The 113,194-nt window shown below is 65.4% G+C and carries 104 protein-coding genes and 8 pseudogenes (2 of these 112 running past the window's edge); 53 read left to right on the top strand and 59 right to left on the bottom strand.

Features of this window, described 5'->3' with window-relative positions; translation table 11 throughout:
• From ACV7JP_RS14200 to ACV7JP_RS14185, 4 genes are all read right to left on the bottom strand, one after another.
• Window positions 1-521, bottom strand: partial view of a glutathionylspermidine synthase family protein gene (locus tag ACV7JP_RS14200; protein WP_457796312.1) — the beginning only. Its footprint begins 637 nt before the window's first position; the window shows 521 of its 1,158 coding nt (coding positions 1-521); the start codon lies at window positions 519-521; the stop codon falls past the left edge of the window.
• Window positions 521-892, bottom strand: coding sequence for a hypothetical protein (locus ACV7JP_RS14195; RefSeq protein ID WP_457796311.1), 372 nt, complete (start codon window positions 890-892; stop codon window positions 521-523). Before ACV7JP_RS14195 ends, ACV7JP_RS14200 begins: the two co-directional genes overlap by 1 nt.
• A 4-nt stretch (window positions 893-896) precedes the next feature.
• Window positions 897-1,301, bottom strand: coding sequence for a DUF350 domain-containing protein (locus ACV7JP_RS14190; protein ID WP_457796310.1), 405 nt, complete (start codon window positions 1,299-1,301; stop codon window positions 897-899).
• Between the two features lie 148 nt (window positions 1,302-1,449).
• On the bottom strand, window positions 1,450-2,772 hold the full coding sequence (locus ACV7JP_RS14185) for a PQQ-dependent sugar dehydrogenase (RefSeq protein ID WP_457796309.1): 1,323 nt from the start codon (window positions 2,770-2,772) through the stop codon (window positions 1,450-1,452).
• 142 nt (window positions 2,773-2,914) lie between these two features.
• On the opposite strand from ACV7JP_RS14185, the gene ACV7JP_RS14180 reads away from it, so the two are divergent.
• Window positions 2,915-3,721 (top strand): DUF72 domain-containing protein, encoded by an 807-nt coding sequence (locus ACV7JP_RS14180; RefSeq protein ID WP_457796308.1) that lies wholly within the window; start codon window positions 2,915-2,917, stop codon window positions 3,719-3,721.
• A gap of 25 nt (window positions 3,722-3,746) precedes the next feature.
• Here the strand turns inward: ACV7JP_RS14180 and ACV7JP_RS14175 are convergent, their stop codons facing one another.
• On the bottom strand, window positions 3,747-4,346 hold the full coding sequence (locus tag ACV7JP_RS14175) for a J domain-containing protein (protein WP_457796307.1): 600 nt from the start codon (window positions 4,344-4,346) through the stop codon (window positions 3,747-3,749).
• A gap of 978 nt (window positions 4,347-5,324) precedes the next feature.
• Between ACV7JP_RS14175 and ACV7JP_RS14170 the strand changes: the two genes are divergently transcribed.
• From ACV7JP_RS14170 to ACV7JP_RS14115, 12 genes are all read left to right on the top strand, one after another.
• Window positions 5,325-5,825: an RNA polymerase sigma factor gene (locus tag ACV7JP_RS14170; RefSeq protein ID WP_457796306.1), complete on the top strand. Its 501-nt coding sequence runs from the start codon at window positions 5,325-5,327 to the stop codon at window positions 5,823-5,825.
• A 106-nt stretch (window positions 5,826-5,931) separates the two neighbouring features.
• Window positions 5,932-6,351 (top strand): hypothetical protein, encoded by a 420-nt coding sequence (locus tag ACV7JP_RS14165; RefSeq protein WP_457796305.1) that lies wholly within the window; start codon window positions 5,932-5,934, stop codon window positions 6,349-6,351.
• 92 nt (window positions 6,352-6,443) lie between these two features.
• Entirely contained in the window at window positions 6,444-7,505 is a 1,062-nt protein-coding gene (locus tag ACV7JP_RS14160) for an MbnP family copper-binding protein (protein ID WP_457796304.1), read from the top strand.
• Window positions 7,506-7,603: 98 nt separating this feature from the next.
• A complete protein-coding gene (locus ACV7JP_RS14155) occupies window positions 7,604-8,686 on the top strand; it encodes an MbnH family di-heme enzyme (protein WP_457796303.1) in 1,083 nt (360 codons plus the stop codon).
• 28 nt (window positions 8,687-8,714) lie between these two features.
• Entirely contained in the window at window positions 8,715-11,111 is a 2,397-nt protein-coding gene (locus ACV7JP_RS14150) for a TonB-dependent receptor (RefSeq protein ID WP_457796302.1), read from the top strand.
• Window positions 11,112-11,377: 266 nt separating this feature from the next.
• Window positions 11,378-11,473, top strand: coding sequence for a methanobactin (gene mbnA / locus ACV7JP_RS14145; RefSeq protein WP_457796301.1), 96 nt, complete (start codon window positions 11,378-11,380; stop codon window positions 11,471-11,473).
• Window positions 11,474-11,545: 72 nt separating this feature from the next.
• Entirely contained in the window at window positions 11,546-12,379 is an 834-nt protein-coding gene (mbnB, locus tag ACV7JP_RS14140) for a methanobactin biosynthesis protein MbnB (RefSeq protein WP_457796300.1), read from the top strand.
• Window positions 12,351-12,929: a methanobactin biosynthesis protein MbnC gene (mbnC, locus tag ACV7JP_RS14135; protein ID WP_457796299.1), complete on the top strand. Its 579-nt coding sequence runs from the start codon at window positions 12,351-12,353 to the stop codon at window positions 12,927-12,929. Before mbnB ends, mbnC begins: the two co-directional genes overlap by 29 nt.
• The gene (gene mbnM, locus ACV7JP_RS14130) at window positions 12,926-14,323 is read left to right on the top strand and encodes a methanobactin export MATE transporter MbnM (RefSeq protein WP_457796298.1); all 1,398 of its coding nucleotides are present in this window, start codon (window positions 12,926-12,928) and stop codon (window positions 14,321-14,323) included. Before mbnC ends, mbnM begins: the two co-directional genes overlap by 4 nt.
• Complete coding sequence (gene mbnF / locus ACV7JP_RS14125; RefSeq protein ID WP_457796297.1) at window positions 14,320-15,936, top strand: methanobactin biosynthesis FAD monooxygenase MbnF; 1,617 nt, start codon at window positions 14,320-14,322, stop codon at window positions 15,934-15,936. Before mbnM ends, mbnF begins: the two co-directional genes overlap by 4 nt.
• A 286-nt stretch (window positions 15,937-16,222) precedes the next feature.
• Window positions 16,223-16,933, top strand: coding sequence for a L,D-transpeptidase (locus ACV7JP_RS14120; protein ID WP_457796296.1), 711 nt, complete (start codon window positions 16,223-16,225; stop codon window positions 16,931-16,933).
• A 442-nt stretch (window positions 16,934-17,375) separates the two neighbouring features.
• Entirely contained in the window at window positions 17,376-17,849 is a 474-nt protein-coding gene (locus tag ACV7JP_RS14115; RefSeq protein ID WP_457799095.1) for a VOC family protein, read from the top strand.
• Between the two features lie 490 nt (window positions 17,850-18,339).
• On the opposite strand, the gene ACV7JP_RS14110 is transcribed toward ACV7JP_RS14115, so the two are convergent.
• From ACV7JP_RS14110 to ACV7JP_RS14080, 7 genes are all read right to left on the bottom strand, one after another.
• Window positions 18,340-18,897: a peroxiredoxin gene (locus ACV7JP_RS14110; RefSeq protein WP_457796295.1), complete on the bottom strand. Its 558-nt coding sequence runs from the start codon at window positions 18,895-18,897 to the stop codon at window positions 18,340-18,342.
• Window positions 18,898-18,925: 28 nt separating this feature from the next.
• Window positions 18,926-19,603: a DUF2325 domain-containing protein gene (locus ACV7JP_RS14105; protein ID WP_457796294.1), complete on the bottom strand. Its 678-nt coding sequence runs from the start codon at window positions 19,601-19,603 to the stop codon at window positions 18,926-18,928.
• A gap of 78 nt (window positions 19,604-19,681) precedes the next feature.
• Window positions 19,682-20,023 (bottom strand): antibiotic biosynthesis monooxygenase family protein, encoded by a 342-nt coding sequence (locus ACV7JP_RS14100; protein ID WP_457796293.1) that lies wholly within the window; start codon window positions 20,021-20,023, stop codon window positions 19,682-19,684.
• Window positions 20,024-20,066: 43 nt separating this feature from the next.
• Window positions 20,067-20,468, bottom strand: a complete 402-nt coding sequence (locus ACV7JP_RS14095; protein ID WP_457796292.1) for a bleomycin resistance protein — start codon at window positions 20,466-20,468, stop codon at window positions 20,067-20,069.
• A 22-nt stretch (window positions 20,469-20,490) separates the two neighbouring features.
• The gene (locus ACV7JP_RS14090) at window positions 20,491-20,796 is read right to left on the bottom strand and encodes an antibiotic biosynthesis monooxygenase family protein (RefSeq protein ID WP_457796291.1); all 306 of its coding nucleotides are present in this window, start codon (window positions 20,794-20,796) and stop codon (window positions 20,491-20,493) included.
• Between the two features lie 53 nt (window positions 20,797-20,849).
• Window positions 20,850-21,137, bottom strand: coding sequence for a hypothetical protein (locus ACV7JP_RS14085; protein WP_457796290.1), 288 nt, complete (start codon window positions 21,135-21,137; stop codon window positions 20,850-20,852).
• Window positions 21,076-21,516 carry a TonB-dependent receptor plug domain-containing protein gene (locus tag ACV7JP_RS14080; protein WP_457799094.1) on the bottom strand — a complete coding sequence of 147 codons (441 nt, stop codon included), beginning with the start codon at window positions 21,514-21,516 and terminating at the stop codon, window positions 21,076-21,078. The genes ACV7JP_RS14085 and ACV7JP_RS14080 overlap by 62 nt, the downstream gene beginning before the upstream one ends.
• Before the next feature lie 334 nt (window positions 21,517-21,850).
• Here ACV7JP_RS14080 and ACV7JP_RS14075 point away from each other — a divergent pair, with 334 nt between their 5' ends.
• From ACV7JP_RS14075 to ACV7JP_RS14055, 5 genes and pseudogenes are all read left to right on the top strand, one after another.
• On the top strand, window positions 21,851-22,135 hold the full coding sequence (locus ACV7JP_RS14075) for a hypothetical protein (RefSeq protein WP_457796288.1): 285 nt from the start codon (window positions 21,851-21,853) through the stop codon (window positions 22,133-22,135).
• Entirely contained in the window at window positions 22,096-22,767 is a 672-nt protein-coding gene (locus ACV7JP_RS14070; protein WP_457796287.1) for a heme/hemin ABC transporter substrate-binding protein, read from the top strand. Before ACV7JP_RS14075 ends, ACV7JP_RS14070 begins: the two co-directional genes overlap by 40 nt.
• Window positions 22,764-23,833, top strand: a pseudogene (locus ACV7JP_RS14065) (FecCD family ABC transporter permease). The gene ACV7JP_RS14070 and the pseudogene ACV7JP_RS14065 overlap by 4 nt, the downstream one beginning before the upstream one ends.
• Complete coding sequence (locus tag ACV7JP_RS14060; protein WP_457796286.1) at window positions 23,833-24,042, top strand: ATP-binding cassette domain-containing protein; 210 nt, start codon at window positions 23,833-23,835, stop codon at window positions 24,040-24,042. Before ACV7JP_RS14065 ends, ACV7JP_RS14060 begins: the two are co-directional and overlap by 1 nt.
• Window positions 24,043-24,097: 55 nt before the next feature.
• Window positions 24,098-25,170, top strand: a pseudogene (locus ACV7JP_RS14055) (IS3 family transposase); the annotation flags it as partial.
• Here ACV7JP_RS14055 and ACV7JP_RS14050 read toward each other — a convergent pair.
• Both ACV7JP_RS14050 and ACV7JP_RS14045 read right to left on the bottom strand, forming a co-directional pair.
• Window positions 25,170-27,239 carry a recombinase family protein gene (locus tag ACV7JP_RS14050; RefSeq protein ID WP_457796283.1) on the bottom strand — a complete coding sequence of 690 codons (2,070 nt, stop codon included), beginning with the start codon at window positions 27,237-27,239 and terminating at the stop codon, window positions 25,170-25,172. The pseudogene ACV7JP_RS14055 and the gene ACV7JP_RS14050 overlap by 1 nt on opposite strands.
• Window positions 27,229-27,447: a hypothetical protein gene (locus ACV7JP_RS14045; protein WP_457796284.1), complete on the bottom strand. Its 219-nt coding sequence runs from the start codon at window positions 27,445-27,447 to the stop codon at window positions 27,229-27,231. The genes ACV7JP_RS14050 and ACV7JP_RS14045 overlap by 11 nt, the downstream gene beginning before the upstream one ends.
• A 440-nt stretch (window positions 27,448-27,887) precedes the next feature.
• On the opposite strand from ACV7JP_RS14045, the gene ACV7JP_RS14040 reads away from it, so the two are divergent.
• On the top strand, window positions 27,888-28,103 hold the full coding sequence (locus ACV7JP_RS14040; protein ID WP_457796285.1) for a hypothetical protein: 216 nt from the start codon (window positions 27,888-27,890) through the stop codon (window positions 28,101-28,103).
• A gap of 138 nt (window positions 28,104-28,241) precedes the next feature.
• Window positions 28,242-29,108: pseudogene (gene mobQ / locus ACV7JP_RS14035) on the top strand (MobQ family relaxase); the annotation flags it as partial.
• Between the two features lie 14 nt (window positions 29,109-29,122).
• Here mobQ and ACV7JP_RS14030 read toward each other — a convergent pair.
• Window positions 29,123-29,215 (bottom strand): annotated as a pseudogene (locus ACV7JP_RS14030) (IS5/IS1182 family transposase); the annotation flags it as partial.
• 589 nt (window positions 29,216-29,804) lie between these two features.
• Here ACV7JP_RS14030 and ACV7JP_RS14025 point away from each other — a divergent pair.
• Both ACV7JP_RS14025 and ACV7JP_RS14020 read left to right on the top strand, forming a co-directional pair.
• Complete coding sequence (locus ACV7JP_RS14025; protein ID WP_457796284.1) at window positions 29,805-30,023, top strand: hypothetical protein; 219 nt, start codon at window positions 29,805-29,807, stop codon at window positions 30,021-30,023.
• Entirely contained in the window at window positions 30,013-32,082 is a 2,070-nt protein-coding gene (locus ACV7JP_RS14020; protein ID WP_457796283.1) for a recombinase family protein, read from the top strand. Before ACV7JP_RS14025 ends, ACV7JP_RS14020 begins: the two co-directional genes overlap by 11 nt.
• Here the strand turns inward: ACV7JP_RS14020 and ACV7JP_RS14015 are convergent.
• Window positions 32,082-33,154: pseudogene (locus ACV7JP_RS14015) on the bottom strand (IS3 family transposase); the annotation flags it as partial. The gene ACV7JP_RS14020 and the pseudogene ACV7JP_RS14015 sit on opposite strands and share 1 nt — an antisense overlap.
• Window positions 33,155-33,243: 89 nt before the next feature.
• Window positions 33,244-33,912, bottom strand: a pseudogene (locus ACV7JP_RS14010) (IS5 family transposase); the annotation flags it as partial.
• A 901-nt stretch (window positions 33,913-34,813) separates the two neighbouring features.
• On the opposite strand from ACV7JP_RS14010, the gene ACV7JP_RS14005 reads away from it, so the two are divergent.
• The 3 genes and pseudogenes from ACV7JP_RS14005 to ACV7JP_RS13995 all read left to right on the top strand — a co-directional run bounded on the left by ACV7JP_RS14005 (window position 34,814) and on the right by ACV7JP_RS13995 (window position 35,793).
• Window positions 34,814-34,942, top strand: a complete 129-nt coding sequence (locus ACV7JP_RS14005; RefSeq protein WP_457796282.1) for a hypothetical protein — start codon at window positions 34,814-34,816, stop codon at window positions 34,940-34,942.
• Window positions 34,943-35,003: 61 nt separating this feature from the next.
• Complete coding sequence (locus ACV7JP_RS14000; protein ID WP_457796281.1) at window positions 35,004-35,480, top strand: hypothetical protein; 477 nt, start codon at window positions 35,004-35,006, stop codon at window positions 35,478-35,480.
• A gap of 71 nt (window positions 35,481-35,551) precedes the next feature.
• Window positions 35,552-35,793 (top strand): annotated as a pseudogene (locus ACV7JP_RS13995) (con-10 family general stress protein).
• A 39-nt stretch (window positions 35,794-35,832) separates the two neighbouring features.
• Here ACV7JP_RS13995 and ACV7JP_RS13990 read toward each other — a convergent pair.
• From ACV7JP_RS13990 to ACV7JP_RS13945, 10 genes are all read right to left on the bottom strand, one after another.
• A complete protein-coding gene (locus tag ACV7JP_RS13990) occupies window positions 35,833-36,036 on the bottom strand; it encodes a hypothetical protein (protein WP_457796280.1) in 204 nt (67 codons plus the stop codon).
• A gap of 140 nt (window positions 36,037-36,176) precedes the next feature.
• A complete protein-coding gene (gene arsB / locus ACV7JP_RS13985) occupies window positions 36,177-37,208 on the bottom strand; it encodes an ACR3 family arsenite efflux transporter (RefSeq protein ID WP_457799093.1) in 1,032 nt (343 codons plus the stop codon).
• A gap of 132 nt (window positions 37,209-37,340) precedes the next feature.
• Complete coding sequence (locus ACV7JP_RS13980) at window positions 37,341-37,868, bottom strand: arsenate reductase ArsC (RefSeq protein ID WP_457796279.1); 528 nt, start codon at window positions 37,866-37,868, stop codon at window positions 37,341-37,343.
• Window positions 37,861-38,214, bottom strand: a complete 354-nt coding sequence (locus tag ACV7JP_RS13975; protein WP_457796278.1) for an ArsR/SmtB family transcription factor — start codon at window positions 38,212-38,214, stop codon at window positions 37,861-37,863. The genes ACV7JP_RS13980 and ACV7JP_RS13975 overlap by 8 nt, the downstream gene beginning before the upstream one ends.
• Before the next feature lie 92 nt (window positions 38,215-38,306).
• Window positions 38,307-39,170: a patatin-like phospholipase family protein gene (locus ACV7JP_RS13970; protein ID WP_457796277.1), complete on the bottom strand. Its 864-nt coding sequence runs from the start codon at window positions 39,168-39,170 to the stop codon at window positions 38,307-38,309.
• 93 nt (window positions 39,171-39,263) lie between these two features.
• A complete protein-coding gene (locus ACV7JP_RS13965; protein WP_457796276.1) occupies window positions 39,264-40,529 on the bottom strand; it encodes a response regulator in 1,266 nt (421 codons plus the stop codon).
• Entirely contained in the window at window positions 40,526-41,128 is a 603-nt protein-coding gene (locus ACV7JP_RS13960) for a PAS domain-containing protein (protein ID WP_457796275.1), read from the bottom strand. Before ACV7JP_RS13960 ends, ACV7JP_RS13965 begins: the two co-directional genes overlap by 4 nt.
• 160 nt (window positions 41,129-41,288) lie before the next feature.
• On the bottom strand, window positions 41,289-41,453 hold the full coding sequence (locus ACV7JP_RS13955; protein WP_457796274.1) for a hypothetical protein: 165 nt from the start codon (window positions 41,451-41,453) through the stop codon (window positions 41,289-41,291).
• 29 nt (window positions 41,454-41,482) lie between these two features.
• Window positions 41,483-41,716, bottom strand: a complete 234-nt coding sequence (locus ACV7JP_RS13950) for a hypothetical protein (RefSeq protein WP_457796273.1) — start codon at window positions 41,714-41,716, stop codon at window positions 41,483-41,485.
• Window positions 41,717-41,740: 24 nt separating this feature from the next.
• Window positions 41,741-42,094 (bottom strand): hypothetical protein, encoded by a 354-nt coding sequence (locus ACV7JP_RS13945; RefSeq protein ID WP_457796272.1) that lies wholly within the window; start codon window positions 42,092-42,094, stop codon window positions 41,741-41,743.
• A gap of 210 nt (window positions 42,095-42,304) precedes the next feature.
• Between ACV7JP_RS13945 and ACV7JP_RS13940 the strand changes: the two genes are divergently transcribed.
• Complete coding sequence (locus tag ACV7JP_RS13940; RefSeq protein WP_457796271.1) at window positions 42,305-43,336, top strand: sodium:proton exchanger; 1,032 nt, start codon at window positions 42,305-42,307, stop codon at window positions 43,334-43,336.
• A 294-nt stretch (window positions 43,337-43,630) separates the two neighbouring features.
• Here the strand turns inward: ACV7JP_RS13940 and ACV7JP_RS13935 are convergent, their stop codons facing one another.
• Window positions 43,631-44,284 carry a glutathione S-transferase family protein gene (locus ACV7JP_RS13935; protein ID WP_457796270.1) on the bottom strand — a complete coding sequence of 218 codons (654 nt, stop codon included), beginning with the start codon at window positions 44,282-44,284 and terminating at the stop codon, window positions 43,631-43,633.
• A gap of 135 nt (window positions 44,285-44,419) precedes the next feature.
• On the opposite strand from ACV7JP_RS13935, the gene ACV7JP_RS13930 reads away from it, so the two are divergent.
• A complete protein-coding gene (locus ACV7JP_RS13930) occupies window positions 44,420-45,634 on the top strand; it encodes a polyhydroxyalkanoate depolymerase (RefSeq protein WP_457796269.1) in 1,215 nt (404 codons plus the stop codon).
• A 215-nt stretch (window positions 45,635-45,849) separates the two neighbouring features.
• Here the strand turns inward: ACV7JP_RS13930 and ACV7JP_RS13925 are convergent, their stop codons facing one another.
• Both ACV7JP_RS13925 and ACV7JP_RS13920 read right to left on the bottom strand, forming a co-directional pair.
• Window positions 45,850-46,110 (bottom strand): hypothetical protein, encoded by a 261-nt coding sequence (locus ACV7JP_RS13925; protein ID WP_457796268.1) that lies wholly within the window; start codon window positions 46,108-46,110, stop codon window positions 45,850-45,852.
• Between the two features lie 74 nt (window positions 46,111-46,184).
• Entirely contained in the window at window positions 46,185-46,517 is a 333-nt protein-coding gene (locus ACV7JP_RS13920) for a hypothetical protein (protein WP_457796267.1), read from the bottom strand.
• Between the two features lie 138 nt (window positions 46,518-46,655).
• On the opposite strand from ACV7JP_RS13920, the gene ACV7JP_RS13915 reads away from it, so the two are divergent.
• From ACV7JP_RS13915 to ACV7JP_RS13900, 4 genes are all read left to right on the top strand, one after another.
• Entirely contained in the window at window positions 46,656-47,126 is a 471-nt protein-coding gene (locus ACV7JP_RS13915; protein ID WP_457796266.1) for a peroxiredoxin family protein, read from the top strand.
• Window positions 47,123-47,824: an MOSC domain-containing protein gene (locus ACV7JP_RS13910; protein ID WP_457796265.1), complete on the top strand. Its 702-nt coding sequence runs from the start codon at window positions 47,123-47,125 to the stop codon at window positions 47,822-47,824. Before ACV7JP_RS13915 ends, ACV7JP_RS13910 begins: the two co-directional genes overlap by 4 nt.
• A gap of 56 nt (window positions 47,825-47,880) precedes the next feature.
• Window positions 47,881-48,612, top strand: coding sequence for a class I SAM-dependent methyltransferase (locus tag ACV7JP_RS13905; RefSeq protein WP_457796264.1), 732 nt, complete (start codon window positions 47,881-47,883; stop codon window positions 48,610-48,612).
• A gap of 256 nt (window positions 48,613-48,868) precedes the next feature.
• Entirely contained in the window at window positions 48,869-49,696 is an 828-nt protein-coding gene (locus ACV7JP_RS13900) for an EamA family transporter (RefSeq protein WP_457796263.1), read from the top strand.
• Window positions 49,697-49,745: 49 nt separating this feature from the next.
• On the opposite strand, the pseudogene ACV7JP_RS13895 reads toward ACV7JP_RS13900, so the two are convergent.
• From ACV7JP_RS13895 to ACV7JP_RS13880, 4 genes and pseudogenes are all read right to left on the bottom strand, one after another.
• Window positions 49,746-50,107: pseudogene (locus ACV7JP_RS13895) on the bottom strand (endonuclease domain-containing protein).
• 82 nt (window positions 50,108-50,189) lie between these two features.
• On the bottom strand, window positions 50,190-51,998 hold the full coding sequence (gene lepA, locus ACV7JP_RS13890; protein ID WP_457796262.1) for a translation elongation factor 4: 1,809 nt from the start codon (window positions 51,996-51,998) through the stop codon (window positions 50,190-50,192).
• Window positions 51,999-52,091: 93 nt separating this feature from the next.
• On the bottom strand, window positions 52,092-52,751 hold the full coding sequence (locus ACV7JP_RS13885) for a hypothetical protein (RefSeq protein WP_457796261.1): 660 nt from the start codon (window positions 52,749-52,751) through the stop codon (window positions 52,092-52,094).
• A 316-nt stretch (window positions 52,752-53,067) separates the two neighbouring features.
• A complete protein-coding gene (locus tag ACV7JP_RS13880; RefSeq protein ID WP_457796260.1) occupies window positions 53,068-53,346 on the bottom strand; it encodes a hypothetical protein in 279 nt (92 codons plus the stop codon).
• A gap of 200 nt (window positions 53,347-53,546) precedes the next feature.
• On the opposite strand from ACV7JP_RS13880, the gene ACV7JP_RS13875 reads away from it, so the two are divergent.
• From ACV7JP_RS13875 to ACV7JP_RS13865, 3 genes are read left to right on the top strand one after another with little or no spacing between them, the layout of a single operon-like run.
• Window positions 53,547-55,409: an ATP-binding protein gene (locus ACV7JP_RS13875; protein ID WP_457796259.1), complete on the top strand. Its 1,863-nt coding sequence runs from the start codon at window positions 53,547-53,549 to the stop codon at window positions 55,407-55,409.
• The gene (locus tag ACV7JP_RS13870; protein ID WP_457796258.1) at window positions 55,402-56,253 is read left to right on the top strand and encodes a peptidoglycan-binding protein; all 852 of its coding nucleotides are present in this window, start codon (window positions 55,402-55,404) and stop codon (window positions 56,251-56,253) included. Before ACV7JP_RS13875 ends, ACV7JP_RS13870 begins: the two co-directional genes overlap by 8 nt.
• Window positions 56,254-56,297: 44 nt before the next feature.
• Window positions 56,298-56,639, top strand: coding sequence for a DUF1491 family protein (locus ACV7JP_RS13865; protein WP_457796257.1), 342 nt, complete (start codon window positions 56,298-56,300; stop codon window positions 56,637-56,639).
• A 107-nt stretch (window positions 56,640-56,746) separates the two neighbouring features.
• Here ACV7JP_RS13865 and ACV7JP_RS13860 read toward each other — a convergent pair whose 3' ends face one another.
• Window positions 56,747-57,823 carry a DUF2336 domain-containing protein gene (locus ACV7JP_RS13860; RefSeq protein ID WP_457796256.1) on the bottom strand — a complete coding sequence of 359 codons (1,077 nt, stop codon included), beginning with the start codon at window positions 57,821-57,823 and terminating at the stop codon, window positions 56,747-56,749.
• Between the two features lie 143 nt (window positions 57,824-57,966).
• Between ACV7JP_RS13860 and ACV7JP_RS13855 the strand changes: the two genes are divergently transcribed.
• Window positions 57,967-58,179, top strand: coding sequence for a hypothetical protein (locus tag ACV7JP_RS13855; RefSeq protein WP_457796255.1), 213 nt, complete (start codon window positions 57,967-57,969; stop codon window positions 58,177-58,179).
• Between the two features lie 102 nt (window positions 58,180-58,281).
• Window positions 58,282-60,543 carry a ComEC/Rec2 family competence protein gene (locus ACV7JP_RS13850; protein WP_457796254.1) on the top strand — a complete coding sequence of 754 codons (2,262 nt, stop codon included), beginning with the start codon at window positions 58,282-58,284 and terminating at the stop codon, window positions 60,541-60,543.
• 95 nt (window positions 60,544-60,638) lie between these two features.
• Here the strand turns inward: ACV7JP_RS13850 and lexA are convergent, their stop codons facing one another.
• The 3 genes from lexA to ACV7JP_RS13835 all read right to left on the bottom strand — a co-directional run bounded on the left by lexA (window position 60,639) and on the right by ACV7JP_RS13835 (window position 64,098).
• Window positions 60,639-61,352, bottom strand: coding sequence for a transcriptional repressor LexA (lexA, locus tag ACV7JP_RS13845; RefSeq protein WP_457796253.1), 714 nt, complete (start codon window positions 61,350-61,352; stop codon window positions 60,639-60,641).
• Between the two features lie 406 nt (window positions 61,353-61,758).
• Complete coding sequence (locus tag ACV7JP_RS13840; RefSeq protein ID WP_457796252.1) at window positions 61,759-62,931, bottom strand: L,D-transpeptidase family protein; 1,173 nt, start codon at window positions 62,929-62,931, stop codon at window positions 61,759-61,761.
• Window positions 62,932-63,132: 201 nt separating this feature from the next.
• Window positions 63,133-64,098: an acetyl-CoA carboxylase carboxyltransferase subunit alpha gene (locus tag ACV7JP_RS13835; protein ID WP_457796251.1), complete on the bottom strand. Its 966-nt coding sequence runs from the start codon at window positions 64,096-64,098 to the stop codon at window positions 63,133-63,135.
• A gap of 165 nt (window positions 64,099-64,263) precedes the next feature.
• Between ACV7JP_RS13835 and ACV7JP_RS13830 the strand changes: the two genes are divergently transcribed.
• Window positions 64,264-65,136: an alpha/beta fold hydrolase gene (locus tag ACV7JP_RS13830; RefSeq protein WP_457796250.1), complete on the top strand. Its 873-nt coding sequence runs from the start codon at window positions 64,264-64,266 to the stop codon at window positions 65,134-65,136.
• 241 nt (window positions 65,137-65,377) lie between these two features.
• Here the strand turns inward: ACV7JP_RS13830 and ACV7JP_RS13825 are convergent, their stop codons facing one another.
• From ACV7JP_RS13825 to ACV7JP_RS13815, 3 genes are read right to left on the bottom strand one after another with little or no spacing between them, the layout of a single operon-like run.
• Window positions 65,378-66,685, bottom strand: a complete 1,308-nt coding sequence (locus tag ACV7JP_RS13825) for a TolC family protein (RefSeq protein WP_457796249.1) — start codon at window positions 66,683-66,685, stop codon at window positions 65,378-65,380.
• Entirely contained in the window at window positions 66,682-69,792 is a 3,111-nt protein-coding gene (locus ACV7JP_RS13820; RefSeq protein ID WP_457796248.1) for an efflux RND transporter permease subunit, read from the bottom strand. Before ACV7JP_RS13820 ends, ACV7JP_RS13825 begins: the two co-directional genes overlap by 4 nt.
• 10 nt (window positions 69,793-69,802) lie before the next feature.
• Entirely contained in the window at window positions 69,803-70,927 is a 1,125-nt protein-coding gene (locus ACV7JP_RS13815; protein WP_457796247.1) for an efflux RND transporter periplasmic adaptor subunit, read from the bottom strand.
• Window positions 70,928-71,173: 246 nt separating this feature from the next.
• On the opposite strand from ACV7JP_RS13815, the gene pepN reads away from it, so the two are divergent.
• Both pepN and ACV7JP_RS13805 read left to right on the top strand, forming a co-directional pair.
• Complete coding sequence (pepN, locus tag ACV7JP_RS13810; protein WP_457796246.1) at window positions 71,174-73,825, top strand: aminopeptidase N; 2,652 nt, start codon at window positions 71,174-71,176, stop codon at window positions 73,823-73,825.
• Between the two features lie 158 nt (window positions 73,826-73,983).
• Window positions 73,984-76,398 carry a PAS domain-containing sensor histidine kinase gene (locus tag ACV7JP_RS13805; RefSeq protein WP_457796245.1) on the top strand — a complete coding sequence of 805 codons (2,415 nt, stop codon included), beginning with the start codon at window positions 73,984-73,986 and terminating at the stop codon, window positions 76,396-76,398.
• On the opposite strand, the gene ACV7JP_RS13800 is transcribed toward ACV7JP_RS13805, so the two are convergent.
• Window positions 76,302-77,708: a sensor histidine kinase gene (locus tag ACV7JP_RS13800; RefSeq protein WP_457796244.1), complete on the bottom strand. Its 1,407-nt coding sequence runs from the start codon at window positions 77,706-77,708 to the stop codon at window positions 76,302-76,304. The two genes, ACV7JP_RS13805 and ACV7JP_RS13800, sit on opposite strands and share 97 nt — an antisense overlap.
• A gap of 178 nt (window positions 77,709-77,886) precedes the next feature.
• Here ACV7JP_RS13800 and ACV7JP_RS13795 point away from each other — a divergent pair, with 178 nt between their 5' ends.
• Window positions 77,887-78,339, top strand: a complete 453-nt coding sequence (locus ACV7JP_RS13795) for a hypothetical protein (RefSeq protein WP_457796243.1) — start codon at window positions 77,887-77,889, stop codon at window positions 78,337-78,339.
• 10 nt (window positions 78,340-78,349) lie between these two features.
• On the opposite strand, the gene ACV7JP_RS13790 is transcribed toward ACV7JP_RS13795, so the two are convergent.
• The 9 genes from ACV7JP_RS13790 to ACV7JP_RS13750 form a co-directional block, all read right to left on the bottom strand.
• Window positions 78,350-79,033, bottom strand: coding sequence for a response regulator transcription factor (locus ACV7JP_RS13790; RefSeq protein ID WP_457796242.1), 684 nt, complete (start codon window positions 79,031-79,033; stop codon window positions 78,350-78,352).
• A gap of 224 nt (window positions 79,034-79,257) precedes the next feature.
• Window positions 79,258-80,769, bottom strand: a complete 1,512-nt coding sequence (locus ACV7JP_RS13785; protein WP_457796240.1) for a Do family serine endopeptidase — start codon at window positions 80,767-80,769, stop codon at window positions 79,258-79,260.
• Window positions 80,770-81,037: 268 nt separating this feature from the next.
• A complete protein-coding gene (gene corA, locus ACV7JP_RS13780) occupies window positions 81,038-82,054 on the bottom strand; it encodes a magnesium/cobalt transporter CorA (RefSeq protein WP_457796239.1) in 1,017 nt (338 codons plus the stop codon).
• A 6-nt stretch (window positions 82,055-82,060) separates the two neighbouring features.
• Window positions 82,061-82,672, bottom strand: coding sequence for a nucleotide exchange factor GrpE (grpE, locus tag ACV7JP_RS13775; RefSeq protein ID WP_457799092.1), 612 nt, complete (start codon window positions 82,670-82,672; stop codon window positions 82,061-82,063).
• Between the two features lie 69 nt (window positions 82,673-82,741).
• Window positions 82,742-85,567 (bottom strand): [protein-PII] uridylyltransferase, encoded by a 2,826-nt coding sequence (locus tag ACV7JP_RS13770; protein WP_457796238.1) that lies wholly within the window; start codon window positions 85,565-85,567, stop codon window positions 82,742-82,744.
• A 5-nt stretch (window positions 85,568-85,572) separates the two neighbouring features.
• Window positions 85,573-86,529 (bottom strand): glutathione synthase, encoded by a 957-nt coding sequence (gene gshB / locus ACV7JP_RS13765; RefSeq protein WP_457796237.1) that lies wholly within the window; start codon window positions 86,527-86,529, stop codon window positions 85,573-85,575.
• A 637-nt stretch (window positions 86,530-87,166) separates the two neighbouring features.
• Complete coding sequence (locus ACV7JP_RS13760) at window positions 87,167-88,237, bottom strand: FecR family protein (RefSeq protein ID WP_457796236.1); 1,071 nt, start codon at window positions 88,235-88,237, stop codon at window positions 87,167-87,169.
• A 108-nt stretch (window positions 88,238-88,345) separates the two neighbouring features.
• Window positions 88,346-88,828: a L,D-transpeptidase gene (locus ACV7JP_RS13755; RefSeq protein WP_457796235.1), complete on the bottom strand. Its 483-nt coding sequence runs from the start codon at window positions 88,826-88,828 to the stop codon at window positions 88,346-88,348.
• Window positions 88,829-88,966: 138 nt separating this feature from the next.
• Window positions 88,967-90,691: a hypothetical protein gene (locus tag ACV7JP_RS13750; protein WP_457796234.1), complete on the bottom strand. Its 1,725-nt coding sequence runs from the start codon at window positions 90,689-90,691 to the stop codon at window positions 88,967-88,969.
• 154 nt (window positions 90,692-90,845) lie between these two features.
• Here ACV7JP_RS13750 and ACV7JP_RS13745 point away from each other — a divergent pair, with 154 nt between their 5' ends.
• The 6 genes from ACV7JP_RS13745 to ACV7JP_RS13720 all read left to right on the top strand — a co-directional run bounded on the left by ACV7JP_RS13745 (window position 90,846) and on the right by ACV7JP_RS13720 (window position 96,726).
• The gene (locus ACV7JP_RS13745) at window positions 90,846-91,382 is read left to right on the top strand and encodes a SixA phosphatase family protein (protein WP_457796233.1); all 537 of its coding nucleotides are present in this window, start codon (window positions 90,846-90,848) and stop codon (window positions 91,380-91,382) included.
• A gap of 53 nt (window positions 91,383-91,435) precedes the next feature.
• Entirely contained in the window at window positions 91,436-92,524 is a 1,089-nt protein-coding gene (locus ACV7JP_RS13740) for a hypothetical protein (protein ID WP_457796232.1), read from the top strand.
• A 245-nt stretch (window positions 92,525-92,769) separates the two neighbouring features.
• Complete coding sequence (gene aroC / locus ACV7JP_RS13735) at window positions 92,770-93,846, top strand: chorismate synthase (RefSeq protein ID WP_457796230.1); 1,077 nt, start codon at window positions 92,770-92,772, stop codon at window positions 93,844-93,846.
• A gap of 320 nt (window positions 93,847-94,166) precedes the next feature.
• Window positions 94,167-94,820, top strand: coding sequence for a pyridoxine/pyridoxamine 5'-phosphate oxidase (locus tag ACV7JP_RS13730; RefSeq protein WP_457796229.1), 654 nt, complete (start codon window positions 94,167-94,169; stop codon window positions 94,818-94,820).
• Window positions 94,821-94,878: 58 nt separating this feature from the next.
• Window positions 94,879-95,922 carry a histone deacetylase family protein gene (locus tag ACV7JP_RS13725; protein WP_457796228.1) on the top strand — a complete coding sequence of 348 codons (1,044 nt, stop codon included), beginning with the start codon at window positions 94,879-94,881 and terminating at the stop codon, window positions 95,920-95,922.
• A gap of 33 nt (window positions 95,923-95,955) precedes the next feature.
• Window positions 95,956-96,726 (top strand): hypothetical protein, encoded by a 771-nt coding sequence (locus tag ACV7JP_RS13720; RefSeq protein ID WP_457796227.1) that lies wholly within the window; start codon window positions 95,956-95,958, stop codon window positions 96,724-96,726.
• Here the strand turns inward: ACV7JP_RS13720 and ACV7JP_RS13715 are convergent.
• Window positions 96,717-97,487: a phosphodiester glycosidase family protein gene (locus tag ACV7JP_RS13715; protein ID WP_457796226.1), complete on the bottom strand. Its 771-nt coding sequence runs from the start codon at window positions 97,485-97,487 to the stop codon at window positions 96,717-96,719. The two genes, ACV7JP_RS13720 and ACV7JP_RS13715, sit on opposite strands and share 10 nt — an antisense overlap.
• 167 nt (window positions 97,488-97,654) lie before the next feature.
• On the opposite strand from ACV7JP_RS13715, the gene ACV7JP_RS13710 reads away from it, so the two are divergent.
• Both ACV7JP_RS13710 and ribB read left to right on the top strand, forming a co-directional pair.
• Complete coding sequence (locus tag ACV7JP_RS13710; RefSeq protein WP_457796225.1) at window positions 97,655-98,062, top strand: hypothetical protein; 408 nt, start codon at window positions 97,655-97,657, stop codon at window positions 98,060-98,062.
• A gap of 65 nt (window positions 98,063-98,127) precedes the next feature.
• Complete coding sequence (ribB, locus tag ACV7JP_RS13705; protein WP_457796224.1) at window positions 98,128-99,210, top strand: 3,4-dihydroxy-2-butanone-4-phosphate synthase; 1,083 nt, start codon at window positions 98,128-98,130, stop codon at window positions 99,208-99,210.
• Window positions 99,211-99,232: 22 nt separating this feature from the next.
• On the opposite strand, the gene ACV7JP_RS13700 is transcribed toward ribB, so the two are convergent.
• The 6 genes from ACV7JP_RS13700 to ACV7JP_RS13675 all read right to left on the bottom strand — a co-directional run bounded on the left by ACV7JP_RS13700 (window position 99,233) and on the right by ACV7JP_RS13675 (window position 105,101).
• A complete protein-coding gene (locus ACV7JP_RS13700; RefSeq protein ID WP_457796223.1) occupies window positions 99,233-100,225 on the bottom strand; it encodes a tyrosine recombinase XerC in 993 nt (330 codons plus the stop codon).
• Window positions 100,226-100,374: 149 nt separating this feature from the next.
• Window positions 100,375-100,590, bottom strand: coding sequence for a hypothetical protein (locus ACV7JP_RS13695; RefSeq protein ID WP_457796222.1), 216 nt, complete (start codon window positions 100,588-100,590; stop codon window positions 100,375-100,377).
• 68 nt (window positions 100,591-100,658) lie between these two features.
• Window positions 100,659-101,468 carry a formylmethanofuran dehydrogenase subunit C gene (locus ACV7JP_RS13690; RefSeq protein WP_457796221.1) on the bottom strand — a complete coding sequence of 270 codons (810 nt, stop codon included), beginning with the start codon at window positions 101,466-101,468 and terminating at the stop codon, window positions 100,659-100,661.
• Window positions 101,465-102,373 carry a formylmethanofuran--tetrahydromethanopterin N-formyltransferase gene (gene fhcD, locus ACV7JP_RS13685; RefSeq protein ID WP_457796220.1) on the bottom strand — a complete coding sequence of 303 codons (909 nt, stop codon included), beginning with the start codon at window positions 102,371-102,373 and terminating at the stop codon, window positions 101,465-101,467. Before fhcD ends, ACV7JP_RS13690 begins: the two co-directional genes overlap by 4 nt.
• Window positions 102,361-103,995, bottom strand: coding sequence for a formylmethanofuran dehydrogenase subunit A (locus ACV7JP_RS13680; protein WP_457796219.1), 1,635 nt, complete (start codon window positions 103,993-103,995; stop codon window positions 102,361-102,363). The genes fhcD and ACV7JP_RS13680 overlap by 13 nt, the downstream gene beginning before the upstream one ends.
• Window positions 103,989-105,101 (bottom strand): formylmethanofuran dehydrogenase, encoded by a 1,113-nt coding sequence (locus tag ACV7JP_RS13675; RefSeq protein WP_457796218.1) that lies wholly within the window; start codon window positions 105,099-105,101, stop codon window positions 103,989-103,991. The genes ACV7JP_RS13680 and ACV7JP_RS13675 overlap by 7 nt, the downstream gene beginning before the upstream one ends.
• A gap of 424 nt (window positions 105,102-105,525) precedes the next feature.
• Here ACV7JP_RS13675 and pqqA point away from each other — a divergent pair, with 424 nt between their 5' ends.
• Complete coding sequence (gene pqqA / locus ACV7JP_RS13670) at window positions 105,526-105,609, top strand: pyrroloquinoline quinone precursor peptide PqqA (protein WP_081495627.1); 84 nt, start codon at window positions 105,526-105,528, stop codon at window positions 105,607-105,609.
• Between the two features lie 139 nt (window positions 105,610-105,748).
• Window positions 105,749-106,786 (top strand): cytochrome-c peroxidase, encoded by a 1,038-nt coding sequence (locus ACV7JP_RS13665; protein ID WP_457796217.1) that lies wholly within the window; start codon window positions 105,749-105,751, stop codon window positions 106,784-106,786.
• Window positions 106,787-106,952: 166 nt separating this feature from the next.
• Here ACV7JP_RS13665 and ACV7JP_RS13660 read toward each other — a convergent pair whose 3' ends face one another.
• Window positions 106,953-107,573 carry a response regulator transcription factor gene (locus tag ACV7JP_RS13660; protein WP_457796216.1) on the bottom strand — a complete coding sequence of 207 codons (621 nt, stop codon included), beginning with the start codon at window positions 107,571-107,573 and terminating at the stop codon, window positions 106,953-106,955.
• Window positions 107,574-107,738: 165 nt separating this feature from the next.
• Here ACV7JP_RS13660 and ACV7JP_RS13655 point away from each other — a divergent pair, with 165 nt between their 5' ends.
• From ACV7JP_RS13655 to ACV7JP_RS13645, 3 genes are all read left to right on the top strand, one after another.
• Window positions 107,739-109,052 (top strand): ATP-binding protein, encoded by a 1,314-nt coding sequence (locus tag ACV7JP_RS13655; protein WP_457796215.1) that lies wholly within the window; start codon window positions 107,739-107,741, stop codon window positions 109,050-109,052.
• A gap of 192 nt (window positions 109,053-109,244) precedes the next feature.
• Window positions 109,245-112,739, top strand: coding sequence for a TonB-dependent receptor domain-containing protein (locus tag ACV7JP_RS13650; protein WP_457796214.1), 3,495 nt, complete (start codon window positions 109,245-109,247; stop codon window positions 112,737-112,739).
• Window positions 112,740-112,992: 253 nt separating this feature from the next.
• On the top strand, window positions 112,993-113,194 hold the 5' portion of the coding sequence (locus tag ACV7JP_RS13645; RefSeq protein ID WP_457796213.1) for an EF-hand domain-containing protein. Its footprint extends 200 nt past the window's final position; only the first 202 of its 402 coding nucleotides appear in the window; its start codon is at window positions 112,993-112,995; its stop codon lies beyond the right edge, outside the window.

Here is a 113,194-nt window from a genome sequence, read left to right as displayed (position 1 = left end):
AAATGCACGAAGCTCTTCGGCGCAATCGCCTCCCAGCGCGCAATGATCTTATCGTGCAGCGAGTTGAACTGGTCGGCGTCCTCGGGCAGCTCGCCGCCCTCGATGAGCTGCTCCAGCCAATGCCATTGCACCACGGCGGATTCGAACAGGCTCGTCGGCGTGTCGGCGTTATATTCTAGGAGCTTGGGCGGCCCCTTGCCGTCATAGGCGAAATCGAAGCGGCCATAGAGCGAGGGATCGCATTTCCGGAAGCTCTCCGCCACGAGATCGCGCGCATGTTTCGGAATATGCAGGCGGTCCATCATCTCCTCGCTGGCGACGATGCGCCAGGCGAGCTCGTGACAGAGCGCGTCGACCTCGCTCGTCGCCTTCTCGAGGTCGTCCTCGATCTCCCGCAGCGTGAAGACATAGCGGGCGCTCTCGTCCCAATAGGGCTCGCCGTCCATATGCGCATAGGCGAAGCCGATCTCGCGGAAATGGCTTTCGACTCCGGAGCGCGGCTTTGAGATTTCCCGTTTCATCAGCTCCCGCCGAAGTGAAAGCCGCCGGAATGGCCGAAGCCGCCGAAGGACACGCCATGCGTCGAGCCGGACCCGCCGCCCCAATGCCAGGAGCCGCTGGAGCGGCGATAGGTGGAGCCATGGCCGCCGCTGCTGCTATGCTTGCAGATCAGCTCTTCGGGCTTGGCGGGATCGGGCTCGCAATTGAGCTTCCGGTCGATCCAGTCGAAGGTCTCGTAAGCGCCGAGCGCGACGGCTCCCATAAGGGCGAGGGACACGGCGAGCGAGCGCTTCTGGCCGGAGAACGCCGTCTCTCCCGGCGCCCGGGGCTTATGGACGACGACTGGGGGCGGGCCGCGCTTGCCGAGATTTTTTGGCTTCTCTTCCGTCATGGGCTTACGGGCTCATGCAGGCGGCGCTGAGCAGGCCGGCGGACACCGACACCGCCGCGACCCAGATCGCGGCGCCGAGCGCGTTCTCCTCGATCGCGCGCGAAAGATTGGGATAGGCGAGCCGCGCTAAGCCATAGGCGACGATCTGCGTCGCCAGCGCGACGAGGCCCCACATCACGAATTCCGGAATCGAGCCGGTGTGGTGAATGGCGCCGGCGAGCGCGATAGCGAACCCCAGAAGGCTGCCGCCGAAGGCGATGGCCGCCGAGGCGCTTTGCTCCTCGACGATGAGCGTGAATTCGTCATGGCGCGTCACGCGCGTATAGATGAGACAGAAAACAGCGCAAAAACCGACCGCGCCGGCGAAATAGACCGCGAAGGCCACTAGGCCGGAAAAAAAGTCTGGCACGAGGGCGTCTCTCCCTGCTGAGTCGCAAGGGATGATAGCACAGGCGCGCCCATAAGCCGTGCGCCCCCGCACAAGGCCGGCTTGCGCGGCTACGGCCGGCCGCCCCGGCGCCAGGAGCCGAAGCGCCCCGCCGCGGCGGCGGCCATGGCTAATCGCTTCTCGCGCTCACCCGCCAAACCGCGCCCCCGACATCGTCGGCGACAAGCAGGCCGCCGCGCCGGTCGATGATGACGCCGACCGGGCGACCGCGCGCCTCGCTCTTGTCGTTGAGAAAGCCGGTCAGCACTTCCTGCGGCGCGCCCACGGGCGCGCCGTTCTCGAATTTCACGAAAATCACGCGATAGCCGGCAAGCGGCGTGCGGTTCCAGGACCCGTGTTGGGAAACGATCGCGCCGTTGCGGAACGGCCCGAGCTTCGCGTCGCCGACAAAGGCGAAGCCGAGGCAGGCCGTATGCGATCCGAGACCGTAATCCGGCTTTATCGCCTTATTTACGAGATCGGGATCTTGCGGCGTCACGCGCGCGTCGACATGCTGGCCCCAATAGCTGTAGGGCCAGCCATAGAAGCCGCCCTCCCGCACCGAAGTCATGTAATCGGGCGCGAGATTGTCGCCGATCTCGTCGCGCTCATTGACGGACGTCCACAGCCCGCCGGTGACGGGATTCCAGTCCATGGCGACGGGATTGCGCAGGCCGCCGGCGAAGACGCGCGTCGTCCCGCTCGCCGGGTCGATCTCGAGGATCGCCGCGCGATCCTTCTCCTCGTCAAGTCCGTTTTCGCCCACATTGGAATTGGAGCCGACGCCGACATAAAGCCGCTCCCCGTCCTTAGATGCGACGAGGCTTTTCGTCCAATGATGATTGCGCCCCGCGGGAAGGTCGGCGACCTTCTCCGGCGTCGCGTCGATGCGCATATCGCCGTCCTTGTAAGGGACGCGCCGGAGCGCATCTGCGTCGGCGATGTAGAGCCGGTCGCCGACGAGGGCCATTCCGAAGGGCGAATTCAGCTTCTCGATCAGCACGGTCCGCGTCTCCGCCACGCCGTCGCCGTCAGCGTCGCGCAAGAGCGATATGCGATTGGCGCTGCCCTTATGGGAACCCGCCCCGCGCATCACCATGCCTTCGACGACGCCGCGCCAGCTTACGCCTGCAGTCTCGGGCTTCTCGGGCGCGTCGGTTTCGGCGGCGAGAATGTCCCCATTCGGCAATTCATAGAGCCAGCGCGGATGATCGAGATTTGTCGCGAAGGCGGTGACGCTCAGGCCCTGCGCCGCGATCGGCTTCTCGTCCGGGCCCCAGCCCACCGCCGGCGCGACATTGACATGAGGGGCGAAGCTCGGCGTCGGCCGCGGATCGGGAAGCGTCGGGTCTGGCCCATAGCCCGCGCTTTCCGGAAGCGCGGGACCGCGGTCGCAGGCCGCGAGGGTGAGCGCGAGCGAGGCCACGGCCCAGGAATAATTCTTCGCCGCCATAATGCTTCCTTTCTTGCGCATGACATTGCCCGACAGCCACTCACAATTTCCGCACATGGCGCGAGGACGGGCGAGCGCAAGCTGGCGCTCGCCCGCATCGACTCGCGCGCTAGCTCCGGGATTCGACGAAAGGAGTGCGCGGATGGCGACGGGCCGCATATATGTCGGCGTCGGCGGGTGGAGCTTCGCGCCCTGGCGCGGCGTCTTCTATCCGGCGGATCTATCTCAGGCGCATGAGCTCGACTATGCAAGCCGTCATCTCGCCTCCATCGAAATCAACTCCACTTTCTATCGCACGCAGACGCGCGAGACCTTTCTGAAATGGCGCGACGCGACGCCGGAGGGCTTCGTCTTCAGCGTGAAGGCGCCGCGCTACGCCGTGACGCGCCGCAACGCGCCCGAGGCGCGGGAGTCGATCGCGCATTTCTTCGACAGCGGCGTCGCCGCGCTGGGCGAGAAGCTCGGGCCGGTGCTGTGGCAGTTCCCGCCCACGCGCAAATTCGACGCCGATTTCTTCGACGCTTTTCTCTCGGCGCTGCCGAAGGAAAGCGAAGGGCTGGCGCTGCGGCACGCCCTGGAAGTGCGCAATGACAGCTTTCAAACCACGGAATTCGTCACGCTGGCGCGCGCGCATCATGTCGCCATCGTGGTCGCGGGCGATTCGGACTTTCCGCTGATCGCCGATCTCACCGCGCCCTTCGTCTATGCGCGCATCATGGGGACGACGGCGGCGCGCCGGCAGGGTTACGACAAGGCGCGCCTCGACCTCTGGGCGGAACGCGCGAAGCTTTGGGCGGAAGGCGGCGCGCCGGCGGACCTGCCGAGACTCTGCGCCAATGCGCCGAAACGCGGCGCGCGCGATGTCTTTCTCTATGTCGTCCGGGGCGCGAAGGTGAGAAATCCGGCCGCCGCGATGGCGCTCATGGAGCGGCTCGACGGAAGCCGATGACGGCGCGTTGCGGCCGCTCCACGCGTCAGAAATGATGCGGAAGCAGGTGCAGATAGTTTTTCTTGAGCCAGTTCAGCAAGGCGAGGAGCGCCACGACCGAGAAGCCGACGACGAGGATCAGATAGACGCGCATCGCCACGTCGAAGAGAAAGAGCAGGATCGAGAAGACCGCGCGAACGACCGCGTCCCCAAGGCCCTCATAGAGCCGCTGACGATTGGCGTAAAAGCCGACGCTCAGCAGGATGGAGGCGCAGCCCGCCGCGAGCAGCGCCGGATTGAAGGCCTCGTGGATGCCGTCGCCCCAATCGAGCAGGAAGATCCCGAAGAAGAAGGCGAAGACGGCCAGAAACGAAAAAGCGTGGCGGCGGAGGAAATCCGCGAGCCGCTGGCGCAGCGTCCGCCGATTCGCCTTGTCGAGATAATTCTCGAACTTGTGCTCGAAGTCGTAAGCGTCGCGCGCCGCCTTGCTCTTGAGGACATTATAGGCCTCGGTGACGCGCTGGAAGGCCGCGGGGTCGCCGCCCTTGTCCGGATGATGTTTCTTCGCAAGCCGGCGATAGGCCGCGTTGATCTCGCGCGCGCCCGCATCCTCCTTGACCCCCAAGACCTCGTAATGCGACCGCATCGCCCTGCCCGCGATAGATGAATGAGACCATCTATGGCCGAGAGCGTGGCGGGATCAAGGAGACGATGAGCGCTTCGCCTGCGAAGGTGAGCTTGAGGCGGCCCATCGCCGCCATCTCGGCCCGGCCCCGGAGGCGCCCGCCGCCGCGATATTTGCTCCAAGGCCTGCGGCTTTTCAGCGCGTCCCTCGGCCGCGCCATGCGGTCGCGCCCGCCCGGCCGCTAAGAACCCGAGCCGTCGCGGCTCCCGCCCTGCCAAGCGAGGCGCGGCTTCGCGCGACAGCCCCCTTCCGCGCGAGGACAAGCGACTTGCAATCATGTCGCAATTAGATATCGTTACGCTAATTTCGTCGTCTTCGCGGCTCGGCGGCGCAATGAAAAATCCGATAAAGGCTTTCACGCTCGGTCTTCTGCTTTTTTGCGTCGTCGCATCGGCGCTCGCGCCGGCGTTTGCGTTTCGCGCATCGAGCGAAGTCATTTGTTCGACTGAACGAACGCAGTCGCCCGATTCCTCCCACGAGCGCCATCACTGGGGATTTTGCTGCGCCGCTTCCTGCGGCGGCTGCATCGCGAGCCTCGCGCCCATATTCGAGATAACGGCGACCCTGCGGCGACGGACGCAGGTCGCCGGCTGGGACAATTCGAACCCCGCCTCTTTAGGCTCCCAACTATTCCGCATCTCCAAAGCGCGCGGGCCGCCACAAGGCTAGATCGCGCGCATATTGCTCGTCAACGGTCGGCGGAACGTCGAGCGGGCGTCGACGCGCGTTCATTCATATGATTTCGACAGCCTGTCGCGGGCGCCGCCTGCGAGATGACGAAGTCTTATTGCGCTCGCCCCGCTGGCCGCCGACCGGGGCGCTTCCATTCGCTTTTTGCGAGGCGGCTCATGATCCCTCTTCCTTCCGGCGCCCTTGGCGCCGATCTGTCAGAATTAGAAAGCGCTTACGACGCGTGCGGTCGAAAGACGGAGGCGGATCATGCCGGCGCGTGACCGCTTGCTTTCCAACCTTTATCGCGCGCATGCGCGGGAGCTGCGTCTCTTCGCGCGTCGCCGCGTCGGCGACCAGGCCGCGGAGGATCTCGTCCAGGACGCCTATCTGCATTTGATGCAAATCGGCGAAGTTGAGCATCTCAAGAGCCCTCGGCCTTATCTTTTCCGGATCGTTTCGAATCTGGCGGTCGACTCGCTCCGAAAGGATCGAAGGCGCGGCCGCGTTCCGGGAATGGAGACGCCGGAGGCCGATTTGGAGGCCCGCGATCCAGGCAAGGCCAATGAAAACGCATTGCTGGCCCGCCAGCTTTGGAAAAGCCTCGCGGAATTGCCGCCGGCCTGCCAGGACGCTTTCCTGCTTCAGCAGATTTTCGCGATGAACCATCGCGAGATCGCGCGGAGGTTGAGGATCAACGTCCGGACGGTTCAGCGTCACGTTCGAAAAGCCATGGAGCATTTGCAAAGCCGGATGGGAGAATTTCCCTGATATCGCGATGTCTCTTCTTCCGATGTGGCGACGATGCAACAATCGAAGCCTTCGGCGAAGGCAGTTCATTGTGTCGTTGACAAGACAAGGGGCGTTTCGATAAGCAATGCTTATGCGGCAAAATTCACTAAAATGGCGGAATTTCATGCACGCGCGCGTCGCGCGCGCCGCCATCGCCATATTGTTTTTCGCCGCGCTTCTCATTGCTCAAACCGGCAGCGCTCATAAGGGCTTATCCAGCGATCTCGTGGGGGCTTCGGCGCCTGCCGCCGGCGTCGTCTGCAAGGCGGATATCGACGTCCACCGGAAGTCGCCGCAACCGCATCAGCATCATTGCGGCGCCTGCATCCTTGGCGAGAAGGACGACGGAATCGAAGCGGCGGCGCTGCTGACCGTTTTGATCGCCGTGCTTGTCCCGCAGTCCGAGACAAGCGCGCCATGGCTCGGCGGCCGAAACGCGCTTCCGCCGAAGGTCACGAGGTTCAGCGCCTGGTCTTCCCGAGCGCCGCCGCTCTTCTTCTCCTGACAGACTGAGCGCAGCCCCCCGGTCGTCTATCCGTCGGGTCTGCTCCCCTTTCGTCTTGCGTTCGCGATCTTCGCGAGCGGGGAGAAGAAGACATGCGTGCATTTTCTATTTTCATCGGCGTCGCCACGACGATTGCGACGCTGGGCGGCGCGCGCGCCGAACCGAATAGCCATCAGACTGAAAAGCAGAGCGTCGCGATACGTTTCGCGCTCGCGGCCGGAAAGCAGCCGGCGGAATGCGGCCGCGACATTCATGGTTTGGGAACCGGCGGAAAGGCCGCGCAACTCCATGACGCGCGCCTTTACGTGTCGGACGTCGAGCTGATCGACGGCGCCGGCCGCCAGACCCCCATCGAGCTCGAACAGAACGAATGGCAATACGCCAATGTCGCTCTGCTCGATTTCGAGAACAAGACCGGCAAATGCGTGGGGACGGAAAGCGTCAACGACACGATCAAGGGCGTCGCGCCTCCCGGCCGTTACAAGGGCGTGAGCTTCGTCGTCGGGGCGCCGAGTCTCGCAAAGGGGCCGGACGGAAAAGAAGTCGTTCTCAATCATTCGAATTTCGCGACAGCGCCGGCGCCGCTCGATCTACAGTCGATGAGCTGGAACTGGCAGGGCGGGCGCAAATTCATCAAGATCGAACTTGATCCGGAAGGCGGCGTCACCCGGCCGCCGCCGCCCCCGCGGCCGACGCCGCCCAGTGCGGGCGCTTCCGCCCCTTCGACCGACAAGCCGGACGCGCCGGCGATGGCGGACGCGCCCAAGGCCGCGCCCTTGCGCGTCAATGATGACGGCACGATCACCGTCGCCACCTGGATGCTCCATCTCGGTTCGACGGGCTGCCGGGGCGACGCCATAAAGGGCGAGATCACCTCCTGCACGAGTCCAAATCGCATCCCCGTGCGGTTCTCCTCCTTCTCGCCCGCGCGCCAGAAAATCGTTCTCGATCTCGAGGCGCTCTTCGCCGGAATCGATCTCGGCCGGGACAAAGGATTTTCGACGGGCTGCATGAGCGGTCCGGGAGACCCCGAATGCGTTCCGATGTTCGAGAATCTCGGCCTGCGTCTGAAGGAGACCGCGCCCGACGCGAATGATTCCGGCAAGCCCTCCGGCGTCGCAACGAAGATGTTTCGCGTGGAGGGCTTGAAATGAAACCGCGCGCTTCTCTTCTTGCTCTTCTATCCTTGACGTTGCTTGCGACGGCCGCACAAAGCGAGCCGCCTCAAGATGCGGCCGCCTGGCGCTGGACATTGCCGGATTTTCTGCCGCCGCCCCGCGAGCCGGCCGACAACCCAATGTCCGAGGCGCGCTTCCAGCTCGGACGAAAATTATTCTACGACGCGCGCCTCTCGGGCAATGGCAAGGAAAGCTGCGCGAGCTGCCATCTGCAGAAGCTCGCCTTCACGGACGGGCGCCCGGTCGCTATCGGCGCCACTGGCCAGGCGACGCCGCGCAACTCGCCAAGCGTCGCCAACGCCGCCTGGCGCGCGACATTGACCTGGGCGAATCCGGCCCTGGTGACGCTCGAACGGCAGATGGAAAATCCGCTGTTCGGCGAGGACCCCATCGAGATGGGCGTCAATGACGACAATCGCGCGGAGATCCTCGCGCGTTTCGAAGCCGATCCGGGCTATCGCCTGGCGTTCGCGCAAGCCTTTCCAAAGGAGGCGAAGCCGGTCAGCTTCGGAAACGTGATCAAGGCGATCGCCGCCTTCGAGCGCGGCGTGGTCTCGGCGTCCTCGAAATATGATCTCTATCTTCAGGGAAAAGCCAGTCTTTCACCCGAGGAAACGCGCGGCAAGGATTTGTTCTTCGGCGAGAAGGCGGAGTGCCATCATTGCCATGGCAGCGTCAATTTCGACGATCAGTTCTATCACGCGAAGACGCGGGAAATAGAGACGCCGTTTCACAATACAGGCCTCTACGACCTCGACGGAAAGGGCGGCTATCCCGCACCCAATCGCGGGGTTTTCGAGAACAGCCACAAGCCGGAGGATATGGGGGCGTTCCGCGCGCCCAGCCTGCGCAATATCGCCGTGACCGCGCCTTATATGCATGACGGCAGCGTGGCGACGCTCGAGGAAGTGATCGACATCTACGCCGCAGGCGGGCGCAACGTCTCGAACGGCCCCCTCAAGGGCGACGGACGCCGCAATCCCAATAAGAGCGCGCTGATCGTTCCGATCGAGCTCACCGCGCAGGAGAAGAGCGATCTGATCGCCTTTCTCAAAACCCTTACGGACGAGACGCTGCTGACATCGCCTCGTTTCGCCGATCCCTGGGCCCCCGCTGCGACCTCAGCGAACGGCCCGAGCGGGATTCAAACCAAATAACTGCAAACCCTTTCAAGAAAGAACTGCCATGTCTCTGCAAGCGACCCTGACGCGCGGCGTTTCCGCCTGCGCCATCACCCTCGTTTTTGCCGCCTCCAGCGCGAATGCGCAGCAGACCCTGCCCCGCATCGAGATCGGCGGCGGGCGTCGCGACGCCGGCGCGCGCGTTCCCAGTCGGCCCGCCGCGCCCGTCGTCGCGACGTCCTCCGCCCAGCCCGTCGCTCAATCCGTCGCGCCCGGATTTAGCGCCGCCCGCGCCAAACTGCCGATCTATCGCGATCCTCCCGGGCAAAGCTTTACGACGGTGTCCGGCGGTTTTCTCCGCACCACCCCGATGGCGACGGTGCAGGAAATGCTGCGATACAGCCCCGGCGTCTCCTTCAGTCAGGGCCTGACGCCGCGCGATCTGATCGTCTCCATTCGCGGCTCCGGCAACCGGCTGTCCAATGGCGTCCGCAACATTCAGATGTTCGACGACGGCTTTCCGATCGTGACCTCCGACGGGAACAGCCGCACGGACATGCTCGATCCGCACGCCTATGGCGCCGTCGATATTTATCGCGGTCCTTCATCCGCCATGTTCGGCAATCACGCCCTGGGCGGCGCGATTAACTATCGCACCCGCAGCGGCGCGGAAATCGACGGCGTGGAAACCGGCTCGGAATTCGGCAGCTTTGGCTACATCAACAATTTCGCCAACGCCGGGAAAAAGATCGGCGCCTTCGATCTCGCTCTCTTCGCTTCCGACATGCGCGGAGACGGCCATATATTGCATAGCGCCTATAATTATCAGACCGCCAATTTTCGGGGAAGCTGGACGCCGACCGAGTCGGACAGATTCACGCTGAAATATATTTTCAACAACACCTTTTCGCAGCTCGCACAAGCGTCGCCGATCCTGAGATACTATCTCAATCCCTTCCAGTTCGGCTGCGAGATCGCGATTGCGAACAACCCCTATTGCGCGAACATCCAGCAGCCGGGAAACGGCGTCTCCGGCGCCTTGGTTCCGCAAAGCTTCTCGCAACTCGGCGCGCATCAGCATCTGAACCGCCACATCGCGGGACTGAGATGGGAGCATGATTTCGACAATGCGACGACGCTGCGGACTCAAGTCACCTATAATTACCTCGATTACATTAACGGCACCGTCATTCCTCCGCGCTTTTCCTTCGGCGGACCGGTGCAGGTGCGCGGGCCCGCGGTCGGCCTCAACGTGACGACGGACATCACGAAGCACGGCGCGCTGTTCGGCTTCCCGGCCACGCATTTCCTCGGCTTTTTCTACGACAACACCAAAGCTACGAATCCCTCCTTCGTGCAGGTTCCGAATGTGTGGAACTGGGGCATGCCGGGCGGCGCGGCCGGCAAGGTCGATTCCTATCATTCGAATATCGGACTCCGCGCGCGAGAAGAAATCGCGCTCGCCGACGGCTTGACGGGCGTCATTGGCTTCAGCTCGAACTGGAACAGGGTCTGGGGCGTCAACACGGTGTATACCTACAATGCGGCGAGCCGATTGACGCTTCCCTATCAGGTCGCTCTCGACCGGGAGTTCTGGAATACGGCGCCGGAGGCTTCGCTTACCTACCGTTACAATCCGGAATGGCAGTTCCGCGCTCGCTATGCGGCGGGCTATGGAACGCCGAATTTCACGACGCTCACGACAAGTTCCACGGGAAATGTCGCGACGGCCAACACGACTCTCAAGCCGCAAACCAATATGGGCGTCGATATCGGCGTCGACTGGACGCCGAGCCCCGACGTCACCGTCAGCCTGACGGGCTTCAACGAATGGTACCGCAATGAAATTCTCACGCTCTCGACCGGCGCGCCGCTTCTGGTCAATTATTCGCTGAACATTCCCGCGGCGATCCATCGCGGCCTCGAGCTCAACGCCAATTGGCGGCCCTTCGAAGGCGCGGCCTTGACGGCGGTCTACTCGCTCAACAGCCAGTACATCACCGAAATGATGGAGGGATTGCCGTCAGGCTCCGCGCCGTCCGTCTATCTCAACCGCAGCGGCAAGAAGATTCCCAACGTGCCGCCGCACACGATCACGACGCGCGCCAGCTATGACATCCCACATGGCGCCTATAAAGGTCTCGGCGCCTTCGTCGAATATGTCTTCAAAAGCGCCTACACGCTCGACGCCGCGAACCTATCCAGCGTTCCCAGCTACGGGCTCGTGAACCTGAATCTGCATTACAATCGGGACCTCGAAAATTTCTATTTCAGAAACATCGAGGTCTATCTCAGCCTCAACAATGTGTTCGATCGCCGATATATGGCCGCGACATTCATCATGCCGAACACGCTGACGGGAGGAATAGAGACGCCCGCCGCCATTTTGGCCAATACGGGCGGCGGCGTCTATGCCGGGCAACCGCGCGCGGTGATCGGCGGCATGAAATTGAAGTTTTAGATCGAACGCCTTCCCAGGCCACAGAGCCCAAATCCGTCGCATGACAATGCCGGGAATCCTCGATTCCCGGCATTTCACTTTGTCGCGCGTTTTGATGTGAGCGCGCGGCTCGATGGCGTGACTGCGCGCAACGTCACGCGCTGAAAAATTGTTTTACGCCTGTCCGCTTTTCCTGCGCCGAAACGTCTTATCCAATGACAAACAGCCGAGATGCGGGGCGTTTGTCCGGACTGGTTCCGAAACCACGCATTGCTAGGAGAAGAGAGATGGCTATCAAGATCGCCAATCGTCGGACGCTCGATGTTCTCGGCCGCGAAGGCGCCTTCTGCGACGGCGGCCAGTGCGCGGCCCTCGCGGCGTAGTTTCCAGGGCCATCCCCGGCTCGCCCGGGGATGGCCATCCGAAATCTTCCTCGCGGCTACGGGGCGCTTGATATGCAAGTCGGTCTCAATTTCACATTGGGCGGAACCCATGAAATGGTTCAGCGCATGATCGACGACGGCCATCTCGATTATTGCGAGCTTCTCATCGACAATTTCCTGCAGGCGCCGCCAGACGACCTGGCGCGGCACTTCCAATGTCCGGTCGGCTTTCACGTCATGTTCTCGAAATATCTGGAAAGCGATCTCGACTTCCTGGAGGATCTGGCGAAGCGGCTCCGCGTTCTGATCGACGCGATGCATCCTCTCTACGTCTCGGACCATATGGCCCATTTCACCCATCGCGGACGACGCCTGTTCCATCTCGGCGAGATCGACTACGCCAACGAATACGATCAGGTTCGCCGTAAGGTCGACATATGGCAAAGGCTCGTCGGCCAGAAGATCTATATCGAAAACTACCCTTCCATCATGGATGGCGGATGGGAAGCTCCGGCCTTCTTCGAACGGCTGACGCGGGACACGGGCGCGGGCGTATTGTTCGACGCCTCCAACGCGGTCTGTGCGTTTCGCAATTGCGGCGCGCCTCTTGAACTGTGGGACAGCGTCATCGCTTCGACGGAGCATTTCCACGTCGCCGGCTTTAATTTGTCGATCATCGAGCCGCACATCACGGTGGATTCCCATGATGGCGACCTCGCCCGGGAGACGCTCGCTTTTCTCGAACGGCGCCGGTCCCTCTTCGACAAGCCCGGCGCCACGATCACCTATGAGCGCGATCACAACATCGACTACGACGCGATCGTTGCGGACGTAAGCCGTCTGCGCGCTTTGTTTTCCAGATCCGGGGAGGAACGCCATGAACCTTGCGTCGCCATTGGAGCCTAGAATCGACGCGGAGCTGTTCGATTGGCTTACGGATATGAGGCCGCAGAAACAAATCCCCCGGGAGTCGCGCGCATTCGTCCGGATCGACGCGAGCCATCGGGCCTATTGGCACGCATTGTTCGACATCTGTCCTCAATTGTTGAAGATCGCCTCCCCCGATGGGCTGGCGATTCTTCGACCGTTTATGAGTTGGGCGCAAACGCAGGATTCGACCTTCGACTGGAGCTTCTATCTCTGGGTCTATCAATGGCTCGAGCAATCCGAGTTTCAAGATCGCGTCGACGAGGATTTGCTGATCACGATGATGGGCGCCTCCGTCGCCCGCTGGGCGAATTTTGATCGCAGTCCCGACTGTGGAATCGTGCTCACGAGCATAAGGACGGACAAGATTGTCATCGCCTGGAAATGCCGAACCGCGTCGGGGCGTCGCGAGGTCGAGATCGTCGAGCTCGAAGAGCCCTTGCCCGAGCCGAGCGCGCCATTCGGCTTTTTCATTACGCCGGAATTCGAATTGCCGGCATTTGCCGGATGGCGGGACATTCCGCGATGAGCGAAACGGGCCTTTGGCGCGGCTTCGCGCCTTTGCTCGTCTTCTACGGCGCAGGCGCGCTGATGGTTCAAATCGACCTCTGCATGATCGCGCCGCTCGGCCCCGGCGCGCCAACCGCCTATCTGACATTGACGCGCGTCGCGGCGCTCGACCTCGTCTCGATGGCGGCCACCGGCGCCGTCGCATCCGTTTTCGTCAGGAAGGCGCGCGCCATCGGTGAGGCGAAGGACGCGGTCGCGCAAATTTCCTGGCTCGCCGCGGCGATCGGCGCCGGAACGGGCGCTTTGGGCTATATTTTTTACCCGGGCCTCATCGTCGCGCTTACGGGACGCGCCGAATTGGCGGCGAGCGCGGCCTCTGCGGCGTTTTGGTTTTCGCTTTCGAGCCCCTGCCGATTCTACGCGAACGCCGGCGCCTTTGCTTTGCTGGCGTTCGGGGACGGCGGCGCGGCGGCGAGATGGAAATTATTTGCCGTGGCCGCCAAGATCGGCTGCAACTATCTCTTCATCAATCTCCTCGGCTGCGGCTTCGCGGGGTGTTTCATCAGCGGTTTTCTCATCGCCGTCCTTTCTTCGATCTGGATCTTTCAAAGACTCGCCGCGCATGGCCTACGCCCGACCATCGGGGCGCCCCGATGGTCGGGCGCGCGATCTTTTCTTCTCGCCTCAACGCTAGAGTCGCAGCGCCTGTTCTGGCCTCAACTCGCCATGAGCGTTTCCGTCGCGCTCTTTTCGACGCCCTTGCTCGGCCACGTGGATTATCGCCGTCTTGACGCTTTCTCGGCCGGACAGATGCTGATCGCCTTCCTGCTGACGCCGATGTCGGCGCTCACCCGATTTTTCACCTTGCGCCTCGCAAATTTGCCGGAGGCCCGAATGTCCGCGTTTACATGGAGGCTTTGGATGAAAGGCGCGCCGCCGATCGTCGCCGCCGCCGCCCTGTTGTTCGTCGCGAGCGAAAGCCTCGGCGCCATATACCGCCAAACGGGTCCATGGTGGTCCGCCCTCGTGGAAGCGCTCGCGCTCTCTCTGCCGATCCGATACGCCACGAATGTCATGCGCGCGGTCCTGCAAGCGCGCGGCGCATTCGCGACGACCGCGGCGGCCGACAGCTTCGCTTCCTGGTCCGTCGCCATCCCCCTGCTTGCGCTCGGCCTATCCCGCAACGATCCCCGGATCGCCTATCTTTCGCTTCTGGCGCCGGAGGCGTGCTGCGCCCTCTGGCTGGCGCAGAAAATGCCCTTCTCCATTTCCCGTCAGGCCGCCCGCATGCTCCGCCGCGTCCGGCGCCCACACGCCGCCAGCCGCGAACGACCTCATTTGGCGGCCAAGCGATCGCCGAAATTCCATGGAGAGTCGCAATTCACCGCCCTTTCCGGAAGGCGCCGCCCATGAAAGCGAGGCGCACCCCCGTCTTGATCGTCGGCGCCGGCTATGCGGGTTTAACGGCGGCGTTGCTGCTCGCCTGGCGCGGCGTTCCCTGCACGCTCGTCGAGCGGCATAAATCCGTTTCGCCGCGGCCGAAGGCGCATGGCCTCAATCGCCGAAGCATGGAGGCGCTGCGCGTCGTGGAGGGGCTCGAGGCCGACTTGTACAAGTTGAGCCGCGCCGCTCCGGAAAATGCGGCGATCATCATCGCCGAAAGCGTGATGGGGCGCGAAATAAGCCGCCTGCTCGAGCCGGGCGCGAAACGGCCGCCGCTTCTTTCGCCCGTCGATATCTGCCACATCGGACAGAACCGTGTGGAGACGACCTTGCTTCGATATGTCCGCGCCCTTGGCGTGGACGTCAGATTTTCGACGGCCGTCGAGCGCCTGTCGCAGGAGGCGGACCAGGTGACGGCGTCGCTGCGCGACCTTGCAAAAGACGAGGCCTATACGCTCGCGGCGGATTATGTCGTCGCGGCCGACGGCGCCAATAGCGCCATCCGCTCCGCGCTTGGAATCGAGATGATCGGCGACGGCGCCGTGTCCCACGCCGTGTCGATATTGTTCGAGGCGGATCTTGCGGCGCCGATGCGCGGACGCGGCACTGTTTTGTATTATTTGAGAAATCCGGCCTTTATCGGCGCCTTCGTCAGTTGCGACGAACCTGGCGTCGGCCAGATCAACATCGAATATGATTCGCGGCGGCAAGCCGCCGCCGATTTTGACGAGAATCGGTGCCGGCAAATGGCGCGCGACGCGCTCGGCATACCCAATCTCCATGTGAAAATCCTGGATCGGATGACCTGGACGATGGCCGCTCAATTCGCCGGACGCATGTCGACAGGGCGCATCTTCCTTGCCGGCGACGCCGCGCATGTCATGCCGCCGGTCGGCGGACTGGCGGGACAGACCGCCATTCAGGACGCCGCCGACATCGCCTGGAAGCTCGCCTTCGTTTACCACGGCGACGCCGGGCCCGCCCTTCTGGAGACATATGAAGCGGAGCGTCTTCCCGTCGCGCAGATGACCGTCTCCTGCCAGATCAGGAATTACGTGGAGCGCCTGCGGCCCGATCGCGACGATCTCCGCTCTCTCTTCGCGGAAGAAGATTATCTTAGCGTCGCCATGGGCTATCGTTACCGCTCGCCGGCGATCGTCCTGGAGACGCCGGACGATCGCCAAAGGGCGGAAAGCCCGCTGCGCCCTTCCGGCCTCCCCGGAACGCGGCTCGCGCATATCCCGCTTCAACGCGACGGGGTGCAGATTTCGACGCATGACCTCGTCGGGCGTGAATTCGCGCTTCTGGCCGCGCCCGGCGGCGATAGATGGATCGACGCCGCCCAATCGGCGTCCCGACAATCCGGTTCGCGCCTCGCGACATACCAAATCGGGGTCGATCTGAAAGACGAAGCCGAGCTATTTTCCGCGCGGACCGGCCTGAGGAACGACGGCGCCATTCTGGTTCGGCCGGATGGCTTTATCGGATGGAGATCGAGGAGCGGTTGCGTCGACCCAGCACAAACCCTGAACGCCGCGCTGCGTCGCATGCTTTGCTTGGAGCGCGCCGCCGAACCGATGTAACCGACCTTCGCCGCGCGCCTTGACCGCCGAAGGTCCGCTTTGGCGCCTTCGGTCGGGAAGGACGGGCCGCTTCCAATCCATCTCCGCGTTGCCGAACGTCCGCTGGCGGGACGGCGGCCTTCGATCACAGGTCGGGTTGTTCAGAAAAAGCCAGCGCGTCGACCTCAACGCCAAGAAAAGCCGACATTCTTCACATTCCCGAAAGCAAGTGATGGCATCTCACGTTCAGCCGGTTTATGCTGGAGCATACTCTGGCCGGCGGCGGGACATGAGGAACTCCAAAATCATGATCATGGACGATGGGATTGCCGATGCCGGCGGAAGAAACGAGGAAGCTCTGCTTGGGCTTCGGTCGGGGCGTCTCAACCGCCGGTCGTTTCTGTTCGGCTCCGCCGCCGGTTTCGGCGCGCTGGGGCTTTCCGGCTGCGTGACGTCCGACGACATGGGCCGCGCCGAGGCGGCGAAGTTTTACGCGGCTGTGCCAAATGAGAAATTCCCGATCCCGGCGGTCGACATTGGCAAGATCGATCCGAAATATTTTCGCCGAACGGTGCGCTACGACACCAAAGAGGCGCCTGGCACGATTATCGTCGATCCCAAGAATTACCATGTTTATCGCATCGAAGGCGACGGATACGCCACCCGCTATGGCGCCAATGTCGGCCGCCCCGGGTTCCTGTGGAGCGGCGAAGTTTATGTCGGGCGCAAGGCGGAATGGCCCATCTGGACGCCGCCCAAGGAGATGATGGCGCGCCAGCCAGAGGCGCGCCAATATGCCCGCGGCATGCCGGGCGGTCTGGACAATCCGCTCGGCGCCCGCGTGCTCTATCTCTATAAGAACGGCGTCTATACGGTCTACACAATCTACAGCACCAGCGACCCCGAGACGATCGGGACCGGCATTACGAGCGGCTGTACCGGCCTCCTCAGTCAGGACATGATCGACCTCTATTCACGGACGCCGATCAAGACGAAGGTGGTCATGCTGCCGGCATAGCCAGCGGCGTCAACACGCCGGTCCAGGCGCCGCCGGCCCAAGGAACAGGGCCGTTCGTTAGGGTCATAGCGATTGTGGGCGGTGGCGGTCGCTTGTCATGTGTCGGCGCCACGCCGCTTCGAACGTCCGTCGCCCAATTGTTCCCCTGATAGCGGTCATTGCAGGACCGCCCGCGAATGTCCGGCACATGCTCGCAGCTCAATGTCAGCTCGTGGCGCATTGCGGTCGCGAGCAAACGGCAGACCGCCGCCCCTGATGAGTCCTTTGCCGGCGACACGATCTTAAAGACGGCAACCCTGCTACCGCTGCAACCTTCAGACGTTTCCGGCGGAACGCCGCATGGCGCGAGAGCGTTCTATGTCTTGGCGCACCGCCGAGGCCGAGTGTGTGGAGAACCCGGGGCCCGGGATCGGCTTCGAAACCGGAAGGACAAGCAATGGCGATTGCCAAGAACACGATCTGCCTATGGTACGACAAGGACGCCGAGGCTGCGGCCCGTTTCTATGCGGCTACTTTTCCGAATAGCTCGGTGGGCACCATTTTCCGCGCTCGCAGCGACTACCCGTCCGGCAAGGCGGGGGACGTGCTGACCGTCGAATTCACGGTCGCCGGCATCCCCTGTCTCGGCCTCAATGGCGGGCCCGCCTTCAAGCACAACGAAGCCTTTTCGTTCCAGATCGCGACCGACGATCAGCAGGAGACCGACCGCTACTGGAACGCGATCGTCGGCAGTGGCGGCCAGGAAAGCGCGTGCGGCTGGTGCAAGGATAAATGGGGCGTCTCCTGGCAAATCACGCCGCGCGTGCTGACCGAGGCGCTAGCCGCCGGCGGCGACGAGGCGAAACGCGCCTTTGAAGCCATGATGGAGATGACGAAAATCGACGTCGCCGCAATCGAGGCGGCGCGGCGCGGCTGATGGTCCCAGATTGCCGTTATTCATTCGCCAAGGGCGCCCTCCTCGCTGGCGCTCGACTTTTGCACGCGGGACCCGTTGAATTCCCGGCATGGCGCCATTCGCGCAAAAGTCATGACCTCTCCACGGTCGTCAACATTCGCACTACCGCGTCCTCGTCGGCAGGAGGCTAGATCGTCAAGTCATACGGCTTCCTCTCGATCGCTTCGTTCGCGCGCCCCGTCATTGCGAGCCTTTTCTCGAAGTCGGGTATACCCGGCTTCGCAATACCGGCGAAGCAATCCAGAGCGTCGCCGCGGCCCCTGGATTGCTTCGCTTCGCTCGCAATGACGGCCGCACGGCGAATGAAACAAACGGAACCGGTATCAGGCCATCTGCTGGCTCCGTCCAGATCGCTTCCCGCTTATCGACGATGCTCCCGGGCCGCGCGTCGTGCGCGGCGGTCAAGGCCATTGGCGCAAAGCAGGCCTGACGGCCAACACCGGCGCGAGAGCTATGCCGCCGGGCTCAAAACCTCGCCGCCGACCGGCCGGTTGCAGGCGCAGAGCGCCTTCGTCTGCAAGGCGTCGAGCACGCGCAGCGTATCCTGCGGGGCCCGGCCCACATCGAGATTGGTGGCGTAGATATGCTGAATGACATTGTCGGGATCGAGGACGAAGGTCACACGATACGCTACCCCTTCCGGCGAACGAACGCCGAGCGCATCGACCAGGCTGCCCTTGGGGTCGGCGAATTGCCAGATGGGCAGCCTGGAAAGATCCTTATGATCGCGCCGCCAGGCGAGCTTGACGAACTCATTGTCGGTCGAGCCCCCGAGAACGACGGCGCCGCGCGCGTCGAAGTCCGAGGCAAGGCGCGCAAACTCGGAGATTTCCGTCGGGCAGACAAAGGTGAAATCCTTTGGGTAGAAGAAAACGATCTTCCATTTCCCCGGGAAGCTCTCCTGCGTGACCGCTTCGAACGCGCTGTCGTCATTTTCGACAATCTCGTTGAAGCCTGGCTTTACGCCGGTAACTTCGAAGGCCGGCAGTCTGTCTCCGATACCCAACATGTCCTTCGCTCCGTTTGGTTGGATTGATTCACTGGCGCGCCGCCGATCTGCATTGCGGCTTCGCTTCGCGCACGATCGAGCGGACAGCGCGCGTAAACGCCGCGGCGCCTGCGCTCGACAGCGGCGCGTATGGGACGCCATGGCTGTCGCACAGGCTTTTCACAGTATCGACAGCGCTGTGGCTGACACAGTCTATCGGGAAAAAGACCGCGTCTGCGCGCCTGACGAGCTGACCCAGGATTGCAGGACTGTCCTCGAGGCCGCCATCGTGATGGATCAGCAGCCCGTTTAGATCGGAAATCCATTCCTTCAATCGGTAAATCGTACGCGGGCGTCCTCCGACATAAAGCAGACATCGGCCGCATAGATCCCGTGGCGTGTCGGCGTCGTCGGCGGAGAGCGCGCAAATGGCCGCCTGCTCTTCCACCGGCGGAGATGCATGGCGTTCGCCGAGCGCGGCTCTTTCGCCATAATGGAGGCGCTGAAGCTGCTCCGCCCGCTCGTTAAGCCGATCGCACTCCGTGGAGAGCCGGGTCGCTCGCTCGGCCAGCCTTTGATTCTCGGCATGAAGGGCTGCGTTCTCGCGTTCCAGGGCGCCGCAACGAAGCTGCCGCTCGTCGGCTTCAAATGCGCCGCGCAGTCTTTCCAGCTCCTGCCTCAGTCCTTTTGCCGTTGGCAACCTCAATTCCGCCTCCTCGGTCAGCAAACGCGCCGCCTTTGTCGAGCGTCGAAGCTCCATGCGTTTCCACTGGAACCCAAAACGGGCCGATTGATCGGCGAAGCCCTATTCGGGCGTCTTGCGCGTGTAGTTGGGATTTTCCTCGACAAGCACGACCTCGAATCCTTCGAACTCGGGACCGCCTATATAGAGGTCCCGGTTCTGACCGGCGTTCTTATGCGCTTCCCGAAAATGCTCGGAACGCGTCCAGTCAATGAAATGCTGTTTCGTCTCCCAGAGGGCGTGCGACGAATAGAGCGTGTAATCGTCTCGCTCCGGGCCCCTGAGCAAATGAAAGACGATAAAGCCGGGCCGTTCGTGAAGTCTCGACTGGCGCGACTTCCAAACATCCTCGAAGGCCTGCTCCCGTCCCTTGACGATCTTGAATCGGTTCATTGCGATAAACATGCATTCGCTCCCTTCGATCCTTCATTGCTCATTCGGCCATCGCTTATGGCTTATGGCTTATGGGCGCGCCGAACTGGATCAGGTTTCGGTCGATGTCGAAAAATCCGCCCTGCCGCATGCCCCAGGGCCTGTCCGCAACGGGTATGATTTGCGCTCCCGGTTCATTTGTCGGAAAGGCGGCGGACAGCGCGGCGCTGGTCGCGTCCGCGTCGACGACGCGCAGGAAGGCGCCGGCGTCGTTTTCCTTCGGATCGAGGTCGGGGCTCGGAAAGAAATGGAGCTCCACCCAATCGGAACGCGCGATCACATAGCCTCCGCCCTCCGTGATTTCGACGATCTCGAAGCCCAACATCCGATAGAATGTCGCCGTCGCCGCAAGATTGCGAGCGGGCAATATGGGCGCGACGCAAGTGCGTCGATCGAGCGGAACATAGGGTCCGAACATGAGCGCTCCCCGCCTCCGATTTTCACTGCGGATTGGTTCGCGGTATCATCGCGTCGAACTCCTCCAGCCGGGAGCGCTCCGGTCCCTCGGCGGCGGACCACTCCCGCTGTCCGGCCCAGGCGCATCTCCACGCCAGGAAGCTCTCTTCATTCACCCATACCGTCAGCGACATATAGACGACGCCGGACTCGGTCGCGCGTCCCTTCGTGAAGCGGTAGGAGATGAAGCCCGGCGCCGATTGGAAGCTCGATTGCTTCAACGCCCAGAGCTTCTCGAAAGCCGCCTCATGCCCGCTGAACACCTTGAGTTGCTCGGACGCCATGAACATTGCTGGTCTCCTTTTCGTGTTGTCGCCGCCGCATCCCCTGGCTCATGTCACTTTCAATTCACCGCGAACTTGCCTCCCAGCGAGAACCTCACCGTCAATCCGGGGCTCGGCGCGCTGTTGCGAAATTGCATGTAGTTCCGGTCCGTCGCGTTGGAGACCAGCACGTTCGCGAAGATTCTGTCATTCCGGTCGTAATTCGCGAACAGATCCACATAATCATACGACCTTCCGGCGATCGCAATATTGACGGGAAGCCCGGAGACCAGCGGCTGGCAGCGATTATTCGCGTCCGCGTAAGCATAGAAGTCGCAATTCCTGCCGCCGACGATCGTGTAGCGCACGCCGGCGGTCAGGGCGTTGTTTTGCAGTCCGAATGTTCACCGCGGCGCCAGGGTCGTTCGCCTGCTCCTGGACCGTGACGCTCGGCGCCTCGCGGAGCACTTCCGAGATTGTTGTCGTCTGGAAACGCTCAATATAGCTGCGATTGACGACGGTCGTGCCGCCGAGCGCCTGCACCGCCTTTTCAGGCGTCCTTTTCGTGGTGACGGCGGGCGTTTCGAACCGCTCGATTCCGCTGTTCTGGAGCTTTCGCGCGGCGCGGCCGATTTCGATCGTTGGCAGAGTCTGCTGCGCGGCTGCGGACGAAGCCAGCGCGGCGAATGCCGCGGCGGATATGGCGCGCAGCGGCGCCGAGCGCCCGGGTCGACACAAATGACACATTGAAGAAGCCCTCCAGCCAGGAACGCCTTGTGATTTGGCTGGCTGGCTCGGCGCGCGGCCTTGCTGGCTGGCTTTCGCCTCAGACGGCGACATTGGCGAAGCGTAGCGACGGCGCCGGAGCCTTTCAATTGGAAAATCGCTCGACAATCTTAGAATTTTTCCAGATTGTTACTACGGAATACTAAGTTTGGAACGTTTTCAACGAGCATCCTGAAAGTATTCCAATGAACCGTCAGACATATTGACGTTCAGACCGAGGCGCGGAAGTTTTGCGCGACGACTGAAGGCGCGCGGAGCCGCCGCCGACGACCTGTTCCCACGAAACGAGGCGATCATGCGCGAAAAAGGCAAACACGGAAGATGGCGCGCGCGCCTGACGGCATTCCTCGGCGCGGCGCTCGGACTTGCAATCCTGTCGATCGCGGATGCGCGCGCGGACGAACGTATCGTCTCCGTCGGCGGGGCCGTGACGGAGATCATCTATGCGCTGGGTCGCGACGCCCTTATCGCCGCCGTCGACACGACCAGTCTTTATCCGCCCGAAGCGCTGAAGACCAAGCCGAATGTCGGCTATATGCTTTGTCGGCCGAAGGCGTTCTGTCGGTCAGACCGTCGCTGATCGTTGCGGCGGAGGGAGCCGGACCGCCGGCGGCGCTGATGAGCCTGCGGGAATCCGGCATTCGGCTGGCGACGATTCCAAACGAGGCGTCGCCGGCCGGCGTCCAGCGTAAAATTCTCGCCATCGGCGAGTTGATCGGTTCGAGCGAGGGCGCGCGCATGCTCGCCAAGGAAGTCGACGCCCGCTTCACGACGCTTGCGGCGCTGCGCGATCGTATCGAGAAGCCCAAGCGCGTGCTCTTCGTGCTTTCCGCGTCGGGCGGTCGGACGATGATTGGCGGCAAGAGCACTTCCGCCGATGCGATCATCGCTCTCGCCGGCGCGATAAACGCCGCCGCGTCGATCGAAGGGTTCAAGCCCATGAATGACGAAGCGATTGTCGCCGCCGCGCCGGACGTCGTGCTGATGATGCGCCGGGAAAATGCATCGGCCCGCGACCTGATGGCGACGCCGGCCTTCGCCGCCACGCCCGCGGGCAAGGCCCAAGCCGTAGTGGAAATGGACGGCAACTATCTCCTCGGCTTCGGGCCGCGTGCGCCCGACGCGGCGCGCGATCTCATGGCGGCGCTCAATCCCGAGATGAAGCTGCCGCCGCCGCCGCCCGGAAACGCAAATCACGGCCACGAGCCATGAGCGTGACGACCGTCGATCTGCAGGCTCTTCAGCAAATGTCGGCGAGACGCCGCCAAGCGGTCGCCGGAATTCTTTTGCTTGGGTGCCTCGGCGTCCTGTCATGTTTCGTCGCGATCGTCATGGGCGCCGTCCCTATCGCGCCGCGACGGGTGCTGGAGATTCTCCTGGAGGCGGATTCGTCCCAGGGCGCCGGAAGCCGCGCCTATGACGCGAATTTAATCCTGAACATCCGCCTGCCGCGCGTCATGCTGGGCTTCGAGGTCGGCGCCGCCCTTGCCGTCAGCGGCGCGCTCACGCAGGGGCTGTTTCGCAATCCGCTCGCCGACCCCGGACTGATCGGCGTATCGAGCGGCGCCGGATTCACCGCCGCCGCGACGATCGTGCTGGGCGGTCAAGGGATTTCGAGTCTCATGGGCTATTCCGTCGCATTGCCTTTCGGCGCCTTTGTCGGCGGCCTCTCTTCGACGCTCGTGATTTATGCGATCCCGACGCGCCGCGGGCGAACCTCCGTGGCGACGATGCTTCTCGCGGGCGTCGGCTTCGGCGCCTTTTGCGGCGCGCTGACAGGTCTCCTCGCGACCAGCAACTTCGGGATCTGACCTTCTGGTCGCTGGGCAGCCTTAATGGCGCGACCTGGCCCAAGACGATGACGGTCGCGCCGATCATCCTCCCGCTCGCATGCCTGACGCCGCTCCTTGGGCGAAGCCTGAACGCGCTCGCGCTCGGCGAGGCTGAGGCGTTTCATCTCGGCGTCCGCGTGCAGCTTATCAAGACTCTGACCATCGGACTTGTGGCGCTCGCCGTCGGGTCAAGCGTCGCAAGCGCGGGCGTCATCGGCTTTGTCGGCATCGTCGCGCCTCATACGATCCGCCTGCTCGTCGGTCCCGACAATCGGCTCTTGCTGCCCTTGGCCGCCTTGCTCGGCGGCGCGCTGCTCGTCAGCGCCGACATGGCCGCTCGCACGCTGGTCGCGCCGGCGGAGCTTCCGCTCGGCGTCGTGACCTCGGCGGTCGGCGCCCCTTTCTTTCTGTGGCTGCTGTTGACGCGCGCCCGGGGGCTGCTCTGATGGAGGCGTTTCTCGAAGCTCGGGCGCTGTATTACGCCATCCGACAGATCCCTATTGTCGACGATGCGACGATCTCGCTCATGCCGGGGCGTCTCGTTATCGTCGTCGGCCCGAACGGCGCCGGGAAATCGACGCTCCTGAAACTTCTGTCCGGAAAACTGCGCCCCACCTCGGGAGAGCTGGCCCCGGAAATTCGGACAGTGAGATAAGTGGATTTTCTGCCTGACGGCGGCGAGGATTCTCGCCGCGAATCAGGAGCATTCGATGACGAAGCGGAGCCGCCGGACGCATTCTTCGGCGTTCAAGGCGAAGGTGGCGTTGGCCGCCATCAAGGGAGAGAAGACGTTGGCCGAGCTGGCGCAGCAATTCGACGTCCACCCGAACCAGATCACGACGTGGAAAAGCCAGCTGCTCGAGGGTGCGGCCGGCGTTTTCGGGCAGGATAAGGCGGAACCAAGAGAAGCCGCCGTCGATTTGAAGGGGCTTCACGCGAAGATCGGCGAACTGACGCTGGAGAACGATTTTTTGTCCGGCGCGCTCACAAAAGCGGGATTGCTGAGCGCAAAAAGATGATCGACCGCGATCACGATCTTTCGATCGCCCGGCAGGCGAAGGCGCTGGGGGTCGCCCGCAGCTCCGTCTACTACAAGCCGCGGCCGGTTACGGCCGAGGACCTCGAGCTGATGCGCCGCCTCGACGAATTGCATCTCGAACATCCTTTCGCCGGCGCGCGGATGCTGCGCGATCTGCTGCGGCGCGAGGGCGTCGCCGTGGGTCGCCGGCATGTCGCGACGCTGATGAAGCGGATGGGGATCGAGGCAATCTATCGTCGTCCGAACACGAGCAAGCCCGCGCCGGGACACAAGGTTTACCTATATCTGCTGCGCGGCGTGAAGATCGAACGGCCGAACCAGGTCTGGGCGACGGACATAAGTTACATCCCGATGCGGCGCGGCTTCGTCTATCTCACGGCGGTCGTCGACGTGTTCAGCCGACGCGTGCTGGCGTATCGCGTGTCGATCACGATGGAGGCGGCGTTCTGCGTCGAGGCGCTCGAGGAGGCGCTGGCGAAATACGGCAAGCCGGAGATTTTCAACACGGATCAGGGCAGCCAGTTCACCAGCCTCGACTTCACCGGCGTGCTGCTCGATGCGAAGATCGCCATCAGCATGGATGGGAAAGGCGCCTGGCGCGACAATGTCTTCGTCGAGCGGCTGTGGCGCAGTGTGAAATACGAGGAGGTCTATCTCAAGGCCTACGACAATGTGTCCGAGGCGCGCGCCTCAATCGGCGGGTATCTGGCTTTCTACAACCGCGCATCAGAACACCCATCTCTCTATGTTATTGAAGGGAATAGGCTTTGCTGGCCGCGGTCTGGTCCCGCGGGGTATCTGGCGTTACGACGTGCTCTTTCGACGATCGATCTGGCCGCTTCAGTCGCAAGCGCCGCGCGCGCGAATATCCAGGGTCCATCTGGCAAAGGCCGTCGGGCTTCAATCTCGCCGACTTCGGCCGCCAGTCGGAGGGTCTTGGGCGTGACCTTCAATAGGCGGGCGGCATCGGAGAGGTTAAGCCAGGGCTCGATGCCATCCTCAGCGGCCTCGAACACTGGGATGCGATGGTGCGAGCGCAGCGAGGTGACGCGCTCGCGGGTCCAACGGTTGCCGTGGCCAGTCTTGAGGCCATTGCGGTTGAGAAGGCCGGCTATCAGATTGTCGCTGGCGATCAGCACCAGCTCGCGTACGGCGGCGATGATGTCAGCGGGTGTGCTGTTGCGCTGTCCGCGTCGGCGCTTCGGTAAGCGAAGTTCGCTGTGAACGCCACCTGCCCAGTGGACGGCGATAACGATCTCGGAAGCATCGTCGTCGATATCGGCCACGACCTCGTGGATCAGCGTTCGCACGATGCGCTTCTTCAACCGCGCGTCCGTCGTCGGGGCTGACCAGACTGTTTTGAGGTTCGCTCCCAGCAGGGCAAGCGCGGGCGGGTCGATCGTCGGTGTCGGAGAAACCGCCTCATGCGCGACGATCTTGCTTTCAACGTCGGCGACGCGGACAAGGGCCTGATTCCAGCGCGCCTCGAGTTCGCCGGCGACCAGCCGATTGGCGGGGTCGGCGGCGTCATACTGCCGGAAGGCGCGGTCGGCGGCATAGCGCGCCGCTTCGAGATCGCGACCAAGAGCGTCGCGCACCTGATCCCGACGCTCGGCAGCCTCCTCGGCCGCAGCGACCGATGCGGCAATGGCGCCGGGGCCAACAACGCCAAGAAGCGCTTCCTCGATTGCATCGTCGACGCGCAAGCCCCCGAACGCGATGCAGCGCGGCTCGCCATTATCCATCCAGCCGCGCGAGCAGTTGTAACGCGGGATATGATGCCGCATGCCGCTATAGCGTAGCGTCAGTTTGCGCCCACAGCGGCGACAACGGATCAGGCCGGCGAGCAAGGCGTCGCCATGTTTGGGCGCGCCGTGATGCCGGCTCGTTGGAATGTTGCTGGAAACCATGGTGCGGATCGTTTCGAACCTCTCCCAGCTCACATAGCCGTCGTGGGCGCCGGGCTTCAGCGCAAGCCAGTCGGCGCGTGCTTTGCGGCGGATTTGCGCACTGGCGCCCTTCGCGCCGTATCCCATCGTTGCGGCCGTTCTACCATAAGCATAGGCGCCTCCGTAGACCGGGTTTTCGACCATCCTGTGGAGGGTGGCGTAATTAGGCCGTCGCCAGGCTGTCTCGCCATCCCTCTGCTTCACGGGAAGCTCAAGGTCCTGCTGATGGAACCAAAGCAACGCCTGTCGCGCGCTGCCGAGCTCCTCGATTTTGTCGAAGACCAGCGCGATTGCCGCTTGCACACGCCGATCCGGATCCTTCTCGTATCGGTCGCCGGCCTTCACGAAGCCCACCGGAGCCGCAACGACGAGTTCGCCGCGCCGGGCCTTAGCATAACGGGCGGAAAGCGAGCGCTGGCGTAGAAGATCGAGCTCGTATTCGTTGAGGCTTCCTTTGAGCCCAAGCAGCAGACGATCATTGCCGTGCCGAGGCGCGTAGATGGTCTCCTGATCGACGAGCACGGTATCGACGACGCGGCACATCTCGATTAGTTGTTGCCAATCCCGGCTATTACGGGCGAAGCGCGAGACTTCGCGGGCGCAGACGGCGCCGACCTTGCCGAGGCAGACCTCGGCGACCATTCGCTCGAAGCCGGCGCGCTGCACGCTGCCGGCCGCCGAGCGGCCAAGGTCCTCATCGATCACTTCGATCTCGGTGAAGCCCAGCGCCGTCAGCCGATCTCGCATGGCGTATTGTAAGGCGCCACTTTCGCGGTTGTGCAGCACTTGGTGGGCCGAGGATTGGCGCACATAGAGGATCGCCTTGCGCTCCAGATGATGAGGGCCGATCTTATCAGTGCTCATGGCCGGCTCCCTTCGTCGTTGTTTGCGTATGCGATAGGATCAGCCGCTTCATCAGGCTGATCAACGCTTCTCGCGCATCCTCCGGCAGGTCGAGCCAATTGGGTGCGCCGGCGGCCGCTACCCCGCGTGAGAATAAATCCATCTGCTGTGGAGGGAGGCGCCGTTTGCGCCGATCCCCGCTTGCCGACGCCGTAGTCTTGCGCACCATGGGTCTCTCCCTGATTCTGGTCGTGAGAGACTCCGCTGGGAACCCGGGCATTCGATGATGGTGCCGTGTTCTTCAACACCTGATCTAGCAGCGCGGATAACGCGCTGAGCGCTTGCAGACTAACGACCGGGACGGAGGAAAAGCGTACGTCGGGCGCGCATGCAGCGCGATCAAACATCCATGCGGGGATCTCGAGCCACCGCTTGACGTCCGAGCCGTCGACTGAACACCGGAATACGCCGCCATCCGTCTTATCAATCGCTGCGTGGATGAAGACCTCACGCCCGAACCACGGATGGAGTCGATATAAAACCTCCCTGCAAGCGATCTTGTGGGTGTTCTCAAGCCTTCTTCTATAATGGACGGCGCCCGCATTCGAGCCTTGACGGGCGCACGCCCGACGAGGCCTACTTCGGCAAAGAGGAAACGGCGATGGCCGCATGATTGCCGCCGCCGATTTTGTCGCAGCTTTGGTCGGGCTACGCCCTCCCGACGCCGCGACAAAATCGAAGAACCCCGCGTTCAGCAAACCCGGCAGGAATCCACTTAACTTCCGCGGGGCGCTGTTCAAACAGCCGGAGCCAGCTCTTCAGTTCCGCATCGAAGTCCCGTGGCTTGCGCATCGTCGTCTCCATAATCTATCGATGGAGCGATGATAGTTGAGCGCCTGCCGCAATGCTGTATGGTTGCCGGGACGGGCTGAAACGGCGCGAGCAGTCCCGAGAAATTAGTTCCGAGGGCGCGCTTATACGTCGTTCCGACGTGCGCTTCGCTGTGATGATGTTCGGATCGCGATGGCGATCTATCATCTTCACGTCAAGGTCATCGGCCGCAAGGCCGGCTCCAGCGCGGTGGCCTCCGCCGCCTACCGCTCGGCCTTGCGGCTGCGCGACGACCGGCTTGAGCGCAGCCACGACTTCTCCAACAAGCGCGGCGTCGTCCATTCCGAGGTCATGCTGCCGGAGGATGCATCCGAGCAATGGAGCGACCGCGAACGGCTATGGAACGATGTCGAGGCGTTCGAGGTCAGGAAGGACGCACAGCTTGCCCGCGAGGTCGAGTTCGCCCTTCCGCGCGAGATGACGCAAGCACAGGGCATCGAACTCGCCCGCGACTTCGTGCAGGCGGAGTTTGTCGATCAGGGCATGATCGCCGACCTCAATGTGCATTGGGACATGGCCGAGGACGGGACGCCTAAGCCTCACGCCCATGTCATGCTGACCATGCGATCCGTGGACGAGAACGGCTTCGGCCAAAAGGCGCGCGACTGGAACGCTACCCAGATGGTCGAGCGTTGGCGCGAACGCTGGGCGGAACTAGCCAACGATCGCCTGGCCGAACTCGACATCGACGCGCGCATCGACCATCGCAGTTTGGAGGCGCAGGGCATCGCGCTGGAACCACAAAGCCAAGTCGGCGCACCCGCGCAGCGGATTGAAGGCGAAGGGATCGAAGTCGCCGACCGCGCGGAAATGCACCGCGAGATCGCCCGCAACAACGGCGCACGGATCATCGCCGATCCTTCGGTGGCGCTGGACGCGATAACCCACCAGCAATCGACCTTCAAGCGGCGCGACATAGCGATGTTCGCGCACCGGCACAGCGACGGAATAGAGCAGTTCAACGCAGTCATGGGTGCGATGCGGAGCGCGCCCGATCTAGGTCCTGTGGACAGTTACCTTAGCCAGAGGACGATGGCTGCGATGGTGACGACGGCGAGGTAATTCCTCGCTGTCTTTTCATATCTGGTTGCCACGCGCCTGAATTGAGAGCTGGCTCCGGCTGTTTGAACAGCGCCCCGCGGAAGTTAAGTGGATTCCTGCCGGGTTTGCTGAACGCGGGGTTCTTCGATTTTGTCGCGGCGTCGGGAGGGCGTAGCCCGACCAAAGCTGCGACAAAATCGGCGGCGGCAATCATGCGGCCATCGCCGTTTCCTCTTTGCCGAAGTAGGCCTCGTCGGGCGTGCGCCCGTCAAGGCTCGAATGCGGGCGCCGTCCATTATAGAAGAAGGCTTGAGAACACCCACAAGATCGCTTGCAGGGAGGTTTTATATCGACTCCATCCGTGGTTCGGGCGTGAGGTCTTCATCCACGCAGCGATTGATAAGACGGATGGCGGCGTATTCCGGTGTTCAGTCGACGGCTCGGACGTCAAGCGGTGGCTCGAGATCCCCGCATGGATGTTTGATCGCGCTGCATGCGCGCCCGACGTACGCTTTTCCTCCGTCCCGGTCGTTAGTCTGCAAGCGCTCAGCGCGTTATCCGCGCTGCTAGATCAGGTGTTGAAGAACACGGCACCATCATCGAATGCCCGGGTTCCCAGCGGAGTCTCTCACGACCAGAATCAGGGAGAGACCCATGGTGCGCAAGACTACGGCGTCGGCAAGCGGGGATCGGCGCAAACGGCGCCTCCCTCCACAGCAGATGGATTTATTCTCACGCGGGGTAGCGGCCGCCGGCGCACCCAATTGGCTCGACCTGCCGGAGGATGCGCGAGAAGCGTTGATCAGCCTGATGAAGCGGCTGATCCTATCGCATACGCAAACAACGACGAAGGGAGCCGGCCATGAGCACTGATAAGATCGGCCCTCATCATCTGGAGCGCAAGGCGATCCTCTATGTGCGCCAATCCTCGGCCCACCAAGTGCTGCACAACCGCGAAAGTGGCGCCTTACAATACGCCATGCGAGATCGGCTGACGGCGCTGGGCTTCACCGAGATCGAAGTGATCGATGAGGACCTTGGCCGCTCGGCGGCCGGCAGCGTGCAGCGCGCCGGCTTCGAGCGAATGGTCGCCGAGGTCTGCCTCGGCAAGGTCGGCGCCGTCTGCGCCCGCGAAGTCTCGCGCTTCGCCCGTAATAGCCGGGATTGGCAACAACTAATCGAGATGTGCCGCGTCGTCGATACCGTGCTCGTCGATCAGGAGACCATCTACGCGCCTCGGCACGGCAATGATCGTCTGCTGCTTGGGCTCAAAGGAAGCCTCAACGAATACGAGCTCGATCTTCTACGCCAGCGCTCGCTTTCCGCCCGTTATGCTAAGGCCCGGCGCGGCGAACTCGTCGTTGCGGCTCCGGTGGGCTTCGTGAAGGCCGGCGACCGATACGAGAAGGATCCGGATCGGCGTGTGCAAGCGGCAATCGCGCTGGTCTTCGACAAAATCGAGGAGCTCGGCAGCGCGCGACAGGCGTTGCTTTGGTTCCATCAGCAGGACCTTGAGCTTCCCGTGAAGCAGAGGGATGGCGAGACAGCCTGGCGACGGCCTAATTACGCCACCCTCCACAGGATGGTCGAAAACCCGGTCTACGGAGGCGCCTATGCTTATGGTAGAACGGCCGCAACGATGGGATACGGCGCGAAGGGCGCCAGTGCGCAAATCCGCCGCAAAGCACGCGCCGACTGGCTTGCGCTGAAGCCCGGCGCCCACGACGGCTATGTGAGCTGGGAGAGGTTCGAAACGATCCGCACCATGGTTTCCAGCAACATTCCAACGAGCCGGCATCACGGCGCGCCCAAACATGGCGACGCCTTGCTCGCCGGCCTGATCCGTTGTCGCCGCTGTGGGCGCAAACTGACGCTACGCTATAGCGGCATGCGGCATCATATCCCGCGTTACAACTGCTCGCGCGGCTGGATGGATAATGGCGAGCCGCGCTGCATCGCGTTCGGGGGCTTGCGCGTCGACGATGCAATCGAGGAAGCGCTTCTTGGCGTTGTTGGCCCCGGCGCCATTGCCGCATCGGTCGCTGCGGCCGAGGAGGCTGCCGAGCGTCGGGATCAGGTGCGCGACGCTCTTGGTCGCGATCTCGAAGCGGCGCGCTATGCCGCCGACCGCGCCTTCCGGCAGTATGACGCCGCCGACCCCGCCAATCGGCTGGTCGCCGGCGAACTCGAGGCGCGCTGGAATCAGGCCCTTGTCCGCGTCGCCGACGTTGAAAGCAAGATCGTCGCGCATGAGGCGGTTTCTCCGACACCGACGATCGACCCGCCCGCGCTTGCCCTGCTGGGAGCGAACCTCAAAACAGTCTGGTCAGCCCCGACGACGGACGCGCGGTTGAAGAAGCGCATCGTGCGAACGCTGATCCACGAGGTCGTGGCCGATATCGACGACGATGCTTCCGAGATCGTTATCGCCGTCCACTGGGCAGGTGGCGTTCACAGCGAACTTCGCTTACCGAAGCGCCGACGCGGACAGCGCAACAGCACACCCGCTGACATCATCGCCGCCGTACGCGAGCTGGTGCTGATCGCCAGCGACAATCTGATAGCCGGCCTTCTCAACCGCAATGGCCTCAAGACTGGCCACGGCAACCGTTGGACCCGCGAGCGCGTCACCTCGCTGCGCTCGCACCATCGCATCCCAGTGTTCGAGGCCGCTGAGGATGGCATCGAGCCCTGGCTTAACCTCTCCGATGCCGCCCGCCTATTGAAGGTCACGCCCAAGACCCTCCGACTGGCGGCCGAAGTCGGCGAGATTGAAGCCCGACGGCCTTTGCCAGATGGACCCTGGATATTCGCGCGCGCGGCGCTTGCGACTGAAGCGGCCAGATCGATCGTCGAAAGAGCACGTCGTAACGCCAGATACCCCGCGGGACCAGACCGCGGCCAGCAAAGCCTATTCCCTTCAATAACATAGAGAGATGGGTGTTCTGATGCGCGGTTGTAGAAAGCCAGATACCCGCCGATTGAGGCGCGCGCCTCGGACACATTGTCGTAGGCCTTGAGATAGACCTCCTCGTATTTCACACTGCGCCACAGCCGCTCGACGAAGACATTGTCGCGCCAGGCGCCTTTCCCATCCATGCTGATGGCGATCTTCGCATCGAGCAGCACGCCGGTGAAGTCGAGGCTGGTGAACTGGCTGCCCTGATCCGTGTTGAAAATCTCCGGCTTGCCGTATTTCGCCAGCGCCTCCTCGAGCGCCTCGACGCAGAACGCCGCCTCCATCGTGATCGACACGCGATACGCCAGCACGCGTCGGCTGAACACGTCGACGACCGCCGTGAGATAGACGAAGCCGCGCCGCATCGGGATGTAACTTATGTCCGTCGCCCAGACCTGGTTCGGCCGTTCGATCTTCACGCCGCGCAGCAGATATAGGTAAACCTTGTGTCCCGGCGCGGGCTTGCTCGTGTTCGGACGACGATAGATTGCCTCGATCCCCATCCGCTTCATCAGCGTCGCGACATGCCGGCGACCCACGGCGACGCCCTCGCGCCGCAGCAGATCGCGCAGCATCCGCGCGCCGGCGAAAGGATGTTCGAGATGCAATTCGTCGAGGCGGCGCATCAGCTCGAGGTCCTCGGCCGTAACCGGCCGCGGCTTGTAGTAGACGGAGCTGCGGGCGACCCCCAGCGCCTTCGCCTGCCGGGCGATCGAAAGATCGTGATCGCGGTCGATCATCTTTTTGCGCTCAGCAATCCCGCTTTTGTGAGCGCGCCGGACAAAAAATCGTTCTCCAGCGTCAGTTCGCCGATCTTCGCGTGAAGCCCCTTCAAATCGACGGCGGCTTCTCTTGGTTCCGCCTTATCCTGCCCGAAAACGCCGGCCGCACCCTCGAGCAGCTGGCTTTTCCACGTCGTGATCTGGTTCGGGTGGACGTCGAATTGCTGCGCCAGCTCGGCCAACGTCTTCTCTCCCTTGATGGCGGCCAACGCCACCTTCGCCTTGAACGCCGAAGAATGCGTCCGGCGGCTCCGCTTCGTCATCGAATGCTCCTGATTCGCGGCGAGAATCCTCGCCGCCGTCAGGCAGAAAATCCACTTATCTCACTGTCCGAATTTCCGGGGCCAGCTCTTTGTTTGAGCTTGCTGAAGCAGCACTCCACGAGATGACGCTGGGCATAGTGATGGGCGTCGAGCGGATGCTTTATGGCGCGGGATGGGTTGTTGGGAATGACCGCCTTCGCGTTCTTGGCTGCGATCGCATGGCGGAACGCGTCTGAATCGTAGGCTGTATCGGCCATGACGAGGTCCGCTGGCAGACCTTCGACAAGCGCAAGGGCTTGCGGTGAGTCGCCCGACTGGCCGGCGGTGAGGTGAAAGCGAACGGGACAGCCCAGGCCGCGCACGGCGAGATGGATTTTGGCGCTCAGGCCGCCGCGCGAGCGGCCGATGGCCTGATTTTGAGCCCCCTTTGCGCCGCTGGCGTGCTGATGCGCCCGGACGATTGTGGAGTCGATGATCAGATATTCAAAGTCGGGATCGTCGGCCAGGGCCTTGAACACCCGCAACCACACGCCCTTTGCGCTCCAGCGGCTGAAGCGTCGAAACACGCTGTTCCACTCCCCAAAGGCCTCGGGAAGGTCGCGCCAAGGCGAACCCGTGCGCACCAGCCACAAGACGCCTTCCACGAACATGCGATTGTCGCGCCCAGTCGACCCGCACTGATCCGGGCGGCCGATGATCAAATCAGATATCCGGGCCCAATGCCGGTCCGTGAGAACCAGTCGTTCAGAGACGCCCAAGGCTTCCTCCACAAAAGAAGCCTTGAATCACGACGTCGCCGATTCGGGAATCGCTCAAGAGTCCACAGGACCTAGAACTGCTTGGCAATACTTTGGGTTCTCGACGTCTCGGCGCGGCCGTTTTAAGTCAAAGCTATGTGCCTCGGTTCCCATTCTCTTGACCTCCGTCGGCATTCAACGTCGCCAGCCTACGGCGCTTGCTTCTATATTAAAGAGGTCTAGGTTCTCGGCATCGTCGGGAATCCTGAAACGTAGGCCCGCCGGGTTGCCTCTGGCTGGGCGGCTCGTTCTGTTTCGGACCTATTGGACGGTTTCCTGGCATGCGGCCGGCGTCGAGTTCAACGAGCGCGACTGGTCGATTGGGCGCGGCTGGAAAAATAGGCTGCTCGCCGAGCACGCGCGCGTATATATGATTGATATATTTAGAAAATATGTTGGAACGCGTTCGACCGGCAGACGGTTGGAGAGATACGGAACATCTATAGAACATACTGTGGCGAGGAATGAGTCATGCGGTCCGCGAAACAGAAGGTCTTGCGCGAGACGCGAGACGCGCTCCTCGTCATGCATGAGTTGGGATCGGCGTTGCGACGATCATGGAGGCCAACCGAAAATGAGCCCCTGCCTCCCAGCATGGCGCTCCTTTTGATGCAGCTTGCTTTGGCGGAGGTTGTGCACGCCGCCACTACGGAAGAGTGCGAAACGCCCCCTCGCGATTAGCTTCCGTAGCCCGACCAAGAGTGCGGCTGCGGAAGGCGGGGCCGAACCGCCAAGGGCTTGAAGAAAAGCCCGCAGCGTTAATTCAAAAGTTTCCAGGGCGCCGTTAGCGCCTTTCCCTCCCAGGAGAGTGCGCCCAGCCCGGTCTCCAAAGGCCGGGCTTCGCATTTTGAAGATCAGGGTCATGGCGAACAAGCAGCAGCGCGGCAATCGCGAAGCGAAGAAGCCGAAGAAACTTAGGGTAAAGATTACGGACCCGGCGACGGGCTTCGGGATCATTGATCGCGCCCGCGAATGGACAGGTAAGAGATGATCGGCGACGGAATTCCGATTTATTGGCTGGCGACCCTGGGCCTCCAACCAAGGGGTATTAAATGCTTGATCTAAAACTTACTGCGCTGCTCGACTTCCTCGTTAGCCTGGGAAGGCCAAAAGAGAAGGCTGAAACGCCTTGCGAAGAATTCGTCCCCTATGAGGGTCATGTTGATCCCATAACGCGAAAGCGGGAAGCCCTGACGAAAAAGGAGTTCGCCAAGCGTCGCATAGATGAGAAAAGCATGCTCACCGCGATGGCTAAGGGCCTAAGCCCTTCCATCTCCGTTTCGCCTGCTTGCATGGGCGTCGGCTTATTGAGCGCTCAGGACCATGAAACGAGCCGAAGAGAACACTCCCAGAACTTGATAATTTTGGTGCTCCTGCGGGGATTTATTGCACGGCATGCACGAATGCTGAACAAAGATGCAACTTCTGGGAATTGTTTTGTGATGGCAGACATTTGGACGTCACCTTTGCCGTCTCCGTCCCGCTCGCCGTTTGGAGACCGGTCCGGCCACACTGGCGCCACCCGCTAACGGCCACGCTTGCTCGAATCGTAACCATACGTTTTAGCTTAGCTATCTGGGTATGGCCGGGGCAGCGGATCATGGATGAGCCCAAGAAGAGCAAGCGGGGATTCGCGAGCATGGATCCCGCGCGGCAGCGCGAGATCGCGCGCAAGGGCGGCAAGAGCGTGCCGGCCGAGAAGCGCAGCTTTCGCAGGACGCTCAATTGGCGTCAAAGGCCGGCCGAAAGGGCGGGCAATCGGTGAACCCCACGAACCGCTCGTTTTCCCGAGACCATGCGCTCGCGGCTGAAGCTGGCAAAAAGGTGGTGGCGCTCGCATAAGAGCCGACAAACGGGCAAAAGCTAGCTAGCAGTTCTCGTTCAGCAATTTCGACCTGCCAAGCTTGCAGCTACAGCGTCAGTGCACTCATAGTGCAAACCGTTGGCAAACGTCGCTTCTCTGCCGACTGAAACGGCCTGGGCGCTCTGGCTCGCGCTCAGGCCGCTGACGGGATGATCGAAGTAATCCGCCGCCGCGTTGTAGGCGGCGGAGGCCTTGGCTTTCGCCAGCTCCAGCTCGTTCATTCAGTGAACCTGCTTATTCGCTCAGCGGCAGGTCCGGCGCGAAGCCAAACCCGACATAGATGACCGCCGCCAGGCAGCATGGCGGCGATCCCCGTCCGCATGACGGTCGCGTCGAAATAGGACTCTTTCTCCGCCATGCCTCACGCCGCTTTTGCGCTCTCATACCAGCCCCGCGAGCGGCGGACGAGATGGACGACGGAAAGCATGACCGGCACTTCGACGAGCACGCCGACGACCGTCGCCAGCGCCGCGCCGGACTGGAAGCCAAAGAGCGCAATCGCCGTCGCCACCGCCAGCTCGAAGAAATTGCTCGCGCCGATCAGCGCCGAAGGTCCGGCGACGCGCCATTCGACGCCGAGAGCGCGGTTCAGCAGATAGGCGAAGCCGGCGTTGAAGTAGACCTGGATGAGGATCGGCGCGGCCAGAAGGCCAATGACCAGCGGCTGGCGGATGATCTGCTCGCCTTGCAGGCCGAACAGGATAACGAGCGTCAGCAGCAGCGCGGAAAGCGACAGCGGGCCGAGCCTTGCGAGCGTCTTGGTCAACGCGTCCGGCCCGCCTTGCGCCAGCAACGCCCGCCGCCAGAGTTGCGCGACGATCACCGGCACGACGATGTAGAGCGCGACCGACAATAGCAGCGTGTTCCATGGCGCGGTGATGGAGGAGAGGCCGAGCAACAGCGCGACGATCGGCGCGAAGGCGATGACCATGATGCTGTCGTTGAGCGCCACCTGCGACAGCGTGAAGTGCGGTTCGCCGTCCACGAGATTCGACCAGACGAAGACCATCGCCGTGCAGGGAGCCGCCGCCAGCAGGATCAAGCCGGCGATATAGCCGTCAATCTGGTCCGCCGGCAGGAACGGCCTGAACAGGTGCGAGATGAAAATCCAGCCGAGCAGCGCCATGGAGAAGGGCTTCACCAACCAGTTGACGCCGACCGTCACGGCGATCCCGCGCCAATGCTCCTTGACCTGGCCGAGGGCGCCGAGGTCGATCTTCAGCAGCATGGGGATGATCATGAGCCAGACCAGCACGGCGACCGGCAGATTGACCTCGGCGATCGTCGCCACGCCGATCGCGTGGAAGACCGTAGGCATGGCTTGACCGAAGACAATGCCGGCGACGATGCACAGCGCCACCCAGAGCGTCAGAAACCGCTCGAAAAGGCCCATGGCAGGGGCTTTGTTGATTTCGGGAGCGCTTTGGACGGCGGTCGCTTCACTCATGGCGGCTATTCTTTCTCGAATGATCAGGCGCGTTGCGCGACGCGCCGCAGGCGGGGTCGTGGTTGATCGCGACCGCCGTCACGCCTCCGTTTTGTGGCCGTGGCTCGCGCCTTCCGACTCGCCGATTTCGCGAAGCCGGTTGCTCAACGCCAGCCTATCCAGCCGGGTGATCGGCGTCGCCAGCAGCAGCGAAATGCGGGTCTTCAAGTAACGGAAGGCAAGATTGAAGGCGCGCTGCTTCTCCAAATCGGGGCCCTCAACCGCCGCCGGGTCCTCGATCCCCCAATGCGCCGTCATCGGTTGACCCGGCCAGATTGGGCAGGCCTCGCCGGCCGCGTTGTCGCAGACGGTGAAGACGAAATCCATCGCGGGCGCGCCGGGAGCGGCGAACTCCTCCCAGTTCTTGGAGCGAAAGCCGTCCGTCGGATAGTCATAGGCCTCAAGGGTCTTGATGGCGAAAGCGTTGATCGCGCCTTTGGGATGGCTTCCCGCCGAGAAGGCGTTGAATCGGCCGGCGCCGTCCTTCCGCAGGATGCTTTCCGCCATGATCGAACGCGCCGTGTTCCCGGTGCAGAGGAAGAGAACATTGTAGACCCGGTCAGTCATCGACTTTCGCCTTTGCGCAGCAAGGGGTGAGATCGGCGACGAGCGGCGCGCAAACATCGGGACGCCCGCCGCAACAGTCTTTCAGAAGGAACAGCGTGACCTCGCGCAGACGAGGAAGATTGGCGCGATAGACGATCGAGCGGCTGCGCCTCTCGCCGTTCACCAGACCGGCGCGAGCCAGAACGCTCAGATGCGCCGACATGGTGTTTTGCGGCACAGCCATGAGGCGCGCCAGCTCGCCGGCCGGCGCGCCTTCCGGCTCGCGCCGCACCAGGAGACGGAAGACGTCCAGCCGGGTCGTCTGCGCGAGCGCGGCCAGGGCGGCGATGGCTTCTATATTATCCATTATTCTAGAATTAAAGATATATGTGACAGGCGCAAGACTTTCCGCGACGAATCCCCCTTTGTGAAACCAGGAGCGCGGCCTTTTTCGAAGGCCTATCTCCGATGATGATGATGGTGCGGCGCGAGCTGAATCGACGATGCGCGTTTCGAGAGCCCGCCCGCTTCGATCCATTTCCGAGTTGAAAGAGTCGCGCGGGTCATAAGCCGCTCCGATTGCGAAAAATCGTAAGGCGACACGTCCAGCGGGCAGAGCGCCGGCGCCATATGCATTTCGATATTGTCGGGCAGACGCTCGATATCGCGGCTCAACTGCCAGGCGATCAGCAGCGTGACAGCGTGGAGGGCGCGCGCGACCGCGCCCGCGGGAGGGCCTTGCAGATCGCAAGCATAGCCGGTCGGCAGGATGACGGCCCTGGTCGCGCCGAGCGCTACGGCGACGCTGAGCGGGGTGTTGGCGGCGACGGCGCCGTCCATGAGCGGCGCGCCGTCGACATCGACAGTCGGGAAAACGCCCGGCACCGCCGCGCTCGCCATAATGGCTTCAACTGCGTCGCCCCGCGACAAGGTGACAGCGACCCCCTGCATGTCCGTCGCCACGAGATGCACGGGCAGCCTGGCGTCCTCCAGTAGCCGATAGGGCAAAGCCTTTCCTATGAGCCGCCGGAGCGGGGAAGGATCGATCAGGGAGTCGCGCCGCTTGATGACGGCCAGCGCCGTCGCCAGGCTGATGGGAAAGACATCGCTGCGCCGGACCGACGCCCATATTTTTGCAAGCGACTCGACGCCGTCGCTGTCCGGATAAGCGGCGAAGTAGCAGGCGTTCAGGGCGCCGACCGACGAACCGACCACGAAATCCGGAAAGACGCCCGCAGCCAGCAGCGCTCTGAGCATGCCGATCTGGATGCAGCCGAGGCTGCCGCCGCCGGCCAGGATAAAGGCGGTCTTCGCTGCGCTCATAAGGGTAGCTCCCACGCCCGCAGTGGAGTCTGGCGCGCGTCCGGTTAGGGTATCTTCCGGAGCGGCGCGCTCAAGAGACGCTCAGCCGGCGCCTCAGCCGCCCAAGAGCGCCCGCAGCGCCTCGATTGAGGCCGGCTTGGTGAGATGCGCGTCGAAGCCCGCCTGGCGGGTTCGCTTGCGGTCCTCCTCCTGCCCCCAGCCGGTGAGCGCGACGAGCGTGAGCTTCCGTCCTTTCTCGGCGCTGCGGATCATGCTCGCCGTCTGGAAGCCGTCCTGGCCGGGCATGCCGAGATCCAGAAAGACGATGTCGGGAAGAAATCGCCTCGCCTCCTCGGCGCCCGCGCCGCCGCAATAGGCGACGCGGACGGTGGCCCCGAGACTTTCGAGCAGGAGGGCGAGCGTATCCGCGACGTCGCGGTCGTCGTCGATCACCAGCGCGCGCTTGCGCGCCATGGGCGCCGCCGGCGCAAGGAGCCCGCGAGGCGCGGAGGCGGCGTCCGTGAGAAGCGGCAGGCGCAGGACGCATTCGCCGCCCTCGCCGAGGCCGGCGGTCCTCGCCTCGACCGCGCCGCCCTGCGTCTCGACAAGATCGCGGACCAGCGCGAGGCTGGCGCTGGGCGCGTCTTCGCGCGCGGCGCGGCCGATCAGGGCGAGAAGCTCGAAGAGAGGCGGCAGCCCTTCCGGCGCGACGACGCGCCCATTGTCGCGAACCGTCACGACCGCTTCCCCGTCCCGACGCTCGACCTCTATTCCGAAACGGCTGCCGGAGGGCGTGTATTTCGCGGCGTCATTGAGCAGATTTGCGAAGGCCTGCGGGAGCGGCGTCGGATCGCCGCAAATGTGCGAGGCTTCGATGAAGGGCCGGCTCGTCTCCAGTGCGCGGCGCAACGCGGTCCCGAAATTCGTCGGCTCGTTGGGCCGCCCCATCTCGCCCCCCGCGAGGCGCGCCGATTCGAGAAGATCGTCGACAAGCCGCATGAGACGGCCGACCTGGCGCTCCATTATGCCCAGGAGGGGGCGGTCCGAGCTGTCCCCGCGCTTCTGGGCGGCGGCCTTGAGAAGATGCACGCCGTTATGGATCGGCGCCAGCGGATTGCGCAGCTCATGGGCGAGCATCGCAATGAACTCCTCCTTCCGGCGGGCGGCCTCGGGCGGCTCGGCCTCGCTTTCGCCCGGCGCGTCTTCGGCGCGCTCGCGCGCGGCGGGCATGCGCCGCTCGATCTCGCGCAGCGCCTCCTGCGCCATTTTGCGGGCGTCGATATCGATGTTGACGACGACCCATTTGCGGATCGAGCCTTCATCGTCGAAAAGGGGCGTTCCATGGGCGCTGGTCCATCGCCAGGCGTCGCCCTTCTTCAAGCGAAACTCCGCTTGATAAACCATGCGGGACGCGACGGCCTCCCGCCATTTTTTTCGGCTTCGTCCCGATCGTCGGGATGGATCGCATCCAGCCAGGCGAACCCCTGGCCTTCTCCATTCGCATGCCCGGCAAATTCGCCCCAGGCCGGATGATCCTTGGCCGGCAGGCCTTCCGCGTCGGCTTCCCAGACCGCTTGCGCCGAGCATCGGACGAGCGCCCAAAACCGCTCTTCGCTGTCGCGCAGCGCCTGTTGCGTCGCCCGGCGCTCCTCAATGTCCACCAACGAGCCGATATAGCCGTGGAAATGGCCATTTTCCTCGACATGCGGCGCGGCGACGGCGAGCATCCGGCGATAGACGCCGTCGAAGCGGCGCAGGCGACATTCGAGGCGATAGGGTTGGCGGCTCTGAAAGGTCTGCGTCCAAACGGCCTCAACTGACGAACGATCGTCGGGATGAATGGCGTCGAGCCAAGCCTTCCGCGCCTCCTCGCTGGTCTGGCCGGCGAATTGGCGCCAATGCGGATCGGCGTGAATGGGACGACCCTCCGGATTGACCGCCCAATTGGCGACCCAAAGCTGATCGGCTTTGCTTCCCATACATTCGGTCTCTCAATAGGATAAAGCCATCCAGGAAAACGGTTCCGGCCACGGCGAAGGGCCGAGGCGGCGAATTCAGCACGGAATTGTAGCGAAAATACTTCGACGGCTTGAACAGCGCCGTTGAAAACTCCGATTCATCTTCGGGAAAACAGGCGCGTCACTCTCGCGCATATTCCTCGCACTGTTCTTTCGAAAAAGCGCGAAGGCTCATGCAGTCCTCAAACTTGTCGTGGCCGAACTCCGACAGCGTCAGCCAGGCGAGCAGCAGGCCGGCGAAGACGTAGAGCGCGATCAGCAGCGCGTCTTTCCCAGGCGCCCGCATCTGAGGCTCCGAATCCGAAGCTCCAAGCGTCAAGAGCCCGGCGCTTCCTTATCGTAGCGCTTCTTGTCGGCCTCGATCACGCGCGCCAACGCGCCGCATCTCTGGAGATCGTCCTGATTCTGGGCGGCGCATAACTGATAGGCCTTGAGAGACTGCTCATAGGAGGTGACGGCGTATTCCTGCTCCGCGGCCTGCTTCGCGCTTTGCGCGCTGTTGCAGCCGGCGAGGCCGATCAGTCCGACGATCACAAGCAGATGGCGCATTGGTTCCTCGCATGCCTCCCGGAGCTATCTCAGCGGCGTCTTCGCGATGATTCCGTTCGCCGCGATCGCCACGCTTACGGGACTCATGCAGGCGTAGGGAATATTGATCGCTTCTCCCGCGACGAAAACGCGGCCGGCGTACCAATAGTCGAAGGTGGCGCAATTCCCGTTATTGACGGAGACGCTTTCGATCTCGGCGGCCGGCATGCCGACAAGCCGGCACTCGATCCATCGATAGCCGCTATAGGTCGGAACCTCCGGCAGAAAGGCCACGGTTTCCCGCAGGCGGCAGGCGAAAGGCGCGGGGCCGGCCTTTGCGGGCGCGGCCGAGAGAAGCGCGGCGGCCGCGAATACGAGCCCGAAAAGCCGTTTTGCCATGTCCTGGCCCTCCATTCCGCGAATTCCATCGCCAAAACGCGGCGAAAGCGACGCCCGTTCATCAAACGTCAGGCACATTCTCGCATATTGGCGCCCCAGCGTCAGCCGAACTTGATCGGGGCGCGCGCCGCCTTCACCATGGCGGCGGGATCTCCATTCTTGGAAAGGATCGGCGTCGTGGCGGCGATTGACCGTAAAGAAATGATCGTCATGGGGGCCTCGGCGGCGCTGGTGGGCGTCGCCGGCGCATCGCATTTCATGCATGTGGGGCCGATCCCGAGCTTTCTCGCCTGCGCCCTGGCGCTGGCCGGCGTGGCGCATGTGATCGGCGAGGCGACCGACCAGGTGGGCAACCATCTCAGCCCCTCCGCGACCGGCCTCGTCCAGTCCGCCGTCGGGAGCCTGCCCGAGCTCTTCGTCTGCATCTTCTCGCTGCAGGCCGGCCTCGTCACCGTGGTGCAGGCGTCGCTCATCGGCTCGATCCTCGCCAATGTCCTGCTGGTGCTCGGCCTCGCTTTCGTCATCGGCGGCTGGCGCTACGGCGTGCTGCATTTCGAGAGCCAGACCCCGCGCATGATCGCCTCGCTGCTACTCCTCGCCGTCTCGGCGCTGGTGCTGCCGACGCTCGCCAACGAGCTGCATCTCCCCGCCGCCTCGCATGAGCAGGACCTCGCCGTCGTTTGCGCCGTCGTGCTGCTCGCGGTCTTCGCGATCCTCACCAAGGCGATGCTCGGCCAGGGCCAGCGCGCCGTGCCCGCCGAAGCCCATGCGCGCGCCCACGCCTGGCCGCTTTGGACCGCGATCGCCGTTCTCCTGGCCTGCGCGGCTGGAGCCGTCCTGGTGTCGGACTGGTTCGTCGAGGCGCTGGAGCCGGCCATCGACGCGGCCGGCGTCAGCCAGACTTTCGCCGGCCTCGTCATCGTGGCCATCGCCGGCAACGCCATTGAGAATGTCGTCGGCATCCGTCTCGCCGCCGCGGGCAAGTCGGACCTCGCGGTGAGCGTCGTGCTGACCAGCGCGCTTCAGGTCGCCGTGGTGGTGGTGCCGATCCTGATTCTCGTCAGCTTCGGCATGGGCGGCGCGGCCTTCACCCTCGTCATCCCGCCGATTCTCGCCGCCGCCTTGTTCCTCTCCGTCATGGTGGTCACCGTGGTGACAGTCGACGGACAGGCCGACATGGTGGACGGCGCAGCGCTGATCGGCCTCTATATCGTCATCGCCACCATCTTCTGGTGGGGGTGACCGCACGATCGATTCCCCGCGCGCTATGCACACGTCTCCAGAAGGCCGTCATGGCCGGGCTCGTCCCGGCCATCCACGCCGGGACGGTGCGCAAGAACGGAAAGAAGAACCATTCCGTTTCAACGCTCCCCGTAGCGCAGACGCTCGCTTTGATGTGACCGAACCGCGATCCGAAGGCTGGGTGAAATGGCGTTGACGGGTCTAGCCGTCGCGCATTTGCGAAGTTGCGCGGCGTGGATGGCCGGAACGAGTCCGGCCATGACGGCCCTTTAGCCCACAAAGAAGGAGGGGAGATTAGAACTCCACCTCCAATTCCTCGATCTCCTCCTTTTCGAGCTTCGCCGCCTCGATCCATTCCCGCATGATGGGCCATTCGAAGATGCGGTCGCAATAGGCCTGCGAGACGTCGTCCAGCGCGACGTCGTAAGTGCGGAAGCGCGTGGCGACCGGCGCATACATGGCGTCGGCGATGGAGATGTCGCCGAAGAGCCAGGGGCCGCCGCTGGTTTCAAGGCATTCGCGCCAGATCTGCGTCACCCGGGCGATGTCGCCCTGCGCCTTCGACCAGACCTTGAAATTCGGGAAGCGCGCCTTGAGGTTCATCGGCAACGCGGAGCGCAAGGAATTGAAGCCCGAATGCAGCTCGCCGCAAATCGAGCGGCAGCGCGCGCGGCTCATCCGGTCGGCGGGCGTCAGCTTCGCCTCCGGCGCGATCTCGTTCAGAAACTCGCCGATCGCCAACGTGTCCCAAATCCGGAAACCGTCATAGGTGAGGCAGGGCACCAGAATCGAGGGCGAGAGCAGCAAAATCTCCTCCCGCGCCGAAGCGTCGTCGGGATCGACGACGATCTCCTCGAAAGGCACGCCCGAGAGCTTCATCATCAGCCAGCCGCGAAGCGACCAGGAAGAGTAGTTCTTGCTGCTGATGGTTAGCGACGCGACCGGCATATTTCGTCCCCGTTGAGCCGATTGCGCTTCAGCAAGTCATGTGCCATTTCGCAAGTCAGGCGCCATTTTCTTGGGCGCATGGCACAGCGCTTGCTCCGAGGGCGGCTGGCGAAACCAAGGGTCCCGCTCCAGCGCATGTATGACGCCTATCAGACCTATGCCGATCTCACCGATCCGCTTCGTTTGGCGGCGGCGGGCAACGAACGCATTCTGAGCCTTTTGGGCTCGATGCAATTCGCCTCGCCCCTGCGCTGCTTTCAGGCTTATCACGAGGTCGTCGCACTGGCGGGGTTCACGCATCGGCGCCCGGATTACGGGATCCATGAGATCACGACCGAGGCGGGCGATACGGTCCCCGTAACGGAAGCTCCCGTCCTCTCGACGCCGTTCTGCACGCTTCTGCGCTTCTCCCGCGCGGGCGCGGGCGGCGAGCCGCGCGTGCTGCTCGTCGCGCCCATGTCGGGACATTTCGCGACGCTCCTGCGCGGCACGATCCGCACTTTGCTGCGCGATCACGAGGTCTATGTCACCGACTGGCGAAACCCGCGCGACATCCCGCTGGATCGGGGAACCTTCGGCTTCGAGGACTTCGTCCGGCACATTATCGACTTCCTCAAATTCATCGGGCCGCCGTCGCATCTCATGGCCGTCTGCCAGCCCGCCGTCCCGGCGCTCGCGGCCGTGGCGCTGATGGCGCAGGACCATGATCCCGACCAGCCGGCGAGCCTGACGCTGATGGCCGGGCCGATCGACACGCGCGTCTCGCCGACGAAGGTGAATCAGTTCGCGACGTCGAAGCCCATCGAATGGTTTCGCGAGAAAATGATCAGCGCCGTGCCCCGCGGCCTGCCGGGGGCCGGGCGCCGCGTCTATCCGGGCTTCGTGCAGCTCGCCGCCTTCATGTCCATGAACATGGAGCGCCACAGAAAGGCCTTCGCCGATCTCTTCGAGCGCCGCGTCAAGGGCGACGACGCCAAGGCCGACCAGATCCGGACGTTCTATGAGGAATATTTCGCCATCATGGATCTCGACGCGGATTTCTATCTTCACACGATCGAGACGGTTTTCCAGAAATTTGCCCTTCCCGAAGGCAATCTGACCTTCAAAGGACGAAAGGTCGAACCTCGCGCCATCAAGAAGACGTTCCTTCTCACGGTGGAGGGCGAGAAGGACGATATTTGCGCCGTCGGCCAGACCCTCGCGGCGCAGGATCTGTGCGGCGGGCTGCGCCCCTACATGAAATCGCACCATATGCAGGCCGGAGTTGGCCATTACGGCGTCTTCAACGGAAAGCGCTGGGACAACCATATCTATCCGGTCGTGCGCGAGCATATTCGCAGCAGCGGCTAGAGCAGGCGGAGAAAGACTGGAAGCCGGTTTTTCGCAAGGCGCGCTCTGTAATTTGAAATCATATGGCTTCCGCCTGATTGCTTCCTCGCATTGTCATTGCGAGCCGAAGGCGAAGCAATCCAGGAGCGGTTATTGCGGCGCTGGATTGCTTCGTCGGCAAGGCCTCCTCGCAATGACGGCCGCGCGGCGAACGGATCAAACGGAACCAGCGTCGATCACCAATAGCGCCAATAAGGCGCGCCGTAGAAGCGCGGACCCGGGTAATAAAGAAGCTCCTGCCGGCGCTCGCGACGGTCCGCGGCGCGATCGAGATCGACGTCCAGCAGGCATTTGGAGAAAGCGTCGGTCGCGCGCTTGAAGCCGTAGGATCTACAGCGCGCCTCGTCCGCCGCGCGCTGCTGCGCGGGAGTGGTCGTCTCGCAGGCGCCGAGCATGGCGCCGAGGGCTAGGACCGCGAGAAATCCGAAAAACCGCATCTTCTTAAATCCTCGTCGAGGAGCGGCGACTCGCGCCAGAATCGAGCAGGAAGATGGCGGCTTGTGGGCGTATTCTACCATGGCTGCTTGGCCAGCGGCTGCTCGATATTTCTAAGATTCGCCTCGATGGCCGCGACGCGCTGCGAGAGGGAGACGACGGCGTTTTGCAGCATGGCGATCTGGCGGGCGAGCTCGTCGATGCGCGCCGCCTCGTTGCGGTCGGAGACCGTGGCGTCGCTGCGCAGCCGCGCCAATTGCTGGCCCAGGCAGTTCACCGCCGCAATGACGTCGGCCTGATCGGCGATGACGCCCGCGACGCCGGAAGCCTGCGGGATGCAGATCGCCTCCGCGCGCGCCGGAGCGGCGAGGCCAAGAAAAAACAGGACAACGCCGACGAATTTAACCATGATCCCCTCCTAAACGCCCTTTGCCCCAGCTTTTTCGAAATCCGCGCCGTGGTAAAGCGCGATTTCGGCCGGTGGTTCTTGTCAAGGCGTCGCGCGGGCGCATTTATCCGGCAAAGCAAAAAGAGGGAAAGACGCCGCATGAGCTCGCCGCTCGCGCCCGAACTTTCGGTCTCGCGCTGGTTCAACGCGCCGGCGCCGATCACGCTCGAGAGCCTGCGCGGCCGCGTCGTGATGCTGCACGCCTTCCAGATGCTCTGCCCCGGCTGCGTCGCCCATGGCGCGCCGCAGGCGCAGCGCGCCCATTCGCTCTTTCGCGACACCGATCTCGCCGTCATCGGCCTGCACACGGTCTTCGAACATCATGCGGCGATGACGCCGGTCTCGCTCGAAGCGTTCATTCACGAATATCGCCTGACCTTCCCGATCGGCGTCGATCAGGCGTCCGACGACTCGCCCGTCCCCGTCACGATGCGCCGCTATGAGATGCGCGGCACGCCGACATGCATTCTCGTCGGCCGCGACGGAACAATCCGCCATCACGGCTTCGGGCAGGAAGACGACATGATGATCGGCGCCATTATCGGCACGCTGCTGGCCGAGACGCCGTGACGCTTTCTCCCGTCCGTCCGCTCGTTCTCGCCGGCGCCGTCGCGCCGCTCGATGGCGCCGGCCATGTAAGCGCGATCGACAAGCGGCCCACTCCCGCGCCGTGGCGCATCCGCAAAGCGGGGCTCGACGGCGACGCGCAGGCCGATTCCCGTTATCATGGCGGGCCCGAGAAGGCGCTGCATCACTACGCCTTCGATCATTACGCGGCGTGGCGCGAGGAGATCGGCGCTTTGGCCGTTCTCGATGCGCCCGGGGCCTTCGGCGAGAATCTTTCGACTTGCGGCTGGACCGAGGAGAATGTCTGCGTGGGCGACGTCATCCGTTTCGGCGGCGCGCTGCTGCAGGTGAGCCAGGGCCGGCAGCCCTGCTTCAGGCTCAATCTCCGCTTCAGCCTGGGCGACATGGCGCCGCGCGTGCAGAAGAGCGGACGCGCCGGCTGGTATTACCGCGTGCTGGAGGAAGGCCTGGCGCAAGAAGGCGACACGCTCGACCTCGTCGAACGCCCCTGCCGCGACTGGCCGCTTTCGCGCCTTTCGTCCCTGCTCTATCACGACACGGGCGACCGCGATGGACTTGCCGCCATGGCCGCTCTTCCCCCTCTCGCCGAGAGCTGGCGCGATCTCGCGCGCCGCCGCCTGGAAAGCGGCAAGGTCGAGAATTGGAGCGCGCGGCTTTACGGCCGGCGGCGCCGGGGTTGATTGCCTCCACGCCGCGATCCTCCTAATCTCCGCCGCGACCAAGACGGGAAACGCTCATGTCCGCTCGCCAGGAAACGCTGCAAGACAATCTCTTCACCGGCAGGATCGGCGCGGAATATGAGTTCCTGCGGCTCATGTGCCCCAATCACGCGCTGCTCGCCCGGCGCGTCGGCGAGACGGTCGCCGAATGGGCGCCGGGTGCGGCGCTGAACGGTTTCGAGATCGGCTGCGGCACGGGCGTCGGCACGCTCCCGCTGCTTGCTGGCCGCGACAATCTCACTTTGACGGCGATCGACGCCGCGCCAGCCATGCTCGACCAGGCGCGCGAGAATCTCGCCGATTATGTGAAGGCCGGCCGCGTCGAGCTCAAGCAAGCCGACGCGCTCGAAGCGCTGAAGGCGCTGCCGAGCGACAGCGTCGACGTCGTCGCCTCCAATTACGCGATTCATAATTTCCTCGACGAGTACCGCTCGCTCGCGCTCGCCGAAATTCATCGCACGCTGAAGCCCGGCGGGCTCTTCGTCAATGGCGACCGCTACGCCATGGACGACCGCGCCGCGCATCTTCTCGACACGCAGGAGACGGTGCGCCGCTGGTTCAAGCTCTTCCGCGAGATCGATCGCCTCGATCTGCTCGAGGACTGGGTCGTGCATTTCTACAGCGACGAGTCGCCCGACCATGTGATGTATTTCACGCCCTCGATGGAGAAGCTGAAGGCGCTGGGTTTTACGGTGTCGGTCGATTATCGGGAGGGCGTCGATACGCTGGTGCGGGCCGTCAAAGCCTGAAGCCGTCATTGCGAGCGAAGGGAAGCAATCCAGAGCCGCGCCATTGCCCCGCCCCTCACCCTGCCCCGCTTTGCGGGGATAGGGTGACGCCTGATACGCCCTCGCCCCGCTTGCGGGGAGAGGGTTGGGGTGAGGGGCGAAGGGCTCCCGCACGCTGATTAACGAGGAAAATTGCGCTATAGCGGCGCCATGGACCTCGCCTTTCTCGCCCTGCTCGCCGCGCTTTTCACTGCGCTCTGCCAATCCGTCACCGACATTGGCACGAAGGCGGCGACGCGTATGGCGGACGACCGCGCCATTCTCGCCGCGCAATGGGCCAGCTCGGCGGCGCTGCTCGCCATCGCCGGCTGCATCGTCTATCCCGGTTTTCTCACCGCGCCCGTCGCCACGCTCGACGCGGCCCGGTTTCTGGACCTGTCTCGCCTGGTCCGGCGCGCTCAACGTCATCGCCTTTTTCTTTTATATTCGCGGCCTGCGCCTCTCCGACGCCTCGCTCGTCGCGCCCCTCGTGCTGCTGACGCCGGTGCTGATGCTCGTCACCTCGCCGATCATGACCGGCGAGCAGGCGCCGCCCTTGGGAATGCTCGGCGTGCTGCTCACGGTCGTCGGCGTCGGCCTGCTCGACGCCGATCAGGCAAGCGGCAAGCGCTTCAATTTCACGGTCTTCGCAAAGGATGTCGGCGCGCGCTACATGATCGCGACGGCGGCGATCTGGAGCGTCACCGCCAATCTCGACAAGCTCGGCGTGAAAGCCTCGACGCCGCTCATCTGGATCGCCGCGCTGACCAATGTCATTGCGCTGTGCTCGGTCGCCTATTGGGCGCTCGGCCCGCGCAAGGCCATACGGCCGTCTTCGCTGCGCCACGCGCTGCTCGCGGGCTCGGCCATGTCCTTCGGCAACACGGCGCAGATGTGGGCGCTGACCGTCCTGTTCACGCCCTATGTCATCGCCATCAAGCGCCTCTCGGCGCTCTTCACCGTGCTCGCGAGCCGGCATGTCCTGAAGGAGGAAACGGGCGGGCGGCTCTTAGGCGCGGCGGTGATGCTGGCGGGGGCGGCGATGATCGCGATGGCGCGGGGGTAGCGCCCCTCTCCCCGCTTGCGGGGAGAGTCTGGGTGAGGGGCCTGGGTGATTAGCCCGCATCTTCGCCGAGCGCGACGAGAATAGTATCCGCGACGGCGTCCGCATTTTCATAAACTTGTTGGTTCGTGAAACGCACGACTTGGTAGCCCTGCTCGTTCAAAAACGCCGTGCGCCGGGCATCGGCTGCAATCTCATCCTCACTCGAATGAGTCTCGCCATCGAGCTCCACGACCAGCTTTCGTCCCTACAGGCGAAATCCACAATAAAAGGGCCAATCGGCGTCTGACGCACGAATTTGAAGCCGACGAGACCTCTATTCTTCAACCGGTTCCAAATTATTTTCTCGGCGGATGTTGCGTTACGCCGGAGTTCTCGCGCGCGACGAGTTTCAACAAAGCGTAGACCGCGCATCTTCCAAGGCTCCGGCTAATCCCCCGGCCCCTCACCCAACCTCTCCCCGCGAGCGGGAGAGGAGCGGTCGAGCACGAAGGCGCTACTCCTCCATCTTCAACGCCGCGATGAACGCCTCCTGCGGAATCTCCACGCGCCCGAACTGGCGCATCTTCTTCTTGCCTTCCTTCTGCTTCTCGAGCAGCTTGCGCTTGCGGGTCGCGTCGCCGCCATAGCATTTGGCGGTCACGTCCTTGCGGAAGGCGCGCACGGTTTCGCGGGCGATGATCTTGCCCCCTAACGCGGCCTGGATCGGCACCTGGAACATATGCGGCGGGATCAGCTCCTTGAGCTTCTCGCACATCTGCCGGCCGCGGCCTTCCGCGCGCGTGCGGTGCACGAGCATGGAGAGCGCGTCCACTGGCTCGCTATTGACGAGAATGCTCATCTTCACGAGATCGCCGGCGCGATAGTCGGTGAGCTGATAGTCGAATGACGCATAGCCCTTCGAGATCGATTTCAGGCGATCATAGAAATCGAACACCACCTCGTTGAGCGGCAGGTCATAGACCGCCATGGCGCGCTTGCCGACATAGTTCAGATCGACCTGCACGCCGCGCCGGTCCTGACAGAGCTTCAAGACCGAGCCGAGATAGTCGTCGGGCGTCAGGATCGTCGCGCGAATCCAGGGCTCCTTGATCTCCTCGATCTTCACCACGTCCGGCATGTCGGCGGGATTGTGCAGCTCGATCTCGTCGCCATTGGTGAGCAAAATCTTGTAGACGACCGACGGCGCCGTGGCGATCAGGTCGAGATTGAACTCGCGCGACAGGCGCTCCTGAATGATCTCGAGATGCAGGAGGCCAAGAAAGCCGCAGCGGAAGCCGAAGCCCAGCGCCGCCGAAGTTTCCATCTCATAAGAAAAGCTGGCGTCGTTCAGACGCAGCTTGCCGATCGCGGCGCGCAGATCCTCGAAATCGGCGGCGTCGACGGGGAAGAGGCCGCAGAACACGACGGGCTGAGCCGGCTTGAAGCCCGGCAGCGCCTCGTCGCAGGGCTTGCGCTCGTCGGTGATCGTGTCGCCGACGCGCGTGTCCGCCACCTGCTTGATCTGCGCGGTGATGAAGCCGACCTCGCCCGGACCGAGCGAAGCCACGTCCTGCATCTTCGGGCGGAAGACGCCGATCTTGTCGACCTCGTAATGGGCGCCCGCGCCCATCATCTGGATTTTCTGGCCCTTCTTCAGCGTGCCGTCGAAAATGCGCACCAGCACGACGACGCCGAGATAGGCGTCGTACCAACTGTCGACCAGCAGCGCCTTGAGCGGCGCCTTCTCGTCGCCCTGGGGCGGCGGCAGGCGGGCGACGATCGCCTCCAGCACGTCGGGAACGCCGAGGCCCGTCTTGGCGGAAATGAGCACGGCGTCCGAGGCGTCGAGGCCGATCACCTCCTCGATCTGCTCCTTGATGCGGTCGGGCTCGGCCGCCGGCAGGTCGATCTTGTTGAGCACGGGCACGATCTCGTGCCCCGCGTCGATCGCCTGATAGACATTGGCCAGCGTCTGCGCCTCGACGCCCTGGGAGGCGTCGACGACGAGCAGCGACCCCTCGCAGGCCTTGAGCGAGCGCGAGACCTCATAGGCGAAATCGACATGGCCGGGCGTGTCCATCAGGTTCAGGATGTAATCCTTGCCGTCCTTCGCCCGGTAATGCAGGCGCACGGTCTGGGCCTTGATGGTGATGCCGCGCTCGCGCTCAATGTCCATGGAGTCGAGCACCTGCTCGACCATCTCGCGCGCCGCGAGAGTCCCGGTTTCCTGGATCAGCCGGTCGGCGAGCGTCGACTTGCCGTGGTCGATATGCGCGACAATGGAGAAATTGCGGATGTTGTCGAATTTGCGGGGGGCGCTCATGGCGGGGGGATAGCAGGGTGAGGCCCCAAAAGAAAGGGCGCGGTTCATCGACCGCGCCCGGCGTTTCTCGAAAAAGTCCGGCTTCCCCGGGCCTCATTTCTTGGCCAGCAGTTCCTCGACCTTGGCGATGCCCTGTTTCGAGAGCGCGATCACCTTCGGCGTCGCCCAGGCGATGAACTCCCTCGCCGCCTTCACGGCCATGCAGCCGACCTTGGTCGCCGTCTCCACCGTCTTGTCGAAATAAGGGAGGATCGGGCTATCGGCCGGAATCTTGGCGCGCACCCAGGCGACGGCGGCCTTGGTCTTCTCCGAGATCAATTGCCAGAGGACTTCGACCGGATCGGTCTTGGGGGCGGCGTCGACAAGGGCCTGCAATCGGGCGACTTCGGCCTCCGCCTCGTCGGCGTGGCGGGTCGCGTCCTCCGTCAGGCGGTTCGCATCGCGCAAAGCCGTCTCGAGCGCGCTCTTCTCGCGAGCGAGCTCGTCGCGCTGGGAAGAGACGTCGGCCACGACCTTGTCATGATCCGCGACAATGTCGCCAATCACCTTGTCGCGCTCGGACAGAACGGAGGCGAGCTCCTCCTTGAGCTCGTCGCGCTCCTTCGCATAGTCGTTCGCCTTGGCGACGATCTGGGACTTCTCGAAGCTCTGCTGGTCGCGGTCAGCTTTGACGGCTTTGAGCTGTTCCTGGAGATTCTCGTATTCGGCGCGGGAAACGCTGTCTTCGGGTTGCGAAACGGTTTCGTCGGACATACCGCCTCCTTGAAGCTTTCGATTCGATGCGGGCGCGCAGAATGGCGCGGATATGCGTCAGCAGCGCTTCGGCCTCGAAAACGCTCGACAACCGAATCCATCAATACGGTTAATTTTTCGATTACGCAAAAAATGTCTTTTTCTGACACGGCTTAGCCGTGGAGATGCGGGGCGTCGCTCCTGGCGACGAAACTGAGCCGCGCCCGCGACGAGGCTACGCGGCGGCCTGATGAACCTACGCGATTTTCGAGCCTTCGGACAAGTGGCCCGGGCGCTTCAAAGCGCGCTTGGCGGCTCCGCCCGATCCCGGCGCGATCTATCGCCCCTGCCCCGGCAGACGCTGAAAGGCGGCGGCGCAGTCGCGCGGCGCCGCGAGGCAGCGGTCGCGCGCCGCGGCGACCAGCGCGTCCGCGCCGGCTTGCGCGAGCTCCCGCGCGCTTTCCTCGAATGGCGGCCGGCGCGGCGGCTTGGGCGCCGCAGCGCGCCCGCGCGCCTCGGAGGCCGTCTGCGACGGGGCGGAGCCTCCTGGCGCCCGCCATTCGAGAGCGATGATGACGAGCGCGATGCAGGCCAGGCATTTGAGGAGAAAAACCACGGGCGGCTCCGTTTCTTTCCCCGCTTTTCGCGCGCTTGGGTTGCGCGAAAGTAAACGGACGCCCGGCGGTTTCGGCGTCCTCGCGAAACCAAACACAAACCATCGCGGCCGGCCGCGGCCGAAAATATCAGCGCCGGCCGCACGCTTAGCAGTCACTTAAGATAGGTCTGCGAGGCTGGATGCAATCAGGAGCGTATGTTTTGAGTAACTCGGCCTCTTTCGACCGTCCGGCGTCGTGGATGGACCATCTCGTCCATGAAAGCGCGCTGGAGCGTCCCCTCGAGTCGGCGCGGCATCGCTGCTTCATCCTCCCGCGGCTTGTCGTGGCGGCCTGCATGCTGATCGGAGCGCCGATCTGGCTCTTCCTCCATGGCGCGCCCACGGGGACGGAGCTCCTGATTTTCGCTTTGGCGCAGGCGCCGCTGATTTCCGTCGCGATCCTCGCGCGCACCGGCAAGCTGCGCGTCGCGCAAAGCGTGTCGATCTTCGGCTGGCTCGCAATGGCCGTCGCGCTGCATGGCCTGACCGACGGCTATGAGACGATCTCGATCACGCTTCTCACGATCGCGCTCGTCGAGGCCGCCCTCACGCCCGAAATCGTGATGATCTTCGTCATTGAGGCGGCGACGATCGATCTCATCGCCCTGACCGCCGGCGTCGACATGCCGGGCCCGCATCTCGCCGCCTTCGAGCGTTCCGCCGCACTCTCCATTCTGACGGCGCCGCTCCTTCTCTATATCGCCTTCCTCGCCGTCTGCGCCATCCGGGCCGAGAACACGCGCACGAAAGTCGATTCGGCCAATGCCCGCGACCTGCGTCTCTTGACCGACGCCATCGGCGACATCGTGCTGCATCTCGACCGCAGCGGCGCCGTCGCGACCATTATCGGCGACACGCACAAAGTCTATGGGCTCGACCGTCGCGACCTCATCGGCCGCGGCTTTTTCCAGCGCGTTCACATCGCGGACCGCCCGGCCTTTCTCAAGCTCGTCTCCGACGCCTTCGAGCAGGACGCGCCGCTTACGACCGTGCTGCGCGTGCAGGTCAGCCTCGCGCCGTCGGCTTCCGGCAAATATGTCGAGCCCATCTTCAATTTTTTCGACGCGCGCATGTGCCTCGCCCAGCCCGTCATTGACGAGCTGAACGGCCAGCCGGTCGAGGCCTTTCGTCCCGTCGTCTGCATTCTGCGCGACGTCACCGCCGAGAAGCGCGCCGACGACGCCATCGCCGCGGCGCGCGCCGAGAGCGAGCGCGCCACCGCCAGCAAGACGCGCTTCCTCGCCAATGTCAGCCATGAGCTGCGCACGCCGCTCAACGCGATCATCGGCTTCTCGGAAATGCTCGCCAATGAGGAGTTCGCGCCGCGCGACCCGGCGAAGCAGCGCGAATACGCCCAGATCATCAGCGACTCTGGCCACCATCTGCTCGAGGTCGTCAATACGATCCTCGACATGTCGAAGATCGAGTCCGGCTCGATGCAGATCTTCCCGGAACCCTTCTCGCTGCCTTTCCTGATCGACCAGTGCTGCGACATGGTGCAGCTCAAGGCTGATCAGGGCGGCGTGAATTTGCTGCGCGACTATCGCAGCGACATGGCGGAGCTTGTCGCCGATAAGCGCGCCTGCAAGCAGATCTTGCTCAACCTCCTGTCCAACGCCGTGAAATTCACGCCGGCGGGCGGAAAGGTCCGCGTCGTCGTCGCGCCGGAGGGAAATCTGATCGCGGTGACGGTGGCGGACACCGGCATCGGCATTGCGGCGGGCGACCTGTCGCGCCTGGGCGATCCCTTCTTCCAGGCCAGCGCCTCTCACGACCGCGCCTATGAGGGCACGGGTCTCGGGCTCTCCGTCGTGCGCGGCCTCGTCGGCCTGCATGGCGGCGCGATCACGGTCGAGAGCATGCCGAAGAAAGGCACGTCGGTGACGGTGCGCCTGCCGCTCGATTGCCGCGAACCGGCGCTCGGGACGGGCGTCTCCGCGAAGATCGAAACTATTCCGCGCCTCGGCGCCGCCATCGGCGCGGACATCGGCCACCCCAAAGAGACGGTGAAGAAAATTGCGTGACGCCTCGCTCAGCGCCTCGAGGTTCGAGGACTTTCCGGAAGAACGCGCCGCGTCGCGCCGCCGCGGGTCGGGCCTCGGCGCCCAGCCCGCTCCGACGCCGCCGCGCGCGCCGAAGAAGAAGCCCTCCGTTCTGGCGCGCGTTTTCGCGCCCCGGCGCATGGGCATGCTCCTGCTGCTCGGCATTGGCGGGCTCGCCTTTGTCGGCGTGCCGATGAACGCCCTCTTCCTGCAGGACGGCCGCCACCCCGCCCCGCTCTTCACCGCCCGCGCGCCGGCGCCGCAGAAGTCGGAGCCCGCCGATGCGGGCGCGCCCGCCCCGACGGCGCGCAAGGCCCAGATGGAGACCGCCCGCCCCGGGGTCGACGCCGCCAGGACGGATGCCGCGAAACCCGAGGCGCTCAGGACGGAAATCGCGCCCGCCGCCAAGCCCTCCAGGAGCGACGCCGCCGCCTTGAAGGCGATGCTCGCCAAGCCCGAAGCCGCCGCCCCGGCCGCGAGGCCGGAGAAGAAGCGCGAGGTCGCCGCGCGCGATCCGATCGCGGTCATGCTCGGCGGCGAGACGCCCGCAAAAGCCAAGGCGCCGTCACAACCGCGCGCCCCGGCCCAGCCGCCACAGGCTCAGACTCAGGCGCCGAAAGCCCAGGCGCCGGCCGAGGGCGTCGTCGCGGCGCAGCGCGCGCTTCAGCGGCTCGGCTATGTGGTGAAGCCCGATGGCGTCGTGAGCGCCGGCACGCGCCAGGCGATCGAGAAGTTCGAGCGCGACCACGGCCTGCCGGTGAAGGGCGAGCTCACGCCCAGGATCGCCCGGCTCCTGGCCGCGCGCGCTGCGGCGCCGCATCCGTAAAGACAGGCTTAGACCCGAGACGCGTTTCGCCCTAAGTTAGCGTGATGCGTCTCCGATCCGATATTTTCGCGGCCGCGCTCATTCGCCGGGCAGAAGCGCAGGGGGCCGTCGCCATGTTGCGGCGCCGCGGCGCCGCCGAAGCGGGCGCTCTTTTTATCAAGCTCGACCGCCTCGACGGCCGCGCCGCCCTTTACGGTCCCGCCCCGCAAAGCGAGGAGACGCCCGAGGGCGTCGATCGGCTGTTTTCCAAGGTCCATGCGGGCGACTGGGTCGACCCCGCCGAGGCGGAGGCCCGCCTCAAGCGCGAGATCATGTTCGACCCGGACATGTGGATCGTCGAGATCGAGGATCGCGACGGCCGCGTCTTCGTGGATCTCGCGGCCTGACCCTTCCGTCATTTCCGATGCGCGAGCCTCGCCGGGAATCGAGCGTTCCGCTGGATTCCGAATCGGGCCTTCGGCCTGTCGGCGGCGACCTTCGCAACTCCTGAAGGTCACGCCGACTGATCGAGCTTACGGATCGGCTCGGACGGCGCCCGCGTCGCCGCGCGGCGCCAGCCGGGGCCGCCCGCAAGCGCGTCCTCGCGCAGGAGGCGGCGCTGCGCGTCCCGATCGCCGCGCATGGCGCCGGCGACCGCCGCGACGATCTGCATGGCCGCGCGCTGCGGCGTCGAGCGCGTCAAGGCGACGAGCGCGCGCACGCGGTCCGTATCGTGGGAAATCGCGGGATCGGCGCAAAGGAAAATGCGGACGGCTGCGTCGGGATCGACGCCGAGCGCCGCCAGCGCCAGGGCGAGCGCTTCGCCGCTCGCGTCGGAGACGATGGCGCGGGCGCGCTCCTTGCGGCATTCCAGCGCGTCGGCGATCAGCCCCGCCATGGCGTCGCGGTCGCGGCGCGCGGCCGCGCCTTCGAGGCGCCGCACGAAGGCCGTTTCGGCGCGTTGTATCTCCGGAAGCCCGGACGACAGCGCGCGCCGGCAGGCGTTGAGAATGATCCCGGTGCGCTCCAGCCGCGTCGCCGCGAGGAAAAGCGCCTCGGGATCGATCGCGCGGTCGTCGCGGTCGAGCAGGATGCGCGCGAGCGTCCTGTCGTCCCGCGCCGCCTGCATCAAGGCGCGGCGCGCCGCCTGATCGAGATGCGCGGACCAATTGGCCGCGAGCGCGCGCAGCACTTCCGGCTCGCCGCGCTGGGCCAGCGCATCCACCATCTCACGATCGAGATCCTTGCGTCTGGCGAGCGCGCAGGCCAGCGCCGGCGCTCCGAGCTGCGCCGTCGCGAGCAGGCCGTCGCGCGGCGTTTCGGGCGAGAACTCCAAGGCCAGCTCCGCGCAGGCGCCGCCCTTCTCCAGAAGCCGCGCAAAAATCGACCGCGGCGTTTCCGCATGAAAACAGAGAGGCCGGGCGACGCGCGCGACGGAATCGGCGTCGACGATGTCGATGAGTCCGAGCGCCAATTGCTCGAACTGCCGGACGTCGCCGATCGGATGCGTGGGTCTTTCGACGAACTGGTCGACAATGGCCCGCAGAAGCGAGGCGTCGACGATTCGCCGCGGACTCTTCTCTGATTGCATTGACCCGCCACTCACTCAAATGCTTACGCGATCATGGCTTGTAATTTAGCATCGGGACGTTGACGGAACATTAACCCTCGCCGGCCCCTAATCCCGGTAACGGTCGATTCACTTTTGGCCGCAGCGGTGCGGAGAGGTCGAAAATGGGGGAGGTCGTCGCCTTCCGAATGCGCGGGAAAAGCGCCCGCGAAAAAAGCGGGCCGCCGGCGGGCGACGCGCAGATTCTTTTCTTCCTTGGCGTGCGCTACGCGCGGATAGACGACTCGCAGGACGCGCGCGGGACGCTCTCGCCCGATCATGGCGCGGGCGACGGTCCGCGCGGCGGCAAGAAGCGCAAGAGCCGCGCGCGGGCTTAAGCCCCTCGCCCGCCTCACATTCTTCGAGGCTCGACCGTAGCGGTGGCGCGCGCCCTTCTTCCGCATTAATCTTTGCCGAGGTCATTTCCTTGAGGCTTTGAGGTGAGCGACGCGACGCGCGTGGCCGAGCATGACGAAGGCGGGGGCGGCGCGCTCGCTTTATCGCTCGCGCCGCGCTTGCGGAGGCTCTCGGCCTCTCTGCGCGACGCATATGCGCGGGAAACCGAACTTCGCCGGCCCTTTCTTTGGCGCGCGGTCGCGGCCGGCGGCGGGGTCGTCCTTTATTTCGCGGCGGAGCGCGAGCCGCCCCTGCCGCTTTGCTTCGGCGCGCTCGCCCTGGCCGCCCTGCTCGCCTTCGCAACGAGACGCAATGCGCGCGCCCACGCGCTGTTTCTCGCGCTCGCTTTCGTCGCCGCGGGCTTCGCCGCCGGCGCCTGGCGCGCGGCGCGCGTCGCCGCGCCCATCGTGCCGCGCATCGCGATCGCCGAGCTGACCGGCTTCGTCGAGGAGATCGATCTGCGTCCCGCGGGCGCGCGTTTCATCCTGCGGGTGGCGAGCGCGGAAGGCCTGCCTGGCGGCGCCATGCCGGCGCGCGTGCGGCTTACGACTCGCGGCGAGCCGGGCTTCGCGGCGGGGGATTTCATCGCCCTGAAGGCGCGGCTGACGCCGCCGGCGCGCGCGGCGCTGCCTGGCGGCTATGATTTTGCGCGCGACGCCTATTTTGCAAGGCTCGGCGGCGTCGGCAACGCGCTCGGGCGCGTCGAAACGATGCCCCCGCCGGACCCGCCGCCTTTGTCGCTGCGTTTTTTCGCCGCCGTCGACCGCGTGCGGAACGCCCTCGCGTCGCGCGTCTACAAAACCATTGGCGGCGACGCCGGCGCGATCGCCGCCGCCATGGTGACCGGCAAGCGCGATTATCTTTCCGAAAGCGCGAGAGACCTCATCCGCCGCGCCGGCATTTTCCACATCGTCACCATTTCCGGCATGCAGATGACGCTCGTCGCCGGCATCTTCTTCGTCGGCTTCCGGCGGCTTCTGGCGACGTCGGAGACGCTCGCCCTGAACTACCCCATCAGGAAATGGGCGGCGGCGCTCGCGATCGTCGGCGCCGTCCTCTATGACATCGGCACGGGCTCGCGCGTCGGCACGGAGCGCGCGCTGGTCATGACGGTCATCATGCTCGCCGCCGCGCTGTTCGACCGGCCATCGCTCTCAATGCGCAATCTCGCGCTCGCGGCCTTCTTCGTCATCGCCTTCGAGCCGGAGGCGATTCTCGGCGCGAGCTTCCAGCTTTCCTTCGCGGCGGTCGCGGCGCTCATCGCGGTCTATGAATGGCGCGGCGACTATCTCTCGGGGAGCCGCGCGCAAGCGTCCGCCCCCGGCCTCTCCAGCCGCATGTCCGAATGGCGCGAGGAGCTTGTTGAGCGCATGCTGCACGGCCCGGGCGCCGCATTGGCGGCGACGCTGTGCGCGACCTCCGCCACCGCCGCCTTCATGGCGAACGACTTTCACGAAATCAGCCCCTATGTGCTGATCGGCAATCCGCTCACCCTCGCCGTCATCGAATTCTTCGCCGTGCCCTGCGCGCTGATCGGCGCGGCGCTCTATCCCTTCGGGCTCGACGGCTTCATCTGGCGTTATCTCGAGATGGGCATCCATCTCGTGACCTGGCTCGCGGGGCTGATCGCCGCCGCGCCTGGCGCAAGCCTTCACGTGCGCGCCTTCGCGCCCTGGGCCATCCTGTTTCTCGCCCTCGCCGTGCTCTCCATGGCGTTGTGGCGGACCTGGACGCTGCGCGCGACGGCGCTGCCGCTCGCGCTGATCGGCCTCATGGGCGCGACGAAGGGCGCGGGCTTCGACATCGCCGTGCCGGCTACGGGAGACGCCGCCGCGCTGCGCCTGCCTTCCGGAGAACTCACGCTGCTCGGCAAGAAGCCGAGCGCCTTCGCGACCGAACAATGGCTGCGCGCCGACGCCGACGCCCGCGCGGCGGCGGACGCCAAAGGCGGCGTCTCATGCGACGACGCAGGCTGCGTCGGCCGCGCAGCCGACGGCCGCGTCGTCGCGCTCGTCACGAGCCGCGCGGCCCTTTTCGAAGATTGCGCGCGCGCTTCGATCCTCGTCACGCCGCTGCGCGCGCCGGACGGCTGCGCCGCGCCGATCGTCATCGATCGGCGCAAGCTCGCGGAGACCGGCGCCGTCTCGCTGCGGCTGGAGAAGGACGGGAATGTCGCCTGGACGACGTCGCGGGGCGTCAACGAGGACCGTCCCTGGTCGCCGCGGCCGATCCACAACGCGAAGCGCGCGCCGGCGCCGGAGGAGGACGAAACGGAAGGCGCCGAACTGTCCGAACCATTGGAGTGAGCGTCGCGGCCATCGCCGCCGCAATCCGCGCCGGCCGGCCCCGTTAAGGCCGAAGACCGCCCCGGCCGCGCCATTCATCAGAAGCCTGCGCCCGCTCAATATTTCCGCAGAAGGCTCACCAGCTTGCCCTGAATGCGCACCTTGTCGGGGCCGAAGATGCGGGTCTCATAGGCGGGATTCGCCGCTTCGAGCGCAATCGAGGCGCCGCGCTTGCGCAGCCGCTTCAGCGTCGCCTCCTCATCCTCGATCAGGGCCACGACGATATCGCCCGTATCGGCGTAATCCTGCTTCTTGATGACGACGGTGTCGCCGTCGAGAATTCCCGCCTCGATCATCGAATCGCCGCGCACCTCCAGAGCGAAATGCTCGCCCGTGGAAAGCATCTCCGGCGGCAGGCTGATCGTGTGGCTGCGCGTCTGGATGGCGGAGATGGGCGTGCCGGCGGCGATCCGCCCCATGACGGGAATCGCGACCTGCTGGCTCGACTCTTCCTCGCCGCGCTCATGCAGCGGCCGGACGCGGCCGAGATTTCCCTGGATGACCGAAGGCGCGAATTTGCCGCCGCGCGGACCGCCGCCGCCGCGCGGCGTCGCCGATTCCGGCAGGCGCAGCACCTCCAGCGCCCGCGCGCGATTCGGCAGCCGGCGAATGAAGCCCCGCTCCTCGAGCGCGAGAATCAGACGGTGAATGCCGGATTTGGAACGCAGGTCGAGCGCGTCCTTCATCTCGTCGAAGGACGGCGGAACGCCTGATTCCTTGAGCCTTTCGTGAATGAAACGCAGCAGATCGCTCTGCTTCTTCGTCAACATGATCCGCCCCCGGCCACACCGCGCTCCGCTACAAACAAATCATGAACATCTATAAGCGTTCGCTGTGCGTTCCGCAAGCTTTATCGCGGGTGGGGTTAATAGAAGCTGTATGATCGCGGCAGGTCGGCGCCCGCGCGCGTCCGGCGGCGTCGCTGGCCGCTTCAGCTCGAGGCGGGAGGCGCTGACATTATGCGGCTCGATGACATGGCGGCTGCCGAGCGTCGCCCGCATATATTCCTGGATGACGAAATTCTTTTCGACCGAAAGGATAGCGTGCCCGGCCGAAATATATTGCAGCCGCTCCGCGGCGCCGTCCGCGCGCGGCTTTTGCGAGCGCCCGATAAGGAAACGCCGCCGCCTTCCTTCCGAAAGCGGCGGCGCCCAAATGTGGCTTTTGCGCGCGCGGCTATTTCTTCGTCCCGAGCGCTTTCTTGATCGACGCCGTCGGGCTGTCGTCCGAGGCCAGCGCAGACATTTCGCGGCGCTCGTCGGGCGCGAGGGATTGGGCGACGCTCGTCGTCTCGGCCTCGCGGGACTGCGCGGCGGCCTTGGCGGCGGCCATGGTCACGATGGGCGACTTGGCGGCGATCTGCGTGGCCTTCGCGCCCGCTTTCACGGGCTTCTCTTCGAGCGCGATTTCCATCGGCGCGCTCAGCGCCTCGGGGCGGCTCGCTTCGGCGACGCGCGCAAGGAAGCTCGGATGCATGCCGCCGTCCTGATAGACGACGCGCACCGGCTTCACGCTCTGGGCCAGCTCGGCGACCTTTTCCTCGTCCTTGGACGCCTTGGCGGAGACGCTCGCGATCAGGTCCGGATCGTGCTTGAGGGGCGGACAGGCGGAGAGCGGGTCCATATGGCCGGCGCCCTGGGCGTTGAAGACATAGCGGCGGCCGCAGAAAGCGACCGTCGGCTCCTCCTTCGTCACCTCGAAATGATCGTTTCCTTCCTTCAGATTCTTCCAGAAGCCGATATTGGGGTCGAGCCGGTGCTTGGCGAGATTCTCCGCCGTCATCCGGAACGGATAGGACTGCATCTGGATCGCGCGCTGGCCGCCGTTGAAGGCCGAGCGGGCGATGGCGTAGATCTCCGCGATCTGCGCGTCGGTCATGGAAAAGCAGCCGGCCGAGGAGCAGGCCCCATGGACCATGATGGTGCCGCCCGTATGCCCGAGCGCGCGGTCGAGCTGGTTCGGATAGCCGACATTGAAGGAGAGATAATAAGCGGAATTGGGGTTCATCTGCGCCGGCGCGATGGCGTAGAAGCCCTCGGGCACCTGTCGGTCGCCTTCGCGCGTCTTGGGCCCGAGCTGACCGGACCAGCGACACATGGGGAAGGTCTTGAGGTGGACATATTTGCCCTCCCCGTTCATCTTCCAGATTTCGAACTCCGCCTCTTTCTTATAGGCGCGGATCAGCATCGGCGCCTCCTTGGTCGTGCCGACCTGCGCCATCTTGGCGAGCGTCTCGGGAGGCACGGGCGCGAGCGAGCGCTGGGAAATGCCGCTATCCTGGCAAGAGGCGAGAGAAAGCCCGGCGAGAGCGGCGATGGCCGCGACCGGCTTCAAGACCCGATACTTCATGCGCTCAGCTCCCCTCTGCGCCCCGGCGCCCGCGCACATACACGCTACTGTGGCAAAACTAACACAGTCGCGTAACTCAATTCTTACCGGCGAACGCGTTTCGCCCTTTGCGTGGAAGGAGAGACAATCGCGAGATTGGGACGAGAAAGTGTTCCTGGCGCCATGCGGGACGCCGAAATCGCGGAGTGTGACTTTTTTGCCTCAGGCCTTCGCCTCGATCTTTCGGCCCATATTGAGAAATTTCTCCGCCCGCGCGGCGCGGAGCTGGTCGCGGGAGAGATTTGTCAGCCGGGAGAGCTCGCTCGCGACGGCTTCGCCGACCGAGGCGATGGCGGCCTGCAAATCGCGATGCGCGCCGCCGGCGGGCTCCGACACGATCACGTCGATAATGCCGAATTTCAAAAGATCCTGCGCGGTGATCTTCATGCTGGTCGCGGCGTCCTGCGCCTTGGCGGAATCGCGCCACAGGATCGAGGCCGAGGCCTCGGGCGACGCGACCGTATAGACCGCATGCTCCAGCATCAGCACCTTGTTGGCGGCGGCGATGGCGATGGCGCCGCCGGAGCCGCCCTCGCCGACGACGACCGCGACATTCGGCACGCCGAGCGAAAGCGACACGTCCGTCGAGCGGGCGATGGCCTCCGCCTGGCCGCGCTCCTCGGCGTCGATGCCCGGAAAGGCGCCCGCCGTGTCGACGAGCGAGACGACCGGCAGGCCGAAGCGGTCGGCGAGCTCCATGAGGCGGACCGCCTTGCGATATCCTTCGGGCCGCGCCATGCCGAAATTATGGTGCAGGCGGCTCGCCGTGTCGGAGCCCTTCTCCTGGCCGATGATGCAGATCGGCTCGCCCTTGAAGCGGCCGAAGCCGCCGACGATCGCGGAATCCTCGCCGAAGAGCCGATCCCCCGCGAGCGGCGTGAACTCGGCGATCAATTGCTTCACATAATCCGAGAAATGCGGCCGTTGCGGATGGCGCGCCACCTGAATCTTCTGCCAGGGCGTGAGGCCGGCATATAGATCGGCCAGCGCCTTCGCGGCCTTGGCTTCGAGCTTGCTCAGCTCCTCGCCGATCGAAACGCCCTCGCCTTTCTCCGCCAGCGCGCGCAGCTCCTCCACCTTGGTTTCGAGTTCCGCGACGGGCTTTTCGAAGTCGAGATAAGAGCGCATGGGCGGGCGTGTTTCCTGGCGAAATCGGATGGCGCCCGTCAGCCGCTCGGGCGCGCGGAAACTCGCTGCAACCGGGCCGGAAGTCAAGGAAGCGAAGCGTCGCGCGGGAAGGATTTTGAGGGTCCCGGCGGACCGTGTAGAACTCTCTGAAAAAGGAGCTTTTGCTTGAGCTCGACCCTCCCGCCCGAGAGCCGCTTCGTCGCCGCGCGAGACGGCTTGCGTCTTCACTATCTCGATTATCCCTGCCCGGAGGCGAAGCGGCTGCCGCTCGTCTGCCTCTCGGGACTCGCCCGCACCGCCGACGACTTCTTCCTCGTCGCCGAAGCCGCGCAGCGGGCGGGACGGCGGGCGCTGGCGCTCGACTATCGGGGGCGCGGGCGCTCGGAATGGGATCGGAACTGGCGCCGGTACGACCCCGACGTCGAGGAGGACGATATCTTCACCGTCCTCGCCGATGCGGGCGTCAAAGAGGCGGTTTTCTTCGGCACGTCGCGGGGCGGACTGCATGTGATGCGCATCGCCCGCGCCCGGCCGGGCGTGATCCGCGCGGCGGTGCTGAACGATATCGGCCCGGTGATCGAGAAAAGCGGGCTTTTGCGCATCAAGTCCTATGTCGGCAAGATGCCGCCGCTGCAGAAGATGAGCGACGCCGCCGCGCTGATGCGCTTCGCGATGAGCGCGGCCTTTCCCGCGATCACGCCCGAACAGTTCGAAATCTTCGCGCGCCAGACCTTCGAGGAGAAGGACGGCAAGGTCGAGCTACGCTACGATCCGGAGCTCAATCACACGCTCGACGAGATTACGCCCGAGGCCGAAATCGAGGATTTCTGGGAACGCTTCGAGCTGCTGGCGCGGGTTCCGGTTCTCGCGATCCGCGGCGAAACCTCGGATATTCTGTCCGTCGAGACTTTCGACGAAATGGCCCGCCGCGCGCCGAAGCTCGAACGCTATACCGCGCCGGGACAAGGCCATGCGCCCTTGCTGCTCGATCAGCCGACGATCGATCGGGTGATAAAGTTTCTGAACGCCCAGCCGTAAGTCACAACGCTTCCAGCCGTCATTGCGAGCGGAGCGAAGCAATCCAGAGCCGCGACCGCCGCCCCTGGGATTGCTTCGTCGCTTCGCTCCTCGCAATGCGGGAGAGGCCAAGCGCCTACCGCCGATCGGCCGACGGTCGATCAAGTGATAAAGTCGAACGCCCAGCCGTAAATCACAACGCTTCCAGCCGTCATTGACGGGAGGGGCCAGGCGCCCGAACGCTCGTCGGGACTGACGGGCGTCACGGCGCATATCCTTGCGCCTGATTCACCCTTGAAATCGCCTGCCCGACATTCACCGACGCCGAAGCCTGTCCGCGCTGCGCGTCGAGCTGCAATTGACGCACGCGATAGAGATCGAAAGCATTGATCTCTCCGAGCGCGAAGGATTTGCGCGAGAGATCGAACTGCTCATTGGCGACCGTCAGGCGCCGCGCGGCGAGCGTCGCCGCCTTTTGCGCGGCGGCGAGATTGGCGCGCGCGGCCTTGATCCCGGCGAGGACGACGCGCTTCGCCTTTTCATATTCGGCGTGGGCGCGCGTCATCTCGGCCACCGCCTCGGCGCGGCGCGGCTCCTGGCGGCCTTCCGTCGGCAGCGGGATGCGGATGCGCACGCCGACCGTCGTGGCGTTTGTGAGCTGATCCGTGATCGGTTGCGACGTGTCCGTCGAATATTGCCGGTTATGCTCCTGTCGCCCGAAGACGCCGATGTCGGGATTGTCGATCGGCGTCGCCTCGACGAGCTGCAATTGCGTCTCGGCGCGGCGTAGCGCCGCGAGCGGCGTGCGCAGCGCCGGATGATCTTCTATGTCGCTTGCGGGCTTCACCGTTTCGAGCACGCCGTCGGGCGGCGCGCCGCCGGTGAGCGCGGCATAGTTCACCCGCGCGACCTTCTCGGCGCCTTCCGCCTGCGCGAGCTCCGTCTCGGCGGCGAGCAATTCGTTTCTGGCGAGAAGCGCGTCGCCATGCGCGGCGTCGCCGAGCTCCACGCGCCGCGTCATGTCGGCGCCGATCTCGCGCGCCGTCGCGACGCGGCTGCGCGCCACGTCGACCTCGCGCGCGGCGCGCTGCGCGCTCCACCAGGCGTCGCGCAGCAGGCCCGCCACGTCGAGACGGCGCAGCGCGATCTTTTCCTCGATCTCGATCACGCCGCTCGACACCGTCGCCTCCATCGCGTCGCGCTGGCCGGGCAGCCAGAGAGGCAGGCCGGCCTCGACCTCCGTCTCGTTATAGTTGCGCAGATTGCCCGCGACCGCGTTGCGCTGCGTGCCGCCCAGATAAGGCGACCCCGGCGTGATCGAGCGCGTCGTGGCGTAGCGCGCCGAGACGGCGCCGAACTGCGCTTCCAGCGCCTTGCTCTGCGCGTCGATCGCCACCGCCATGTCGAGATGGCGCGCGAGCTGATGGCCGAGCGGCTTCTTGCCGCGCTTCTCGATCCGCTGCTCGCCGTCCCCCTTCACCGTGACCGCGCCTTTCGTCTTCGACGCGGCCGACGCCGCGCCGGAGAGCGCGCCCAAGGCGAAAGCGAGAGCGACGGCCCGCAGGATCATGCTGTCACCCGGTTTGCGAGGCGGCTGCGCCTGGCGCGAAGTCGGAAACCCGTGGCCCGATCATAGAGAATCGGCAGCAGGATGAGGGTGAGGATCGTCGCCGAGATGAGTCCGCCGATGACGACAATGGCGAGCGGGCGCTGGATCTCGGCTCCCGGCCCCGTCGCGAAGAGGAAGGGAATGAGGCCGAAAGCCGCGATGGTCGCCGTCAGCATCACCGGCCGCATGCGGCGGCGCGCGCCCTCCACGACCGCCTCGCGGGTGGTGCGGGTCCCTTCCGCCACGAGCTTGTTGATATAGGAGATGAGCACGACGCCGTTCAGCACCGCGATGCCGATGAGCGCGATGAAGCCGACCGAGGCCGGAACGGAGAGGAATTCGCCCGAGAGCCACAGGCCGAGAATGCCGCCGATCGCGGCGAAAGGCACGTTGCAGAAGACGAGCGTCGCCTGCAGCGCGGAATTGAAGGTGAAGTAGAGCAGCAGGAAGATCAGCGCGAGCGCGATGGGAACGACGATGGCGAGGCGCGCCGAGGCGCGCTGCTGGTTCTCGAACTGCCCGCCCCACAGATAGCTGTAGCCCTTGGGCGTCTTCACGTGACGCGCGACCGCGTCCTTGGCGTCGGCGACGAAGCCGACGAGATCGCGGCCCTCGACATTGGCGAGCACGGTGGCGAAACGCCGCCCTTCCTCGCGAATGACCTGGATGGGGCCGTTCTCCGCCTGCACCTCGGCGAGCTGCGACAATTCGACGACCTTGCCGTCGTTCGAGACCATGGGCAGGCGCGCGAAATCGACCGAGGAGCGGCGCGACGTCTCCGATCCGCGCACGACAAGCGGCGTGCGGATCGGTCCTTCGAGAATGATGCCGACCTGCTGGCCGTCGACCCAGACGCGCAGCGCGTCCTGGATTTCGCCGGCGTTGAGGCCGAAGCGGCCGGCGGCGAGGCGGTCGACGCGCGCGGTGAGATAGCGCATGCCGTCATTCTGGAGGCCGAAGACGTCGCGGGCGCCGGGAATCTTCCTGATCTCGGCCGCCAGCTCGCGCGTGAGCCGATTGAGCTCGTTGATGTCGTCCCCGAAGATCTTGACCACGACGTCGCCGCGCGCGCCGATGATCATCTCCTGCACGCGCATGTCGATCGGCTGCGAGAAGGCGTAGGAAATGCCGGGGATCTGGTCGAGCACCTTGCGGATCTCGCCCATCAGCCAGTCGACGCCGTGGCCGCGCCACTCCTTCTCGGGAGCCAGCGTCAGAAAATTGTCGGTCTCGTTGAGGCCGACCGGGTCGATGCCCAGCTCGTCGGCGCCGGCGCGCGCCATCATGCCCTTCACCTCCGGCATTTTCTCCATGATCTCGCGCTGGATGAGCCGGTCCGTCTCGGCGGCGACCGAGACGCTGATCGTGGGATGCTTGCGGATGGTGATGACGGGCGTTCCTTCATTCATCACCGGCATGAAGGTCTGGCCGATGCCGGAATAGGCGAGGCCCGCGACGATCAAGCCGCCAATGGCGATCGCGGCCACGATGAGCGGCCGCGCGAGCGCGCGCTCCAGAAGCGGCTCGTAGACCGCGGCGATCTTGCGCACGAGCCAGGGCTCGCCCGCATGGCCGGGCCGCAGGATGGTCGCGCTCAGCGCCGGGACGACCGTGAGCGAAAGAATAAGAGCGGAGCCGAGCGCGAAGGCGATCGTCAGCGCGACGGGCGCGAAGAGCCGCCCCTCCAGCCCCTCGAGCGTCAGGAGCGGCAGGAAGACCGTGACGATGATGATGACGCCCGAGGCGAGCGGCGTCGCGACCTCGCTCGTCGCCTCGAGCGTCATGAAGATGCGGTCGGCCAGGCTCGCGTCATGCGCCTCCCCCAATCTGTGCTCGACATTCTCCACGACCACGACGGCGCAGTCGACCAGGAGGCCGATGGCGATGGCCAGGCCGCCGAGCGACATGATGTTCGCCGAAAGGCCCCATAGCCGCATCACGCCGAAGGTCGCGAGCGCGGCGAGCGGCAGGATGACCGAGACGACGAGCGCGGCGCGCAGATTGCCGAGAAACAAGGCGAGCAGGATGACGACGAGGACAATCGCCTCGATCAGCACTTTCTGGACGGTCCAGACCGCCTTGCCGATCAGCTCGCTGCGGTCGTAGAAAATCTCGATCTTCACGCCCTTGGGCAGATTGGGCTCGAGCTCGGCGAGGCGCGCCTTGACCCCCGAGACCACGGTGCGCGCATCGGCGCCGCGCAGCCCGAGCACCAGGCCCCAGACGGCTTCATCCGTCCCGTTGCGGGTGACGACGCCGTTGCGCGGCAGCGATCCGAACCGCACCTCCGCCACGTCGCCGACGCGCACGATGCCCGTCTTGCGCGAGTCGATGACCACCGAGCGAATATCGTCGAGAGAGCGCAGCCGGCCTTCGGCGCGCACCAGCAGCGCCTCCTCGCCGTCGCGCACGCGGCCGGCGCCGTCATTCTTGTTGTTGTTCGAGAGCGCCGATTCCAGCTCGGCGACGGTGACGCCGCGCGCCGCCATGGCGGAGGGCGACGGCGCGACCTCGAAAGTGCGCACGAAGCCGCCGAGCACATTGAGGTCGGCGACCCCCGGCAGGCCGCGGATCGCGGGACGGATCGTCCAGTCCAGCAGGCTGCGCTGCTCCGTCGGCGTGAGATTGCCGCCGATAATGGTGAACATCAGCATCTCGCCGAGCGGCGTGACGATCGGCGCGAGGCCTCCGGAGACTCCGGAAGGCAATTGATCCTGAACCTGCGCCAGCCTCTCATTGACCTGCGCGCGCGCCCAGTAGATATCCGTGCCCTCCGCGAATTCGAAAGTAATGAGCGCCACCGAATAGCGCGTGGTCGAGCGCATGCGCACAAGCGACGGTATGCCCTTGGCCACAATCTCGATCGGCGCCGTGACGCGGCTTTCGAGCTCCTCAGGCGTGAGTCCCGGCGCGCGCATGGCGACGAGCACCTGAATCGGCGCGACGTCCGGAAAAGCGTCGATCGGCAGCTTGAGATAGCTTACCGCGCCCCAGGCCGCGATGAACAGGGCGCCGAGGAAGGTGAGCAGCCGCTGCCGCAGCGAAAAATGGATCAGACGCTCGAGCATTAAAGACCGATCACTTGCTCTCCGCTTCCGCCAGTTCGGCGAGAAGCGTCAGAAGGCCGCGGGTCGCGACGCGCTCGCCCACCGCGAGCGGGCCCTGTACGGAGGCGAATTGCGGCGTCTCCGAGACCAGCGTGACGGGAACCGCGCGAAACCCCTCGGGGACTCGCACGAAGACCCAGCTATGGTTCAGATGGCTCACCACGGCGTCGGCCGGGATGCGCCATTGCGACGCGCCGCCGCCCTTCACGCGCAGAATGGCCTGAAGCGCCTGCCCGGGCCGCAAGAGGCTCCGGCCTGGCCGGAACTCGGCCACCGCCGTCACCGATTGCGTCCCCGAGTCGACCGTGCGGCCGACGCGGATCAGCTTGCCGTCGAGGCCGGCGGAAGGCAGATGCACCCGCTCGACGCTGTCGAGCGCGACGGCGCGGCCGAGCGGCACCTGCAGATTGACCCAGATCGGGTCGAGCCGGGCGATCGTCACGAGCGGCGCCGAGGCCGCCACCCGCTCGCCCGTGGTGCCGTGCCGCTGCAGGATGGTGCCGCCGATCGGCGCGCGCACGAGAAGCGAGCTCGCCAGCTTGCGATCCTTGCGAAGCGCGACGATTTCCGACTCGGCCATGCCGGCGAGCGTCAGGATCTGGGCGCGCTCGTCCAAAGTCGCGCGCGCCTGGGCCGCCTCGGCCCGCGTCACGATCAGCCGGCGCTCGGCGATGATGCGCTCCTTGAAGAGCTGCTCGTCGCGACGCAGCTTCTCGCCAGCGAGATTGGCCTCCGACATGGCGTGCAGAAAGGCGCGCTGCGCCTCCACCAGCTCGGAGGATTTCAAGGTGGCGATGGGATCGCCTTCCTTGACGTCCTCGTCCGGGGCGACGAGCAGCGTCTCGACGAGGCCGGCCGCCGGGGCGGCGACGATCCGCAATTGCTGAGGCGGCACCGCGACGACGCCGGGCACCACGATCTCGCCGACGCCCGATTCGGCCTCGACCGGCTGCGTCTCCACGCCGGCCGCGTGGATCTGCTCCTCGGTCAGCTTGACGAGAATATCCTGCCCCGCCGGCCCTGGCGGAGCGACGGCCCAGGCGCCGGACGCGGCGCCGAAGACGAGAAGGAGAGTGAGAAGAAGTTTTCGCCGCATGTCCGATGGGTTGTAATTTAGAGCGTGAGCGGCGCCGATCAAGGCGAAGGGCGCCGTTGGGGCGGCCTGTCGCCGATCTTGACCGCCATCCGCCGCCCACTCAAGCGTTACCAAGGCATTAATATGGCTTTCCCAAGGGAAAAATTCCCAGCTTCCGCCGGCCCGGAGTCCGCCGGTCGCAAATCGCGCCGCGCCGCCTATATTCGACGGTTAAGATCAATTCTTCCCGCCCTTCGAGGAATTTTAATGCGCCACCCCGCCAATGTCGCCGTCCGCCTCGCCGATTATCGCCCCGCCGACTTTCTGATCGACGCCGTAGGGCTCGATATTTCCCTCGACCGAACCGCGACCAGGGTCGTCGCGACCCTCTCGCTGCGCCGCAACCCCAAAGGCGCGCCGGACGCGCCGCTCGCTTTGGACGGCGACGATCTGACGCTTGTCGGCGTCAAGCTCGACGGGCGCGCGCTCGGCCCGCAGGACCATTCGGCGACGCCGGACAGGCTGCTCCTGGAAAAGGTCCCCGACGCGCCCTTCACGCTCGAGATCGAGACCCGGGTCAACCCCGCCGCCAACACCCAGCTCTCCGGCCTTTACCGCTCGGGCTCGGCCTATTGCACCCAGTGCGAGGCGGAGGGCTTCCGGCGCATCACCTATTTTCTCGACCGCCCGGACGTGCTCAGCGTCTACACGACGCGGATCGAAGCCGACAGGACCGAGGCGCCGATTCTGCTCTCCAACGGCAATCCGGGCGAGACGGGAAATATTCCCGGCGGGACCCGCCATTACGCCGTCTGGCGCGATCCCTTCCCCAAGCCCTCCTATCTCTTCGCGCTCGTCGGCGGCGATCTCGGCGTTCTGCGCGACAGCTTCACGACGATGTCGGGCCGCGAGGTCGCGCTCGCCATCTATGTCGAGCACGGCAAGGAGGCGCGGGCGACCTACGCCATGGGCGCGCTGAAGCGGGCCATGCGCTGGGACGAGGAGAGGTTCGGCCGCGAATATGACCTCGACGTGTTCAACATCGTCGCGGTCTCCGACTTCAACATGGGCGCGATGGAGAATAAGGGCCTCAACATCTTCAACGACAAATATGTGCTGGCTTCTGCGGAGACGGCGACCGACGGCGACTATGCGGGCGTCGAGGCCGTCATCGCGCACGAATATTTCCATAACTGGACCGGCAACCGCATCACCTGCCGCGACTGGTTCCAGCTCTGCCTGAAGGAGGGCCTCACCGTCTTCCGCGATCAGGAATTTTCCGCCGACATGCGCTCGCGCGCCGTGGAGCGCATCGGCGACGTGCGCGGCCTGCGGCTCGCGCAATTCCCCGAGGACGGCGGTCCGCTCGCCCATCCGGTGCGGCCGGACGTCTATCACGAGATCAACAATTTCTACACGGCGACCGTCTATGAGAAAGGCGCGGAGATCGTGCGCATGCTGCGCACGCTGATCGGCGACGAAACCTTCCGCCGGGGCATGGACCTCTATTTCGAGCGCTTCGACGGAACGGCGGCGACGGTGGAGGATTTCCTCTCCTGCTTCGCGGAAGCCTCGGGCCGCGACCTCTCGCATTTTGCGCTTTGGTACAGCCAGGCCGGCACGCCGGTCCTCTCCGCCGAAGGCGCCTATGACGCGGAGGCCAAGAGCTTCGCGCTCACGCTGCGCCAGGAGACGCCCCCCACGCCCGGACAGAGCCAGAAGAAGCCGGTCGTCGTCCCGATCGCCCTCGCGCTCTTTGGCGAGAATGGCGAGAAGCTCGAACTGGCGAGCGCCGACGCGCGGCCGGAAGAGCTGGCGCGGGGCCTGATCGAGCTCGCCGACGCCGAGCGCAGGATCGCCTTCGTCAATGTGCCGTCGCGGCCGGTCGTCTCCGCGCTGCGCGGCTTCTCCGCGCCGGTGCGGCTGGCGCCGGCGCCGGAAAGCGCCGATCTCGAAAAGCTGCTCGCCTGCGACGACGATCCCTTCAACCGCTGGCAGGCGGCGCAAAGCCTCGCCTTGCGCGCGATCTTCGCCCGCGTCGACGCGGCGAAGAACGGCGCGCCTCTTCCCCAGGCGCCGGGCTTCGTCGGCGCGCTGCGCAGCCTTCTCGCCGATTCCGACGCCGATCCCGCCTTTGCGGCGCAGGCGCTTTCGCTGCCTTCGGAAGTCGACCTCGCGCGCGAGGCCGGCCATGACGTCGACCCCGACGTGCTCTTCGCCGCGCGCCTCGGCTTGCGCGAGGAGATCGGCCGCGCTTTGGGCGCCGACGCCGAGGCCGCGTATAGGCGCCTCGCCGACGCCGGCCCTTATTCGCCGGACGCGGCGAGCGCGGGACGGCGCGCGCTCAGGGCCGTCGCGCTCGACCTCGTCGCCGCGGGCGACCCGGCGAAGGGCGTCTCTCTCGCCCAGAGTCAATTTGCCGCAGCCGGCAATATGACCGACCGTCTGGCGGCGCTCGGGCTTCTCGCCTTCCTCGGCGGCGACGCGCGCGAAGCGGCTTTCGCGGCTTTTTACGAGCAGTTCAAGGGCGACGCGCTCGTTCTCGACAAATGGTTCTCGCTGCAAGCGACGATCCCGGAGCCCGCGACGACCGGCCGCGTCGTCAAGCTCATGTCCCACCCGGACTTTTCATTTGCCAACCCCAACCGCGTGCGCTCGCTGATCGGCGTCTTCTCGAACGCCAATCTCACCCGCTTCCACGCGCTCGACGGGTCCGGCTACGATCTTCTCGCGCGCGTCGTGCTCGAGCTCGATCCGAAGAATCCGCAGCTCGCCGCGCGGCTTCTCTCGGCCCTGCGCGCCTGGCGCACGCTGGAGCCGCGCCGGCGCGCCCTGGTCGAGGAGAGATTGCGACACATCGCTGATCAGAAAGATCTTTCCCCAGATACGAAGGACATCGCCACGCGCGCGCTTTCCTGAGCGGGGCGCGCGCCGAAGAGGCGCGTTAACGTTCAATTAAGGTCTGGACAATTCGAGCCTGAAAGATTCGAATGAAGGTGATTCGGGCGCTTCCGGCCCGTTCGAGGGATCGCCAGATTTCGGAGATTTTTATGGCGCGCGTCACCGCAGCTCGTGCGATGAGTCACGCGGAAACGGTGTGGGGCGCCTATCGTTTCAACGGCAATGGAGAGAGGGATCCGAAGGAAAGCCCCTGGCTGAAGCGGGCCGCCTTCATCGTTTCGGCGATCGGCCTCGTCTCGCTTGCCGCCTTCGCCGTCACGCTGACGACCTCGATGCAGGACCAGCTCGTCGAGGAGGCGACCGCCGATTTCGAGGTCTTCGCGCACGCCGTCTGGCACGACCTTCACGACAAGATACAGGCCGACGCGCAGAAGTCGCTCGGCGAACCGCTGAACAAGATCCTGCCCGGCCGCGCCACCGCGCGCGGGCGCCGCATTCTCGTCACCGACGATCGCGGCCATGTCGCGGCGGCCTTTCCGCCGATCGACTCCAAGAACGCCACGCTCACCGACGTCCTGGGCGCCGAGCAGGTGCTGACCGAATTCGCAGAGAAGGCGGGCGTGATGCGCATCAAGCTCGCCGACGGCACGCCCGCTCTCGCCACGGTGCAGAAGCTGCCCGCGCCTTACGGGCAGGTGGCGATGATCTATCCGCTCGACAATGTGCTCGGCGAATGGCGCGCCATCGCCGCGCATTACGCGGTGGTCTTCGCCTTCACGACCCTCATGCTGCTCGCGGTCGTCTTCGCCTATTTCCGGCAGTCGCGAAAGCGCCAGGCCGCCGAGCAGGTCAACGCCTATATCCGCACGCGGCTCGACGCGGCGCTGTCCCGCGGCCGCTGCGGCCTGTGGGACTGGGACATTGCGCGCGGCCGCATCTACTGGTCCGACTCCATGTATGAAATGCTCGGCCTCCAGGCCGAGCCGCGCTGTCTTTCCTTCGGCGAGCTCAACGCGCTGATGCATCCCGACGACGGCGATCTCTCGGTGGTCGCCGAAATGGTTTCCGCCTCCCGCACCAAGAGCGTCGATCACGAATTCCGCGCGCGCCACGCCAATGGGCAGTGGATCTGGCTGCGCGCCCGCGCGCAGCTCGTCGACGACGCGCAGGACGCCGGCCTGCATCTCGTCGGCATCGCGGTCGACGTCTCGGAGCAGAAGGCGCTCGCGCAGCACACCGCCACCGCGAATATGCGCCTGCGCGACGCGATCAACGCCATATCGGAAGCCTTTGTGCTGTGGGACGCGCAGAATCGTCTCGTGGTCTGCAATTCGAAATTCCTCGATCTGCACGGCCTCGCGCCCGAATCCGCCGCGCCCGGCGCGGCCTATGGCGAGATCATGTCGCGCCGCACGGCTTTCGTCCTCCAGCAGGAGACCTCTTCGGCCGAGAGCCGCCGCGCCGGCGACGCCCGCACTTACGAGGCCCGCCTTTCGGACGGACGCTGGCTGCAGATCAACGAGCGGCGCACCAAGGACGGCGGCTATGTCTCCGTCGGCGCCGACATCACCGCGCTCAAGCGCAATCAGGAGAAGCTCATCGAGTCCGAGCGCCGGCTCACGGGAACCGTCGCCGATCTCACCCGCTCGCGCCAGACGCTGGAAATGCAGGCGCAGCAGCTCGCGACGCTCGCGGAGCAATATCACCATCAGAAGGCCGAGGCCGAGGCCGCCTATCTCGCCAAGTCCGAATTCCTCGCCAATATGAGCCACGAGCTGCGCACGCCGCTCAACGCCATCATCGGCTTCACCGAGATGATGCTCGCCGAGCCCTTCGGCGCGCTGGGCTCGCCGAAATATATCGAATATTGCAGCAATGTCCGTCAGGGCGGGACCTATCTCAACGAGGTCATCTCCGACATTCTCGACATGTCGCGGCTCGAGGCCGGGCTCGTTCGCCTCGCCGAGCGCGAGGTGAACGCCGCCGAGGCCGTGCGCCGCGCCGCCGGCGCCTGGCGCGCCCGCGCCGAGGAAAAGAAGATCACGCTCATCGTCGAGGCCGACGAGAAGCTGCGTTGCGTCGGCGACGAGGCGCTGATCGTCAAGGCGCTCGGCGTCCTGCTCTCAAATAGCGTCAAATTCACCGACGCCGGCGGCTTCGTGCGTCTGTGCGCGCGCCATCACGGCGCGTCGATCGCCTTCTTCGTCGAAGATACGGGCCAGGGCATCGACCCGCGCGCCTTGCCGAAACTCGGCCGCCCCTTCGAGCAGGGCGCCGGCGTGATGGAGAACGGGATGAAGGGCTCGGGGCTCGGCCTCGCCATCGCCCGCGCGCTCATCGACCTCCATGGCGGGGCGCTGCGTTTCCGCTCGCGGCTCGGCGTGGGAACGGTGGCGATGATACGGCTCGCCTGCGCCCATTGCGCCGGCAGAAACGTCACGCCGCTCGTCGCGCGGCCGACGGAGCAACAGCCGGCGAAGCTCCCCGCTCCCGCCTATGCCCGCTCGCGCGAGACCGCCGCGCGCGTCGCGGGCAGCGACAGCGCGACACGCAAGCCCGGCGCATTGTCCTCGATCCGCAGGGTCCCATGATGCAGGCGGGCGACCGCCGCGGCCATCGACAGGCCGAGGCCGGAACCCGGCCGGGAGCGTGAATTTTCCAGCCGCACGAAGCGCCCCACGACGCGCTCGCGATCCTGCGGCGCAATGCCGGGGCCGTGATCCGCCACGGTGATCTCGATCTGACCGCAGACGCGCCTGGCCGTCACGTCGATGCGCGGATTCTCGCCCGACGCGCCGTATTTCAGCGCATTGTCGACGAGATTGACGACCGCCTGTCCGAGCAGCTCGCGGCTGCCGGTCACGCAAAGGCCCGGCTCGGTCGTCGCCTCCAGACGAACGCCCTGCTCTTCCGCCACGGGCTCGTACATCTCCACGATGTCGCTCACCACGGCGTCGGCGTCGTAGGCCGTGAGATTGTCGCTCGAATAGCAGGCCTCGGCGCGCGCGATCATCAGCAGCGCGTTGAAGACGCGGATGAGTCCGTCCGACTCCTCGATCACGGCGGTGAGCGCCTCGCGATGCTCGCCATTGTCCGACGAGCCGCGCAGCGCGGCTTCCGCGCGGTTGCGCAGGCGCGTGAGCGGCGTCTTGAGGTCATGCGCGATATTGTCGGAGACCTCGCGCAATCCGGTCATCAGCTCCGAGATGCGCTCGAGCATGGCGTTGAAATTCTCGGCCAGACGGTCAAGCTCGTCGCCGGCGCCCGTGACGGCGAGGCGCTCATGGAGATCGCCGGCCATGATGCGGCGCGCCGATGCGGACATCACGTCCACGCGCTCCAGCATCCGATGCGCGACGAAAAGACCGCCAAGGGCGCCGACGAGCGCCAGCCAGAACAGCGAGACGCCGAGCGCGCGGCGCAGAATGTCGCGCAGGACCTGATGGTCCTCGATGTCGTGGCCGATGAGCAGGCGGAATCCGCCCGGAATGAGGAACAGACGCAGCAGCGCCGGATGCTCGACGCCCGGCTCGCCGCGCCTTTGATAGGGCGTCTCCACCAGTTGCGACCCGCCGGCCGGCGCCGACGTCGGCGGTTCGATATTGCCGACGATCACATCGCCCGAATGCGTCGTGAGCAGATAGAGCGAGCCGCCGGGCGCGCGCACCCGGCGCTCCAGCGCATTGGTGAGCTGATGCAGCCCGCCTTGCGCATATTGCTCGGAGAGCGCGCGAATTTCCGCCTCGACCGTCTGCTCGATCTGCTCGTCCAGCACCTCCTTCACCCGCGCGCCGACGCGGGTCAGCACCAGCCCCGCCCCGATCGAGAAGAGGACGAGATAGGCGAGCGACAGCTTGAAGGCCGTCGTGCGAAAGAGCTTGCCGACTTTTCCGGTGAACAATTGCGCTTCCCTGTCCCGCGCCTCCCGGCCATGCCCGAGGCGCTTGGCCAAGATATGGGGATTAGCACGGCTTTTGTCGCAAGGGCGCCGGCGGCGGCTCGGAACTCGCGCGCGCGATCAACGTTCGTTTACGAGGGGCCAGCCTAGGTAGAAAGCGATGCGTAAGAATTTGAAAACCATGATCCTCACAGCGCTTTGCGGCTCGACCGCCTTCAGCGCGCTGCCGCCCGAGGCGCTTGCCGGACCAATGAGCGTCTCGCCGCCTTCCGCCGTCAGCCTCAACCTCCCGACGACGGAAGTCCACTACTACCGGCGCCACTGGCGTCACCGTCACTGGGGATATTGGCGGCCATATCGTCACCATTGGGGATACTACCGCCCCTATTACCGTCACTGGGGGTACTATCGCCCATACCGCCACTGGGGCTATTACCGGCCCTATTATCGGCGGGCCTATTACCGCTACCCGTATTACGGCTACGGCTACAATCCCGCCGGCGCCCTTTTCGCCACCGCCGCGCTCGGCCTGATGGGAGCCGGCATCGCCGCCGCGACGGCCCCGCGCTGGGGATGGGGCGGATGGGGCGGTTGGGGCTGGGGGCCCGGCTGGGGCTGGGGCGGATGGTGGTGATCCGCTGACGCTACCGCATCCCGTCCCGGATCATGTAACCCGCTCCGCGTATCGTATGCAGGAGCGGGTTCTCCCTGCCCTTGTCGATCTTCGACCGCAGCCTGGAAATATGCACGTCAATGACATTGGTCTGCGGGTCGAAGTGGTAGTCCCAGACATTTTCGAGCAGCATGGTGCGCGTCACCACCTGGCCCGCATGCTTCATCAGATATTCCAGCAAGCGGAACTCGCGCGGCTGCAGCACGATCTCCTGCCCGCCGACCGTCACCTTGTGCGATAATCGATCCAGCTCCAGATCGCCGACCCGATAATGCGTCTCCTCGCCGCGGGGGCCGACGCGGCGGCGCACCAGCGCCTCGATGCGGGCCAGGAGCTCGGAAAAGGCGTAGGGCTTGGGCAGATAGTCGTCGCCGCCGGCGCGCAGGCCCTTCACGCGGTCGTCCACCTGTCCAAGCGCCGAGAGGATCAAGACCGGCGTCTCGACCTTCTGCTCGCGCAGGCTGGAGATGAGCGAGAGCCCGTCCATTTTCGGCAGCATGCGGTCGACGATCAGCACGTCGTAATCGCCCTCCCGCGCCGCGGCGTAGCCTTCGAGGCCGTCGGCCGCATGGTCGGCGACATGGCCCTGCTCGCGAAACGCCTTGACGAGGTAATCGCTCGCTTCTTTGTCGTCTTCGATAATGAGTATTCGCATCGCTGGCATAATAGCGGACCTTGCGAAAAAACGGCAGGCCGGCGCGAGGAGCGCGCCGGCCCGCCCGCGACGGGCGCCAGGAGGGGGCTGGCGAATGCCCGTCGCTCTTCATTGCGTGGGACCGTCTGCGGGCGGGTGCAGTCTCGCGGTCCACGTCGCAAGAAGCTCTCTCTCGAGCGAACGCTGATCCGAGAAGTCGGAAACTTCTCGGCGGCGCGCCCGCGTCACCCCGCGCTTTGCTTCACCGGCACGGCGATGAACTTCGCGCCGTCCGCCGATTTCACCCGCAGCAGGACGGAGCGGCGGCCTTCCTTGCGCGCGCCGTCTATGGCGCCGGAAAGATCGGCCCGCGAGCTCACCGGCTGGCCGCCGGCCTCGACGATCACGTCGCCCCGGCGCAGGCCCTTCTGCGCGCCGGCGCCGTTCGGATCGATATCCGTCACCACGAGACCCTCGCCGCCGGCGCCGCGCACTTCGGAAGCCGGCGCCACTTCGACGCCGAGGCTCGCAATGCTCGCCGGGCCGGCCGAGCCGCCGCCGAAATCCTCGTCATCGGCTCGCGCCTCCCTCTCCTCCGGCAACTTGCCGAGGGTCAGCTTGGCCGTCTTCTCCACGCCGTTGCGGAGATAGGTCAGATCAACCGATTTGTTCGGCCCCATGGCGGCGATCTTGCGCGCCAGCTCGCGCGGCGTCTCGATCCTCTCGCCATTGATCGCCATGATGACGTCGCCCGCCCTCAGGCCCGCGGCCTCGGCCGGCGCGCCCTTCTGCGGCTGCGCGATCAGCGCGCCCTTGGTCGATTTCAGCCCGAGGCTCTCGGCGATTTCCGGCGTCACCGGCTGGATCTTCACGCCGATCCAGCCGCGCGACACGACGCCCTTGTCCTTGAGCGCGGCGACGACATCCTTGGCGACTTCCGCCGGAATGGCGAAGCCGATGCCGACCGAGCCGCCCGAGGGCGAATAGATCGCCGTGTTGACGCCCACGACATTGCCTCGCGTGTCGAAGGCGGGACCGCCCGAATTGCCGCGATTCACCGGCGCGTCGATTTGCAGGAAGTCGTCATAGGGGCCGGCGCCGATGTCGCGGCCGCGCGCCGAGATGATTCCGGCCGTCACCGAGCCGCCGAGGCCGAAAGGATTGCCGACCGCGATCACCCAGTCGCCGACGCGCGGCTGCGCGCTCGCCCATTCGACGTAAGGCAGCTTTGCGCCGTCGCTGACCTTCAGCAGCGCGAGGTCGGTGCGCTTGTCCTTGCCGATCACCTTAGCCGGGAGCGTGCGGCCATCGTCGAGCGCCACCTCGACGTCGCTCGCATGTTCGACGACGTGGTTGTTGGTCACGACATAGCCGTCGGCGCTGATGATGAAGCCAGAGCCCTGCGACTGCGTCATGCGCTTCTGCGGCGTCTCGCCGAAGCGTTTGAAGAACTTATACATGGGATCGTCGGGCGAAAGCTCGCCCTGGCCCTCGAAGGGATTCTGCGACTCTTCGTAGCCCTTCACCTTGATGGCGACGACGGCGCCCTTCACGCGCTCGACGACGTCGGCGAAAGAAGCGGGGCCTGCGGGCGCGACCGTGACGGAAGACGACGCCTCGGCGAAAGCCGCGTTCACCGGCGCGCCCACGCCCAGGCCGAATGCGAGCGCGGCGGCCGCGCCCATCAGCGCAAGGCGCGAGGCGCGGCGACGACGCGCCGGCATATGGGAGCTGCGCTCGAAAATCGGATGATGCATTTCAAATACTCTCCATTCTCGCGGCGAAGCCCTGGAGGACTTGAGCTTGGGAGCCGGCATCGCCGCCTGCATGAGGAAGATGGAGATGCGCCGCTTGCCGTCCAATGGCCGGCGGATGAAACTTTCGTAAGGCAAAGCGCGGCCGCACGGCTCGCGGACGTGCGAGCGGAGCGAAGCAATCCAGAACCGCGTTGACGCTCTGGAGTGCTTCGCTCCGTCCTCGCAAGGACGGCGGCGACGAATTATGGGCGGCGGAAAATCTCGCGCCTCACAGCCAGCCGGCTCGGCGGAAACGCCAATACAGCGTCAGGCAAACCGCGAAGGTGACGCCCAGCACGCCGTAATAGCCGTATTCCCACTTGAGCTCGGGCATGTGCTCGAAATTCATGCCGTAAATGCCGGCGATGGCGGTGGGCACGGCGAGGATCGCGGCCCAGGCGGCGAGGCGGCGCGAAATATTCGTCTGCTGCATTTGCGCGTTCATCAGGCTCGCCTCGAAAGCGAAGGCGAGCGTCTCGCGCAGCGTGTCGATACGCTCCTGCGCGCGCCGCAGATGGTCGCGCACGTCGCGGAAATGCGGCCGCATCACGGGGTCGATGAAGACGATGTCCGTGCGCTCGAGGCGCCGGCAGACATCCTCCAGCGGCACGACGGCGTTGCGCAGGCGCAGCAGATCGCGCCGCAGCGTGTAGAGCTGCTCAATCTCCTCCTGTCCCATGGAGATCGTCAGGACATGGTCCTCTATGTCGTCGACCTGATCGCTGACGCAGTCGAGCACCGGGAAATAATTATCCACGATGAAGTCGAGGATGGCGTAGACGATGAAATCCTCGCCCTCCGAAAGACGCTGCGCCCGCGCCTCGCAGCGTTGGCGCACCTGCGCATAGCTTTGCGAGGCGCCGTGGCGCACGCTCACCACATAGCCTTCGCCGACAAAGAGATGGGTCTCGCCGAAGGTGACGCGGCCGTCCTCCATCTGCGCGGTGCGCGCGACGATGAAAAGGCCGTCGTCGAACTCTTCGAGCTTGGGAAATTGATGCGCCTTCGCGGCGTCCTCGATGGCGAGCGGATGCAGCGCGAACTGCTTTCTCACCCGCTCCAGCAGATCGACGCCCGGTTCGAAGAGCCCGATCCAGACGACATGGCCCTCGCGCTTCGCCCAGTCCCCGGCCGCGTCTAGGTCGATATCGGCGACCTTCACTCCCTTGCAGTAGACGGAGGCGTTGACGACGCCGCGGCGCTCTTGCGCCGCCGCCTTCGTCTCTTCGCGCGCAAGGACGTCCATGGCCTGTCAGGCCTTGGGACCGCCGCGCGTCACGCCGACCTTGGCCGGACGCAGCACGCGCTCTCCGATCATGTACCCCTGCTCCACCACCTGCGCCACCGTGCCGGCGGGCCTGGTCTCGTCGGGGATCTCGAACAGCGCCTCGTGCTGATTGGGATCGAATTTGGCGCCCTGCGCCTCGATCGGCTTCACCCCGAAACGCGCGAGGCGCGAAAGGAAATCGCGCTCGGTGACGCCGAGCCCGTCCAGCAGCGCCTTGGCGACGGGATCCAGATTGGGCCGCGCCTCTTCCGGCACGCTCTCGGCGGCGCGGCGCAGATTGTCGGCGAAGGCCAGCATTTCGCGGGCGAAGCTCGCCACGCCATAGATCTTCGCGTCCGCGACCTCCTTCTCGGCGCGGCGGCGGACATTCTCGACCTCCGCCATGGCGCGCAGGAGCTTGTCCTTGAGGCCGGCGTTTTCCTGATAGAGATTCTCCAGCTCGGTGAAGGGCTCGGGCTCGCCGATCGGCGATTCCGCCGAGGGCTGCGACAGGGAGGACGCATGCGCCTCGCCCCCGTTCGCGTCCTGCGGCGGCGGGGTTTCGGCGTTGTTCCCGGCGTTGCTCTGGTCGCTCATGCTCATGTCCGTCTTCTGGATAAGGGGCGTTCTTCAAAGGCCTCGATATCTGCGCTCAAGAACGCAAAATCAAGTCGCCGCGACATTCTGCGTCCCGACGCCAGGCGGCTTCGGGCGCTTCTCTCCCGCCGGCGCGAAGACCTCCAGAAGCTGCCGCTTGATGGCCGCCTGGCGTTGCGGGGCGACGATTTTCGCGCCCGTCAGGTCGGTCACGTAGAAGGCGTCCACCGCCCGCTCGCCGAAGGTCGTGATATGGGCGGAGGCGATGTTGAGGTTCAGCCTGGAGATGGCGTTGGTCAGGTCGAAGAGGAGGCCCTCCCGGTCGAGGCCGGAGACCTCGATGACCGTATAGACATTGGAAAGGCTGTTATCGACCACGACCTCGGGCGCGACATTGAAGGCCGTCGGCGCCTGGTTCTGCCTGGCGCGGGCCTTGACGGCGTCCGATACGATGACTTCGCCCCGCAGCGCCCTGGCGATGAATTCGGCGATGCGGCGCGCGCGGCGCAGCTCGTCCTCGTCGAAATCGAAAGCGCGCGAGATGAAGATCGTGTCGAGCGCCAGCCCGTCCTGGGTCGTGAAGATATGCGCGTCGACGATGTTCGCGCCGCTCGCCGCGCAGCCGCCGGCGATGATGGAGAGCAGCCGGCGATGGTCGGGCGCGATGACGGTGAGCTCCACGGCGCCGCGCGCGCGATCGAGCTCCACGGCGGTCGCGAGCGGCGTTACGGCTCCGGTGAGCTTTTCCAGCATATGCGCGTGGCGCACCTTGCGCGCGACGTCGACCTTCAGCCAATAGGCGGGGTAGTGCCGCTTGTCGTAGGCGTCGAATTCCTCGTCGCTCCACTCGGGCAGCGCGGCGCGCAATTCCGCGCGCGCGACGGCGACGCGGCTCTTGCGGTCGACCGAGGAATGGCCGCCGCCGAGCACGACTTCCGTCTCCCAATAGAGCACGCGCAGAAGCTGCGACTTCCAGGCGTCGAGCACGCCGGGGCCGACGGCGTTGATGTCGCAGACCGTGAGCACGAAGAGCATTTTAAGGCGCTCCATCGTCTGCACGATGGCGGCGAAGCTTTCGATCGTCACGCGGTCGGAAAGATCGCGGCTCTGCGCGAAGCTCGACATGGTGAGATGATGCTCGACGAGCCAGGCGACCGTCTCCGTCTCGCCGGGCGTGAAGCCGAGGCGCGGGCAGAGCGTGCGCGCCACCTCCATGCCGGCGATGGAGTGGTCCTCCCTGCGTCCCTTGGCGATGTCGTGAAGGAAAAGACCGAGATAAAGCACCTTGCGATTCACGATCGTCGGCAGGACTTCGCTCACGAGCTGCGGATGCTCGGGGAAGCGCCCGGCTTCGAGGTCGGAGAGTCCGCCGACGGCGCGCAGCAGATGCTCGTCGACCGTGTAATGATGATACATGTTGAATTGCATCATCGCGACGATGCGGCCGAAATCGGGAATGAAGCGTCCGAGCACGCCGGTCTCGTTCATCCGCCGCAGGATGATCTCGGTCATGTTGCGCGACAGCAGGATTTCGAGGAAGAGCCGGTTCGCCTCCCTGTCGGCGCGCAGCTCGGCGTCGATCTCGCGCAGCGACAGCGTCACGGCGCGCAACGCGTCGGGATGCAGCGGCAGGCCGTGATGGTCGGCCATCCAGAAGAGTCGGATGATGTTCACCGGATCGCGGTGGAACACTTCCTCGTCCGCGACGCTGATGCGGTCATGCGCGATGACGAAGTCGCCATGCGGCGCCTTGGCGCGCCGGCGGCGGAAGGGCTGCATGAAGCGCTCGAAAATGGCGCGCGGCTTGGCCTGCCGCTCTTCCAGCGCCGCGCAGACGATCGCCGTGAGGTCGCCGACCTCCTTCGCGACGAGAAAGTAATGCTTCATGAAGCGCTCGACGCGCGAAAGGCCGCCGCGGTCGTGATAGCCGAGGCGTTTCGCCATGGTCGGCTGAACGTCGAAGGAAAGCCGTTCCTCCGCGCGCCCGGTCGAGAAATGGAGATGGCAGCGCACGCGCCAGAGAAATTCCTCGCAGCGCTCGAAAAGGGACAGTTCGGCGGAGGTGAACAGGCCCGCCGCGACCAGTTCCTCGGGATCGCGCACGCGATAGACATATTTCGAAATCCAGAAGAGCGTGTTGAGGTCGCGCAAGCCCCCCTTGCCCTCCTTCACGTTGGGCTCGACGAGATAGCGCGACGCGCCGGCGCGGCGCACGCGCGCGTCGCGCTCGGCGAGCTTCGCGGCGACGAATTCCCGCGTGTCCGAGCGGGCGACCTCCTTGTCGAAGGCGTCCTGCAATTCGGCGAAAAGCTCGGCGCTGCCGAGAATGAAGCGCGCCTCCAGCAGCGTCGTGCGGATGGTCATGTCGGCGCGCGCCTGTCGCATGCATTCCGCGACCGAGCGCGTCGCGTGGCCGACCTTCTGGCGCAAATCCCAAAGGACGTAGAGGATCGCCTCGACGACGCTCTCGCCCCAGGGCGTCTGCTTGTAGGGCAGGAGAAACAGCAGATCGATGTCCGAGCCCGGCGCCAGCATGCCGCGCCCATAGCCGCCGACCGCGACGATGGTCAGGCGCTCGGCGAAGGTCGGATTGTCGGCGGGATAGACGTAATTGACGACATAGTCGTAGATCGCGCCGATCAGTTCGTCCTGAAGCTGCGAGATCAGCCGCGCGCAGGCGAGGCCCGAGCCGCGCGCCTCGAGCCGGGCGCGGGCGCGGGCGCGTCCCTCGGCAAGCGTCGAGCGGAAGAGATCGACGGCGGCCGTGCGCCTGGCGTGGCCCTTCTCCGTCCTGCACAGCTCCGCGACCGGCGCCGCGAGCGCGGCGCGCAGGCCGCGAAAGCCCGTCGTCGGATCGAGCCTGTCGAAGACGCCCGCCGAAACCGTCTGGTTCATGGAGTTCATCCTGCGGCGCGCAGCGCCTTGAGCCGCGTCTCGATCGCATCGAAGAGCGGAACCGCGAGATCGGGGCCGCCGACGCGCTTGAGCGCCCGCAGTCCCGTCGGCGAGGTGACGTTGATCTCCGTCAGCCGCCCGTCGATCACGTCGATCCCGACGAAGATCAGCCCGCGCCTTTTAAGCTCGGGCCCCAGGCGGGCGCAAATTTCCTGCTCGCGCGGATCGAGCTCGGTCGCCGCCGCCGCGCCGCCGCGCACCATGTTGGAGCGGATGTCGTCCTGCGCCGGCACGCGGTTGATCGCGCCCATGGCCTCTCCGTCGACGAAGATGATGCGCTTGTCGCCTTTGGCGACCTCGGGCAGGAATTGCTGCGCCACCCAGGGCTCGCGGAAGGTCGTGCTGAACATGTCGAAGAGCGAGCCGAAATTCGGATCGCGGGGCGAGACCTTGAAGACCGCCGCGCCGCCATGGCCGTAGAGCGGCTTCATGACGATGTCGCCATGCTTCGCGCGGAAGCGCTCGATCGCCGCGCGGTCCCGGGTGATGAGCGTCGGCGGCATCAGGTCCGCGAAATCCATCACGAAGACTTTCTCCGGCGCGTTGCGGACATGGCCGGGATCGTTGACGACCAGCACGCGCGACTGGATGCGCTCCAGGAAATGCGTCGAGGTGATGTAAGCGAGGTCGAAAGGCGGGTCTTGGCGCAGCAGCACGACGTCCATCTCGATCAGGTCGATCTCCCTCGCCTCGCCGAGCGCATACCAGCCGGAAGGGTCGTCGAAGACGTCGATCGGATGGGCGCGGGCGGTGAGGCGGCCGCCTTCCAGCGACAGCAGGTCGGGCGTGTAGAACCAGAGCCGGTGGCCGCGCCTCTTGGCCTCCAGCATGAGGGCGAAGGTCGAATCCCCGGCGAAGTTGATTCGCGCCAATGGGTCCATCTGCACCGCGATTTCCAGCAATCCGCCCTCCCTCGAGCCGCGCCTGGATCACGACGCGGTCGGGCGGCGTCGCCCGATCGCGGCGAACGTGATCGTTCCCATAGTTTAGAGCGCCGGGCGCCCTATGCCGTCAGCGCCAACGGCCCGTGAAAGACTATTAACTAGCCTGCGCCCGATCCAATAGCAGGACAATCGAGCAAATGCGCAACCCATCGATCGGCGCCGGCCTCGTCTTTCGCCAATTCCTGTTTCTCGCCCTGCTGCTCCTGATGGGGGCCATATCCGCCCATGCCGATCAGGTCGCGAAACGCCCTGGCCCAGACGGGCGCCGGCGTGGAGGCCATGCACGCGCATACCGACGAGCTGGCGAAGAGCCTTGCAAGCTAGCCCGGGCGCGCCCGCTGTGGAAAAACCCCCTCTCCCCGCAGGCGGAATCAGGGGTGAAGCCGCATCAAAAATATTGCGCAAACACGCGAAATCTCGGCGCACGCCGCCGCCTCGCCCCTCACCCTGGCCCTCTCCCCGTTTTCACGGGGAGAGGGGGGACGGCGCCGTTCGGGGATCGCATCTGCGTCATCTCGGGCGTGAGACGCCTCCCTCCCTCTTGCGAGGAGGGATCAAGGGTGGGGCCCGCGCCAGCCTCGCCCCGCTCCTACGGTCAATACCGCCCCCAGCGCGGCGCCGTCCCGCCATATCCGCCTCCGCCCCATGGCCGCTGGACATAACGGCCGCCGCCATAGGGGCCGCCCCACATCCCGCCGCCGGGAAAGTGCGGGCGGTACGGGCCGCCGCCGAAGACGATCGGCGGGCGGATCGGGAAGGGCCGCACGGGATAAACCGGCGCGTAATCGGGCTCGGAGTCGACATAGACCGGGGGATGCGGGCGACGCGGCCAGCGCGGGCGCGGCGGCTCGGCGACGACGGAGCGCGATCGCGGCGGCCGGACGGGCGGCGCGATCTCCGGCTGCGCCGGCGCCGCGCGCGGAGCCTGGATTCTGCGCGACATCTCGACCTCGCGCGACGCCATGCGCCGGGGCGCGATCGCGGGCGGCGGATTCGCGGGCGGCTCCGCGGCGCCGTGGCGGCGCTTCTGGATGGGCGCGGGCTTCGGCCTGCATTCATCGTCGAACGTCCAGTCCTTCGCGCCGACGGCGCGCGTCTCTTCGAAGCCGGCGTCGGTGACCGAGACGGTCGTGCAGGGCTTGTCGAGCGTGCGGCAGGCGCCGCCCTTCGGCAAGCACACCTCGATCGCGCCTTCGTAGAGCACAGCGTCGGTGCGCAGATCCGTCGAACGGACGGCGAAGGCCGTGCCGCGCACGCCGATCGTCGAACGGTTCGTGCGCACCTCATACGGCTTGTGCGCGCCCGCCGCGCTCAGGAAGCGCAGCGCGCCCTTCGTCACATTGAAGGCGACCGCCGCCGCGCCGCCGCCGGACGCCCCGGCGTAAACGAAATTATCCAACCGCACCTGCGATTGCGGCCCCATCTGCAAGGCGGCGCGGTCGTCGAACTCGAACTTGCCTTTCGATTCGCGTCCCGTCGTCAGCAGCTCGTTGAAATAGACCGCGTCGCCGGCCTTGAGACGCATATTGCGCTCGGCCGTCAGCCCTTCGACGGTCTTCTCGACCAGAGTTGCGCTGCCGATCGTCGCATCCGCCGGCGTCTGCTCCGCTCTTGCCGACGCGCAAAGCGCCAGCAGCGCGGAAACGGAAAGGGTGAAATTGCGCATTGTCGCCGTCCCATCGTCATGTCCCGGCGCCCGAGCGAAACCGCGCAGGCTCGAGCCGGCATTAAACGCCGGCGCCCGGCGCCGTTCCGTGCGCTGGCGCACGTCGCGTCAGCGGCTGGCGTAGCGGGCGGCGCCGCGCGGCGAGCCGCTGATCGAGATGCTCGCGCCCTCGCGCTGAACCATCTGGTAGAGCATCTGCGCATGGGCCGGCGAGAGGCGCACGCAACCATGGGAGGCCGGCCTGCCGAGCGCGGCGGTCGCATAAGTGCCGTGAATGGCGTAGCCGCCATGAAAGAAGATCGAATAGGGCATGGGCGAGTTGTGATATTTCTTCGAGTAATGCATCCGCTCCATGCCGGTGGGCGCGAAATGGCCGCGCGGCGTGGCGAAGCCGGCGCGCGCCGTCGACACCGGCCAGGCATAGGAGCCCTCGGCGGAGGCGACATGCATGGTCTGCGAGGTCAGATCGACATCGATGACGACTTCCGCATGAGCGGCCGCGGCGCCAAGCGCGAGGACCGCAAAGGCGCCTCCGGCCAGCATGCGCGACAGGCGGCGCGGGAAACGCGAATTCGTGGAAAACTTCGACATTTTACTCTCCCCAACTCGATGACGGCTCATTTGAGCCAACGCCGCCAGAGTAGAGGAACCGCCGCGCGCTTCCGTGCGCGGGCGCATGCCGCGCGCGAAGGTTAACGGAATCGAAAGAATTTTATGAAAGCGCGCGCTTCAGCGCTCCGAGGCGGCCTCAACGTCGACGCCCTCCAGAATTTCGGCGGGCGGCTTCGCCATGAGGTCGAGGGCGTTGATCCCTTTCTGGGACGACAGCCGCACATGCAGCCGCTTCGGCTTCGAGATATAGGCTGAGACCGCGTCGCCGATCTTCTTCGCCTTCTCGCCGCCGCCGAGCAGCGCGGCGACCGCCGTCGCGGCGGACTCGGCGTAGTCGGCGCGCAACTTTTCGAGCGGCTTCTTTTCCTGCTTCGCCTCCAGCGCCAGCAACCGCTCGACCAGCCCGCCGCCTTCGACGGTCAGCGCCAGGGATTTGAGCGACGACGCCAGCGCCGCGGCCTTGGAGACGACCGGCATGGCGGAGAAGACCGCGCTCGACACGTCGCCGAAGGTCACGTCGAGCGTCGCCGCGCCCATGTCCCGGCCTTCGATCCGCAGCGGCGCGAAAACGGCCTCCTGCGTCTTCTCCCGCCACGCGCCGGCGAGCGACGCCGAAAGATCGAGCGTGCGATAGCCGAGCGCGAGGAATTGCGCCGTCGACGGCGTCTCGCCGCGCGCGGCGAGGTCGATCGCCAGCCGATCCACGCGCGCGGAGAATTTGCTCGGCGCGATTTCGCGGAAATCCATGAAATCCGCCTCGGCGCCGGCGAGGCTGAACTTCATGCGCGACGTCTCGCTTGCACGAATGTCGGGCAGGTCGCCTTCGAGCTTCCCGGCCTCGATATGGCCGATGAGCGGCACGGGATTTTCAAAGAAGGAGGCGAGCCGCGCGTCGCGCAGCGCGAAGCGCGCGAGCGACAGCTTCCCGCCATCCGACGATTGCAGCGCGAAATCATCGAAAGCGAGCTCTCCGACGGTCCCATTCGCGATCCGGCTCGCCGCGACGCGGCCAAGCTTCGCCGAATAGGGCTTGTCCGCGGGCTCGCCCTTGCCGTTCGCGACAATGTCGCGAATTTCGAAGGCCGCGACGTCGAGCGAGGAGACCGCGTCGATGAGATCCTTGAGCAGCGCCGGATCGGCCTCCGGCTTGTCGGGATCGTATTTTATGAGCCGCTCCAGAATTTCCGACGGGCGCGACGCCAGCGCGCGCCCCTTCAGGCCCGTCGCGGCAATGCGTCCAGTCTTCACCGTGAGCCGCTCGCTTCCGTCCTCCAGCGTCGCGGACTCGACGCTCTCTTCGTCGATGATCGGCTTCGGCGCCTCCTGCGGATCGATCCGGACCGCGAGCGCGATATGGACGAGCTGACGAAGATCCACGCCCTTGGCGAGGCTCGCTTCCCAAAGATAGCGCTCGGCGCCGCCCGGCTTTTCGACCGTCTGCTCGACCGACGCCGCGCGGAACGCCGCGATCCGGCCGGAACGGATGTCCTCGGCCCGCACGTCCCGATATTGGATGCGCTCGATCTCGCCGCCGACCTTGCTCTCGGCGGCGAGCGAGGGGATGGCGAGGCTCTTCGCGGAAAAGCGCGCGAGGCGGCCGTCCACGGCTTTCTCGTCGCCCTTGAAGAGATCGGCGAGCTCCGTCGCCGAGAGCGTCACGCCCGTCAGCTCGATATGAGGGATGCGATAGGTGGTCGCGCCCAGCGTCAAGGTCACATTGTCGAGGACAAGATTGCTTTCCGCCGCGCGCGCCGCCACGAAGGGCGCGAGAAGCGAGACGGCGCCGGCGGCGAGCCGGAGCGGGCGCAGGAAACAGGCGCGTCTTGTGACGGGTTGTCGCATCGTTCGGACTTTTCGCTCGGATCGGAAGAGGACGGCGATCGAGCTTGCACGGCCCGGCGGTCCTGGTAAAGACCCGGGTCGTTTCGTCGCGGTCGCGGCGCCGGCTCCGGCGGCCGGATGGCGGCCTTGCGGTCAGGCATGCTAGAGAGGCCCCATGCGACGACTACTTCTTTTGCGCCACGGAAAAGCGGACCGGCACTCGGCTGGAGGCGATCGCGAGCGCCCGCTGACGCGGCGCGGCGAGGACGACGCCCGCCGGATCGGCGAATTCCTGCACGAGTCGGACATGACGCCCGAGCTCGCCGTCGCCTCCAACGCCCGCCGCGCCAAGCAGACGCTCGAACGCACGCTCGAAGCCTTTCCCGGCCATGTGACGCATCTGATCGAGAACACGATTTATCTTGCGACGCGCGAACATCTGGTCGAGGTGCTGCGCCAGACGCCGGACAAGGTGCGCACGCTGCTCGCGGTCGGCCATAATCCGGGCTTCGCCGAACTCGCCGACTGGCTCGCGGGCAGCGGCGAAGCGGACGAGCTCGACCAAATGCGGTCCAGTTATCCGACAGCCGCGCTTGCGATTTTGGATTTCGACGCCGAACATTGGGCCGAAGTCCGGAAAGGCGCCGCGCGGCTCCGTCGATTCGTGACGCCGGCGGCGCTGCGCGGCGACGCGGCCGACGACCCGGACTAGCGAGCGACGGAAAGTCGCGCCAGTGCAAAGCCAACCGGGGAGCGCCTCGGCGCATGCTGCTCGAAACGCTCATCGCCTTTTTGACCGCGGCGGCGCCCGCCAGGCCGCCGGCAATTGTCGTCGCGCCCGCGGCGATCGTCTGGCGCACGCCGACGCCCGCTTATGCGCCGGAAAAGCGCGCCGTCGACAATTGGCGGCTGGAAAGCGCCCTCTGGCTCGACATGAGTCCGATGGCGGCCCTGCGCCGCGCGCTCGACGCCGAGGACGCCGATCCGGCGCGCTGCGTGAAGCTCAATAATTACTGGTGCGTGAAGCGCGCCGGCTGGACCGGCGAAATCGCGGCGGACGCCGAGGGACATGTCGCCTTCGCCTCCGCCGAGGAAGGCGCCGCCGTCGCCGCGCTGCTGCTGCGCCGCTATTACGTCGACTATAAGCGCCGCAGCGCCCGCGCCATCGTCGAGCGCTGGGCGCCGGCGCAATGCTCGCCCATGATTGCGCGCGCCACGCCGGGCGCGCCCGCCTCGCGCGAGGGCATGGCGCGGATGCTGCCGCAACGCATCGTGCCCATGGGCCTCGCGCCGCGCGGCATTCAGAACACGCTGCGCGCGCGCTGGCTCGCCGCGCATGGGCGCGGCGGCGTCGGCCCCGCCCCGGCCCGCAGCGCGCGCTCCGGCGCCGTGAACTTGATGCCCGCGCCCTCGATCATGGCGGGCGTCGCCGAGGCGCGCCCCGAGGGCGCCAGGAAGCGCGCCAGGCAGCGGCCGGCGCCGGTCGAGATCGATGTCGACGCGACGGCGTCGCTCGCCGCTCTGCCGCCGCCCGCGCCCCCGCCGCCCTTGGGCGGGATCGTGGATTGCTCGGGCGAACTCGCGCGCATCGCCAATTACGCGGCGCATATCGCGGAAGGCCTCGCCGCGTCGCCGAATGAGGACCTCCTGCTCTTCACCGCCGCCGGCCAGCCGACCGGCAATCTCGCCAAGGCGCTCGCCAATATGGCGGCCGTGGAGATCGGCCCCGCGCGGCCGCGCATGGGCCTCGTGACGGCGGCGGTCGCGCAATTGCGGCGGCTGCTCGAAGACCCAGCCGCGGCCGCGACCGCTTCGGCGCCCGAGGCCGAGACGCCGACCGCCCCGACGAAGTGAACGGAGGCGGTTGCGCCCACGCCTCGGGAAGCGAGGTGGCTTCCGCCTGATCGCTTGGCGACGACGCTCCGGCGTCATTGCGAGGAGCGTAAGCGACGAAGCAATCCAGAGTCGCGCCGCCCGTGTTGGATTGCTTCGCTTTGCTCGCAATGACGGCCGCAGGCGAGCGGCGCAAATGGAATTGGCGTGGTTCCGGCCCGGCGCGTCCATTTGACCCGCGCAGGCCCCGCCCCTAATAACCTCGCATGTCCCATAACAGCTTCGGCCATCTCTTCCGCGTCACCACTTTCGGCGAAAGCCACGGAATCGCGCTCGGCGCGATCGTCGACGGCTGCCCGCCGGGGATCGCGCTGACCGAGGCGGACATTCAAGGCTTTCTCGACAAGCGCAAGCCCGGCCAGTCGCGCTTCACGACGCAGCGGCGCGAGGCGGACGAAGTGAAGATCCTCTCGGGCGTCTTCACGCGCGACGACGGCGCGCAGGTGACGACGGGGACGCCCATCGCGCTCGTCATCGAGAATACGGACCAGCGCTCGAAGGACTATGGCGAGATCGCCAATAAATATCGGCCGGGCCATGCCGATTACGTCTATGACGCGAAATATGGCGTTCGCGACTATCGCGGCGGCGGGCGGTCCTCGGCGCGCGAGACGGCGGCGCGCGTCGCGGCCGGAGCGGTGGCGCGCAAGGTCATTCCGGGCGTGACCATTCGCGGCGCGCTGGTGCAGATCGGCCCGCACAGGATCGACCGCTCGCGCTTCGACTGGGCGGAGGCGGAGAAGAACCCGCTCTTCTGCCCCGACGCCGTCATGGCCGCGCAGTGGGCCGATTATCTCGACGGCGTGAGAAAGAACGGCTCCTCCATCGGCGCCGTGGTCGAGGTGGTCGCCGAAGGCGCGCCCGCCGGCTGGGGCGCGCCGCTCTATGGCAAGCTCGACGCCGACCTCGCGGCCGCGATGATGTCGATCAACGCCGTGAAGGGCGTCGAGATCGGCGACGGCTTCGCGGCGGCCGTGCTCTCCGGCGAGGAAAACGCCGACGAGATGCGCGCGGGTCCGACTTTTCTTTCCAATCACGCCGGCGGCGTGCTCGGTGGGCTCTCGACGGGCCAGCCCATCGTCGTTCGCTTCGCGGTAAAGCCGACCTCGTCGATCCTCACCCCCCGCCGCACCATCGACCGCGACGGCAATGAGACGGAAATCGTCACCAAGGGCCGCCACGACCCCTGCGTCGGCATCCGCGCCGTGCCCGTCGGCGAAGCCATGATGGCCTGCGTGCTGGCGGATCACTTTCTGCGGCATCGGGGGCAGATCGGCGGGTGACGCCAGCTTTGACATTCCTCCGCCCTTTGATGGTAGCCTGCATCACTCGAATTGACGGGCTTTTTGGAGGATGTTTATCGCCGCCGTCATTGCGAGGCGGCGCAGCCGCCGAAGCAATCCAGAGCCGTGATGAGGCTCTGGATTGCTTCGCCTTCGGCTCGCAATGACGGCGAAAGCACGAGAAAAAGATCGGCAATTCGAGTGACGAAAACCACGCGTTTGAGTCGATCGCTCGCGCACCCCCTCTCCCCGTAAGCGGGAGAAGGCGACGGCGCCGTTGCGCGGCGTCGACCCGCCAAGATGAATGACGAGAAGAATTGATGACCAAGATTATGAACACACTACGTGAACTAAAGGTTTTGCAGGGCCCCTTTCTCCCTTTCGACATGGAGGACGTCCCGGACGATCCGAAGGATTTGTTTCTGCATTGGCTCGAAATCGCCATCGCGCAGGGAGTTCCCGAGCCTCACGCAATGACGCTCTCCACCGCGGATGCGGACGGGTTTCCGGATGCTCGGGTGCTCATCTTGAAGAATTTGGACCATGTCGGCTTCCATTTCGCAATCAGCTCCGCAAGCCGCAAGGGTCGGCAACTCGGCGTCCGGCCGCAAGCGGCGCTGACCTTCTATTGGCAGAAGCTCGCGCGTCAGGTGCGCGTGCGCGGTCCCGTCGTCGATCTCGGCCAAAAGGTCGCCGGCGCTGATTTCGCAGCCCGTCCTGTTGGTTCGCGTGCAGCAGCCATGCTTGGCCGCCAGAGCGAGGTTCTTTCCGAAGATGCGGAACTCGACGCCGCGCTCGCCGAATCGTTGCGGCGCGTCGAAGCGGAGCCGGCCGCCGTTTCAGATCTATGGCGTGTTTATGCCGTACGGATCGACGAAATCGAGTTTTGGCAGGGAGCGGCGAGCCGAAGGCATGAGCGCCTCCGCTACCGGCGCGAAGGCGACGCTTTCCACCGCGAGCGGCTCTGGCCCTAACCCCTCCCCGTGCGGAAAGGCGCCGACCGGATGTATCTCCTCCCTTGGAGCCTTTGCGATGAACGCGCCGACATCCCGCGAATTCGTCTGTCGTAGGCCCGGCGAGATCACCCGCCGCGCCACGCTCGCTGGCGCCGCGTGTCTCGCCGCTTTCGGCGCGCGCGCCGCGACGCCCGCGACCCTTTTCGTCTCGCACCCAGCCGCGCTCGGACACGACCCCGGCCCCGGCTGGCCGGACAATCCCGAGCGAATGCGCGCGATCCTTTCGGCTCTCGAATCCACGCGTTTCGCCGCGCTCGCGCGCCTCGAGGCGCCCGCCGCTTCGCGAGAGGCGCTGCTGCGCGCGCATGCGCCGGCGCATCTGGCGCGCATCGAGCAGGCGGCGCCGAAGGACGGGCGCCGCCATCTCGGCGCCGACGCCGTCATGAGCGCGGGAACGCTCGAAGCCGCCTTGCGCGCGGCGGGCGGCGCCGTCGCGGCGATCGACGCCGTGATGGGAAAGCAAGCGCGCAACGCCTTCGTCGCGTCGCGTCCGCCCGGCCACCACGCGCGCGAAGACGGCGCCATGGGCTTCTGCTTCTTCAACAACGCCGCCATCGCCGCGCGTCACGCCATCGCCGCGCATGGCGCCGAACGCGTCGCGATCGTCGATTTCGACGTGCATCACGGCAATGGCGTGCAGGAAATCTTCTGGAACGAGAAGAACGTCCTCTATTGCTCGACGCATCAAACGCCGCATTATCCCGGCACGGGCGCCGTTACCGAGACAGGCGCCTATGGCAATATCGTCAACGCGCCTTTGCGCAAAGGCGATGGCGGCGTCGAATTCCGCGAGGCGCTGAAAGCCCGTATCCTCCCGCGCCTCGACGCCTTCGCGCCGGACATCCTCATCATCTGCGCGGGCTTCGACGCGCATCTTCACGATCCGCTCGGCGGGCTGCGTTTCGTGGAAGAGGATTTCCGCGACGTCACGCTGCGCGTGATGGAGGTCGCGGCGCGCCGCTGCGACGGGCGCATCGCGTCGATGCTCGAAGGCGGCTACCGGCCGGAAAATCTGTCGGCCTGTGTGGCCGCGCATGTCGGCGCGCTGATGACGGCGTAGGATAAGGTTCGTCTCCCGCCGAGCGCCGCCGCCATGCCTTATCCCGATCTCCCCCGCGCCTTCTTCGCCGGCGCAGCCGTCATTCTCCTGCAATTCGCGCTCGGCGCGGCGCTCGTGGCCTTCACGCGCGAGCCCTATTGGATCGCCGGCCTGTTCCTGCTCGGCGTCCCTCTCGGCGTCCTCGCGACGCGCTCCGCGCGGGGGCTCGCTTTTCCCGCCATGTGCCTCTTCGCGCTCACGGGCGTCGCGCCCGTCTTCTTCGTGCATGTCCCGCTTCATGGCGACGTCGTGAATCTGCGTCGCGTGGATGAGATTCCGGCCGGCTCGCGCATCGCGGGCTATGTCGCGCCGGGATGGCGCATCGAGCTCGATCGCGCGACGCAGGAGCGTCTGACGGCGAGCCGGGGAAAAGGCTATGGCTACCGCCGGATCGCGCCGCTCGTCGGCGACGGCTGGACGCCGGCGCAGCCGGTGGAAGTCTGGGTCATGGGCGAGACGCGGGATTCGGGCCGCGTCGTCCCATGGCATCCGAAATTCTGGCGAGAGCCGGGCGGCGAATATGTGCGCCTCGTGGGCGCCGATATTTCCGGCGCGCAACTCCAGGCGCAGCGCGCGGCGGCGCAATTCGGGCTGCGGACGGCCGAAGAGGCGCTCATCGTCATGCGCGTGGATTCGATCGCCGCGGCGTTGAAAGATCAGTATCTCGCTCTTGCGCGCGCGCTCGCCTATCCCCTCGGCGCATGGGCGGCGATGATCGGCCTCGCCGCGCTCTATGACTGGCGGCGGACGCGGCTCTATTTGTGATCCGCCCGCTCCACGACGCCGAGGAGCGGCCCCATGGGGTGAAAGCGGTCATGCCGCGGGATCGACGGCGCATAAAGCGCGGAAGCGGAGCCGCCGTCGAGGAAGAGCGCGTCGGGGCATTTCAGGCGCTCGCGAAAGAGATGCGCGAATTGGTGAAACGTCACCGGCTGGGTGGAGATGACGAAGCGCGCCAGGCGTCCGCCCGAAACTCCGACCCCGTTGCGGAATTTCTGCGACGTCCCGCTATCGTGAATATGCGGATTGATCCGCCCGCCAATGACGAGCATGGGTCCCGACTGCGTCGCAAAGGCGGGACGGAGCCGCGACTTGAGAAACCGGCCGGTCTCCGTCACGCCCGCCCGCGCGCCGTCCACCCAGAAGACGCCGTTCGGCTTCATGTGGAAATTTCCCGTCCCCGCCGCCAAATTCGCGGCGTGACGCGTCTCGCCGCCCTCGACATAAAGCCCGATGGGCGAGAAATCTGCGTCGTACATCCCGGCGTTCATGGCGAAGACGAGCGTCTCGCCCCTGGAGGCGAGATCGTCGGCGAGGCGCGAGAAGCCGCCATAGACGGCGCCGCTGGAATCTTTCAGGAAGAGGCGGATCGACGCGTTGCGGACGTCGAACTCGCAGACCGTATAGGCGGCGCCGGCCTCCTCGATCTCGGCGCAGGGGCGCGCCTGGACCGCATCGGCGCGCGGGGGCGCCGAGGCCGCCCAGGCGAATGCGGCCGCGATTAGCCATCTATTAGCCATACGCATCTAGAGTTGTCTCCGGCGCCGGACTCCCGCCTTTGAAACGGGCTGTCGGCGAAACGCGCGGCGCATCGCCAGATCGATTACAATTGATACGAAATGCAGCTTCGAATTGGCAACAAGTCCGATCTATTCATTGCAATAGATATAAAGGGACGGCGCAGGAGGATCGGTTGCTCGGCTTCGAAATCTGGAAGAACGGCGAGAAGCTCGCAACGGCGGGACTGATTGAGCGCGGCGTGATTTCGCTGATGCTCACCTGGGTCGGAAAGGACGCCGGCGCCTCCTCCCGCATCGCCGACGGCGTCGAAATCGAGGGTCTCGACCTGCGCGTCGGCGGGATCGACGCTTCCGACCCGGAGAGCGAGCACAGCGTCGAATGGATCGAGGACGCCGCGCTGCGGCTCGGCGACGACATTCGAATCAAGCTCGTCTCGACGTCGGCGCTCGACGCGCCGTTCCGCCGCGAGCCGACGAGCGCCGCTTCCTCGGGCGAGATCGGCCTGCGCTTCGTCCCCTGCGCGACCTGCGGCGCGCCGCGCCTGCAGACGGCGGGCGCCCTGCCCCCGGGCCGGATTTGAATCGGCGGGCCGGCGCCGCTAGATAAGCGGGATCAGCGCCGCGAAGACGCGTCCCGGAGACCCGCTTGTCCCATTCCATTACAGAGGCCATCGAGGCCATTGCGCGCGGCGAGATCGTCGTCGTCACCGATGACGACGATCGCGAGAACGAGGGCGATCTCGTCATTGCGGCGGCGCTCTGCACGCCCGAGAAAATGGCCTTCATCATTCGCAATTGCTGCGGCATCGTCTGCGCCCCGATCACGCTCGAGGAAGCGCGCCGCCTCCATCTCGCGCCCATGGTCGCCGAGAACGACGCCCCGCTCGGCACGGCCTTCACCGTCTCCGTGGATGTGCGTCACGGGCTCACGACGGGCATCTCCGCCGAGCAGCGCTGCAATACCGTGCGCGCGCTCGCCAACGGCAATATGGGCGCGGCCGACTTCGTGCGGCCGGGCCATGTCTTCCCGCTCATCGCCAAGGACGGCGGCGTGCTGATGCGCTCCGGCCATACGGAAGCGGCGGTGGATTTGTGCAGGCTCGCGGAGCTGCCGCCCGTCGGCGTCATTTGCGAGCTCGCCAATGACGACGGCACGGTGATGACCGGCGCCCAGATCACGGCCTTCGCCGAGAAGCACGATCTCAAGCTCGTCTCGGTCGCCGATCTCATCGCCTACCGCCAGGCGCGCGAGAAGCTCGTGGAGCGCGTCGCAACCTTTCCCGTGAAGACGGAATTCGGCGAATTCCACGGCCACGCCTATGTCACGCCCTTCGACAGCGTGCAGCATTTCGCTTTTGTGCTCGGCTCCATCGGCGACGGCCGCGACGTGCCGACGCGCCTGCATCGCGCCGATATTCTCTCCGACGTGATGGGCGGCGCGCCGACCATCAAGAAGACGCTCGGCCGCTTCGCCCGGGAGGGACGCGGCGTGCTCGTCTATCTGCGCGACGGCGCGGCCGGCGTGCCGGCCAATGTCGTGGGCCGCGCCGCCGAAAACGCCGAGGAGACGCGCAAGCGGCAATGGTTCGACGTCGGGCTGGGCGCGCAGATATTGAAGGACCTGGGCGTGTCGTCGATCCGGCTGCGCTCGTCGTCGGCCAAACCGCGGGCCTTTGTGGGGCTGTCGGGCTTCGGGATCGAGATTGCGGCGGTGGAGCCGGTGGAGTAGCGGCGGCGGGTCCCGCCGCCTCTCAATTCGCCCGCGGATGCGCCGATTTATAAGCGTCGAGCAGCCGCTTCTTGTCGACGGCGGTGTAGATCTGCGTGGTCGACAGCGAGGCGTGGCCGAGCAGCTCCTGGATCGTCCGCAGATCGCCGCCGCGACCGAGAAGATGCGTCGCGAAAGAGTGGCGCAGCGCGTGGGGCGTGGCGCTGTCGGGCAGGCCGAGCGCGCCGCGCAGGCGCTGCACGGCGAGCTGAACGATTCGCGGCGAGAGCGGCCCGCCCTTGACGCCCACGAAAAGCGGGCCGCCGATCAGATCATAGGGACAGAGCGCAAGATAGGATTCGACGGCCTGCCGTACCGGCTCGATGACCGGAAGCGTGCGCGTCTTGCCGCCCTTGCCGACGATGGCGACGCGATCGACCTGGCCGACCGGCGCCTCCGCGCGCTGGATCGACAAGGCCTCGGAGATGCGCAGCCCCGCGCCGTAAAGCAAGGCGAGAACCGCCGCGTCGCGCGCAATCGCCCAAGGCTCCCGCGCCTCGTCCGCGCGCTGCTCGGGGTCGATGAGGTCGCGGGCGTCGGCGACGGTCAGCGCCTTGGGCAGGCTGTGGGGCTTCTTGGGCGCGCGCACCGCGCCGAAGAGGTCGGTCCGGGCGAGCCCCTTCTTTTCCAGAAATCTCAGGAAGTTGCGGATCGCCGCCAGCGCCCGCAGCAAGGAGCGGCTCTCGAGCCCGTCATTGCGCCGCCGGGCGAGAAAGGCGCGCAGATCAGCGGGCTGCAAAGCGATCAGCGCCGCGGAATCGGGCTTGCCGCCGAGATGTTCCGTCAGGAAGGCGAGGAAGCCCGCGACATCGCGCGCATAGCCCTCGATCGTATGGCGGGAGGCCCGTCTCTCTCCGGCCAGCGCCTGGAGCCAAAGCCCCGCTTCCTCCGCGATCTGCGGCGCGGCGCAAAAATGCGCCGCATTCAACACAGGCTTCGCCGCCGGCCGACGCCGGGAAGAGGGTGATTCGCTCATGTATGGAGCTTGAGGCGGAAAGCTTAAAAGAAAAACGCCCCCATCCGCAAAGCTGTCGCGGCAAGGCTCAATTAATTTGACGGCGGGTTGGGGACTCCCACCCCAACCCTCCCCCTTTCAGAGGGACCCCGCTTGCGGGGAGAGGGAGATTAAATCTTGTCCCCCTCCGCTCCGGGCACGGCGCAGCGCCAGCGGGTGACCTGCACGCTGGGGTGCTCGCCGGACCATTGGGCGATATAGGGCATGGCCTGCATCATGCAGTTGCGCGTGGAGCCGGTGACCGATTCGAGCATGAGCTTGCGTTCGTCGCAGGCGGCCGGCTGGGCGAGCGTGCAGACCGTGAGGATCAATTCCACGAAATTCATGGCGACACCCCTTGCATGAACGCCGCCGGAATCCGGCGGCGTTTGATATGAAGCAAGGGTAATGCCGGTCAGGCGGGCGTCAATATCTCGCCCTTGCCATAGACCGCCGTGTCGCCGCCGAAACGCCGCAGCCTGCCGGAGAGAAGCGCCGAGGCGGCGGCGCTGTCGCCCCGCAGGCCGCGGGCGAAAAAGCCGGAAAAAGCAAGAACATGCGCGCCGCAATCCATATAGGTCGGGCCGAAATCCTTAGCTCTCGCCAGCACCAGCGAGCCGCGCCGGTTGAGATAGCCGACGCGCCCGGCGGTCTCGCCAAGGACGATGACCGTGCCGGCGATGATGCGGGAGCCCAAATCTTCGCCAGCGTCTCCCTCGATGATCAGAATGCCGCGACGCAGCCGGTCGCCCGCCCGCGCGCCGGCCTTGCCGCGCACGACGACGCGGCCGCCCGACATGCCGGCGAGTTCGCCCGCGAGCGGCGCCGCGAGCAATTCGCCAACGTCGCCCTTGATCTCGATATGCGCGCCGACATTGCCCGACGCCGCATAGGCGCCCGCATTGCCCGAGACGGTGATCCTGCCGCCAGTGGCGAGGCGCCCGAGCTGAAGGCCGACATCGCCTTCGACATGGATCGAGAACTCCGGCAGCAGCTTCGCGCCGACGAGATCGAAGCGCGCGGAGCCGCCCTCATAGCGAAGGGTCTTGAGATCGCCCTCGCTCACCTTGAACAGGTCGCCGACCTTGGTCGAAGCGCGGGTCGTGCCGATCTCGATCTTCTCGATCTCGGCGACGGACTTGCCGGCAAGGCGGTCGGGTGTGAGGGCGGAAAGGTCGACGCGCTGCGGCGGCTCCTGGCGGAGCGTGAAGGTGAAGGGCGTCACGGGACCAGATCCTTCAAATGATAGTGGAACGGGCCGAGCTTGCCGCCGTAATTGCCAGCGCCGACGCGCTTGGCGCCCGTCTCGGGCCCCAGATCGATGATGGCCTTGAGGCCCGCGCGCATGGCGACGCGCACCGCCTCGTCGGTGAGGCCGTCAATGACGATCTCGAGCGTGCAGCCAATATCGTCCTCGAGCGCCGTCTTGGTCACGCCCTTCAGCGTCGGGCAATAGGCGTCGTTGGTCGAGGCGCTCATGCCCTTATATTGCGAGCCGACCTTGGAGCCCGAGCGGACGATGCCGCCGGGGAACGGCATGATCGCGTCCGGCACGGCGTTGATCGCCTCGACGCCGGCCTCCGTCGCCCGCATGGTCGACTCCCAGTCGGCGCCCATGACGAGCAGATTGCCGCCGCCGACGCATTTCTTGAGCACGCCGACCTGGCCCTCGACGAAGAACTCGCCGTCCATCACCGGGACGCGCCAGAAGCGGCGGCCGTCAATCGCCTTCGACATCTGCCATTTGTCGCCGAACTGGCGCATGGAGTCGCCGACCTTGATCTTCAGATCGCCGTCGAAAGCCGAATAGAGCGCCGTGCCGGGACAGGTGAGGACGCACTGGCCGACGCGGTTCACGAGCGCCTTCTCCGCGCCCTTGGTTGAGAAGGCGAAGAAGAGAAGACGCACGCCCGGACGGCCGTCGGGCGTCTCGTCCTCCGAAAGCTCGCGGTCGACGCCGGCCTCGCAATCGCAGCCGATGACCGAGGTGGCGTAGCCGGTCGCCGTCGCGGCGGCCTGATTGGCCCATTTGCGCGTCGGCGCCGTGACGATCAGCCCCGTCGCGGCCATGGGAAACGCCTCGGCGAAACTTTCGTCGATGCGCACGCCGTTGCGAACTATTCCTTGCATGCAACCTCCGCAAAGGCGTCCCTGTTCGGCAGGGCCGCGTCGGGCACGTCGAAAATGCCGCGCGGCAGGCCGTAAAGCTCCTCATAATAGACGTCGAGGCGCTTGTTGATGCTCGTGTCGTAGCGCGGGCTGATATGCAGCGTCTTGCCGCGCTTGTAATGCGACACCGCGCCATCCTTCACGACAAGCTCGCCATCCTTGAAGACGTAAGCCGCCTTGCGGAACATGCCCGCGACGTCGCGGCTCTTCTTGTAGACCGCGATGTCGGCGATGGCGCCCGGCGCGAGCGTGCCGCGATCCGTGAAGCCGAAGAGCTTCGCGGCGCCGGAGCGGCTCATCTGCGCGATTTCGTAATAATTATATTCGCGCTTGAGCGACGGCAGCGTCGTGTGCTCCAGAACCTCGGCCGGCAGGCGCGACATCATCTCCTGACGCAGTTCCGCGCTCATCAGCAGCGCGAAGAGTTCAGGGTAAGCGGTGAAGGGCCCGCCATTGGGATGGTCGGTCGTGAAGAAGACCTGCTCGGGATTTTTGATGAGCAGGAACAGCTCCAGGCCCGCCGCCCACTGGATCGCGTTGTAATAGTTCGAGACCTTATAGGCGTAAGGCACGATGCCGCCGCCATTGGCGTCGCCGTCGAAGATCGCGCCCTTCTTCGGAATCGCGCCCGGCATGCTGTTGAACTGCTTCAGCACGTCGGAAGAAATCGTCACCGTCTGCGAGAACATCACCTGGCCGACATCGACCGTGACGTTCGGATTGGCGTTGATCTTCTCCGCGAAGGCGGCCGCGGCGGAGGAGAAGGCGTGCGCGCCTTCCTTGCCGTAAGCGTAGAACTGGATATGGGCGAGATGCAGCGGCAGACCCTGCGAAGCGTCGATCGTATCGAGCGCGGTCTGGATATTGCCGGCGATGCCCAGATTGTTCATGTGCAGATGCAGCGGGTGATGGATGCCCACCGCCTGCGTCGCCTTCTGCAGCGTCTGGAAAATCTGGCGCGAGGTCGCGCCGTAGAAGGGCACCTCGTCGTCAAGCCCGAAGGCGCGCATATTCTCCTTGAAGGCCTCGCAGCCCCCCGGATTGATGCATTTCAGGCCGAGCGAACGCGTGCCGGCGACCGTCTGCGCGACATAGTCGTTGATGGCGCTCTCGGACTCGCCCGCGCGAATCTGGCGCAACAGGAAGTCGTCATTGCCGAGCACCGTCAGCGCGCCCTTGTCGATGATCGGCACGTCATTCAGCTCGTAATGCGTCTGCAGCGAGTGATGCGGCGCCATCGCAGGCTCGACGACCGTGGTGAAGCCCATCTGCGCGTAAAGGCGCCCGGTCTCGTAGGTCGACCATTTGGCCGTCGAGAGCGGCGTGCCGGCAAGGCGCGCGCGAATGGCGCGATGCAGCTCCGGGAGCAGCAGGCGCGCCGTATTCACATTGCCGCCGGCGATATGGGAGTGAATGTCGATGGCGCCGGCCATGACGATATGGCCGGAGGCGTCGATCTCCCGATCGGCCTTGCCGCCAGCCCGCGGCGCGACGATGCGGCCGTCCTCGAACCAGACGTCGCCGACGCCGTCCTTGCCCGTCGCCGGATCGACGACATGGCCGCCACGCAAAACTGTCAGCAAGGCGCGACCTCCGAAACATTCGCCAAGATGGCGTCAATGACTTCCGCGACCGTCGGCGCATCCGTTGGCGCGGTCGCCGCGCGCAGCGTCATGCCGCCGGTCTCCTGGGCCATGAGCACGGCGTCGTGCGTGACGCCGGGTTGGCCGACCTCGATGTAAAGACCGCTCTCAGGCGCCGCGCCCGCGGGGGCGAGCGTGATGAGCGGAACGCCGCGCTTCGACCAGGGCGGGGCTTCGCCGTCGAAGGCCGAAATCCACAAGGCCGCGTCGGCCTCGCCGCTATCGACGAGGCGCGCCGCCTCGAAGCGCCAGGGGTCATGCTCGGGATAGCCGCGGCCGAAACCGGTGCGCGGCGGAAAGCCCGTCATCCAGCCGGCGACCTGCGTGACGCCCGAGGCGCCGGCGCGGCCGCCGATATGGAGGCCGGTGAAGCGCGTCGTGACGTTGAGATCGGTGACGAGCGCCTGCATCATCTCGACCGCCAGCGCGTCGAGGCCGATGGATGACGCCCAGACGAAGCAGCCGAATTTGGCGCTCTTCAGCGTCTCCGCGACGCCGTCCGCGAGTTCGAGCTTGGCGGCGTCAATTTTCGTCGGATTGACGCGGCGGCCGCCGACGCGGGCGCGCCAGACGGCGAGAACGCCGGGAATTTCCTGCAACGTCGCCGGGACGACCGCGGCGCCGGGAACGGCGTTCGCCTCCTCCGCCGAGGGGCCGATCCAGATCACCTTACGCGGCTGGCCGGCATGGGTTCCGTGACGGGGGGCCTGGTCGAGCGCGAGACGCTCCAGCATGCCGGGCCACTGTTTGGTAAGACCGGCGCCGACCAGCACGACGACGTCGGCGCGCAGGCGCGCCTCGTTGGCCGTCGTCGTGAACATGCCGAAGGAGCGCTTCACGTCGAGATCGACCAGCAAATCGCGCGAGGCGAGATGGTCGAAGGCGCCGCGCAGGCGTTCGGCCAGAAGAATCGCCGCTCGGGCGCCCGGAACGTCGGCGCCCAGCCCCGCGACGAGGGGAAATCTGGCGCCGCTCAAAATGCTCGCCGCCTGCTTATAGGCGTCTTCGAGCGCGATCGCTTTGCCGTCGAGCGAAGCCTTGCTCATCCGCTTCCTGCCCCGTGCCGCTTTTTGGCGGTCGTTGAGATCGCCGCGCGGAAATATTCGCGCGGGCCAGAGTCGCCCTCGTTATGGTCTCATCCGAAGGAAAACTCTAGGGTTTTTGCTTTGACGCGCTTCCGGACTCTTCGCCGGAAGGCGCGCTATGCCTAGCAGCCGTCACGCCCCGTGTCGAGACGCTTGGGGCGTCGCATCCTCCGGGGCGTGCGCCTTTCGTAAAGGCGAGGCTTGGCCGGGACGGCGCCGGAAGCCGCCCTTCCTCTTTTTCCCGGGAATCCGCAAAGGGAGGCCAATTGCACGCCTCTGCCGATCATGATAATGCTCTCGCCGAGCTTGAACCTGCCCCAAGGCTCGGCCTAAGAGGCCGGGCGACAAGCGCAGGACACAGCCGCCGAAGTTCCAAACGGAGGAAATGACAATGGCCTGGACCACCCCTGTGATCGTCGAAGTTTGCGTCGGCATGGAAGTCACCGCCTACTCGTCGGCTGAAATCTAAGATTTCGCACGGGTCCCGCCGCCCATCGGCGGATTGCTCAGCAAAAAATCGAGCCGGTAGGATCAGCGTCGCAAGATGCGCGCGTTTCTTACTCGGCTCGATTTTTTTGCCTGGATCAAGATTAGGCCGATGTGGGGCGATGATGCGCCATTCGACATTCCTTGTTTCGCTGACGGTCGCGTTTCTCTCCGGCGCCGCCTTTGCCGAGCCGCTGGATTCCAAAAAGCTCCTCGACGAGGCACAGGCTTCCTTCAAGCCGCTGTCGCCCACGCCTCTCGCGAGGGATTCGCTACAGGCGGCGCGCGCGGAGCTGGGCCGCCGGCTCTTTTTCGAAAATCGCGTCTCGATGGACGGCAATGTGAGCTGCTCGCACTGCCACCTTCCCGAGAAGCAGGCGAGCGACGGCCTGCCGAAGGCGATCGGCGTCTTCGGCAAGGAGAATCCGCGCAACGCGCCCTCGATCTTCAACGCGGCGCTGAACTTCACGCAGCACTGGCGCGGCGATCGCGAATCGCTGGAGGAGCAGGCCGAGAAGTCGCTGCTCGGGCCGGCGAGCTTCGGCAATCCCGATCAGGCGGCGGCCATGGGCAAGCTAAAGGCGATTCCAGCCTATGCGCGCGCTTTCGCCAAGGCCTTCCCGGACGACGCGGACCCGATCAACTCCAGGAATTGGGGCATCGCCGTCGCCGCCTTCGAATGGACGCTGCTGACGCCTTCGAAATTCGACGCCTTTCTCGCCGGCGACGCCACGGCGCTCTCGCCGCAGGAGCAGGCCGGCCTGCGCAAATTCATCGATACGGGCTGCGCCTCCTGCCATAACGGCGCCGGCGTCGGCGGGAATTCCTTCCAGAAATTCGGCGTGACCGGCGATTATTGGAAGGAGACGGGGTCGAAGACGCCCGACAAGGGCCGCGCCGACGTGACCAAGGACAACGCCGACCTTTATGTCTTCAAGGTCCCGAGCCTGCGCAACGTGGCGAAGACCGCGCCCTATTTCCACGACGGCTCGGTCGAGGGGCTGGCCAAGGCCGTGAAGATCATGGGCAAGGTCCAGCTCGGCAAGACGATCTCGGACGAGGACGCGGCGGATATCGTCGCGTTTCTCGGAAGCCTGACGGGAGCCGCGCCGGCAAATTACGCCGCGCCGGAGCCTTACCCGGACGCGGGGGCGAAGTAGGCCTGCCCCCTCTCCCCGTTTCATGCGGAGAGGGCCGGGGCGAGGGGTGAGCCGCGGCACGAATGCTTTCCATTCATGCGACACAATTCGCGCGATTGCCGGCGCCGCCTTGCCCCTCACCCTAACCCTCTCCCCGCAGGCGGGGAGAGGGGGCTGACGTCAAACGTCACGCCAGCTTCTGCTCCAGCGCGATCTTCATCAGCTCCATCGGCGTGCGGGCGCCGAGCTTGCGTTTCATGATCGAGCAGCTATTCGCGATCGTCTTGTAGGAGACCTGCGTCGCCTCGGCGATCTCGGCCATGCCGAGGCCCGCGCCGAGCAGGCGCAGGATTTCCAGCTCGCGCGCGGTGAGCGCGGAGAGCGGGCTGACGGCGGCCCCGCTCTTCTCGAAGGCGAGCTGATTAGCGATCTTCGGCATGAGGAACACGCCGCCCTCCGCCACTTCGCGCACGGCCTTCAGCAGCAGATAGGGGTCGTCGTTCTTCGTCACATAGCCCTTGGCGCCGGCCTCGATCGCGCGCGCGGCGAAGATGGGATCGTCATTCATGCTGAAGACGACGATGCGCGCCGCCGGATCGCGTTCGAGAATGCGCCGTGTCAGCTCGAGCCCGGAGAGGCCGGGCATGGCGATATCGACGACGGTCACGTCAGGCTTTTGCGCGAGAAAGGCCGCAAGCCCGGTCTCGGCGTCGCGCGCGTCCGCGACCTCGATATCGCCCTCGCCGGCGAGCATGGCCGAGCAACCCGCGACGATGATCGGATGATCGTCGACAATAAGAACCCGCATCTGTCCTCCGCATAATCGACATCATTGCGACGAGCGAAGCGACGAAACAATCCATAGCCGCGCTGACGCCCTGGATTGCTTCGCTTCGCGCGCAATGACGGACAAGATTGACCACAACCGGCGCCGTCGTCAAAGTCGCCGCTTCTCCGTAAGGAAATTCCGGCCATGCTCCAAAGACTGTCCTTGCGCGCACGCCTGTCGCTGCTGCTTGGCGGCGCGCTGGCGGCGGGTCTGGTCTTTGGCGTCGCCCTTCTGATCCTGCACGCCGGCGCGCGCGTCAACGCCGAGGTGGAAGCCGCGACGCGGCTCGCCCGCGACCTCGTCCAGGCCACCCTGCCCCGCCTTGCGGCGTCGCACGACCCGCAGTCCGAGCTCGCCGGGCTGCTCGAGGACGCGCAGCGATTGCGCCATGTGCGCGTGACCGTCGAGGGCAAGGCCGCGCCGGCGGAAGCGAATGACAAGCGCGCGCCGGATTGGTTCAGCGCGCTCGTTTTTCGCGCTCCCGCGCCAACGCGGTTCGACACGCCGGTCGGCGCGATCGACATCACGGCCAATGCGGCGGACGAGATCGCGGAGATCTGGGCGGAGATCGTCTGGCTCGCCATCGGCGCGTCGGCCGTCGCCGTTGTCGCCTTCGCTCTCGTCTCCTATGCGGTCTCGCGCACGCTAAGCCCGATCGGCGCGCTGTCGGACGGCCTGCGCCGCCTCGAACAGGGCGATCACGCGGTGCGCGTCCCCGTCGACGGACCGCCGGAATTCGTCGCCATCGGCGAGCGCATCAACGCATTGGCCGAGACGCTGGAGCGGCTCGACGACGAGAACCGCCGGCTGATGCGGCGCATGATCCATGTGCAGGACGAGGAGCGGCGCGATATTGCGCGCGATCTGCACGACGAAATCGGCCCGTTTCTCTTCACCATTCGCGCGGGCGTCGGCGCCCTGGCGCGCAAGGCGAAGAGTTCTGCGGCGGAGCCGGCGCGCCTCGCCGGGGAATGCGAGAGGATCGACGCGCAGATCGCCGCCCTTCAGCAGGTGAACCGCCGCATTCTCGGCCGCCTGCGCCCTGCCGCGCTCGAGGAGATGGGGCTCGCCGACGCGATCGAAGCGCTGGCGCGCGGCTGGCGAGAGACGCGCGCCGGCGTTGAGATCGACCTCTCGCTCGAGGGCGCGCGCGGCGAGATGGACGAGACCACGGCGCTCACCGCCTATCGCGTCGTGCAGGAAGGATTGACCAACGCCTTCCGCCATTCCGGCGCGCGCCGCATAGAGGTCGCCGTGGCGCGTGACGGCGGCGTACTGCGCGTCGAGGTGAGCGACGACGGCGCGGGCCTGCCCGCATCGCATAATGGCGGCCTCGGCCTGCGCGGCATGGCGGAAAGAGTCGGGGCGTTGGGCGGAACGCTGACAATGTCGAACAAGCCGGAAGGGGGCGCGCGCCTCTCGGCGACGCTGCGGCTCGGGACGACTTCCCAAGTATAGTTCCGGATCGGGAGAATTTCCCGGGACAGACAGGACGACATCCTCAGAAAAACGTTATTTTTCAGAACTGTAGCGAGGGCGCCACAGGCGGGGAATATTGTCACAAAGCCGTCGTCGGACCAGGACGGGAAGGTTTGTTTGGCGATATACACCCTCGCGACCAAAGATGACTGAAGACATCGGGCCAGGGATATGACCTTCAACCAGCAAGTTTCACTCATTGCGCTTGGAGCGGCGCTCGCGTCCGGCTCGGCTTCCGCGCAGCAATCCTTGCCGACGATCGAGATCGGCGCGACGCCGCTTCGCTCCTCCTCGCGCTCGGCCGCGCGGCCGGCGCCCGCGCCCGTTCAGGCGGCCCCCGCCGCCGCGGCGCGCGGCGCGCAGTCCCGGCCGGCGCCCCGTGTCGCGCAATCGGCGCCGGCCCCGACGCCCTATGTCTCACCGCTCGTCACCTATCAGGTTCCCGCCTCGGTCCATGTCGTCAGCGGCAAGGAAATCGCCAATTCGCGCAAGTTCAACGTCGGCGACGCGCTGCAGCGCGCGGCGCCGGGGGTGACGATCAACGACATTGGCGGCAATCCTTCCTTCCCCGAGGTCGATTATCGCGGCTTCGTCGCCTCGCCCTACGCCGGCGTGCCGGCAGGCATCGCCGTGTTCCAGAACGGCGTCCGCATCAACGAGATGTGGGGCGACACGGTCAATTGGGACCTGATCCCGAGCGTCGCCATCGACAGCGTGGCGATCGAGACCGGCAATCCGCTCTATGGCCTGAACGCCATTGGCGGCGCCATCGTTCTCGACATGAAGAACGGCTTCACCTGGCAAGGCGCCGAGCTCGATCTGCGCGGCGGCTCGTTCAATCGCCGTCAGGGCGCGTTCCAATATGGCCGCCAGATCGGCGACTTCGCCATGTACGCCGCCGGCGAGGCGGCGGGCGATTCAGGCTATCGCTATTTCTCCGGCTCGCACATCAAGCGCTTCTACGGCGATCTCGGCTGGCGCGGCGAGAACGCCGAGGTTCACGCCAATGTGACGCTCGGCTCGAACCGCTTCGGCGCTTCCGGCCCAGCCCCCGTCGATATGGTCGCGGCGAACAAGGCTTCGACCTACACGACGCCGCAGACCTACAAAAATCAAGTCATGATGTTCGACCTGAACGGTCAGGTTCAGCTCAACCCGACGACCAAGGCGCTCGGCGACATTCACTACCGCGCCTATAATCAGGCGCGCGTCGACGGCAACACGACCGAACTCGAATGCGAGGGCGGCGAAGCTTTCTGCGCGACGGAAGACGGCCAGCCGACCAGCGTTCCGAACTTCTTCAATACCGGAAACGAGATGATCGCCGGTCCCGCGCTCGGCGCGATCGACCGCACCTGGACCCGGATCAGCACGCTCGGCTTCACGGGCCAAGTCAACAACACAGATCGCATTCTCGGCTTCCCGAACAAATTCACCGTCGGCGTGAATTTCGAGCACGGCTATACGGGCTTCCAGGCCAATCAGGAGCTCGGAATCATCAATTCCGACTTCACCGTCACCGGCTTCAACTACTTCACGCACGAGCCGGCGGCGGGCATCGCGCCCGTCAACGTCAACGTCTCCAATTACTATCTCGGCGCTTATGCGCTCGACTCGCTCGATCTGACGGACAGGCTCACGGTCACGGGCGGCCTGCGCTACAACCGCGCCAGCGTGCAGATGTACGACAATACGGGCATCGCGCTGAACGCGACGCATGTCTTCGACCACATCAATCCAATGGGCGGCCTGACCTACAGGATCACGCCGCAAATCGCCGCCTTCGCCAGCTATTCGGTGGCGAACCGCGCCCCGACGCCGCTGGAGCTCGGCTGCTCGGACCCGAACCGCCCCTGCGTGATCGACTCCTTCATGGTCTCCGATCCGCCGCTGAAGCAGGTGACGTCGAACACCATCGACATGGGCGTGCGCGGCGGCTTCCGGCCGGCCGAGACCCTGCCCGGGATTTTCGGCGCCTTCCCCGGAACGCTGCAATGGTCGGCGGGAATCTTCCGCACCAATGTCTTTGACGACATTCTCGCGATCCCGAGCAACATCACCGGCCGCGGCTACTTCACCAACGCCGGCAACACGGTGCGGCAGGGCGTCGAGCTCTCCATGCGCTACAGCGACGAGCGCCTGTCGGCCTATGTGAACTACACGCTGACGGACGCCTATTTCAATTCGCAGAACTTCCTCGGCGCGCCCGACAATCCGGCGGCCGCGGCGATCGGCGCGCCCTCGATCCTCGTCAATCCCGGCGCCACATTGCCCTCGATCGCGCCCCATCGCTTCAAAGCCGGCGCCGATTACGCCGTCACGCCCAGATGGAAGGTGGGCGGCGACCTCGTCTACGCCAGCGGGCCTTATGTGGTCGGCGACTGGGCGAACCAGTTCGGCACGCTCTCGCCCTACGCCATCCTGAACCTGCGCACCTCCTATGACGTGACGCCCTATCTGCAACTCTATGCGCTGATCGAGAACGCGACCAATACGCGGGCGCGCAGCTTCGGGACCTTCTTCGAAACGACCGCGATTAACTTCGCGAATTTCTCCAATCCGAAAATGGTTTCCGTCGGACCGCCGACGGCCTTCTATGGCGGCATGAAGTGGAGCTTCGGCGCGGAGCCCAGCGGCTGGATGGCCTCGGCGCGCGACCAGCTCGCGCATGAGCGCGGCGACGAAATCCCTGCCCCGAGAAGATGGGCCGGTCTCTATGCTGGTCTGAATGCGGGCTATGGCTGGGGCGCCACGACGGGCGTCGGCGTATATCCCAACGGCTATGGCGACCAGTTCGCAAATCTCTGGAACGAGAAGATCATTGCCGAGGAGCCGGCCGACGACGGCGCCGCATGGTGGGGCCTGTTCCAGCCCGGCGCGGCCGCCATCGCCAATGCCGGCGTCGCCAATGTGAGCCGCAGCGGCTTTGTCGGCGGCGGCCAGATCGGCTGGAACTATCAGGATGAATCGAATGTCGTGCTGGGCGCCGAAGCCGATTTCCAGGGAACGATCTTCCGCGGCAAGGGCTCCTATAATAGCGGGCTTTATGAGCGCGCCGGCTATATCGACAAGCCGGAGGGCGGCGGTCTCGAAAGCCTCGTGATCACCCGCCAGGCCGTCGGCGGCGGCTCCGTATCCGCCGGAACGGACTGGATGGGAACGCTCCGAGGCAAGCTCGGCTACGCGATCACCGACACGCTTCTGGCCTATGGCACGGGCGGTCTCGCTTATGGCAATGTCCACGCATCGGCCGTTCACTTCAATGCGTCCAGCATCCAGCGTGAGAACGATGTGGGCGTGCTGGCGTGGAACTACGCCAACCCAGCCGCCTTTGGCGGGGCCAGCTATTCCGGCGTCCGCGCCGGCTGGGCGGCGGGCGGCGGCGTCGAATGGATGTTCGCCGATAATTGGAGCGCCAAGGCCGAGGGGCTTTACTACAATCTCGGTTCCGTGGACCTCGTCTCTTCTCCGCTCGCAACCGCCTGCTCGAGCCAGGCGCCGAACACGACGGCCGGCGCTTGCGCAAGAGGCCAGGCAGGCGCGAATCGCATCGCGGGCGGCGGTCTCCTTTGGGCGAGCAGCCCGGTGTCCAAGGTTCAGTTCGACGGCGTGATTCTGCGCGCGGGCGTCAACTATCACTTCAACTGGGGATCCAACCTCTTCTGATTGGCCACGTCTTTCCACCGTCATCGCCGAGCGAAGCGACGCAATCCAGAGCGTCATCGCGGCTCTGGATTGCTTCGGCGGCTGCGCCGCCTCGCAATGACGGGGAGAGCGAACCACTAGATCCCGCTGCGTTTAGGGCGGACTCGCCTAAACGCAGATTAAGCCGCCCCATTTTTGTCGCAGGCCGACGCGCTGGCATTTCAGGATATTCGCCCCTATATCCCGGGGATTCTTCCCGACGTTGGAGGCTGAGATGAATAAGTTGTTTTTCGCGACGGCAATCTCCGCGGCTGCGCTAATGGCGGCGCCCGTTTCGCCCGCCCTCGCGAAGAAGGCCTCGCCGGTCGCGACGCTCGACACCGACAATGACGCGACCGTGGACCTCAATGAGATCAACAAGGCGGCCGAGGCACTTTTCGCCAAGCTCGAGAAGGACAATGACGGCACGCTCGACG

It is taken from the genome of Methylocystis sp. S23, from assembly GCF_054106005.1.
Note: the sequence above shows the minus strand (reverse complement) of the source record. Positions and strands in the feature narration are given on the sequence as shown.

Coding starts and splice junctions, on each gene's coding strand:
- ACV7JP_RS14120 (WP_457796296.1), top strand. CDS start 16,223: ATGATCATGGACGATGGGATTGCCGATGCCGGCGGAAGAAACGAGGAA.
- lexA (WP_457796253.1), bottom strand. CDS start 61,352: ATGTTGACGAAGAAGCAGAGCGATCTGCTGCGTTTCATTCACGAAAGG.
- ACV7JP_RS14195 (WP_457796311.1), bottom strand. CDS start 892: ATGACGGAAGAGAAGCCAAAAAATCTCGGCAAGCGCGGCCCGCCCCCA.
- pepN (WP_457796246.1), top strand. CDS start 71,174: ATGCGCCACCCCGCCAATGTCGCCGTCCGCCTCGCCGATTATCGCCCC.
- ACV7JP_RS13805 (WP_457796245.1), top strand. CDS start 73,984: ATGAGTCACGCGGAAACGGTGTGGGGCGCCTATCGTTTCAACGGCAAT.
- ACV7JP_RS13715 (WP_457796226.1), bottom strand. CDS start 97,487: ATGCGTATGGCTAATAGATGGCTAATCGCGGCCGCATTCGCCTGGGCG.
- ACV7JP_RS13885 (WP_457796261.1), bottom strand. CDS start 52,751: ATGTCCGACGAAACCGTTTCGCAACCCGAAGACAGCGTTTCCCGCGCC.
- ACV7JP_RS13730 (WP_457796229.1), top strand. CDS start 94,167: ATGACCAAGATTATGAACACACTACGTGAACTAAAGGTTTTGCAGGGC.
- ACV7JP_RS14000 (WP_457796281.1), top strand. CDS start 35,004: ATGCTTGATCTAAAACTTACTGCGCTGCTCGACTTCCTCGTTAGCCTG.
- ACV7JP_RS14100 (WP_457796293.1), bottom strand. CDS start 20,023: ATGTTTATCGCAATGAACCGATTCAAGATCGTCAAGGGACGGGAGCAG.
- ACV7JP_RS13955 (WP_457796274.1), bottom strand. CDS start 41,453: ATGCGGGCGCCTGGGAAAGACGCGCTGCTGATCGCGCTCTACGTCTTC.
- ACV7JP_RS14180 (WP_457796308.1), top strand. CDS start 2,915: ATGGCGACGGGCCGCATATATGTCGGCGTCGGCGGGTGGAGCTTCGCG.
- ACV7JP_RS13915 (WP_457796266.1), top strand. CDS start 46,656: ATGAGCTCGCCGCTCGCGCCCGAACTTTCGGTCTCGCGCTGGTTCAAC.
- ACV7JP_RS13945 (WP_457796272.1), bottom strand. CDS start 42,094: ATGGCAAAACGGCTTTTCGGGCTCGTATTCGCGGCCGCCGCGCTTCTC.
- ACV7JP_RS13865 (WP_457796257.1), top strand. CDS start 56,298: ATGCGTCTCCGATCCGATATTTTCGCGGCCGCGCTCATTCGCCGGGCA.
- ACV7JP_RS14045 (WP_457796284.1), bottom strand. CDS start 27,447: ATGGTGCGCAAGACTACGGCGTCGGCAAGCGGGGATCGGCGCAAACGG.
- ACV7JP_RS13665 (WP_457796217.1), top strand. CDS start 105,749: ATGATGCGCCATTCGACATTCCTTGTTTCGCTGACGGTCGCGTTTCTC.
- ACV7JP_RS13980 (WP_457796279.1), bottom strand. CDS start 37,868: ATGACTGACCGGGTCTACAATGTTCTCTTCCTCTGCACCGGGAACACG.
- ACV7JP_RS13675 (WP_457796218.1), bottom strand. CDS start 105,101: ATGAGCAAGGCTTCGCTCGACGGCAAAGCGATCGCGCTCGAAGACGCC.
- ACV7JP_RS14170 (WP_457796306.1), top strand. CDS start 5,325: ATGCCGGCGCGTGACCGCTTGCTTTCCAACCTTTATCGCGCGCATGCG.
- ACV7JP_RS13825 (WP_457796249.1), bottom strand. CDS start 66,685: ATGATCCTGCGGGCCGTCGCTCTCGCTTTCGCCTTGGGCGCGCTCTCC.
- ACV7JP_RS14150 (WP_457796302.1), top strand. CDS start 8,715: ATGTCTCTGCAAGCGACCCTGACGCGCGGCGTTTCCGCCTGCGCCATC.
- fhcD (WP_457796220.1), bottom strand. CDS start 102,373: ATGCAAGGAATAGTTCGCAACGGCGTGCGCATCGACGAAAGTTTCGCC.
- mbnF (WP_457796297.1), top strand. CDS start 14,320: ATGAAAGCGAGGCGCACCCCCGTCTTGATCGTCGGCGCCGGCTATGCG.
- ACV7JP_RS14090 (WP_457796291.1), bottom strand. CDS start 20,796: ATGTTCATGGCGTCCGAGCAACTCAAGGTGTTCAGCGGGCATGAGGCG.
- ACV7JP_RS13700 (WP_457796223.1), bottom strand. CDS start 100,225: ATGAGCGAATCACCCTCTTCCCGGCGTCGGCCGGCGGCGAAGCCTGTG.
- ACV7JP_RS14175 (WP_457796307.1), bottom strand. CDS start 4,346: ATGCGGTCGCATTACGAGGTCTTGGGGGTCAAGGAGGATGCGGGCGCG.
- ACV7JP_RS13835 (WP_457796251.1), bottom strand. CDS start 64,098: ATGCGCTCTTATCTCGACTTCGAAAAGCCCGTCGCGGAACTCGAAACC.
- ACV7JP_RS13725 (WP_457796228.1), top strand. CDS start 94,879: ATGAACGCGCCGACATCCCGCGAATTCGTCTGTCGTAGGCCCGGCGAG.
- mbnB (WP_457796300.1), top strand. CDS start 11,546: ATGCAAGTCGGTCTCAATTTCACATTGGGCGGAACCCATGAAATGGTT.
- arsB (WP_457799093.1), bottom strand. CDS start 37,208: ATGGGCCTTTTCGAGCGGTTTCTGACGCTCTGGGTGGCGCTGTGCATC.
- pqqA (WP_081495627.1), top strand. CDS start 105,526: ATGACAATGGCCTGGACCACCCCTGTGATCGTCGAAGTTTGCGTCGGC.
- ACV7JP_RS14075 (WP_457796288.1), top strand. CDS start 21,851: ATGCGCGAAAAAGGCAAACACGGAAGATGGCGCGCGCGCCTGACGGCA.
- mbnC (WP_457796299.1), top strand. CDS start 12,351: ATGAACCTTGCGTCGCCATTGGAGCCTAGAATCGACGCGGAGCTGTTC.
- ACV7JP_RS14110 (WP_457796295.1), bottom strand. CDS start 18,897: ATGTTGGGTATCGGAGACAGACTGCCGGCCTTCGAAGTTACCGGCGTA.
- ACV7JP_RS13785 (WP_457796240.1), bottom strand. CDS start 80,769: ATGCATCATCCGATTTTCGAGCGCAGCTCCCATATGCCGGCGCGTCGT.
- ACV7JP_RS13860 (WP_457796256.1), bottom strand. CDS start 57,823: ATGCAATCAGAGAAGAGTCCGCGGCGAATCGTCGACGCCTCGCTTCTG.
- ACV7JP_RS14040 (WP_457796285.1), top strand. CDS start 27,888: ATGATTGCCGCCGCCGATTTTGTCGCAGCTTTGGTCGGGCTACGCCCT.
- ACV7JP_RS14005 (WP_457796282.1), top strand. CDS start 34,814: ATGGCGAACAAGCAGCAGCGCGGCAATCGCGAAGCGAAGAAGCCGAAG.
- ACV7JP_RS14185 (WP_457796309.1), bottom strand. CDS start 2,772: ATGGCGGCGAAGAATTATTCCTGGGCCGTGGCCTCGCTCGCGCTCACC.
- mbnM (WP_457796298.1), top strand. CDS start 12,926: ATGAGCGAAACGGGCCTTTGGCGCGGCTTCGCGCCTTTGCTCGTCTTC.
- ACV7JP_RS13925 (WP_457796268.1), bottom strand. CDS start 46,110: ATGCGGTTTTTCGGATTTCTCGCGGTCCTAGCCCTCGGCGCCATGCTC.
- ACV7JP_RS14095 (WP_457796292.1), bottom strand. CDS start 20,468: ATGTTCGGACCCTATGTTCCGCTCGATCGACGCACTTGCGTCGCGCCC.
- ACV7JP_RS13975 (WP_457796278.1), bottom strand. CDS start 38,214: ATGGATAATATAGAAGCCATCGCCGCCCTGGCCGCGCTCGCGCAGACG.
- ACV7JP_RS13695 (WP_457796222.1), bottom strand. CDS start 100,590: ATGAATTTCGTGGAATTGATCCTCACGGTCTGCACGCTCGCCCAGCCG.
- ACV7JP_RS13650 (WP_457796214.1), top strand. CDS start 109,245: ATGACCTTCAACCAGCAAGTTTCACTCATTGCGCTTGGAGCGGCGCTC.
- ACV7JP_RS13795 (WP_457796243.1), top strand. CDS start 77,887: ATGATCCTCACAGCGCTTTGCGGCTCGACCGCCTTCAGCGCGCTGCCG.
- ACV7JP_RS13750 (WP_457796234.1), bottom strand. CDS start 90,691: ATGCGACAACCCGTCACAAGACGCGCCTGTTTCCTGCGCCCGCTCCGG.
- ACV7JP_RS13855 (WP_457796255.1), top strand. CDS start 57,967: ATGGGGGAGGTCGTCGCCTTCCGAATGCGCGGGAAAAGCGCCCGCGAA.
- ACV7JP_RS13950 (WP_457796273.1), bottom strand. CDS start 41,716: ATGCGCCATCTGCTTGTGATCGTCGGACTGATCGGCCTCGCCGGCTGC.
- ACV7JP_RS13720 (WP_457796227.1), top strand. CDS start 95,956: ATGCCTTATCCCGATCTCCCCCGCGCCTTCTTCGCCGGCGCAGCCGTC.
- ACV7JP_RS14080 (WP_457799094.1), bottom strand. CDS start 21,516: ATGTGTCATTTGTGTCGACCCGGGCGCTCGGCGCCGCTGCGCGCCATA.
- ACV7JP_RS13790 (WP_457796242.1), bottom strand. CDS start 79,033: ATGCGAATACTCATTATCGAAGACGACAAAGAAGCGAGCGATTACCTC.
- aroC (WP_457796230.1), top strand. CDS start 92,770: ATGTCCCATAACAGCTTCGGCCATCTCTTCCGCGTCACCACTTTCGGC.
- ACV7JP_RS13935 (WP_457796270.1), bottom strand. CDS start 44,284: ATGCCGGTCGCGTCGCTAACCATCAGCAGCAAGAACTACTCTTCCTGG.
- lepA (WP_457796262.1), bottom strand. CDS start 51,998: ATGAGCGCCCCCCGCAAATTCGACAACATCCGCAATTTCTCCATTGTC.
- ACV7JP_RS13755 (WP_457796235.1), bottom strand. CDS start 88,828: ATGTCGAAGTTTTCCACGAATTCGCGTTTCCCGCGCCGCCTGTCGCGC.
- ACV7JP_RS13740 (WP_457796232.1), top strand. CDS start 91,436: ATGCTGCTCGAAACGCTCATCGCCTTTTTGACCGCGGCGGCGCCCGCC.
- ACV7JP_RS13930 (WP_457796269.1), top strand. CDS start 44,420: ATGTATGACGCCTATCAGACCTATGCCGATCTCACCGATCCGCTTCGT.
- ACV7JP_RS13660 (WP_457796216.1), bottom strand. CDS start 107,573: ATGCGGGTTCTTATTGTCGACGATCATCCGATCATCGTCGCGGGTTGC.
- ACV7JP_RS13815 (WP_457796247.1), bottom strand. CDS start 70,927: ATGCGGCGAAAACTTCTTCTCACTCTCCTTCTCGTCTTCGGCGCCGCG.
- grpE (WP_457799092.1), bottom strand. CDS start 82,672: ATGAGCGACCAGAGCAACGCCGGGAACAACGCCGAAACCCCGCCGCCG.
- ACV7JP_RS13770 (WP_457796238.1), bottom strand. CDS start 85,567: ATGAACCAGACGGTTTCGGCGGGCGTCTTCGACAGGCTCGATCCGACG.
- ACV7JP_RS13760 (WP_457796236.1), bottom strand. CDS start 88,237: ATGCGCAATTTCACCCTTTCCGTTTCCGCGCTGCTGGCGCTTTGCGCG.
- corA (WP_457796239.1), bottom strand. CDS start 82,054: ATGGACGTCCTTGCGCGCGAAGAGACGAAGGCGGCGGCGCAAGAGCGC.
- ACV7JP_RS13940 (WP_457796271.1), top strand. CDS start 42,305: ATGGGGGCCTCGGCGGCGCTGGTGGGCGTCGCCGGCGCATCGCATTTC.
- ACV7JP_RS13990 (WP_457796280.1), bottom strand. CDS start 36,036: ATGAACGAGCTGGAGCTGGCGAAAGCCAAGGCCTCCGCCGCCTACAAC.
- mbnA (WP_457796301.1), top strand. CDS start 11,378: ATGGCTATCAAGATCGCCAATCGTCGGACGCTCGATGTTCTCGGCCGC.
- ACV7JP_RS14025 (WP_457796284.1), top strand. CDS start 29,805: ATGGTGCGCAAGACTACGGCGTCGGCAAGCGGGGATCGGCGCAAACGG.
- ACV7JP_RS13820 (WP_457796248.1), bottom strand. CDS start 69,792: ATGCTCGAGCGTCTGATCCATTTTTCGCTGCGGCAGCGGCTGCTCACC.
- ACV7JP_RS14050 (WP_457796283.1), bottom strand. CDS start 27,239: ATGAGCACTGATAAGATCGGCCCTCATCATCTGGAGCGCAAGGCGATC.
- ACV7JP_RS14020 (WP_457796283.1), top strand. CDS start 30,013: ATGAGCACTGATAAGATCGGCCCTCATCATCTGGAGCGCAAGGCGATC.
- ACV7JP_RS13970 (WP_457796277.1), bottom strand. CDS start 39,170: ATGAGCGCAGCGAAGACCGCCTTTATCCTGGCCGGCGGCGGCAGCCTC.
- ACV7JP_RS13905 (WP_457796264.1), top strand. CDS start 47,881: ATGTCCGCTCGCCAGGAAACGCTGCAAGACAATCTCTTCACCGGCAGG.
- ACV7JP_RS13745 (WP_457796233.1), top strand. CDS start 90,846: ATGCGACGACTACTTCTTTTGCGCCACGGAAAAGCGGACCGGCACTCG.
- ACV7JP_RS13920 (WP_457796267.1), bottom strand. CDS start 46,517: ATGGTTAAATTCGTCGGCGTTGTCCTGTTTTTTCTTGGCCTCGCCGCT.
- ACV7JP_RS13655 (WP_457796215.1), top strand. CDS start 107,739: ATGCTCCAAAGACTGTCCTTGCGCGCACGCCTGTCGCTGCTGCTTGGC.
- ACV7JP_RS13840 (WP_457796252.1), bottom strand. CDS start 62,931: ATGAAGTATCGGGTCTTGAAGCCGGTCGCGGCCATCGCCGCTCTCGCC.
- ACV7JP_RS14165 (WP_457796305.1), top strand. CDS start 5,932: ATGCTTATGCGGCAAAATTCACTAAAATGGCGGAATTTCATGCACGCG.
- ACV7JP_RS14160 (WP_457796304.1), top strand. CDS start 6,444: ATGCGTGCATTTTCTATTTTCATCGGCGTCGCCACGACGATTGCGACG.
- ACV7JP_RS14060 (WP_457796286.1), top strand. CDS start 23,833: ATGGAGGCGTTTCTCGAAGCTCGGGCGCTGTATTACGCCATCCGACAG.
- ACV7JP_RS13960 (WP_457796275.1), bottom strand. CDS start 41,128: ATGGGAAGCAAAGCCGATCAGCTTTGGGTCGCCAATTGGGCGGTCAAT.